General features: G+C 72.1%; 99 protein-coding genes (1 of these 99 running past the window's edge). 50 read left to right on the top strand and 49 right to left on the bottom strand.

What is annotated here, in order from left to right; all coding sequences use genetic code 11:
* Positions 1–585, bottom strand: the 5' portion of a protein-coding gene (locus ACIQH8_RS09775; RefSeq protein WP_400997724.1) for a polysaccharide pyruvyl transferase family protein. 555 nt of this gene lie to the left of the window's left edge; 585 of the gene's 1140 nt are visible here — the first part of the coding sequence; its start codon is at positions 583–585; its stop codon lies off the left edge, out of view.
* A gap of 142 nt (positions 586–727) precedes the next feature.
* Here ACIQH8_RS09775 and ACIQH8_RS09770 point away from each other — a divergent pair, with 142 nt between their 5' ends.
* Entirely contained in the window at positions 728–2095 is a 1368-nt protein-coding gene (locus ACIQH8_RS09770; RefSeq protein ID WP_400997721.1) for an O-antigen ligase family protein, read from the top strand.
* A gap of 51 nt (positions 2096–2146) precedes the next feature.
* Here the strand turns inward: ACIQH8_RS09770 and ACIQH8_RS09765 are convergent, their stop codons facing one another.
* Complete coding sequence (locus ACIQH8_RS09765) at positions 2147–3292, bottom strand: hypothetical protein (protein WP_400997718.1); 1146 nt, start codon at positions 3290–3292, stop codon at positions 2147–2149.
* Between the two features lie 69 nt (positions 3293–3361).
* Here ACIQH8_RS09765 and ACIQH8_RS09760 point away from each other — a divergent pair, with 69 nt between their 5' ends.
* Genes ACIQH8_RS09760 through ACIQH8_RS09750 form a run of 3 tightly spaced genes read left to right on the top strand, consistent with a single transcriptional unit; the run spans position 3362 to position 7020 of the window.
* Positions 3362–4894, top strand: coding sequence for a polysaccharide biosynthesis tyrosine autokinase (locus ACIQH8_RS09760; protein ID WP_400997716.1), 1533 nt, complete (start codon positions 3362–3364; stop codon positions 4892–4894).
* Positions 4895–4897: 3 nt separating this feature from the next.
* Positions 4898–6118 carry a glycosyltransferase family 4 protein gene (locus ACIQH8_RS09755; protein ID WP_400997713.1) on the top strand — a complete coding sequence of 407 codons (1221 nt, stop codon included), beginning with the start codon at positions 4898–4900 and terminating at the stop codon, positions 6116–6118.
* Positions 6115–7020, top strand: coding sequence for a polysaccharide pyruvyl transferase family protein (locus tag ACIQH8_RS09750; protein WP_400997710.1), 906 nt, complete (start codon positions 6115–6117; stop codon positions 7018–7020). The genes ACIQH8_RS09755 and ACIQH8_RS09750 overlap by 4 nt, the downstream gene beginning before the upstream one ends.
* 11 nt (positions 7021–7031) lie before the next feature.
* Here ACIQH8_RS09750 and ACIQH8_RS09745 read toward each other — a convergent pair whose 3' ends face one another.
* On the bottom strand, positions 7032–8099 hold the full coding sequence (locus ACIQH8_RS09745) for a glycosyltransferase (RefSeq protein ID WP_400997707.1): 1068 nt from the start codon (positions 8097–8099) through the stop codon (positions 7032–7034).
* A 355-nt stretch (positions 8100–8454) separates the two neighbouring features.
* On the opposite strand from ACIQH8_RS09745, the gene ACIQH8_RS09740 reads away from it, so the two are divergent.
* Both ACIQH8_RS09740 and ACIQH8_RS09735 read left to right on the top strand, forming a co-directional pair.
* On the top strand, positions 8455–9045 hold the full coding sequence (locus ACIQH8_RS09740) for a hypothetical protein (RefSeq protein WP_400997704.1): 591 nt from the start codon (positions 8455–8457) through the stop codon (positions 9043–9045).
* A gap of 94 nt (positions 9046–9139) precedes the next feature.
* Complete coding sequence (locus tag ACIQH8_RS09735; RefSeq protein WP_400997701.1) at positions 9140–10318, top strand: glycosyltransferase family 4 protein; 1179 nt, start codon at positions 9140–9142, stop codon at positions 10316–10318.
* A 33-nt stretch (positions 10319–10351) separates the two neighbouring features.
* Here the strand turns inward: ACIQH8_RS09735 and ACIQH8_RS09730 are convergent, their stop codons facing one another.
* The 5 genes from ACIQH8_RS09730 to ACIQH8_RS09710 are packed head-to-tail and all read right to left on the bottom strand — an operon-like array spanning position 10352 to position 16980.
* Positions 10352–11485: a glycosyltransferase gene (locus ACIQH8_RS09730; protein WP_400997698.1), complete on the bottom strand. Its 1134-nt coding sequence runs from the start codon at positions 11483–11485 to the stop codon at positions 10352–10354.
* Positions 11482–12525 (bottom strand): glycosyltransferase family 4 protein, encoded by a 1044-nt coding sequence (locus tag ACIQH8_RS09725; protein ID WP_400997695.1) that lies wholly within the window; start codon positions 12523–12525, stop codon positions 11482–11484. Before ACIQH8_RS09725 ends, ACIQH8_RS09730 begins: the two co-directional genes overlap by 4 nt.
* Positions 12522–13688 (bottom strand): glycosyltransferase family 4 protein, encoded by a 1167-nt coding sequence (locus ACIQH8_RS09720; protein WP_400997692.1) that lies wholly within the window; start codon positions 13686–13688, stop codon positions 12522–12524. Before ACIQH8_RS09720 ends, ACIQH8_RS09725 begins: the two co-directional genes overlap by 4 nt.
* Positions 13685–14902 (bottom strand): glycosyltransferase family 4 protein, encoded by a 1218-nt coding sequence (locus ACIQH8_RS09715; RefSeq protein ID WP_400997689.1) that lies wholly within the window; start codon positions 14900–14902, stop codon positions 13685–13687. The genes ACIQH8_RS09720 and ACIQH8_RS09715 overlap by 4 nt, the downstream gene beginning before the upstream one ends.
* Entirely contained in the window at positions 14899–16980 is a 2082-nt protein-coding gene (locus tag ACIQH8_RS09710; protein ID WP_400997686.1) for a glycosyltransferase, read from the bottom strand. Before ACIQH8_RS09710 ends, ACIQH8_RS09715 begins: the two co-directional genes overlap by 4 nt.
* A gap of 79 nt (positions 16981–17059) precedes the next feature.
* Here ACIQH8_RS09710 and ACIQH8_RS09705 point away from each other — a divergent pair, with 79 nt between their 5' ends.
* Both ACIQH8_RS09705 and ACIQH8_RS09700 read left to right on the top strand, forming a co-directional pair.
* The gene (locus ACIQH8_RS09705; protein ID WP_400997683.1) at positions 17060–17815 is read left to right on the top strand and encodes a hypothetical protein; all 756 of its coding nucleotides are present in this window, start codon (positions 17060–17062) and stop codon (positions 17813–17815) included.
* Positions 17812–18978: a glycosyltransferase gene (locus ACIQH8_RS09700; protein WP_400997680.1), complete on the top strand. Its 1167-nt coding sequence runs from the start codon at positions 17812–17814 to the stop codon at positions 18976–18978. Before ACIQH8_RS09705 ends, ACIQH8_RS09700 begins: the two co-directional genes overlap by 4 nt.
* Here the strand turns inward: ACIQH8_RS09700 and ACIQH8_RS09695 are convergent.
* Positions 18948–19895 (bottom strand): alpha/beta fold hydrolase, encoded by a 948-nt coding sequence (locus ACIQH8_RS09695; protein WP_400997677.1) that lies wholly within the window; start codon positions 19893–19895, stop codon positions 18948–18950. The two genes, ACIQH8_RS09700 and ACIQH8_RS09695, sit on opposite strands and share 31 nt — an antisense overlap.
* Before the next feature lie 71 nt (positions 19896–19966).
* Here ACIQH8_RS09695 and ACIQH8_RS09690 point away from each other — a divergent pair, with 71 nt between their 5' ends.
* Positions 19967–20629 (top strand): TetR/AcrR family transcriptional regulator, encoded by a 663-nt coding sequence (locus ACIQH8_RS09690; protein ID WP_400997674.1) that lies wholly within the window; start codon positions 19967–19969, stop codon positions 20627–20629.
* Between the two features lie 347 nt (positions 20630–20976).
* On the opposite strand, the gene ACIQH8_RS09685 is transcribed toward ACIQH8_RS09690, so the two are convergent.
* From ACIQH8_RS09685 to ACIQH8_RS09620, 14 genes are all read right to left on the bottom strand, one after another.
* Positions 20977–22401, bottom strand: a complete 1425-nt coding sequence (locus ACIQH8_RS09685; RefSeq protein ID WP_400997671.1) for an FAD-dependent oxidoreductase — start codon at positions 22399–22401, stop codon at positions 20977–20979.
* Between the two features lie 49 nt (positions 22402–22450).
* On the bottom strand, positions 22451–23413 hold the full coding sequence (gene cobA / locus ACIQH8_RS09680; protein ID WP_400997668.1) for a uroporphyrinogen-III C-methyltransferase: 963 nt from the start codon (positions 23411–23413) through the stop codon (positions 22451–22453).
* Positions 23410–24339 (bottom strand): ABC transporter permease, encoded by a 930-nt coding sequence (locus ACIQH8_RS09675; protein ID WP_400997911.1) that lies wholly within the window; start codon positions 24337–24339, stop codon positions 23410–23412. The genes cobA and ACIQH8_RS09675 overlap by 4 nt, the downstream gene beginning before the upstream one ends.
* Positions 24340–24496: 157 nt before the next feature.
* Entirely contained in the window at positions 24497–25246 is a 750-nt protein-coding gene (locus ACIQH8_RS09670) for an ABC transporter ATP-binding protein (protein ID WP_400997665.1), read from the bottom strand.
* Positions 25243–26349 carry an ABC transporter substrate-binding protein gene (locus tag ACIQH8_RS09665; RefSeq protein WP_400997662.1) on the bottom strand — a complete coding sequence of 369 codons (1107 nt, stop codon included), beginning with the start codon at positions 26347–26349 and terminating at the stop codon, positions 25243–25245. The genes ACIQH8_RS09670 and ACIQH8_RS09665 overlap by 4 nt, the downstream gene beginning before the upstream one ends.
* Positions 26346–27788 (bottom strand): sulfate adenylyltransferase subunit 1, encoded by a 1443-nt coding sequence (locus ACIQH8_RS09660; protein WP_400997659.1) that lies wholly within the window; start codon positions 27786–27788, stop codon positions 26346–26348. Before ACIQH8_RS09660 ends, ACIQH8_RS09665 begins: the two co-directional genes overlap by 4 nt.
* Entirely contained in the window at positions 27788–28807 is a 1020-nt protein-coding gene (cysD, locus tag ACIQH8_RS09655; RefSeq protein WP_400997656.1) for a sulfate adenylyltransferase subunit CysD, read from the bottom strand. Before cysD ends, ACIQH8_RS09660 begins: the two co-directional genes overlap by 1 nt.
* Positions 28804–29565 carry a phosphoadenylyl-sulfate reductase gene (locus tag ACIQH8_RS09650; RefSeq protein WP_400997653.1) on the bottom strand — a complete coding sequence of 254 codons (762 nt, stop codon included), beginning with the start codon at positions 29563–29565 and terminating at the stop codon, positions 28804–28806. Before ACIQH8_RS09650 ends, cysD begins: the two co-directional genes overlap by 4 nt.
* Positions 29562–31325 carry a nitrite/sulfite reductase gene (locus ACIQH8_RS09645; RefSeq protein WP_400997909.1) on the bottom strand — a complete coding sequence of 588 codons (1764 nt, stop codon included), beginning with the start codon at positions 31323–31325 and terminating at the stop codon, positions 29562–29564. The genes ACIQH8_RS09650 and ACIQH8_RS09645 overlap by 4 nt, the downstream gene beginning before the upstream one ends.
* A 199-nt stretch (positions 31326–31524) precedes the next feature.
* Positions 31525–32265 (bottom strand): sirohydrochlorin chelatase, encoded by a 741-nt coding sequence (locus tag ACIQH8_RS09640; RefSeq protein ID WP_400997650.1) that lies wholly within the window; start codon positions 32263–32265, stop codon positions 31525–31527.
* Between the two features lie 53 nt (positions 32266–32318).
* The gene (locus tag ACIQH8_RS09635) at positions 32319–34232 is read right to left on the bottom strand and encodes a substrate-binding domain-containing protein (RefSeq protein ID WP_400997647.1); all 1914 of its coding nucleotides are present in this window, start codon (positions 34230–34232) and stop codon (positions 32319–32321) included.
* Between the two features lie 116 nt (positions 34233–34348).
* Positions 34349–34903 carry a hypothetical protein gene (locus ACIQH8_RS09630; protein WP_400997644.1) on the bottom strand — a complete coding sequence of 185 codons (555 nt, stop codon included), beginning with the start codon at positions 34901–34903 and terminating at the stop codon, positions 34349–34351.
* A gap of 131 nt (positions 34904–35034) precedes the next feature.
* A complete protein-coding gene (locus ACIQH8_RS09625; RefSeq protein WP_400997641.1) occupies positions 35035–35826 on the bottom strand; it encodes a hypothetical protein in 792 nt (263 codons plus the stop codon).
* Positions 35823–36611, bottom strand: coding sequence for a FadR/GntR family transcriptional regulator (locus ACIQH8_RS09620; protein ID WP_400997638.1), 789 nt, complete (start codon positions 36609–36611; stop codon positions 35823–35825). The genes ACIQH8_RS09625 and ACIQH8_RS09620 overlap by 4 nt, the downstream gene beginning before the upstream one ends.
* Before the next feature lie 151 nt (positions 36612–36762).
* Here ACIQH8_RS09620 and ACIQH8_RS09615 point away from each other — a divergent pair, with 151 nt between their 5' ends.
* The 6 genes from ACIQH8_RS09615 (at position 36763) to ubiG (ending at position 42500) form a co-directional block, all read left to right on the top strand.
* Positions 36763–37812 carry an ABC transporter ATP-binding protein gene (locus ACIQH8_RS09615; protein WP_400997635.1) on the top strand — a complete coding sequence of 350 codons (1050 nt, stop codon included), beginning with the start codon at positions 36763–36765 and terminating at the stop codon, positions 37810–37812.
* Positions 37813–37850: 38 nt separating this feature from the next.
* Complete coding sequence (locus ACIQH8_RS09610) at positions 37851–39038, top strand: ABC transporter substrate-binding protein (RefSeq protein ID WP_400997632.1); 1188 nt, start codon at positions 37851–37853, stop codon at positions 39036–39038.
* An 82-nt stretch (positions 39039–39120) separates the two neighbouring features.
* Entirely contained in the window at positions 39121–40110 is a 990-nt protein-coding gene (locus tag ACIQH8_RS09605) for an ABC transporter permease (protein ID WP_400997629.1), read from the top strand.
* Between the two features lie 10 nt (positions 40111–40120).
* Positions 40121–40921, top strand: a complete 801-nt coding sequence (locus ACIQH8_RS09600) for an ABC transporter permease (protein ID WP_400997626.1) — start codon at positions 40121–40123, stop codon at positions 40919–40921.
* A gap of 183 nt (positions 40922–41104) precedes the next feature.
* Positions 41105–41707, top strand: coding sequence for a nucleoside deaminase (locus ACIQH8_RS09595; protein ID WP_400997623.1), 603 nt, complete (start codon positions 41105–41107; stop codon positions 41705–41707).
* 22 nt (positions 41708–41729) lie between these two features.
* On the top strand, positions 41730–42500 hold the full coding sequence (gene ubiG / locus ACIQH8_RS09590) for a bifunctional 2-polyprenyl-6-hydroxyphenol methylase/3-demethylubiquinol 3-O-methyltransferase UbiG (RefSeq protein WP_400997620.1): 771 nt from the start codon (positions 41730–41732) through the stop codon (positions 42498–42500).
* A 45-nt stretch (positions 42501–42545) separates the two neighbouring features.
* Here the strand turns inward: ubiG and ACIQH8_RS09585 are convergent, their stop codons facing one another.
* Positions 42546–43334, bottom strand: coding sequence for a MarR family winged helix-turn-helix transcriptional regulator (locus ACIQH8_RS09585; RefSeq protein ID WP_400997617.1), 789 nt, complete (start codon positions 43332–43334; stop codon positions 42546–42548).
* A gap of 110 nt (positions 43335–43444) precedes the next feature.
* On the opposite strand from ACIQH8_RS09585, the gene ACIQH8_RS09580 reads away from it, so the two are divergent.
* Positions 43445–44017, top strand: a complete 573-nt coding sequence (locus ACIQH8_RS09580) for a MarR family winged helix-turn-helix transcriptional regulator (RefSeq protein WP_400997614.1) — start codon at positions 43445–43447, stop codon at positions 44015–44017.
* A 178-nt stretch (positions 44018–44195) separates the two neighbouring features.
* Positions 44196–46796 carry an ExeM/NucH family extracellular endonuclease gene (locus tag ACIQH8_RS09575; RefSeq protein ID WP_400997611.1) on the top strand — a complete coding sequence of 867 codons (2601 nt, stop codon included), beginning with the start codon at positions 44196–44198 and terminating at the stop codon, positions 46794–46796.
* A gap of 69 nt (positions 46797–46865) precedes the next feature.
* Here ACIQH8_RS09575 and ACIQH8_RS09570 read toward each other — a convergent pair whose 3' ends face one another.
* The 7 genes from ACIQH8_RS09570 to ACIQH8_RS09540 all read right to left on the bottom strand — a co-directional run bounded on the left by ACIQH8_RS09570 (position 46866) and on the right by ACIQH8_RS09540 (position 55063).
* Positions 46866–48323: an MFS transporter gene (locus tag ACIQH8_RS09570; RefSeq protein ID WP_400997608.1), complete on the bottom strand. Its 1458-nt coding sequence runs from the start codon at positions 48321–48323 to the stop codon at positions 46866–46868.
* 203 nt (positions 48324–48526) lie between these two features.
* Positions 48527–49099: a YceI family protein gene (locus ACIQH8_RS09565; protein WP_400997605.1), complete on the bottom strand. Its 573-nt coding sequence runs from the start codon at positions 49097–49099 to the stop codon at positions 48527–48529.
* A gap of 124 nt (positions 49100–49223) precedes the next feature.
* Positions 49224–50111 (bottom strand): serine protein kinase RIO, encoded by an 888-nt coding sequence (locus ACIQH8_RS09560; RefSeq protein WP_400997602.1) that lies wholly within the window; start codon positions 50109–50111, stop codon positions 49224–49226.
* A 263-nt stretch (positions 50112–50374) separates the two neighbouring features.
* Complete coding sequence (rlmN, locus tag ACIQH8_RS09555; RefSeq protein WP_400997599.1) at positions 50375–51691, bottom strand: 23S rRNA (adenine(2503)-C(2))-methyltransferase RlmN; 1317 nt, start codon at positions 51689–51691, stop codon at positions 50375–50377.
* A 105-nt stretch (positions 51692–51796) separates the two neighbouring features.
* On the bottom strand, positions 51797–52369 hold the full coding sequence (locus tag ACIQH8_RS09550) for a hypothetical protein (RefSeq protein WP_400997596.1): 573 nt from the start codon (positions 52367–52369) through the stop codon (positions 51797–51799).
* Positions 52370–52451: 82 nt separating this feature from the next.
* Complete coding sequence (locus ACIQH8_RS09545; protein WP_400997593.1) at positions 52452–53975, bottom strand: M1 family metallopeptidase; 1524 nt, start codon at positions 53973–53975, stop codon at positions 52452–52454.
* Positions 53976–54160: 185 nt separating this feature from the next.
* Positions 54161–55063: a hypothetical protein gene (locus ACIQH8_RS09540; protein ID WP_400997590.1), complete on the bottom strand. Its 903-nt coding sequence runs from the start codon at positions 55061–55063 to the stop codon at positions 54161–54163.
* 516 nt (positions 55064–55579) lie between these two features.
* Here ACIQH8_RS09540 and dnaK point away from each other — a divergent pair.
* From dnaK to ACIQH8_RS09515, 5 genes are all read left to right on the top strand, one after another.
* Entirely contained in the window at positions 55580–57460 is a 1881-nt protein-coding gene (gene dnaK / locus ACIQH8_RS09535) for a molecular chaperone DnaK (RefSeq protein ID WP_400997587.1), read from the top strand.
* A gap of 2 nt (positions 57461–57462) precedes the next feature.
* On the top strand, positions 57463–58125 hold the full coding sequence (locus tag ACIQH8_RS09530; protein WP_400997583.1) for a nucleotide exchange factor GrpE: 663 nt from the start codon (positions 57463–57465) through the stop codon (positions 58123–58125).
* Positions 58126–58253: 128 nt separating this feature from the next.
* The gene (locus ACIQH8_RS09525; protein WP_400997580.1) at positions 58254–59252 is read left to right on the top strand and encodes a DnaJ C-terminal domain-containing protein; all 999 of its coding nucleotides are present in this window, start codon (positions 58254–58256) and stop codon (positions 59250–59252) included.
* Positions 59252–59674, top strand: coding sequence for a heat shock protein transcriptional repressor HspR (locus tag ACIQH8_RS09520; RefSeq protein WP_400997577.1), 423 nt, complete (start codon positions 59252–59254; stop codon positions 59672–59674). Before ACIQH8_RS09525 ends, ACIQH8_RS09520 begins: the two co-directional genes overlap by 1 nt.
* 105 nt (positions 59675–59779) lie before the next feature.
* The gene (locus tag ACIQH8_RS09515) at positions 59780–61108 is read left to right on the top strand and encodes an ion channel protein (protein WP_400997574.1); all 1329 of its coding nucleotides are present in this window, start codon (positions 59780–59782) and stop codon (positions 61106–61108) included.
* Between the two features lie 26 nt (positions 61109–61134).
* On the opposite strand, the gene ACIQH8_RS09510 is transcribed toward ACIQH8_RS09515, so the two are convergent.
* The 3 genes from ACIQH8_RS09510 to ACIQH8_RS09500 form a co-directional block, all read right to left on the bottom strand.
* Positions 61135–61551 carry an arsenate reductase ArsC gene (locus ACIQH8_RS09510; RefSeq protein ID WP_400997571.1) on the bottom strand — a complete coding sequence of 139 codons (417 nt, stop codon included), beginning with the start codon at positions 61549–61551 and terminating at the stop codon, positions 61135–61137.
* A gap of 84 nt (positions 61552–61635) precedes the next feature.
* Positions 61636–62529 carry a metalloregulator ArsR/SmtB family transcription factor gene (locus ACIQH8_RS09505; RefSeq protein ID WP_400997568.1) on the bottom strand — a complete coding sequence of 298 codons (894 nt, stop codon included), beginning with the start codon at positions 62527–62529 and terminating at the stop codon, positions 61636–61638.
* A 42-nt stretch (positions 62530–62571) separates the two neighbouring features.
* Positions 62572–63888, bottom strand: coding sequence for an FAD-dependent oxidoreductase (locus ACIQH8_RS09500; protein WP_400997565.1), 1317 nt, complete (start codon positions 63886–63888; stop codon positions 62572–62574).
* A 90-nt stretch (positions 63889–63978) separates the two neighbouring features.
* Here ACIQH8_RS09500 and ACIQH8_RS09495 point away from each other — a divergent pair, with 90 nt between their 5' ends.
* Positions 63979–64362, top strand: coding sequence for an ArsR/SmtB family transcription factor (locus ACIQH8_RS09495; RefSeq protein ID WP_400997562.1), 384 nt, complete (start codon positions 63979–63981; stop codon positions 64360–64362).
* Positions 64363–64366: 4 nt separating this feature from the next.
* On the opposite strand, the gene ACIQH8_RS09490 is transcribed toward ACIQH8_RS09495, so the two are convergent.
* A complete protein-coding gene (locus tag ACIQH8_RS09490) occupies positions 64367–64969 on the bottom strand; it encodes a hypothetical protein (RefSeq protein WP_400997559.1) in 603 nt (200 codons plus the stop codon).
* Positions 64970–65204: 235 nt separating this feature from the next.
* Between ACIQH8_RS09490 and ACIQH8_RS09485 the strand changes: the two genes are divergently transcribed.
* The 6 genes from ACIQH8_RS09485 (at position 65205) to ACIQH8_RS09460 (ending at position 71731) form a co-directional block, all read left to right on the top strand.
* Positions 65205–66356: a class I SAM-dependent methyltransferase gene (locus ACIQH8_RS09485; protein WP_400997557.1), complete on the top strand. Its 1152-nt coding sequence runs from the start codon at positions 65205–65207 to the stop codon at positions 66354–66356.
* A gap of 67 nt (positions 66357–66423) precedes the next feature.
* A complete protein-coding gene (locus tag ACIQH8_RS09480) occupies positions 66424–69105 on the top strand; it encodes an adenylate/guanylate cyclase domain-containing protein (RefSeq protein ID WP_400997555.1) in 2682 nt (893 codons plus the stop codon).
* Between the two features lie 69 nt (positions 69106–69174).
* On the top strand, positions 69175–69471 hold the full coding sequence (gene clpS / locus ACIQH8_RS09475; RefSeq protein ID WP_400997552.1) for an ATP-dependent Clp protease adapter ClpS: 297 nt from the start codon (positions 69175–69177) through the stop codon (positions 69469–69471).
* Positions 69468–69965, top strand: coding sequence for a DUF2017 family protein (locus tag ACIQH8_RS09470; RefSeq protein WP_400997549.1), 498 nt, complete (start codon positions 69468–69470; stop codon positions 69963–69965). Before clpS ends, ACIQH8_RS09470 begins: the two co-directional genes overlap by 4 nt.
* 89 nt (positions 69966–70054) lie before the next feature.
* Positions 70055–70462, top strand: coding sequence for a hypothetical protein (locus ACIQH8_RS09465; protein WP_400997546.1), 408 nt, complete (start codon positions 70055–70057; stop codon positions 70460–70462).
* A 141-nt stretch (positions 70463–70603) separates the two neighbouring features.
* Positions 70604–71731, top strand: coding sequence for a hypothetical protein (locus ACIQH8_RS09460; protein WP_400997543.1), 1128 nt, complete (start codon positions 70604–70606; stop codon positions 71729–71731).
* Positions 71732–71782: 51 nt separating this feature from the next.
* On the opposite strand, the gene ACIQH8_RS09455 is transcribed toward ACIQH8_RS09460, so the two are convergent.
* Complete coding sequence (locus tag ACIQH8_RS09455) at positions 71783–72175, bottom strand: SHOCT domain-containing protein (RefSeq protein WP_400997541.1); 393 nt, start codon at positions 72173–72175, stop codon at positions 71783–71785.
* A gap of 183 nt (positions 72176–72358) precedes the next feature.
* On the opposite strand from ACIQH8_RS09455, the gene ACIQH8_RS09450 reads away from it, so the two are divergent.
* From ACIQH8_RS09450 to ACIQH8_RS09405, 10 genes are all read left to right on the top strand, one after another.
* Positions 72359–72790, top strand: a complete 432-nt coding sequence (locus ACIQH8_RS09450) for a DUF6325 family protein (protein ID WP_400997538.1) — start codon at positions 72359–72361, stop codon at positions 72788–72790.
* Between the two features lie 47 nt (positions 72791–72837).
* Positions 72838–73152: an SHOCT domain-containing protein gene (locus ACIQH8_RS09445; RefSeq protein WP_400997535.1), complete on the top strand. Its 315-nt coding sequence runs from the start codon at positions 72838–72840 to the stop codon at positions 73150–73152.
* A 12-nt stretch (positions 73153–73164) separates the two neighbouring features.
* Positions 73165–73788 (top strand): hypothetical protein, encoded by a 624-nt coding sequence (locus ACIQH8_RS09440; protein WP_400997532.1) that lies wholly within the window; start codon positions 73165–73167, stop codon positions 73786–73788.
* A gap of 4 nt (positions 73789–73792) precedes the next feature.
* Positions 73793–75550 (top strand): SulP family inorganic anion transporter, encoded by a 1758-nt coding sequence (locus ACIQH8_RS09435; RefSeq protein ID WP_400997530.1) that lies wholly within the window; start codon positions 73793–73795, stop codon positions 75548–75550.
* Positions 75531–76202, top strand: a complete 672-nt coding sequence (locus tag ACIQH8_RS09430) for a GAP family protein (RefSeq protein ID WP_400997527.1) — start codon at positions 75531–75533, stop codon at positions 76200–76202. Before ACIQH8_RS09435 ends, ACIQH8_RS09430 begins: the two co-directional genes overlap by 20 nt.
* A 55-nt stretch (positions 76203–76257) precedes the next feature.
* Positions 76258–78132, top strand: a complete 1875-nt coding sequence (locus ACIQH8_RS09425; RefSeq protein WP_400997525.1) for an alkyl/aryl-sulfatase — start codon at positions 76258–76260, stop codon at positions 78130–78132.
* A 37-nt stretch (positions 78133–78169) separates the two neighbouring features.
* The gene (locus ACIQH8_RS09420) at positions 78170–79279 is read left to right on the top strand and encodes an AI-2E family transporter (protein WP_400997522.1); all 1110 of its coding nucleotides are present in this window, start codon (positions 78170–78172) and stop codon (positions 79277–79279) included.
* Between the two features lie 61 nt (positions 79280–79340).
* Positions 79341–80489 carry a type III polyketide synthase gene (locus tag ACIQH8_RS09415; RefSeq protein WP_400997519.1) on the top strand — a complete coding sequence of 383 codons (1149 nt, stop codon included), beginning with the start codon at positions 79341–79343 and terminating at the stop codon, positions 80487–80489.
* Between the two features lie 3 nt (positions 80490–80492).
* Positions 80493–81254, top strand: coding sequence for a methyltransferase (locus ACIQH8_RS09410; RefSeq protein WP_400997516.1), 762 nt, complete (start codon positions 80493–80495; stop codon positions 81252–81254).
* A 70-nt stretch (positions 81255–81324) separates the two neighbouring features.
* Positions 81325–82458, top strand: coding sequence for an FAD-dependent oxidoreductase (locus ACIQH8_RS09405; RefSeq protein ID WP_400997514.1), 1134 nt, complete (start codon positions 81325–81327; stop codon positions 82456–82458).
* Between the two features lie 31 nt (positions 82459–82489).
* Here ACIQH8_RS09405 and ACIQH8_RS09400 read toward each other — a convergent pair whose 3' ends face one another.
* A complete protein-coding gene (locus ACIQH8_RS09400) occupies positions 82490–83005 on the bottom strand; it encodes a nitroreductase family deazaflavin-dependent oxidoreductase (protein ID WP_400997511.1) in 516 nt (171 codons plus the stop codon).
* 239 nt (positions 83006–83244) lie between these two features.
* Here ACIQH8_RS09400 and ACIQH8_RS09395 point away from each other — a divergent pair, with 239 nt between their 5' ends.
* A complete protein-coding gene (locus ACIQH8_RS09395; RefSeq protein ID WP_400997509.1) occupies positions 83245–85464 on the top strand; it encodes an ATP-dependent Clp protease ATP-binding subunit in 2220 nt (739 codons plus the stop codon).
* 9 nt (positions 85465–85473) lie between these two features.
* On the opposite strand, the gene ACIQH8_RS09390 is transcribed toward ACIQH8_RS09395, so the two are convergent.
* Positions 85474–86787: an MFS transporter gene (locus ACIQH8_RS09390; protein WP_400997907.1), complete on the bottom strand. Its 1314-nt coding sequence runs from the start codon at positions 86785–86787 to the stop codon at positions 85474–85476.
* A gap of 85 nt (positions 86788–86872) precedes the next feature.
* Here ACIQH8_RS09390 and ACIQH8_RS09385 point away from each other — a divergent pair, with 85 nt between their 5' ends.
* Both ACIQH8_RS09385 and ACIQH8_RS09380 read left to right on the top strand, forming a co-directional pair.
* Positions 86873–88429 (top strand): carboxylesterase/lipase family protein, encoded by a 1557-nt coding sequence (locus ACIQH8_RS09385; RefSeq protein ID WP_400997506.1) that lies wholly within the window; start codon positions 86873–86875, stop codon positions 88427–88429.
* A gap of 76 nt (positions 88430–88505) precedes the next feature.
* The gene (locus ACIQH8_RS09380) at positions 88506–89555 is read left to right on the top strand and encodes a zinc-dependent alcohol dehydrogenase family protein (protein ID WP_400997503.1); all 1050 of its coding nucleotides are present in this window, start codon (positions 88506–88508) and stop codon (positions 89553–89555) included.
* A gap of 177 nt (positions 89556–89732) precedes the next feature.
* Here ACIQH8_RS09380 and ACIQH8_RS09375 read toward each other — a convergent pair whose 3' ends face one another.
* Both ACIQH8_RS09375 and ACIQH8_RS09370 read right to left on the bottom strand, forming a co-directional pair.
* Positions 89733–90320, bottom strand: a complete 588-nt coding sequence (locus tag ACIQH8_RS09375) for a nitroreductase family protein (RefSeq protein WP_400997500.1) — start codon at positions 90318–90320, stop codon at positions 89733–89735.
* Between the two features lie 145 nt (positions 90321–90465).
* On the bottom strand, positions 90466–91068 hold the full coding sequence (locus ACIQH8_RS09370) for a hypothetical protein (RefSeq protein WP_400997497.1): 603 nt from the start codon (positions 91066–91068) through the stop codon (positions 90466–90468).
* A gap of 61 nt (positions 91069–91129) precedes the next feature.
* Between ACIQH8_RS09370 and ACIQH8_RS09365 the strand changes: the two genes are divergently transcribed.
* The gene (locus tag ACIQH8_RS09365; protein WP_400997495.1) at positions 91130–92551 is read left to right on the top strand and encodes a cellulase family glycosylhydrolase; all 1422 of its coding nucleotides are present in this window, start codon (positions 91130–91132) and stop codon (positions 92549–92551) included.
* Positions 92552–92583: 32 nt separating this feature from the next.
* Here the strand turns inward: ACIQH8_RS09365 and ACIQH8_RS09360 are convergent, their stop codons facing one another.
* A complete protein-coding gene (locus tag ACIQH8_RS09360; RefSeq protein WP_400997493.1) occupies positions 92584–93675 on the bottom strand; it encodes a threonine aldolase family protein in 1092 nt (363 codons plus the stop codon).
* A gap of 192 nt (positions 93676–93867) precedes the next feature.
* On the opposite strand from ACIQH8_RS09360, the gene ACIQH8_RS09355 reads away from it, so the two are divergent.
* From ACIQH8_RS09355 to ACIQH8_RS09340, 4 genes are all read left to right on the top strand, one after another.
* A complete protein-coding gene (locus ACIQH8_RS09355) occupies positions 93868–95205 on the top strand; it encodes an MFS transporter (protein WP_400997905.1) in 1338 nt (445 codons plus the stop codon).
* Positions 95206–95397: 192 nt separating this feature from the next.
* On the top strand, positions 95398–96417 hold the full coding sequence (locus ACIQH8_RS09350) for an extracellular solute-binding protein (protein WP_400997490.1): 1020 nt from the start codon (positions 95398–95400) through the stop codon (positions 96415–96417).
* A 76-nt stretch (positions 96418–96493) separates the two neighbouring features.
* A complete protein-coding gene (locus ACIQH8_RS09345; protein WP_400997488.1) occupies positions 96494–98101 on the top strand; it encodes an ABC transporter permease in 1608 nt (535 codons plus the stop codon).
* Entirely contained in the window at positions 98098–99237 is a 1140-nt protein-coding gene (locus tag ACIQH8_RS09340; RefSeq protein WP_400997486.1) for an ABC transporter ATP-binding protein, read from the top strand. Before ACIQH8_RS09345 ends, ACIQH8_RS09340 begins: the two co-directional genes overlap by 4 nt.
* Positions 99238–99268: 31 nt before the next feature.
* Here ACIQH8_RS09340 and ACIQH8_RS09335 read toward each other — a convergent pair whose 3' ends face one another.
* From ACIQH8_RS09335 to ACIQH8_RS09320, 4 genes are all read right to left on the bottom strand, one after another.
* Positions 99269–99925: a DUF305 domain-containing protein gene (locus tag ACIQH8_RS09335; protein ID WP_400997484.1), complete on the bottom strand. Its 657-nt coding sequence runs from the start codon at positions 99923–99925 to the stop codon at positions 99269–99271.
* Between the two features lie 128 nt (positions 99926–100053).
* A complete protein-coding gene (locus ACIQH8_RS09330; RefSeq protein WP_400997482.1) occupies positions 100054–100440 on the bottom strand; it encodes a phage holin family protein in 387 nt (128 codons plus the stop codon).
* Positions 100441–100624: 184 nt separating this feature from the next.
* A complete protein-coding gene (locus tag ACIQH8_RS09325; protein ID WP_400997479.1) occupies positions 100625–103387 on the bottom strand; it encodes a PQQ-dependent sugar dehydrogenase in 2763 nt (920 codons plus the stop codon).
* Positions 103388–103487: 100 nt separating this feature from the next.
* Entirely contained in the window at positions 103488–104630 is a 1143-nt protein-coding gene (locus tag ACIQH8_RS09320) for a sugar phosphate isomerase/epimerase family protein (RefSeq protein ID WP_400997477.1), read from the bottom strand.
* 364 nt (positions 104631–104994) lie between these two features.
* Here ACIQH8_RS09320 and ACIQH8_RS09315 point away from each other — a divergent pair, with 364 nt between their 5' ends.
* Both ACIQH8_RS09315 and ACIQH8_RS09310 read left to right on the top strand, forming a co-directional pair.
* Complete coding sequence (locus ACIQH8_RS09315) at positions 104995–106311, top strand: MFS transporter (RefSeq protein WP_400997902.1); 1317 nt, start codon at positions 104995–104997, stop codon at positions 106309–106311.
* A 34-nt stretch (positions 106312–106345) separates the two neighbouring features.
* Positions 106346–107791 carry an FAD-binding oxidoreductase gene (locus ACIQH8_RS09310; protein ID WP_400997475.1) on the top strand — a complete coding sequence of 482 codons (1446 nt, stop codon included), beginning with the start codon at positions 106346–106348 and terminating at the stop codon, positions 107789–107791.
* A 39-nt stretch (positions 107792–107830) separates the two neighbouring features.
* Here the strand turns inward: ACIQH8_RS09310 and ACIQH8_RS09305 are convergent, their stop codons facing one another.
* From ACIQH8_RS09305 to ACIQH8_RS09290, 4 genes are all read right to left on the bottom strand, one after another.
* On the bottom strand, positions 107831–108652 hold the full coding sequence (locus ACIQH8_RS09305; RefSeq protein WP_400997472.1) for an alpha/beta fold hydrolase: 822 nt from the start codon (positions 108650–108652) through the stop codon (positions 107831–107833).
* Between the two features lie 52 nt (positions 108653–108704).
* Positions 108705–109547 carry a PIG-L deacetylase family protein gene (locus ACIQH8_RS09300; RefSeq protein WP_400997470.1) on the bottom strand — a complete coding sequence of 281 codons (843 nt, stop codon included), beginning with the start codon at positions 109545–109547 and terminating at the stop codon, positions 108705–108707.
* A 112-nt stretch (positions 109548–109659) separates the two neighbouring features.
* On the bottom strand, positions 109660–110319 hold the full coding sequence (locus ACIQH8_RS09295) for an SDR family NAD(P)-dependent oxidoreductase (protein WP_400997468.1): 660 nt from the start codon (positions 110317–110319) through the stop codon (positions 109660–109662).
* A gap of 156 nt (positions 110320–110475) precedes the next feature.
* Positions 110476–111939 carry a DUF6421 family protein gene (locus ACIQH8_RS09290; protein WP_400997466.1) on the bottom strand — a complete coding sequence of 488 codons (1464 nt, stop codon included), beginning with the start codon at positions 111937–111939 and terminating at the stop codon, positions 110476–110478.
* A 220-nt stretch (positions 111940–112159) separates the two neighbouring features.
* Here ACIQH8_RS09290 and ACIQH8_RS09285 point away from each other — a divergent pair, with 220 nt between their 5' ends.
* Positions 112160–113737 carry a polysaccharide deacetylase family protein gene (locus tag ACIQH8_RS09285; RefSeq protein WP_400997463.1) on the top strand — a complete coding sequence of 526 codons (1578 nt, stop codon included), beginning with the start codon at positions 112160–112162 and terminating at the stop codon, positions 113735–113737.
* The last annotated feature ends 87 nt before the right edge of the window (positions 113738–113824 follow it).

Below are 113824 nucleotides of genomic sequence, written 5' to 3'. Positions count from 1 at the left end.
GTCCGCGCCGCCGTGCTCGCGCACCGAGAGGTGGGTGATGCCCTCGATCCACTCGCGGTATCGGGAGCGGAGGAAGCCCGGGATGCGTCGAACTCCGAAACTCGGCGCGTAGGCGATCCGGCGCGGCCCGTCGATGAATTCGAGGAAGTCGATCGGCTGGGCCCTCCGGTAGGTCGGGTTCCAGACCTGGTCGGAGCCCGCGACGGCATGTTCGTAGCGGTCGGCCCAGTAGTCGGTCGGCATCGCCGAGTATGCGTGCGGCGATGACCGGATGCGGTTGCGAGCGAAGCCCGCGATCGCCGCGCGGCGGACCTCGAGGAACGGGAGCGCGGGCGCGGCCGGCCGTCGGAACCCGTGCGGCAGTCGTGAGCGTGCTCGCGCAATCACCCCGGGCAGGTCGTGGCCGAGGTCGTGCATCGCCCGGGGCACGAGCAGCGAGCGGGACCACGACGGCGGCCGATTGACGATCGTCTCGGGCTCCCGGTCGAGCGAACGCACGACCTCGTGGAGCGCGAAATTCTGCAGACGGTTGCCGTAGTTCGTGTCGTCGTTGATCGTCACGATGCCGACGAGCCGTTCACCCATCGGTCAGTCGCGCCGGTCCGACGCGCCCGCTCGCGACGCCCGCCGCCCCGTGGCCATTCCCATCGGGCCAGACTACGGCGACCGTACGCGCTCGCGTCACCCACCTGCGATACTGAAGCGAATCTCACGAAGGACCGGGGCCATGAGTTCGACGAAGGAGCGCCGGGCGTTCCGGCACCTCCGGACCGTCGAATGGTGGTCGGGTGCGTGGCGGTGGGTGCTCTACGCGTTCGCCGCTGTCGCAGCGACGTATTTCCTGCTGGATCGGGGCGCGCAGGGCGGCGCGATGTTCGCCATCGTGATCGCCGCCTTCGTGATCGCGGCCTCGCTGACCACGTCCAAGCCGCTCGCGATCGCGCTGTTCGCGATGCCCGGGCTGATGATCTCGCAGCGGATCGGCATCGGTGGAGGCGACCTCTCCGTCTCCGACGCGGCACTCGCGGCCGCCTTCGGAACGGCCGTGCTGCTCGGGGAGCGCCCGTACAGCACCCCCGTCCGTCGGATCCTGTGGCTCAACCTCATGTACCAGTTCGCGACGTTGTTCACCGTGATCGTGAATCCCTACGTCGCGAACACGTTCGAGTGGTTCCACGCGTGGTTGCTCGTCTCCGGAGCGCTCATCGTCGGCTGGGCCGTCGGCGCGGCCGGCTACGCCCGCACTGCGCTCTCGCTCCTGGTGTTCACGGCGTGCGTGATCGCCGTCGTGACGCTGGTGCACGCCGCCGCGCAGTACGCGACGGGGAACTTCGGGCCCGTTGCACCGGCTTGGCCGATACCGATGCACAAGAACTTCGTGGGCACCGTGTTCGCGTTCGCGGCGATCGTCGTGTACATCAACCCCGACTGGGTCGGATGGACGAAGGGATGGTCGAGGCTCGCGTTCTGGCTGCTCGTCGCGGGCGTGATCGTGTCGCAATCGCGGCAGGCCCTGATCGGACTCATGGCGGCCATCATGATCGCGGTCATCCGCCGCAGCACCTCGCGTCGCTCCCGGGTCCTCGTGCTCGTCCTGCTGATCCCGGCGGCCTGGCTCATCGTGTCGATGGTCGTCGAGCAGATCCAGTCGCAGAACCAGCACAACTCCGTCTTCCAACGCCTCGACTGGTTCCGCGAGGTCTACCACTACTGGCGCGAGGCGCCGTTCTTCGGCCACGGACTCCGGTACTGGCGCGAGCCGGGGAGCCTGGGCTACCAGCCGCCGCAGGGCGAGCTCGAGGTACTCGCGAGCGCCGGTCTCGTCGGGTTGGCAGCCTTCGTGGTGATGTGCATCGGCATCCTCCTGGTGCTGTGGCACGTCGACCCGCGCTTCGGCACGCTGGCGTTCGCCGTCGTGCTCAGCCGGCTCATGCAGGCGCAGTTCGACCTGTTCTGGGTCGCGGCGCAGGTATCGATCCCGTTCGTGATCGCAGGCATCTGCCTCGGCGCCATGGCGCGCGAGCAACGCAGATCCGAAGCCGAGAGCGCTCCGAGACCGGCATCGATCGGGCCCCCGGCGCACATCGCGCGCTAGCCTCGCATCGCGCGCTCGCCTGGACGACCGGCCGAGTCGTGCGAGGAGCGGTCAGGCCCTCACGAGCAGATCGGCGGCGACGAGTTCGTCGAGCGTCGCCTCGACGACCCGCGCGGGATCGATGTCGGCCGGGGGTGCGGGCATCTCGCGAAGCGCGGCATCCGTGAGCTCCGCAGCCGTGGTGTCGGATGCGGCGAACCAGAGCACGGGGCCGATTCCGTCGAGCACCGACACGATGTTCCGGCGGTAGACGACGAGCGCATCGTCGACGCTCAGCGCGTCGCGGTACTCGCTCCGACGGTAGACCGCGCCCGGGGCGGCCGGGACGACGTCCGACTGCTCCCCGAGCTTCGCGCCGCAGTCGCAGTCGGTGGTCGACACGCCGACGTCGACGAGGTGCGGCGACTCGTCGGAGCGCGCCGCGAGGATCTCGTCGACGAGTCCGGGGAGGGTCTCCGCCTCGGAGTAGACGACTCTGCGGACACCGCCCGTGGACAGGACCGTCGTCACGAGCGTACGGAGCGGGGCCCTCAGGCGGGTGAGGAAGCTGGTCTGCGGGACGAGTTCCTCGAGGGCGTCGAGCAGCGGGATCGTCTCGACGTATGGCGCCTCGACCCCCTCTCGCCGATCGAGCACGACGATCGCGTCGAGCACGAGCCGCGCGGACGGGAGTTCGCGGAGTCCGGCCGACGAAGCGGGAATCGGCGTCTTCGCTGCCGGCTCCGTTCCCACCGAGAGCGGTTTGCGATAGGGGAGGACCTCCCCGTCGGGATAGACGGCGAGCGTCTCGTCGGTCACGTAACCCAAGCCGCGGCCGAGCGCGCGGGAGGCGGTGGTCTTGCCGCGACCGGACGGGCCGACCAGCGCGATGACCCTGCCGTCCTCGAGGGCCACGGCGCCCGCGTGCAGCATCAGCGCCGAGCCCGCGAGCTCGCCGATGCCGGCGAGGGTCGCCTCGGACACGATGTTCGCCGCGAGCCGTTCCGCTGACGGCCCCGAAACGACTCGTTGCGCCGGATCCGCCGAAGCCTGCCCGGGCACCATCGTGGCCCGGATGGTGATCGTCGGTTCGGCATCCCGTTCGACGAGGTCGACCCAGTGCCCGCTGATCGCGCCGCGAACGTCGTCGGGCACCGAGGGGTCGAAGTCTACCCGGACCACGGAATCGAGCACGCGCACGTCGAAGGCGGTTGGCATACCATGGACCCTACTCGCTCCTGATCCACCGCGCCCGCGGACGGACGACGGCACGACACGGAGGTGTCCATGGAACTGCGCGACTACCTCCGCGGGCTGCGTCGACACTGGATCGCGATCCTGCTCATGACGCTCATCGGCGCAGGGGCGGGCTACGGCTGGACGCTTCTGCAGACGCCGGTCTACGTGGCGAACGCGAGTGGGATCGTGCAATCGACGGGCATCGGGGATGTCGCCAACGTCTCGCTCGGCGACAGCGTCGCCCGATCGCGAGTCCCGTCGTACCTGATCATGGCGGGATGGACCGACACCGCCGAGGGCGTCATCGACGACCTCGGTCTCCAGACGACGCCCGAGGCCCTCATCCAGCGAGTGGAGGTCACGAATCCCTCCGGAACGGTCATCCTCAGCGTGACGGCGGAGGCTCCCACCGCGGAGGGGGCGCGAGAACTCGCCGAGGCCTGGTTGAATTCGCTCGGCGCGGTGGTCGAAGGGGTCGAGGTCGAGAGCAGCCCGACCGGCGAAGCTCCGGTGAAGGTGGTGGTGCGCGAATCGGCTTCACTGCCGTCGAGTCCGGCGTTCCCCGACGTGCAGACCGCGATCATCGTGGGCGGCGTCCTCGGACTCGGGTTCGGGGTCGCGTTCGCCATGATCCGGACGGCCGCGGACCGACGCATCCGCAACGCCGAGGACACCGAGCAGAAGAGCGGCGTCGCGGTCGTCGGCACGATCCCGTGGGTGGCGGGGTTCGACGCAGGCGAACGACTGGTCGACCCGGCGGCGGCCAACCGGACCGGCAGGACGGGTACGTTCGCCGTTTCGGAGGCGCTCCGGTCCCTCCGCACGAACCTCCAATTCATGGACGTCGATCATCCGCCGAAGACGATCGTGGTCACCAGCCCGCTCCCCGGCGACGGGAAGTCGACGATCGCGTGCAACCTGGCGCTCACGCTCGCCGCCGCGGGCACGACGGTCGTGCTCGTCGACGGCGACCTCCGACGGTCGATGGTCGCGAGGACGATGGGGCTGCCCGGTGGTGCCGGGCTCAGCGATGTGCTCGCGGGGCGCGCTGCGCTCTCCGAGGTTCTGCAGCGCACCCCGAAGTCGAACAACCTCCTCGTGCTCGCTGCCGGGAGCGTGCCACCGAACCCGAGCGAGGTCCTCGGTTCGGAGCGCATGCACACGCTCGTGGCCGACCTGACGAAGCATGCGACCGTCATCATCGACGCTCCGCCGCTCCTCCCCGTGACGGACGGCGCCGTGCTGGCCCATCAGGCCGACGGCGCGCTGGTCGTGGTGACGCTCGGCAAGACCACCTACGACCTCCTCGACAAGGCGCTCGACACACTCAAGAAGGCGCGGGGCCGTGCTCTCGGCATCGTGCTCAACAAGGCGCCGATCCGCGGTGCCGATGCCGCGACCTACTCGTACGAGTACCGGCGCGACTACACCTCCGGGCAGGAGGTGGCGGAGCCCACCGGCACGGCGGCTCCCGTGAAGCCGGCCGCGCCGAAGGCGGAGCGCGGCGGGGGCGCCTCTGCTGCGCCGGGCGGCGACCTCGTGAACGAGCCGTCGTCCGACGAACTCGGCGCTCGCGGCTGAGGCGTGAACGGATCCGTGCCGAACGGCGCCCTGCCTGCCGTCGTCGACGGTGGTCGCGCGCGCATCGCGCTCGTGGCCTCCTCGTACGCGCCCCACGTCGGTGGAGTCGAGGAACACGTGCGTCAGGTCGCCCGTGAGCTCCAGGAGCACGGGTCGGCGGTCGAGGTCTGGTCCGTGGACCGCGGCACGGGACCGATCGTCACGGACATCGACGGCGTGACCGTCCGCTACCTCCCGACCCCGCTGCCGACCGGATCGGCAGGCGGGGTGGTGCGATTCGCCCGAGCGCTCCCCGGAGCCTGGCGGCGCTGGACGGCGGCGACGGCGGCGTTCCGGCCGGATGTCGTCCACGTCCACTGCTTCGGCCCGAACGGCGTCTACGCGCTCGCCCTGCACCGCCGCTTCCGGCTGCCGCTCGTCGTCACCTCGCACGGTGAGACGGTCGCCGACGACAACGCCGTGTTCGAGCGGTCCATGATCCTGCGCCTCGCCCTGCGCCGTGCGCTGCGGAGGGCATCGGCGGTGACCGCGCCATCCGCCTTCGTGCTCGAGGAACTCCGTCGTGAGTTCGGGCTCACGGGCGGCGAGGTCGTGCCGAACGGCGTGGATCTGTCGCTGACCGGCGACGGCGACCGGACCCCGTTCGCAGGGCGCTACCTGCTCGCGGTCGGCCGCCTCGGGCGGGTGAAGGGATTCGACCTGCTCGTCGAGGCGATGGACGGATCCGATCTGGGACCGGATACGCGTCTCGTGATCGTCGGCGATGGGCCGGAGCGCGATCGCCTCGCATCCCTCGTCGCCGAGCGAGGGCTCGAGGGGCGCGTGGAGCTCGCCGGTCGTCTCGATCCGACCGAGGTGGCCGATGCGATGGCGGGAGCGGTCGCGGTGGTCGTCCCGAGCCGTACGGAAGCGTTCGGGATCGTCGCCCTCGAGGCGTGGCGGAGCGGCGCCCCGCTGGTCATGACGAACCGCGGCGGCGCCCGCGGGTTCCTGCGCGACGGGGTCGACGGAATCCTGGTCGATCCGCTCGATACGCGGGCCTTGCGCGAGGCGATGGAGCGGGTCACCGCCGACGGGGACGTCCGGGCTCGTCTCGCGGCCGTCGGGCGGGAGCGGGCCGCGGAATTCACGTGGGCTCGGGTCGCGACCGCCTACGAAGCGCAGTACGCGGCGATCTCCGCCGAGCGCGGCGGGCGCGGGCACGCGGAGGAGGTGGGGGAATGACGTACTCGACCCCGAGGCGCCGACGCGTCCGCGCGATCCGCCGACTCGCCACCGCCGCGACGCGCCCCGCGATGTGGCGGGGTGGCGTGGTCGTGCCCGCGACCTGGTGGGACGGGCACCCGAACTTCGGAGACGACCTGACACCGTGGCTGCTGCCCGAGTACGGCATCGCTCCCGTGCATCGGATCGCAGGGAAGGCGAGACTGGCAGGCGTCGGCAGCATCCTCGAGTTCCTGCCCGAGGACTTCGACGGCGCCGTCTGGGGGAGCGGGCTGATGTACGGGCGACCTCATCCGCTCCCGAACGCGAAGGTCCTCGCCGTTCGCGGCCACCTCACCCGGGATCTGATCGGTGCCCCCGCGGATGTCGCGCTCGGCGACCCGGGCATCCTCGTCGCACGGCGGACGAGACGTCCGCGTACGCGCTGGGACGTCGCACTGGTCCCGCACGGGCACCATCGGTCCCACCGGCCGTTCATGTCGATGGCGGATGCGTCGGGCCTCAAGGTCCACGTCGTGAATGTGCACCAACCCGCCGCCCGAGTCGTGCGGGAGATCGCCTCGGCCGAGGCCGTCGTCACGACGTCGTTGCACGGGCTCGTGACCGCCGACGCATTCGGCATTCCGGCGACGTGGACCATGCTCGAGCCGCCGCTGAGCGGCGGTCCGTTCAAGTTCCACGACTACGAGTCGGTCGTGACCCCCGGCGACAGCCGGTTCAGGGCGTTCGACGAGACACGCGGGCTTGCCGACCTGCTCGAAGGCGCGTCGGCGGCGCCGCGCGACCATGTCGACCGCGCGTGCGACGAGCTCGAACGGGCGATCGGGCGTCTCCCCGAGGTGCTTCCCGGCCTCCCGCGGTTCCCCGGGGGCGTGGTCGGCGCGCTCTCGGGTCTCGGATAGTCGCCCGTTCGTCAGGCAAGCGAAGTCCAGACCCGGGCGTGCGCCTCCGCGCAGCGCTCCCAGGTGAACTCGCCGGCGCGAGCGCGCCCGGCGGCGATCAGGTCGCCGAGGCTCGAGCCGCCCGTGGCATCCAGTAGGCCGGCGGCGATCGCCGGACCCGTCGGCTCGACGAGGATGCCGGCATCGCCGACGACCTCGGGCAGCGAACTCGTGGCCGCGGCGACGACGGGCACGTGGGCGGCCATGGCCTCGAGCGCGGGCAGGCCGAAGCCCTCGTAGAGCGAGGGAACGACCACGACCTCAGCAGCCGCCACGAGTCCCGGCATGACCGCGTCGGGGAGTCGGCCGACCAGTCGAGTGCCGGGCATGCCGTCGAAGAGCGACGAGCGCGTCGGATGCGGCGGCCCGGCCAGTACGAGTTCGAGCCCCGGCCGTTCGCGGCGCACGAGCGGCCAGGCCTCGGCGAGCGCCTCGAGGTTCTTGCGTCGCGTGGCACCGCCGGCGTGCAGGACGTAGCGGTCGGGGATTCCGTGCGCTCGCCGGGTCGCGGGGTCGAGCGGGACGGCGTCGAAGAACCGCTCATCGACGCCGTTGTGCACGACGTACGGCTCGCGGATGCCGAGCAGCTCGACGGCCTCGCGTGCACTGAACTCGGAGACGCAGATCACCGCGGCGGCGCGGCGGGCCTCCTCGATCGCCGCGGGCACCGGGGCCGACTCGTCGGGGAACCGCCATGCGACGACGTCGTGCACCGTGATCACGTCGCCGTGCGGCGACGGCGGCAGCTCGAGGGCCATCCGGTGCGACACGGCATCGCCCGCGTACAGCAGTCGGCCGATCGCCTGCCGCCGGGCGACCGAGGCACGTGCGATTCGGCCGAGCGGAAGGCGGCGGTTGCCGGGCAGGTCGGAACGCATGGAGCGGAGCACGAGTCGCCGGAAGCGCCACTCGCGCGCGTCGACGGCGGCGAGGGCGGATGCCGCGCGGCCGGCGACCTGCTCCTGGTACGCCTGCGCTCCCATGGGCGTGCCCGTCGCGATGGTGGCGATCGACAGGCGCGGCGCGTCGCGGAGCGTCATGTTCGGCTGGTCCCTCCGGGTGTGGATCGCTCCGCCGCAGTGCAGCGGCCGATGCGTTCGAATCTACTCACAGGGCCTGCGATCCGTGCGAGTCGCGTGCGGGTGGTCCCAGGTCCCCCCCGTGGGAGCGCGGTCGCATGCCGAACCTGCGCCGGACCGCGCGTCGTTTGTCACCCGAAGGTGGGGTGCCCGATGGCGGACCGAGGAACCCTCGACCCCTAGAGTTGGCTGTGAAAACCCGATACTGTTCGCAGGTACCTGCAACGCCAGTACTGCCTACGACACACCCAAAAACGTGACCCGACAGCTCCGGCGGAGGGTCGTCCCACCACAGCAACCATCCAGGAGGATCACAATGAGCGACCTCGAAGAGCCCAAGAAGTCCGGCGTCTCACGACGCACGGTCGCGAAGGCCATGGCGTGGTCGGTTCCTGCCGTCGCCCTCGCCGTTCCCGCTCCCGCATACGCCGCGTCCGGCCCGCCCCCGACCGTTCAGGTCGGCACCGCGTGCAAGCTTCCCGGCGCAAGCGCCAACAAGAAGTGCGAGGACCTGTTCGCGGGCCTTCCCGGACTCGACCCTGAGAAGGCGTTCGCGATCCCGCTGCTGATCACGAACAACACCTCCAAGACGATCGTGCTCAAGCCCTCGATCAGCATCCTCTCCTCGGGCCTCCCGTTCACGGTGGTCGGGATCGTGCCGGACTACTGCACCGACATCGATCCTGGCGAGAGCGTCAAGGTGATCGTCTACGCGAACTCCGACAACAGCGCCAACCAGGAGGTCGACCTGGCGATCACGGTGCCGTGGGGTCACGACTGTGCCGACACGGACCACCCGCCGATCTTCATTCCGTCGTACACGGTCGAATCCTTCCCGCCGTGCTCGAGCAACGTCCCGTTCCCGACGGGAGCACCGACCTGCGACCCGCCGTTCTACCCGGCTTGATCCGAGTTCTCCGTGAGGGGTGTGCTGCCGCTGGCAGCGCACCCCTTCGGCGTTCCCGGCAGACCGCGCGGCTGATGAGGCGACGAGGGATCGATTGAGGGCTGTCATCCACGCGATCACGCCCGGCGATCACTTCTCGCCCAGGACCGGGTCCGCGATCCCGAGCGTCGTGCACGGTCTCGCGGGCGCAGCCGGACGCGACGCCGATCCAGTGCGGCACGCTGTCGTCATCGATCGGGCGACGATGCGGCCGCGGTACGACAGCGCCGAGGTCATCGAGTTCGACCGCGCGAGATGGCTGACGAAGCGGGATCGAGCGCTGGATCTCGTTCGGGGGCGCGTCGGCCTCCGGCGGCACGGCACCGAGGCGTTCTATGCTCCGCTCGTCGATGCCCTTCGCGAGCAGCCGCCGGCATTCGTGCTCGCGCACAACGCGCCCGTGATTCCCTGGATGCTGCGCGACAGCCCGCACCACGTCGTGCTGTACGCGCACAACCATCTCTTCCGCACCTACTCGCACGGCGAAGCGAGTCGGATGCTCGCGCGCGTCGCCGCCGTCGTGTGCGTCGGCGACGAACTCGCCGAGCGAACGCGTGCGGCGTTGCCGCCAGGGTTCGCCGAGCGCGTCCACGTCGTCCGGAACGGGATCGACACCGAGCGATTCCGACCCGGTTCCGGACCGAGCGCGCCCCGGTATGGGGCAGGCGACTCGCGACCAGCGGGGGGTCGGCCGCTGCGCGTCATGTTCGTGGGTCGCGTCATCCCGGAGAAGGGCCCGGATGTGCTCGTTCGGGCCGCCGGCCTCCTGCCGCCGGGTTCCATCGAGGCGGTGATCGTCGGCAGCCAGGGATTCGCGCGCGACGCGCCTCTTTCGCGCTACGAGCAGGAGCTCCGCCGGCTTGCACGCGAGTCGTCGGCGGTCGTGCGCTTCGAGCCGTTCGTCGACCGGGACCGCCTTCCGGAGCTGCTCCGATCGGCGGACGTTCTGGTCGTCCCCTCGACGTGGAACGAACCGGGCGCGCTCACCGCCGGCGAGGGCATGGCGAGCGGGCTGCCGGTGGTGTCGTCGCGTGTCGGTGGACTGCCCGACATCGTGGGCGAGGCCGGGATCCTCGTCCCGCCGGGCGACCCCGCTGCACTCGCCGAGGCCCTCCGGGCGTTGGAGGACCCGGCCGAACGTGCCCGTCGTGCAGAGGCGTCTCGAGCCCGAGCGGTCGCGCGCGATTGGAACTGGGCGTGGGGCAATCTGCGTCGCGTGCTCGAGGGTCTCTGACCGAGCCGTCCCGTCGCGCGGACGGTAACCCCGTCATGCGGTGTCGAGGTTCGCGAGCCTGTGGAGCACCTCGCGCATCGCGGCCACGCGCTCGCTCCAGTCGCCGGCCCGTCCGTCCGCCCCGGACGGGAACGGTCGGGCGAGCGGCAGCGCCGCCGCGACGGCCGCTGGAAACGCACCGCGCTCGGCGATCGTGACGCGCGGGTCCGCGACATCCCGGAACCCCGCCACAGGCGTCGACACGACCGCCCGACCCACGGCCTGGTACTCGTAGAGCTTGATCGGGTCGAGGCTGTCGGTGAACGGCGTCACGACGTGCGGCACGACGAGCACGTCGGCGTGCTGCAGGTAGCCGACGACGTCGGTGCTCGCCCGGGGGCCGAGGAGCACCGCGCCGGCCGTCTCGAGGCGCGCGGTCGCGGCCTCGCCGAGCAGGTTCGGTCCGACGAGCACGAGCGTCCCGCCCGCGGCGGCGAGCACGCGCGCGGTCTCCTCGCAGAGGTCGAGGTCGATGCGGTCGGGGTGCGCGGTGCCCAGGTAGAGCGCCGTGCGGCCCGCGGGGAGGTCGGCCGGCCGGGGGGCGGGCCGCCGGTAGGCGGCCGCGTCGACCCCGTTGGGGATGAGCGTGACGGGGCGGGTCGCCCCCTTGCGGCGCGCGAGTTCGGGCGAGCAGACGACGACCTCGCGGGCGAACTCGAGCAGCCGACCCTCGGTCGCGGCCGCGCGAGCGCGCTCGGTCTCTGACCGATCGGCCGCGAGCCAGTCGTCGGTGATGTCGTAGAGCGTCGGCCAACCCGTGCGCTCGGCGAGCTCGACGGCGCCCGGGTCGTTGATCCAGAGCAGCGGATGCTCCATGCCCAGGGATCTCGCGGCGCGCACGACGCCGGCCGCGAGCCGCTCATCGACGCGTGCGTCGAACCGCCGCGGGAGCCACTTGGTCGGTCGGTACGTCCAGAGCCGCCCGGGAGCCGGGTCGCCGACCTCGGTCACGCCCTGCCCGGTGCCGGGCCGCCGGCGCGACGCGAGGTCGTGCACGGGGTCGGCGGCCGGCTCGACGAACAGCACGCGCAGCTCCGGGTCCGTGTGCAGCAACCCCGCGACGAGGTGCTGGTTGCGCCGCCAGACCTGGTCCCAGCGCTCGAGCGAGAGCACGACGAGGTCGGTCATCCGAGGGCCTCCCGATAGACGGCGTCGGTCCCGTCGGCCTGCGCGCGGAGCGAGAACTGCGCCTGCTGGCGTTCGCGTGCGGCGGCGCCGAGCGCGGCACGCGCGCCGGGGTCGGCGGCGAGCGAGCGCAGCCGCTCGCCCGCGGCATCCGCATCGCCCGCGGGGAATCGAGCCCGCTCATCGAGGCCGGCGAGCAGCTCGACGTGACCGGCCGCGTCGGCCGCCACGGGTGGCAGGCCCGACGCCATAGCCTCGAGGAGCGTGAGACCGAGGCCCTCGACGGGGCACGGCGCGAGCAGCATGCCGGCGCGCGTCAGCAGCTCCGGGAGGTCGGTGCGGTACCCGCTGAAGCGCACGGATGCCGCGATGCCGAGCTCGTCGACGAGACGCTCGAGCGGCTCCCGCTCCGGGCCGATCCCGGCGATGTCGAGCGTCCAGCCGTCGCCGGCGAGCCCGGATACCGCGAACGCACGCACGCCGACATCCGTGCGCTTCTCGGGCTGCAGGCGCTGGGCCATCAGGACCATGTGCTCGCGGGCGTCCGGGTCGCCCGCGGGCCGTGGGTCGATGCCGGTGTGGACGACGGTGCTCTGGCCGTCGACCGCGGCGGCCACCGCCGAGGAGATCGCGAGCTGCGCGTCGATGCGGCCGCGCACGAGCGCATCGATCGGCACGGGGCCGACGCGGCCGCGCGGCCTGGCGAAGTGGCAGGTGGCGACGACGGCGGGCCGACGGGCGCGGCGGCGCGTCGCGAGCGCGGCGACGGTCGCGACATCCGCTGCCGTCATGTGGGTGTTGACCACGTCGACCTCGTCGGCCAGCCTGCGCACCGCGCGGAGCACCTCGATCGTGCGCGCCGCCGGCGTGTGCGCGACGCCCGCCTCGTCGAGGCCGGGGCGCATGCGCGGCGGGTCGCCGCCGATCACGTGGACGGTGTGCCCGTCGGCCGCCTGGATGCGCGCGAGCCGCAGCACGAACTGCTCGACGCCCGAGAAGCCGTCGGAGCGGACGGCGTGCAGGATCCGCAGCGGCACGGTCACGCGCTGTCCGTCCTCGTGCCGGTCGGGCGCCCTGACGCCTTCTGCGCCTCGATCGAGCGCGCGAGCTCGAGGTAGCGCGCCGCGACCTCGCGCCACGAGTGCTGCTCGGCGGTGAGGCGTGCTCGCGAGCGCCACGCCTCACGGGCGATCGCGTCGAGCGCGTCGAGCTCGGCCAGGCGTGCGCCGAGCGGCGCGGCATCCCGCTCGATGAGGAAGCCGTTCTCGCCGTCGACCACGATGTCGGGAGCGAAGCCGACGCGCGTCGAGACGACCGGCACGCCGCACGCGAGCGCCTCGAGCACCACGAGCGCGTTCGCCTCGTACGCGCTCGGCAGGACGAGCACGTCGGACGCCCGGAGGAGGGGCACCGGGTCGGACCGCTCGCCGGCGAACACCACGCGATCGGCGACGCCCGCGCGGCGGGCCTGCGCGCCGGCCTTCTTGATCATCTCGGGTGAGCCGCCGACGACGAGCAGCACGACGCCAGGCGCCATCCGGAGCGCCTCCATCGCGAGGTGCAGTCCCTTGCGCTCGAACTCGTGCCCGATGAAGACCGCGACCGTCGCGTCGTCCGCGATGCCGAGCTCGCGATGGACGGCGGCGCGCTCCGCGGCATCCCCCGGGCTGAATCGCTCGACATCGACGCCGTTCGGGATGACGGTGACCGGCGGCCGCACGCGCCCGTAGACCTCGGTCAGCAGGCGCGCCTCCTCGCCGGTCAGGGCGACCACGGCCCGGTGCGTGCGCCCCCGGTACCTGATGCGATCGCGGAGCGCGGTGAACAGGTGCACCGGATTGCGCACCATCCGCCACGCGTAGTTCCCGCGCGCGCGCATCGCCGCCTGGAGCAGCCCGTGGTTGACGTAGACGTCCCCGGCCATCACGTCGTTGTGCGTGAACGAGACCGCATCCGGTCGCTCGGCGAGGAATCGCTTCGCGCGCCGCGTGCCGACCGTGCTGAACCAGACCACGTTGCCCGCGCGCGAGAGGTGCAGGCCCAGCGTCGTCCGATGCGGTCGCGCGAGCGTGCGACCGGCGTCGGCGGCCGTGAAGCGTTCGACCGGCACTCCCGCAGCGCGGAACTCCTGCTCGAGCGCGTACGCGACGCCCGCGACGCCGCTGCCCGGCTCGATCGACGGTGCGACCTGGACGATGCGGGTCATCCGGTCGCCCGGTCGGAGGATGCGGTGTCCGGGTGGGGTGGCGCATCGGGCGCTGCGCCTGGTGCGGCCGGTGCGCCCGCGGCGCCGCGCTCGGCGATGAGGTGCTCGGCGAGCGCGAGGTATCGGCGCGCCACCGCGCGCCAACCGAACGGTTCGGCCGACGCCCGGGCACCACGGCTCAGTGCCGCGAACGCCTCGTCGTCGAGGGTCGCGAGCTCCTCCATCCGGGCGCCCACCGCCCCGGGGTCGCGTTCGACCAGGGAGCCGTTGACGCCGTCGTGAATGACCTCCGGCGCGAAGCCGACGGGCGTCGCGATGACCGGCAGACCGGCGGCGAGCGCCTCGAGCACGACCAGCGCGTTCGCCTCGTAGGCGCTGGGGAAGACGAAGTAGTCGCACGCGGCGAGCAGGTCCGGCAGGTTGGCACGCGGCCCGAGGAACAGGACGCGGTCGCCGACGCCGTGCTCGATCGCCTCGGCATGCGACTCCGCGATGATGTCGTCGTTCCCGCCGATCACCATGAGCAGCGTGCTCGGAGCATGTGCAAGCCCTCGGATTGCGAACGAGAGACCCTTGCGCGAGAACTCGTGCCCGACGAAGACGCCGACGCGCTCCTCGCTGCCGAGACCGAACTCGGCGCGCGCGGCCCCGCGTGCCTCCGGGCTCGGCGGCCGGAACCGGTCGAGGTCGACGCCGTTCGGGATCACCTCGATGCGCGGACCGATCGGGCCGTACGTGGCGCGAAGGTCTGCGGCGTCGCCCTCGGAGAGGCACACCGCGACGCGGTGCGCGTGCCCGCGATAGCGGACGCGATCGCGGAGGTAGATGAACAGGTGCACCGGATTCCGGTAGATCCGCCAGGCCGAACGCCCGCGAGCGCGCATCGACGCGAGCAGCACCCCGTGGTTGACGTAGACGTCGCCCGCGACGACGTTGTTGTGGCAGATCGAGATCGCATCCGGGCGCTCGGCGAGGAAGCGCTTCGCGCGCCGCGTTCCGACCGTGCTGAACCAGATCATGCGCCAGCCGCCGCGGATGCGGGCGAGGATCGTGTTGCGCGGCCACCGCAGCGACCGATGCCGGCGCGCGTCATCGAACGTGAACCGCTCGACGGTCGCGCCGAGCGCACGCAGTTCCTGCTCGAGGTGCCACGCGACGCCCGCGACGCCCGTGCCGGGCCCGATGAACGGGACGATCTGAACGATCCGGGTCATGCCGTGGCCTCCGCTTGCCGGAACCGCGCCTCGACCCGCACCGGACCGAGCCGCATGATCGCCGCCCGACGCCGTGCGGCGCGGCCCCGCTCGCCGGGGAGCACGACCGAGCGAACCGTCGCGCCGAGCCACTGCCCGGCGCGCGCCGACTGCCAGCCGGCCGTGCCGAAGTGCTTGCGCAGGAACCGCTCCTGCGACGCGTGGAAGTGCGCCTCGCGCCGTCGCGGGTCGCCGCCGGTGCCGGCGCCCACGTGCACGGCCCGCGCCGACGGCACGACCTCGTGCCGCCAGCCGAGCCGGTGCGCGCGGTAGGCCCAGTCGGCCTCCTCGGCGTAGAGGAAGAAGCGCTCGTCGAACCATCCGACCTGGTCGAGCGCCTCTGCACGGAGCAGCATGACCGAGCCGATCACGTACGACGGGTCGCGGCGGAGCCGTGCGAGGCCGAGCGCCTCGAGCCACGAGCCCGACGGCGACGGCAGCCACCACTCGACACGCGCCTCGTGGCCCTGCTCGTCGACCTGGGCAGGGCCGACGCTCGCGAGGTCGGGGCGCGCGCGCAGCGCGCGGTGCAGCCGTGCGACGTCGTCCTCCGAGATCTCGGCATCGGGGTTCAGCAGCAGCACGTCGGCGCCGGGCGCGATCCGGTTCGCGAGGCCGTGGTTCACGCCCGCGGCGAAGCCGCCGTTGCGGCCGGGATCGAGGTAGCGCACGCCGAGCTCGTCGCAGAGGTCGCGGATCGCGGGCAGCGAGGAGTTGTCGACGACCGTGACCGGCAGCCCCGCGACCGGCGCGAGCGCGCGGCGCAGCAGCTCGGGGGCACCATAGGCGACGACGATCACCTCGAGCGTCGGGCTCGGTTCGGGGGCGACGGATGCCTCGTGCACGATCGAACGGTACAGGTCGAGGTAGTCGCGGCCGACCGCGCCCCAGCTGCACTCCGCCGCGCGGGCGAAGCCGGCGTCGCGAAGCTCCGTAGCTCGCGGGCCGGATGCCTCGACGAGCGCCTCGGCGAGAGCGCCGGCGTCGCCCGTCGGCACGACCAGCCCCGCGCCGCCCACCACGTCGGGCAGCGCGCCCGCGTCGCTCGACACGACCGGAACCCCGCACGCCATCGCCTCGACGGCGACCCGCCCGAACTGCTCGGTCCACGACGGCGTCGGCAGCGACGGCACCGCCAGCACGTCGAACGAGCGGAGCACGTCGGGGATGTCGGTCGGGTCGACCGATCCGACGAGCTCGACGCGGTCGCTCAGGCCGACGGATGCCGCGCGCGCGGGCAGCCCGGACGCGAGCGGGCCGGTCCCGATCACGCGCAGGCGAAGCCGAGGCTCGCGCGCGAGCGCGTCGAGCAGCAGGAGCAGGCCCTTCTCGGGCACGAGGCGGCCGATGAAGCCCACCGTGATCGAGCCGGTCACGTTCTGCGGGCGGTCGCCTGCGTCGCTCTCCTGCCCCGGAGCATCCTGCCCGACCGTCTCGCTCGCAGCACCCGTCGCCCCGGCGCGAGACGCGCGCCCCGCGCCATCCGCCGGCCGCGCGCCATCCGCCGGGCTGAACCGCTCGAGGCCGACGCCGAGGGGGATCACGCGCGCCCGCCCCGCGAAGCCCTTGTCCTCCGCGATGCGTGCCGCCTCCGAGTTGCACGCCGACACGCCCGACGCGGCGCGCAGCGCCCACCGTTCGAGCCAGCGGAACGGGATCGGGTAGCGCTTCCGCAGGTTCTGGGCGGTGTAGAGCACCACGGGCGTGCGGCGCGTGCGGCCGCGCAACGCGCGGAGCAGCAGGATCTCGGCGGTCGCGAGGGCGAACGGCTCCTCGTGCACGTCGATCACATCGAAGCGTCCGCCGAGCGCACGCCAGAGCGGCAGCGGGTCGTAGACGAAGAGCGCCGGATGTCGCCCGAACGTGCGCACGCCGCGCACGCACTCGTCGGGGCGGGCCTGCAGCGACACGGGCGCCCCGCCGGCGTGCCACCGCCGGGCGCAGCACAGCTCGACGTCGACGCCGAGCGCGGTGAGCGCACGCTCGCGACCTCGCCACTCGTCGACGACGGCACTGTGCGAGACCCTGAGTACGCGCACCGCACCCCCTCTAGACTCCTTGCAGAAACCTTATCCGGGGCCCCGCTCCCCGGTCGTGGCGAGCCGGGGGTGATCGCGCATGGATTCTGACGAGTTCCGGGTGCTCGTGGTCTGCACCGGCAATATCAACCGGTCCGCGCTCGCCGCAGCGCTCCTCCGCACCTGGGTCGGCTGGTACCTGCCGGCGGATGCCGCGGCTCGCGTCGTCGTCACGAGCGCCGGCCTCGCGGCCCCGGTGGGCCAGCCGATGCGCCGCCGCACGCGTGCGATCGCCGAGCGCCTCGGGGCCGACGGGCGCGCGCACCGCGCGGTGCAGATCGACGAGGCGACGATCCGCGCCGCCGACCTGGTGCTCACCGCGGATGTCGCGCATCGCGACGGCGTGCTCGGGATGGTGCCGTCGATGCTCCGGTCGACGTTCACGATCCGCGAGGCGGGCGGCATCGCGGCCGCCCTCGGGCCGTCACCGGTGCCCGCTTCAGCAGACGAGCTCAGGGAACGCGTCGTGGCGTTCGGCGCGCGACGTGCGCTCGGCCTCGCCGCCGACGGCGACATCACCGATCCGCAGGGGCGCGACGACGACGCCTACCGCGACATGGCGCGCGAGGAGGTGCCGCCGCTCGCGAGCATCGCGGCGACGCTATGGGGGATGCCTCCCTCGGAGGTCGAGGCGATCGTCGCGACGGTCTCGGCGCCCGACGCGTTCCCCTTCGAGGGGCTCGGGCACTCCGGCGCTGCCGGCGCTGCCGGCTCGGGAGCCTCGGGCGGCTCGGGCGGCGCAGCATCGTCGTCCGCGCGGCCTCGCCGCCGCTGGTTCGGCAGGCGCGACTCGTGAGCGCGGCGGAGCGCCGGCTGCGCGTGCTGCACCTCGACCACACCGACGCCGCTGGTGGCGCCGAGCTCGCGCTCATCCGGATGCTCCAGGCCCGCCCGGGCTGGGCCGCCGTGCTCCAGACGCCGCCGCTCGCGGCCGCCCCGAACGTGTGGGACGCCCTCCCGCCGCGCGTTCCGCGCCGGATCGGCGGCATTCCGCAACCCGCCGGGGCGAGCTCGGGCGGGCCGCTCGCCGCGCTCGGGTTCGGTGCCCGGCTCGCGGCGCAGGCGCTCGCGGTGCGGACGTCTGCCGCGTTCCGGACCGCCGACCTCATCGACGCGAACACCGCCCGGGCGGCGGCGTACGGCGCGCTCGCGGCCCGGACCTCGCGCACGCCGTTCGTCGTGCACCTGCGCGACCTCGTCGATGCCGAAGCGCTCGGCGGTGCCGGGCACGCGCTGATGACCCGCGTGGTGCTGCCGCGCGCCGACGGAGTGATCGCGAACTCGCGAGCCACGCTCGCGTCCGCGCGGCCGTTCCTCCGCCGCGATGCGGTCGCCGAGGCGATTCCGAGCGCGTCAGGCCTCACGGTGGGCGCGGCGCTGCTGGTCAGGGCGGATGCCCCGGTGCGGACCATCGGCATGCTCGCGCGCATCGACCCCTGGAAGGGACAGGCGGAGCTGCTCGAGGCGTTCGCGCGAGCGTTCGCCGGGCGCGACATCCGCCTGCAGTTCGCCGGGGGCGCGCCCTTCGGGCACGAGGCGTACCTCGAGACGCTGCGTCGTCGCGCCGACGAACTCGGCGTGGGCGCGCAGGTCGACGTGCTGGGGCACGTTGACGAGGTCCCCCGACTCCTCGACGGGTGGGACATCGCGGTGCAGTACTCGACCCGCCCCGAGCCGCTCGGCCAGAACGTGCTCCAGTACCTCGCCGCGGGGCGAGTGGTTGTCGCGGCCGCCGAGGGCGGACCGACCGAGTGGGTCACCGACGGCGTGAACGGACTGCTCGTGCCGCCCCGCGACGTCGATGCGCTCGCCGAAGCACTGCGCCGCCTCGACGCCGATCCCGCACTGCGGGCGCACGTCTCCGGCGCGGCCGCTGCGACCCCCGGGCTGCTCGACGACCTCGCCGTGGCCCGCGCCCACCTCGAGGTCTACGAGCGCGTGCTCGCGGCGCGCCGCTGAGACCGCTGCGGCACTGCGGCGAGTCCGGTCCGGTCGACCGAGCCGAGTCCCCCGGTCACGAACGCGGTGACCGCGTCGAGCGTCGCGTCCGCGCCGAGCACGCGGTTGTGGCCCGCGCCGTCGGTGAGGACCAGGCGCGAGCGCGCGCCGTGCGCGTCGTGCAGCCGGATGCCCTCGCTCGCGGGCACCTCGCGGTCGGAGCGGTCGTGGACGACGAGCAGCGGCATCCGGTCGGGCAGGGGGTTCACGGCGCCGTCGAAGCGCGGCCACGGGTCGGCGAGCTCGGGCAGGATGTGGCGCGCGAAGCGCGCGGCGAGCGCATCGGCGGTGCGCGGGTGGACGCCGACGCGGCGGGCGAAGGCGTCGATCAGGTAGCGGGCGCGGGAGGGCCCGGCGATCGCGATGAGACCGCCTGCTGCGATGCCGTCGCTGAGGGCGGCTCGCGCTGCCATGGCGCCGAACGAGTGCCCGATGATCGTGTGGAACCGCCCCTCGCGGGCCTGGAGCGCCTCGATCGCGCCCAGCCAGTCGTGGATGTCGGTGCGCCGACCCGGCGACGCCCCGTTGGCGGGCGCCTCGAACGCGAGCAGCCGGAACCCCTCGGCACGGAGCTCCCGCACGATCGGCGCGAACTGCGAGGCGCGACCGCGCCATCCGTGCACCAGCAGGATCGTGTCGGGACCGCTGCCCCACTCGTAGGTCGCGAGGTCGCGGCCCCGCACGCGGATGGTCGCCCGGCGCGCGCTCTCGTGCACCGCCCGATCGGACGGACGCACGGGCAGTCGCCCGCCGACCCGCATGAAGAGCGGCAGTGCGACCGCAGCGGATGCCTCGGGGGAGACGAGTTCTGCGGCCCGGATTGCGGCGACGCGGCCGGCGAGCACGGCCGTCGTGGCGGCCTCGGCGATGGTGGTCACGATGACTCCGATCAATGAATACGAACGGTCGTGCGTTGAGTATACGAACGTTCGTGCGTAAAATCGAGAGGGTGAGCGCGGAATCTTCCATCGGGGTCGCCGACGGCCGACGCGTCCGGGGCGACGCGTCGCGACGGCTGGTGCTCGCCGCCGCCGTCGACCTCGCCTCGGTCGAAGGCCTCGACCAGGTCTCGATCGGGCGCATCGCCGAGGCCGCGTCCGTCTCGAAGAGCGGGGTGGCGACCCTGTTCGGCAGCAAGGAGCGCCTGCAGCTCGCGACCGTCGAGGCCGCGCGGCTTCGGTTCGTCGAGACCGTCATCGAACCCGCCCGCGAGCTGCCCCGCGGGCTCGGCCGGGTCGTCGAGCTGGTCGACCGCTGGATCGCCTACTCCCGCGAGCGGGTGTTCCCTGGCGGCTGCTTCTTCGCCGAGGCGTCCGCCGACTTCGACGCGAAGCCCGGACCCGTGCGCGACGCGATCGAGCGCGCGCTCGCCGACTGGAGCGGCTACCTCGCGGCATCCCTCGCGCACGCGCGCTCGCTCGGCGATCTGCCCGCCCTCGACGACCCCGACCAGCTCGCGTTCGAGTTCACCGCGATGCTCGACCTCGCGAACCGCGACTCGCTGATGCGCGGAACGAACGCCTCCTACGTGCGCGCCCGGCGCGGCATCGCCGCGCGCCTGCGCGCCGCCGGCGCCGACCCATCCGCCTTCGCCGCCGTCTCCGACGCCTGACTCGGCCGGAGCCGACCCGGCGCCGCCGCCTTCGGCGCTGTCTTCGCCGCCTGGCCGACGTACCAGGGCGCCGTTGAGGTCGGGGCCGACCGTTTTCTCTTCGGGAAGGCGGTGGAAAAGTCGCCTCTGCTACTTTTCCACCGCCATCGCAGACAGGAAACCATCGTCGGTGACGCTCGTGGCCGTGCGTCGAATCAAGGTCATACGCCGGATCGCCCGGCAGAGCGCGTCGGACCGCGTCGCGTCGGACCGCGTCGCGTCGGAGCGCGTCGCCTCGGACCGCGTCGCGTCGGACCGCGGTGCCGGGCGCCGGAACCCCGCGCCGGGCGCCGGACGCCTCGCAGGCGTCAGCCGGCGACCAGGGAATCCGTGCGCGAGATCTCGACCTGCTCGTCGCGGGGCACGACCTTCACGCGCTCGCGCGCGACCGGGCCCTCGAACGCCTCGCCGAGCGAGCGCTCGTGCGCGTCCAGCGCGAGCCATCCGGCCCAGGTCGTGAAGCGGATGCCGCGGGCCTCGAGCAACTCGAGCACCTCGTCGCCGCCCGCCGCATCCACCGTCGGCGCCACGCCGGGCGCCGCGAGGAGGCCGGCCGAGGCGTCGGCCACGAGGTTCGTGATCGTCTCGAGCGCGTCGCCCTTGGTGTGGCCGATGAGTCCGACGGGGCCGCGCTTGATCCAGCCCGTCGCGTAGACGCCGGCGACGGCGGCGCCGGAGGCATCCGTCACCCGACCGCCGTCGTTCGGGATCACGCGGGCCGATTCGTCGAACGGCACACCGTCGACCGGGGAGCTCGCGTAGCCGACCGCGCGGTACACGGCCTGCACGGGCACGTCGACGAACTCGCCCGTGCCGGCGACCGAGCCGTCGCCGACCGGGCGGGTGCGCTCGAACCGCACGCCCTCCACGGCGTCGGTCCCGAGCACCTCGACGGGCGAGTGGAAGAAGTGCAGGTGCAGGCGACGCGACGCGGTCGGCTCCCAGTCGGCGGGCTTGCGCCATCCGTTCAGGGTGCGCGTCATGACCTTGACCTGGTTGTTCGTCGCGAGCAGGTGCGCCGCGTGCTCGTCGCCCTCGGCACGGTCGAAGTCGTCGTCGTAGACGACGATGTCGACGTCGGGCACCTCGCCGAGCTCGCGCAGCTCGATGGGCGTGAACTTCACCTGCGACGGGCCGCGGCGGCCGAACACGTGCACGTCGGTCACGGGCGAGGCCAGCAGGCCCGCGTGCACGTTCGCCGGGATGTCGGTCGTCAGCAGGTCGGCGGGGTGCTTCGCGAGCACGCGGGCGACATCGAGCGCGACGTTGCCGTTGCCGATGACCGCGATCGACTCGGCCTCGTGCGGCCAGTCGCGCGAGACGTCCGGGTGCCCGTCGTACCAGGCGACGACGTCGGCGGCGCCGTACGAGCCGGGCAGGTCGATGCCGGGGATGTCGAGCGCGGCGTCCTTCAGGGCGCCCGTCGCGAAGATGACGGCGTCGTAGCGTTCGCGCAGCTCGTCGACCGTGACATCCCGACCCACCTCGACGTTGCCGATCAGGCGGATCGTGCCCTCGTCGAGCATCTCGTGCAGCGAGTTGACGATGCCCTTGATGCGCGGGTGGTCGGGCGCGACGCCGTAGCGGATCAGGCCGTACGGCGCGGGCAGCGACTCGAACAGGTCGATCGCGACCTGCCCGCCGGCCTCGTCGACCTGGCGGCGCAGGATGTTGCCCGCGTAGATGCCGGCGGGGCCGGCGCCGACGATCGCGACACGGAGGTTGAGGGTCATGAGGGCATGGCCTTTCGAAAGGGAGTGCGGGGGAGGTCTGGGAAGGGGGTCAGTCGAGGGCCGGGGGCGCCGTGAGGGCGGATGCCGCGAGCTCGGCGGGCGCGTACGGGCTCAGCCGCACCACGTCGCCGACCACCACGACCGCGGGCGAACGGACGCCCCGCACCGCCGCCTGGTGAGCGATCGTGCCGAGCGTGCCGATCGTCACTCGTTGGCGAGGGCCGTATCCATCCTCCACGATCGCGACGGGGCAGTCGGCACCGCGCTCGCCGCGGGCGAGCGTGATCGCGGAGTTCGCGAGCGTGCCGACGCCCATGAGCAGCACCACCGTGTGGTCGCGCCCGCCGCCGAGGGACTGGATCTGGTCGTGGCCCGTGACGACCGTGAACGTCGTCGCGAGCCCGCGATGCGTGAGCGGGATGCCGGCGATCGCGGGCACCGAGACGGCGCTCGTGATGCCCGGCACGACCTCGACGTCGACGCCGCGCTCGCGGCAGTACGCGAGCTCCTCGCCGCCGCGGCCGAACACGTACGGGTCGCCGCCCTTCAGCCGCACGACGCGCCTGCCGTCGCGGGCCTGCGTCACGAGCAGCTCGTTGATCGCGTCCTGCGGCACGGCGTGGTGGCCGGGCAGCTTGCCGACGTCGACAACCTCGGCGGAGAGCTCGACGCCCTCGGCGGCGAGGCCGTCGAGCACCGAACGGGCGCCGAGGCGGTCGGCGACGATCACGTCGGCCGCCTCGAGGGTGCGGAGGCCGCGGATCGTGAGCAGCCCGGCGTCGCCGGGGCCCGCGCCGACGAGCACGACGGATCCGGTCCGGTCGTCTCCGGTGGTCGAGTAGCGAGCGCCAGCGAGCGTATCGAGACCTGGTGCGTCGGTCTCGATACGCGCCTCCGGCGCGACGGAGCCGGTGGTCGAGTAGCGAGCGCCAGCGAGCGTATCGAGACCCGGCGCGTCGGTCTCGATACGCGCCTGCGGCGCTACGCGACCACCGGGGATGTTCTCGGTCATGGGGTTCCTCCCGTGAGTCCGCGGCGGCGCAGCATCCCGCGCTCGACCGGGGCGAAGACGAGCAGTTCGATCACCACGCCGATGGCGAGGATCACGAGGATCGTGCCGAGCACGCTCGCGAGGTCGGCGAGGTCGCGGCCCTGCTGCAGCAGTGAGCCGACGCCGAATCCGATCGATCCGCCGAAGGCGATGATCTCGGCCGCCATGAGCGAGCGCCACGAGAACGCCCACCCCTGCTTGAGCCCGGCGACGTAGCCGGGCAGCGCGGCCGGCAGCACGACGGATGCCGCGAGCTCGAGCCGTGACGCACCGAGCACGGTCCCGACGCGGCGCAGCTGCGGCGGCACCTGCGCGACGCCCGCGACGAGCCCGTTCACGATCGACGGGATCGCGCCCATGAGCACGACGAAGTACACCGTGGCATCCGAGAGCCCGAACCAGAGGATCGCGGCGGGCACCCACGCGACCGACGGCAGCACCTGCAGGCCCGAGATGAGCGGCCCGAGCGCGCGCCGGAGCGGCGCCCACTCGGCGAGCAGCAGGCCGAGCGGCGTGCCGACGGCGACCGCGATGAGGAAGCCGAGGACGCCGCGCTCGAGGCTCGTCGCGACGGCGAGCTGCAGGCGGCCGTCCTCCCACGCCCCTCCGAGCGCGGCGGCGACGTCGAGCGGGCCCGGCGCGAGGTCGGGGCGGGGCTCGGCGATGACCGTGTACGCCTGCCACGCGGCGACGAGCACCGCGAGGAGCAGCACGGGCGGCAGCACGCCGTCGATCGCGCGGCGCCACCACGGCGTGCGGCGCACGGCGGTCGTCTGCAGCCGGTCGAGCCCGGCCTCGAGCGTGCGCAGGTCGTCCGCGCCCGCCCCCGCGCCGGCCCCCGCGCCCGCGCCCGCCGCCGCGCTGGCCCCCGCGCCGGCCGATCGAATCGCCACGTGTGCCGGGTTCTCGGAGTCCGAACGGTGCGGAAGTGGCATCTCGGCGGGAGAGGTGGGCTGGGCTGCGGCGGGAGAGGTGGGCTGGGCTGCGGCGGAGGAGGTGGGCTGGGCCGGCGCGGGAGCACCGTGCTGGTTCAGCAGGTCGGTGTCATGCGGCATTGCGGCGAATCTCCCTTCGCAGGTGCTCGGTGATCTCGACCGAGAGCTCGGAGACGGTCGGCGACTCGATGCGGCGCGGACCGTCGTCGGCGATGCGCCACTCGTTCACGATGCGTCCGGGACGGCTCGACATGAGCAGCACCCGCTGCCCGAGCCGCGCAGCCTCGCGCACGTTGTGCGTGACGAACACGATCGTGCGGCCCGTCTCGCGCCAGACCCGCTCGAGCTCCTCGTGCAGCAGGTCGCGCGTGATCGCGTCGAGCGCGGCGAACGGCTCGTCCATGAGCAGCACCGACCGGTCCTGCGCGAGGGCGCGCGCGAGCGCGACGCGCTGCCGCATGCCGCCCGAGAGCTCGTGCGGCCGCTTCTCCGCGGCATCCGCGAGGTGCACGAGGTCGAGCAGTTCGAGTGCGCGGGCGCGGCGCGCCGGGCGCGCGAGGCAGGCATCGCCGAACCGCAGCGCGAGCTCGACGTTGCGACGCGCGCTGAGCCACGGTAGGAGCGACGCCTCCTGGAACATCACGGCCGCACGGCCGTCGACGTCGATCGTGCCGGTCGTCGGCTGCTCGAGCCCGGCGATGAGGCCGAGCAGCGTCGACTTGCCGCAGCCCGACGCGCCGAGCAGGCACGCGAACTCGCCCGGCGCGACCGCGAGGTCGATGCCGTCGAGCACGACCGGGCCGTCGGCCGCGTACTGCTTGCCGACGCCGGTGAGACGGATGGCGGGTGCCCGCGTCATCGCGTGCCCCCGTCGAGTCCGGCGCCGTCGATCGGCGGGAGGCCGGCGGCGTCGCGAACCGCGTCGAGCGGGCCGAGGTCGAGGATGCCGGCGAGGTCGCCGCCGGCCGCCGTGCCCGCCGCGACGGCGTTCCGCTGCAGCACCGGCAGCGTCGCCGCGAACGGGTCGACCGTCGGCGCGACGTGCGCGAGCGCGCGCTCGAGCACCGCGTCGGGCAGCGGTGCGCCCGCGTCATCCGCCAACCTCGCGTTCACGAGCGCGGGCACCTCGTCGGTGTGCGCCGCGATGAAGTCGACGGATGCCGCGTGGCCGGCCACGAGCGCCGCGACCGCGTCGGGGTGCGCCTCGAGGAACTCGGTGCGCACGACGAGCAGCGTCGTCGGGAACTCGCCCTCGGTCCAGAGCGACGCCTCATCGACGAGCACCTCGGCGTCGGCCTCGAGCACGAGCCGCGACGCCCACGGCTCGGGCAGCCACGCGCCGTCGAGCGCGCCGGTCCGGAAGAGCTGGAGCGTTCGCGCGTTGTCGGTCGGGACGATGTCGACGTCGCCGCCGCCCGTCGGCGAGGTCTCGAGGCCGTGGTCGGCGAGCCAGGTGCGGAGCGCGACATCCTGTGTATTGCCGAGCTGCGGCGTCGCGAGCGTCGCACCGCGGAGGTCGTCGGCGTCGTCGATGCCCTCGCGCACGACGAGCGCGGCACCGCCGCCGACCGCGCCCGCGACGACGCGGAGGGACGTGCCGCCCGACTGCACGTAGCTGTTGATCGCCGGGCTCGGCCCGAGGTACGCGGCGTCGATCGCGCCGGCGCTCAGCGCCTCGACGGCGGCCGGGCCGGCGTTGAACGGTTGCGGCTCGAGCGCGGTCGCCCCGAGCTCGTCGGCCAGGATCCCGGTCTCGAGCCCGACGAGGGCGGGCAGGTGCGTGACGTTGGCGAAGTAGCCGAGGCGGAGCGCCGCGGTATCCGTCGCCCCGGTCGCAGCCGGCCCCTCGGCCGCTGCGCGCCCGACCGAGCCGATCACCACGGGCACGATGACGATCGCCGCGGCGACCGCGACGCCGGCGACGAGTTCGCCGAGCTGTGCACCGAGCCCGCGGCGCGTCACGCCGGAGCCTCCACGACGATGCCGGCGGCGAGCGTCGCGCCGTCCTGCGGGTGGATGACGAGGAACGCGCCCGCCCGGCGGTGCGCGGCGTACGGCAGCGCCGCGAGGTCGGCTGCGAGCCGCAGCCGGACCAGTCCGATGTCGTTCGTCGCGAGCGCCGTGGTGGGCGTCGTCTCGAGCGTGCCGAGGTCGAGGCGGCCGCGGATGTCGGTGACGATCGCCTGCACGGTCGTCGTGCCGTGCTTGACGAGCACGCGCGCCCCGGTCGTGAGCGGGCGGCCGTCGAGCTGGAACACGTCGGCGTCGAGCTCGCGACGAGGTGCGGGCAGCGACCCCGCGGCGGCGATCACCGCGCCGCGCGCGGCGTCGACGGGGTCCGCGAGCTCGAGCGCGATCGAGAGCGGGGCGGATGCCGCGGCGAGCGCCTCGGACCCGCGGCGGATTCCCGTGACCGTCGTGCGGACACCGGCGGGGAACACCTCGACCGGGTCGCCGACCTGCACGGTGCCCGACTCGATGCGCCCCGCGAACGCGCGGTGGTCGCGGAAGTCCTCCGCCGGGGTCTCGATGCGGTCCTGCGGTCCTACTCGACCACCGGCGGTCAGTTCGGGCGACAGTCCGCCCTGCGGGCGGATCACGAGCTGCACCGGCAGGCGCAATGCCTCGAGGTCGGTCTCGAGCTCGTCGATCGTGCTCAGCTCCTCGAGCAGTTCGAGCAGCGACGGCCCGTCGTACCAGGACGTGTTCGCCGAGCGCTCGACGACGTTGTCGCCCGCGAGCGCCGAGACGGGGATCACGTGGGCGTCGGCGATGCCGAGGTCGCGCGCGAGCGCGGCGACATCCGCCGACACGGCCTCGAATGCCGCGCGGTCGTAGCCGACCAGGTCGATCTTGTTCACCGCGACGATCACGTGCGGCACGCGCAGCAGTTGCACGACCGCGAGGTGACGGCGGGTCTGCTCGAGCACGCCGTTGCGCACGTCGACGAGCACGACGACCGCATCGGCCGTCGCTGAACCGGTGACCATGTTGCGCGTGTACTGCACGTGGCCGGGGCAGTCGGCGAGGATGAACGACCGGCGCCCCGTCGAGAAGTAGCGGTAGGCGACGTCGATCGTGATGCCCTGCTCGCGCTCGGCGCGCAGCCCGTCGGTGAGCAATGCGAAGTCGATCGCGCCGGGCTCGCCGCCGAAACCGCGCTCGGCGCTCGTGCGCGCGACCGACTCGAGCGTGTCGGCGAGGATCGCCTTCGAGTCGTGCAGCAGGCGCCCGACGAGCGTCGACTTGCCGTCGTCGACGGACCCGGCGGTCGCGAAGCGGAACAGGCCCCTGGTGGTCGAGTAGGACGCGTCAGCGCCCGTATCGAGACCCGGTTGCGTCGGGGAGGTCTCGATACGCTCGCTGGCGCTCGCTACTCGACCACCGATGTGCTCGCTCATCAGAAGTACCCGTCCTTCTTGCGGTCCTCCATGGCCGCCTCCGAGAGGCGGTCGTCGGCGCGCGTCGCGCCGCGTTCGGTGAGGGTGGATGCCGCGACCTCGCGCACGATGTCCGGGAGCGTCGCGGCATCCGACAGGACCGCGCCGGTGCAGCTGAGGTCGCCGACCGTGCGGTAGCGGACCGTGCGGCGCTCGACCGTCTCGCCCGCACGAGGTGCCGAGACGTCGCTCACGGCGAGCCACATGCCGTCTCGCGCATACACGTCGCGCTGGTGCGCGAAGTACAGCGGCGGCAGAGCGATGCCCTCGCGCTCGATGTAGCGCCAGACGTCGAGTTCGGTCCAGTTCGAGATCGGGAAGGCCCGCACGTGCTGGCCGACGCTGTGGCGGCCGTTGTAGAGCGTCCAGAGCTCGGGGCGCTGGTTGCGCGGGTCCCACTGGCCGAACTCGTCGCGCAGCGAGATGATGCGCTCCTTCGCGCGCGCCTTGTCCTCGTCGCGGCGGGCGCCGCCGAAGACGGCGTCGTGCCGGCCCGCGGCGATCGCGTCGAGGAGCGGCTGGGTCTGCAGCGGGTTGCGAGTGCCATCCGCTCGCTCCTGCAGGCGACCGTCGTCGAGGTAGTCCTGCACGGAGGCGACGTCGAGGCGGATGCCGAGGCGCGCGACGGTCTCGTCGCGGAAGCGCAGCACCTCGGGGAAGTTGTGCCCGGTGTCGACGTGCAGCACGGGGAACGGCACCTTCCCGGGCCAGAACGCCTTCGTCGCCAGGTGGAGCACGACGACCGAGTCCTTGCCGCCCGAGAAGAGCAGCACGGGACGCTCGAACTCGGCGACGACCTCGCGGATGACATGGATCGCCTCGGCCTCGAGGACATCCAGCGCGTCGAGGCCTCCGCTGGTCGAGTAGGACGCGTCAGCGCCCGTATCGAGACCGCGCACGGAGGCGGTCTCGATACGCGCCTTCGGTGCCACTCGACCACCGGCGGTGTCGGCATTCGTCGTCGTCAGGTTCTCGGTCATAGGTGCAACCCGCATTCCGTCTTGGCGAGGCCGGCCCAGCGTCCCGACCTCGGGTCCTCGCCCGCCGCGACGGGCTTTGTGCACGGCTCGCAGCCGATCGAGGGGTAGCCGTGCGACATCAGGAGGTTCACGGGCACCTGGTTCGCGCCGGCGTAGTCGAGCAGGTCGTCGAAGCTCCATGCCGCGACGGGGTTGACCTTCACGAGCCCGTTCCGTTCGTCGTAGGCGACGAGCGGGGTGAGCGCGCGCGTCGGCGCCTCGTCGCGGCGCACGCCCGTGAACCACACCTCGTACCCGCCGCCGAGCGCGCGCTGCAGCGGCTCGACCTTGCGACGTGCGCAGCACAGGCCGGGGTCGCGCGCGAACAGCTCGGCGCCGAACTCGGCGTCCTGCTCGGCGACGGTCTGCTCCGGCAGCACATCGACGATCCGCACGTCGAGCCGACGCGCGACCTCGTCACGTGTCGCGTACGTCTCCGTGAAGTGGTACCCGGTGTCGAGGAAGAGCACGTCCACGCCGGGGAGGTGCTGCGCGACGAGGTGCGGGAGCGCGGCGTCCGCCATCGAGCACGCGACGGCCGCGGCATCCGTCGTGAAGTTCTCGGCGACCCAGGCGACGACCTCGGCGGGGGATGCCTCATGGTCGGTCAGGCTGCCGAGCGCGGCGTTCCCGGCCCCGGCCAGGGCGCGGAGCTCGTCGGGCGAGCGACGCCCGATCGCGGGTGCGGGGGCGGATGCCCCGATGTTCTGCGCGCTCATCGGAGAGCCTCCTCGTCGGCGCGGTGCGCCCACTCGGCGAAGGTCTCGGAGGCCGCGGCGTCGCGCTCGTCGAGGAACCGCGTGACCACGCGCGAGACGTAGTCGGCGATGCCGTCGGCCGTGACCTTGAGCCCGCGCACCGTGCGGCCGAGTCCGGCCTCGTCGCGGTCCTGCGACGCGAGTCCGCCGCCGAGGTGCACCTGGTAGCCGGGCACCTGCTCGCCGTCGATGGTGACGAGCTGGCCCTTCAGCCCGATGTCGGCGGTCTGGATGCGGGCGCACGAATTGGGGCACCCGTTGACGTGCAGGCTGATCGGGTGCGGCAGGTCGAACGCGGCGAGCCGCTCCTCGAGGTCGAGCACGGCCGCCGTGGCGTACGCCTTGGTCTCGACGATCGCGAGCTTGCAGAACTCGATGCCCGTGCATGCGATCGTGCCGCGCCGGATCAGGCTCGGCCGCGCCTGGAGTCCGAGCTCGTCGAGGCCCGCGATGAGCGACTCGACGCGGTCCTCGGGGATGTCGAGGACGACGATCTTCTGGTGCGGTGTCGTGCGCAGACGGGTCGACCCGTGCGTCTCGACGAGGTCGGCGAGCTTCGTCAGCGTCGGGCCCGAGACGCGGCCGACGATCGGCGTCGCGCCGATGTAGAACCGGCCGTCCTTCTGCCGGTGCGCGCCCACGTGGTCGCCGGTCGTCACGGGCGTGGGCGCGGCCGGGCCGTCCGGGAGGGCGACCCCGAGGTACTCGGTCTCGAGCACCTTCCGGAACCTTTCCACGCCCCAGTCGGCGAGCAGGAACTTCAGCCGCGCCTTGTTACGGAGCCGCCGGTAGCCGTAGTCGCGGAAGATCTGCGCGACGCCGTGCCACGCGTCGGCCACCTGCGACGGCGCGACGAACACGCCGAGCCGTTCGGCGAGCCGCGGCGCCGTGGAGAGGCCGCCGCCGACCCACAGGTCGTAGCCGACGCCGAGCGTCGGATGCTCGACCGCGACGAACGCGACGTCGTTGATCTCGTGCACGACATCCTGCGACGGGTGGCCGGTGATGGCCGACTTGAACTTGCGCGGCAGGTTCGCGAGCGACTCGTCGCCGATGAACCGCGACGTGATCTCATCGATCTGCGGGGTCGGGTCGATGAGCTCGTCGGCGGCGATGCCCGCGACGGGCGAGCCGAGGATGACACGGGGCACGTCGCCGCACGCCTCGGTCGTGCCGAGGCCGACGGCCTCGAGGCGGCGCCAGATCTCGGGAACATCCTCGACGCGGATCCAGTGCAGCTGGATGTTCTGGCGGTCCGTCAGGTCGGCCGTGTCGCGACCGAACTCGGTCGAGATGCCGCCGATGACCCGCAGCTGCTCGGTCGTGAGCTGCCCGCCGTCGATCCGGACGCGCAGCATGAAGAACTCGTCTTCGAGCTCGTGCGGCTCGAGCGTCGCCGTGCGGCCGCCGTCGATGCCGGGCTTGCGCTGCGTGTACAGGCCCCACCAGCGGAACCGCCCGTGCAGATCGGTCGGGTCGATCGAGGCGAAGCCGCCGTCGGCGTAGATCCGCTCGATGCGCTCGCGCACGCTGAGGCCCCCGTCGACCTGCTTCCACTCCTCGTTGGCGTTGAGCGGTGCGGTGCCGTCGACCTTCCACTGCCCGTTCGGCTTCGCCGAGGGGCGGGGCGGGCGGATGTCGCGAGCCGGCCCGTCCGCGCGGGCGGGACGCTCGGCGCGCTCGCTGCGCGGTGCGCGCGTCGCGGCATCCGTCGTCTCGATCGTCACGATGTCCCCTCTCGTCCCGCGCCCCGTTCGGGGCACGTGCCGACGAAGGTACGGGGGTCCGGTGGATGCCGGAACCCGGCCCCGTCACGCGCGGTCACCCCGTGTCGCACGGCGTCACACGCCGTCGCAGACGGTCACGCGGCGAGGGAGGATCCTGCGTCCGCACGGCTCCGTCCCGAGGAGACGCGGCGCGTCAGGCGAGGTCGCGAGCGGATGCCGCGTAGCGCTCGACCACGATGTCGACGAGCTCCCGCGGCGCGGGCCCGTCGGGGACGAGCAGGGGTGCGGCGGTGACCTCCGCCCCCGCCGCGCGTGCGAGGTCGTCGAAGTAGCCGGGGGCCAGCAGGTAGTTCGCCACGACGACGCGCGCCGTGGCGCCCCCCGCGGCCCGCGCCGTTGCGATCGCCTCGGGCAGGCGCGGCTCGGCCGCCGACAGGAACCCGACCGTCACGTCGCGCCCGGAGGCCGCGGCGAGCCGCCGCGCCTGCTCGACGCAGTCGTCGACCGCCCGCCGGTCGCTCGAACCGGCGACCGCCAGCACGATCCGGTCGTCGTCGCGGAGCCCCGCCTCGCGGAGGCGGCGCAGGAGCACGGCCGCGAGCCGGTCGTCCGGGCCGAGGGCGCCCGAGAGCACGACCCGTCGCGTCGTCTCCTCCGCGACCGCCTCGGTGAGGTCGACGTACACGTGGTAGCCCGCCGAGAGCAGCAGCGGGACCACCACGGCCGGCTCGCCGTCGGCGAGCGTCGCGAGCGTCGCCGGCACATCGGGCTGTTCGACGTCGACGTGTCCGAGGCGGACGCTCGGCGTGGCATCCGGATGCCGCTGCCCCATCGCCTCGGCGACGGCGTCGTGCAGCCCGCGCACCGCCCGTCGCCCCTCGGGCGAGGACGTCCCGTGGGAGATGCCGACGAGGGCGGGAGGTCGCGCGTTCATCCGCCCATCGTCGCAAATCGGCCGGGCAGGGCGCAGGCCGGCGTCACGGGGCGTCAGAAGCTCGTGACGAGGTCGCCGAGGACCTCGTCGACCTCCGTCGGATCGGTCGCGTCGTAGTAGTGGGCGCCGGTGGCGCTCGAGATCGACTGCAGCGTCTTCACGTCGGCGTCGGCCCCGTACGCGAGGGTGAAGACGAGCACCGGGGTCGAGTGGTGCAGTTCCTCGAGGGTGTCGAGCATCTGCTGCGCCGAGGTGCTCGGCGCCTCGGTCTCGTTGCGGCCGTCGCTGAGCAGCACGATCGCGTTGATCCGGTCGGGGTCCCAGCCGTCGGCCTGCCGCTTGGCGAAGGTGTCGACCGCCTCGTAGAGCGGCGTCCACTCGATCGGCTTCAGCGTCGCGAGCGCGGATTCGAACCGGTCGCGGGTGTCGGCGATGTCGGCGACCGCGCTCACCTCGCCGGGTGCGAGCGCCTGCGCGTCGACCTCGGAGAACGCCGCGAGGCCGACCCCGTCGCCGTCGGAGAAGTGGTCGAGCGAGAGCTCGACGGCCTGCTTCGCGGCCTCGAGCTTCGTCTCTCCGGTCTCGATCGGGTCGCCCATCGACCCGGAGACGTCGAGGAGGAAGAGCACGTTGGCACGCTTGCGGACGTCGGGGAACGCCTCGTGCATCGCCACGACGACCTGCGGTTCGGGGAAGTCGAGGCCGGCGTCGGAGGTCTCGGCGAGCGCGCCGACCTCGTGGACCTCGGTGTCGAGCTCGCCGTTCAGGTCGCGGTAGCCGGTCTCCCGGACGATCGCCTGACCCTCCTTCGTGCCGGCGAAGCGCAGGAAGTCCTCCGCGGCGGCGGCCTCGGCCTCGTCGACCCACGCACCGGTGAGCACCACGGCCGGGTTGTCGGCGATGTAGTAGCCGTCGCTCGGGTAGATCGGGACGAGGGGCTCGGCGGGCGCGTCGCTCTCGATCCGCGTGACGCCGTCGCGGCTCGTGATGCCGCGGTTGTAGTCCCAGACGGACTTCTCGTCGACGATCACGGCCGAGAGGAAGTCGGCCGCGGACCCGCCCTCGTCGGCGGACTGCCGGGCGTGCCAGAGGAAGTGCTCGGGCGTGGCCATGTAGTGGCTCGTGGCGAGCTCGTGCTGCTTGACCTCGTCGGTGATCTCGTCGTCGGCGATGTCGTCGGCTGTGAGGTCGGCGACCGACCCCGCCGCCGCGCCGTACGAGGCGAGCATCGCGGCCTCGCCCGAACTGGCGATGACGGGGCTCGTCTTGCCGAGCTTGAACCCGCCCCACTCGGGATGGTCGAGGTCGGTCCAGACCTGGTCGTCGTCGGCGGTCTCGAAGACCTCGGCCCAGGTCGGCGGCTCCTCGTCCCAGCCGATCGCGGCCGCGAGGGGCTCGGGCATGGCGAGCACGATGTCGGATGACCCGACGCTCGTGCCCTCCTCGGGCACGTTCGCTCCACCGCCGGCCTCGCGCGCCACGCCCAGCCACGACCGGGCGTCGGGGATCCACATGACCGGCCGCTCGTCCTCGGCGACCTCGGAGAACCCGACGGCGGCCTCCTCGGCGGCGATGCCCGACTTGTCCTTCGAGGCGACGACCGTGACGCACGACCCGTCGACGTCGCGCGGCTCGGCGTTGTACCCCTCGGCAAGCCGCTGGACCATCTCGGCGTTCTCGAACGACGACAGCACCGGTAGCGTCGTGCAGGGCTCGGCGCCGGGCTCGGCGGCGGGTTCGTCGTCGGGGAAGACGATGGGCTCGGGTTCCGGCGCGTCGCTGGGCGCCGCAGTCGTGGCGCCCTGGTTCGCCAGGACCATCGCGGTGACGGCTCCACCGATGAGGAGGACGGCGGCGATGCCGCCCGCCACGGCCAACTGGATGCCGCGCCGACGCCGTCGACGGCGCTCCTCGCGCAGTTGACTTCGATCGCGTCGGGCCGGAGGGTGGCTCGGTGCGTCGGTCATCGTTCCTCCAGTCGGGGACGGCTGGGCTCGATCGTGAGCCTAGCTCAGCAGCCTGCGACCTCGCAGGGAACGTCCCCACCGGGGCCGCCCGCACCCGCCGCACGGCCCAGGACGTGTCACCCGGTGGCGTTGAGCAGCCCGATGAGCACGGCGGTCCACCATGCCGCCTGCGAGACCACCGCGCTCGCGACGAACCCGAACCTCGCGCGCCGCGGGAGCGCACGGAACGTCGTCCGCGCCGGGAGCCTCGCCAGGTCGGAGGTCCACTTCGTGAGGGCGACGCCGTTGAGGCTCAGCACGAGCACGGCGACGAGCTTGACCTGCGTGGTGGTCGAGGTCAGGTCGGGTTCGAGCAGCGCACCGCTTGCGAGCAGGCCGGCGAGGCCGACCCAGACCGGCAGGATCATGGTGCGGTCGGCCTGGCGCAGTTCGCGTACGGTGCTCCACCCGGTCGCCCAGAGCAGCGCGTGCCACTCGATCATGAGCACGGCGCCGAGTCCGACCACGAGCGCCGCGAGGTGGACGAAGAGGGCGGCGCCATGCAGCCAGTCGGGCGGGGCGAGCACGGCGCTGAGCCAGACGGCGAGCGCCCAGGCGACCGCCACCACCGCGTAGGCGATCGCCCGGCCGCGCCGCCTGCGGGCCTGCTTCTGCCTGATGGTGGTCGTCACGTCTCGAGCGCCGGCCTCTCGTCAGTCGCACGCGCTCGCGCGTGCGTCCCGTTCCGCTGGCCTCACCATAGCGGGCGCGTGTTTCGCGCTCGGTCACCGGGCGCCGATGCGCCAGGTGCGGGCGGATGCCGCTACTCGGCCACCAGCGCGAGCGACGTGTCGCCGCACGGCACGACGTCCGCGCCGCCCGGCAACCGGAGGGTGCCGGTCACGCGACCCCCGGCTTCGGCCTCCCGGAGGGGCGCGAGCGCCTCGGGCAGCCCGTCGAGTCGCAGCAGCGCACCGGTCGCCCGGTGCGGATCGGTCGAGACGACGATGCGTCCCGAGGCGTTCACGACGGTGAGGGTGCGGTCGGCGTCGCGGAGCACGGGCAGTAGCACCTGTTCGAGCCGGGCCACGTACATGTCGGCGCCGACGAGCCCGATCATGTCGCCGTCGACGGTGACCGGCGTCGTGACGGTGACCGTGTAGTCGTCGGTGCAGAGGTAGTCGACGTACGGCCCCGTCAGGTGCCGTGAGCCGGTGCGCTCGGGGACGCGCCACCACTCGAGCGTGGTGTAGTCGCGGAACGACTCCGCGTCGGGGTCGCTCACGGCGTCGAGGCGACGGATGCCACGGGCCGGCACGTCGCGGAACGGGTTGCCGTCGCTCAGCCACCAGGCCAGGTGCCAGGGTGCGTCGACGAGGTAGCCCGGGGCGGCGACGAAGCCCGCTCCCGTGATGAGCGTGCCGGGACGGTCGAGCTCGGCGGCGACGGTGGCGGCGACGGCCGGGTCGAGGTCGCCCGCCCGGGGGTCGGACTCGGACGAGAGCCGGTCCGCCATCGCGCGCTGCCAGCCGTCGATCAGGGCGAACACGGGGTCGATCACGTCGGCGATGCGCGCGGCGATCGCGGAGGCGCCGGTGGCGACGGCCTGCGTCATGGTGCGCTCCCTTCCTCTGGTGCGAGGGGCGGTGCGGGCGCGGACTCCAGCCGCACCTTCTCGTCGATGAGCCATTCCACCGCGGAGCCGATGTGCGTCGTGGTCGTGCGGCGTGCGGACGCGGCATCCGCTGCCCGGATCGCGGCGATCACCTCGAGGCGGTGTTCCCTCGTGCGGTCACGGTACTCCTGTTCGCGCAGGCACATCCAGAGCAGGGCGCCCGTCTCGGCCTGCAGGCGGAGTTCCTCGTGCACGAGCCGGGGCGACTGGCTGATGGCGGCGACCTCGAGCTGGAACCGGCCGACGGCGCGGCGTGCGCCCCCGGGGTTGGCGAGGTCGGCCCGGGCGTCGATCTCGACGAGGCTCTGCACGTCGTCCTCGCTCGCCCGGTCGGCGGCGACCTCCGCGGCCATGCCGGCGATCGCGGCGTAGTGCAGTGAGAGGTCGCGCAGCTCGATGCGGCTCAGCGATCGGACGCGTTGCTCGGTGAGGCGCAGTGAGACGTCGTCGTCGTAGGTGACGAAGCTGCCCCCGTCGCGACCGCGTCGGGTGCGGACGAGCCCCTTGTGCCGGAGCGCGACGAGCGCCTCCCGCGCGGTGACCGGGGCGACGCCGAGGAACTTCGCGAGGTCGGCTTCGCTCGGAAGACGTTCGCCGTCGCGGAGCACGCCGGAGGCGATGGCATCGGTCAGGCGCTGTTCGACGAGTTCGGCGCGACCGGCTCCCTCCAGCGGGGAGAAGACGACGGCGCGGGCGGCGTCGGCGCGCGCGGTGGCGTGCGGCATCCGTCCTCCTCGATCGAGCGCCCGCGGAACCCTGCACCCCCCGGACTGGGGACGGTCTCCGGCGAACCGTGATGCGACCGTAACACGAACCTCTGGACTATGACATATGGATTCATAGGATTAGGAACCACGCCATCGAAGGAGAGGCACCATGACCGACCCGCAGCCGGCCATCCGGCTCACCGGACTCACCAAGGAGTTCGGAGCCGTCACCGCCGTCGACCACGTCGACCTCGAGATCGCCGCGGGCGAGTTCTTCTCCATGCTGGGCCCCTCGGGCTCGGGCAAGACCACCGTGCTCCGGCTCATCGCCGGGTTCGAACAGCCCACGGGCGGCACGATCGAGCTCTTCGGCGACGACGTCACCAAGCGCGCACCGTTCGACCGCGACGTGAACACGGTGTTCCAGGACTACGCCCTCTTCCCGCACATGAGCGTGCTCGAGAACGTCGCCTACGGCCTCCGCGTCCGCGGCATCGGCCGGAAGGAGCGCATCGAGCGCGCCCGGCGGGCCCTCGCGTCGGTGCGCCTAGAGCAGATGGCCGATCGCAAGCCCTCGCAGCTCTCGGGTGGCCAGCGCCAGCGCGTCGCGCTCGCCCGTGCCACGGTCGTCGAACCCAAGGTGCTGCTCCTCGACGAGCCGCTCGGTGCGCTCGACCTGAAGCTCCGCGAGCAGATGCAGGTCGAGCTGAAGGAGATCCAGCGCGAGCTCGGCATCACCTTCATCTTCGTGACGCACGACCAGGAGGAGGCCCTGACGCTCTCCGACCGCGTCGCGGTCTTCAACAACGGACGCATCGAGCAGCTCGGCACGCCCGCCGAGCTCTACGAGCGCCCCTCCTCCCGCTTCGTGGCCGACTTCGTCGGCACCTCGAACCTCTTCGATGACGCCGTCTCGCGCGAGCTCCTCGGTCGAGGCGGGGTGCACTCCGTGCGCCCCGAGAAGATGGCCGTCGGCTCGGGCGAGACCGCGGCCGACGTGCGCAACGCCCCGGGCACCGTCGTCGAGACGATCTACCTCGGCAGCGGCATCCGGCTCGTCGTCGACCTCGATGCCGGCGTGCGCGTCAGCGTGCTCGAGCAGAACGACCGCAACCGGGTCCACGACGACGAACGCGGCGACCGCGTCGTCGTCAGCTGGCACGACGACGACGTCGTCGCGCTCGGCGGGGCGGATGCCGCGCCCGCACCTGCCGCCTGAACACCCCACCCACCACCAAGAGAAACCAGGAGAGAACCATGATGCGCACCCCGCGCACGGCGCGCCGCGGCGCGACCGTCGGCCTGGCGATCGGCTCGATCGCCCTGCTCACCCTGACCGCCTGCGGCACCACCTCGGGCGACTCCGCATCCACCGACGACGCGCTCACCGAGCTCGGCGAGGCCGAGGGCCAGGTCTCGATCCTCGCGTGGCCCGGCTACGTCGAGGACGGCTCGAACGACCCGACGATCGACTGGGTGACCCCCTTCGAGGAGGAGACGGGCTGCGAGGTCACCTCGAAGACCTACGGCACCTCCGACGAGGCCGTGAACCTCATGAAGACCGGCGAGTACGACGTGGTCGCCGCGTCGGGCGATGCGACGCTCCGCCTCATCGCGGGCGGCGACGTGGCGCCCGTCAACACCGACCTCATCCCGAACTACGAGGGCATCTTCGACTTCCTCAAGGAGAAGGAGTGGAACTCGGTCGACGGGCAGTCCTACGGCGTGCCCCACGGCTACGGCGCCAACCTCCTCATGTACAACACGGAGGTCTTCACCGAGGCCCCGACCTCGTGGGACGTGGTGTTCGACGACGCGAGCGAGAACGCCGGCAAGGTGACCGCCTACGACTCGCCGATCTACATCGCCGACGCAGCCGTCTACCTCATGCACCACCAGCCCGAGCTCGGCATCGAGAACCCCTACGCCCTCGACGAGGAGCAGTTCCAGGCCGCGGTCGACCTCCTGAAGGTCCAGCGCGAGTCGGTCGGCGAGTACTGGTCGGACTACCTCAAGGAGATCCAGGCGTTCGAGACCCGTGACTCGGTCGTCGGCACCACCTGGCAGGTCATCCAGAACGTGCTCGCAGGCTCGGGCGCGCCGACCGAGGTCGTCCTGCCCGAAGAGGGCGCGACCGGCTGGTCGGACACCTGGATGGTCGCCTCCGACGCCGCGAACGTGAACTGCGCGTACATGTGGCTCGACTACATCGCCAGCCCCGAGGCGAACGCGACCGCGACCGCCTACTTCGGCGAGGCGCCCTCGAGCCAGGAGGCCTGCGAGTACCGCGAGGACTGCGAGGCCTACCACGCGGGTGACGAGGAGTACGCGTCGCAGATCTGGTACTGGACGACGCCGATCGCCGAGTGCGTCGACGGCCGCACCGACGTCGAGTGCGTCGACTACGCGCAGTGGACCGCTGCGTGGCAGGAGATCAAGGGCTGACCCATCGCCCCGTGCGGGCCGGGGAGCACCTCCCCGGCCCGCACACCCCAGTTCCCCCCAGCACCACCCGACAGGAAGCAGCATGACGATGAACGCGACGGCACCGGCATCCGCTCGCGGCGCGGCATCCGAACCGCCCGAGCCCGACCGAGCCGACACCGGATCCGGTGGAGCGCCCCGCCGCGGCATCCCCAGGCCCAAGGCGACCGCGGCCCGGCGAGGCTCCGTCTTCCTCAGCTCGCACCCGCGCATCCGGCTGGGGTTCCTGCTCGCGGCCCCGCTGTTCTGGCTGGGCCTCGTCTACGTCGTCGCGCTCGCCGCGCTCCTCGTCACCGCGTTCTGGTCGGTCGACAGCTTCACCGGCGAGATCACGACCGAGTGGACGCTCGACAACATCGTCACCGTGCTCACGGGGTCGCTGTACCAGACGGTGACGTTCCGCACGATCGGCGTCGCGCTCCTCGTCACGATCATCGACGTCGCGCTCGCCCTGCCGATCGCGTTCTATATGGCGAAGGTCGCCTCGCCGCGCGCCCGTCGCATCCTCGTCATCGCGGTGCTCATGCCGCTCTGGGCGAGCTACCTCGTGAAGGCGTACGCCTGGCGCTCGGTGCTCTCGCAGGACGGCATCCTCGAGTGGGTGCTCGCGCCGTTCGGCCTGCACACGCCCGGCTACGGGCTGCCGGCCACGGTCATCACGCTGTCGTACCTGTGGCTCCCGTACGTGATCCTGCCGATCTTCGCGGGGCTCGAGCGCGTGCCGGACTCGCTGCTCGAGGCCTCCGCCGACCTGGGCGGCAAGACCTGGCCGACCATCCGCCACGTCGTCTTCCCCATGGCGCTGCCGGCGATCATCGCCGGCACGATCTTCAGCTTCTCGCTCTCGCTCGGCGACTACATCACGGTCAACATCGTCGGCGGCGCGAGCCAGATGCTCGGAAACCTCGTCTACACGAACGTCGGCGCGGCGAACAACCTGCCCCTGGCGTCGGCGATCGCGCTCATCCCGATCGTCATCATCTTCGGCTACCTCGCGCTCGTGCGTCGCACGGGCGCCCTCGACAACCTGTAAGGGGCGACGGATGCGACTCTCCCGACTCTCGCGCACGACGCTCGCCGTCGTCGCCGGCCTCATCCTCGTGATCGTGTACGTGCCGCTCGGCGTCGTGCTCGTGAACTCCTTCTCGACCTCCACCTCGCTCAGCTGGCCGCCGCCCGGCTTCACGCTCGAGTGGTGGCAGCGCGCTTTCCAGTCGGCGGGCGCGATGGAGGCCGTCGGCACGAGCGTGTTCGTGGCGATCATCTCGACCGCGATCGCGCTCGTGCTCGGCACGTTGATCTCGTTCGCGCTGCAGCGCTTCGACTTCTTCGGCCGCCACACCGTGAACCTGCTCGTGATCCTGCCGATCGCACTGCCCGGCATCATCACGGGTATCGCGCTGAACAACTTCTTCCGGACGATCATGGGCGTGCCGCTCTCGATCTGGACCGTGATCATCGCGCACGCGACGTTCTGCATCGTCACGGTGTTCAACAACGTGATCGCGCGGCTCCGTCGCACGGGCACCAAGCTCGAGGAGGCGTCGGCCGACCTCGGTGCCGGGGTGTGGACGACGTTCCGGCTCGTGACCTTCCCGCAGTTGCGCTCCGCGCTCCTCGCGGGCGGGCTGCTCGCGTTCGCGCTCTCGTTCGACGAGATCATCGTGACGACGTTCACGGCCGGCTCCGGGGTGACGACGCTGCCGATCTTCATCCTGAACAACATGTTCCGGCCGAACCAGGCGCCGATCGTGTCGGTGATCGCGGTCGTGCTCGTGCTCGTCTCGATCATCCCGATCTGGCTCGCGCAGCGGCTCTCGAGCGACGAGCAGCAGCGGCGGTAGGGGCGCGGCGCGCGGTCGCCCGCCCCGCGCCGCCCCGCCCCGCCGCGGCCCGCCCCGCGCCGCCCCGCCCCGCCCCGCCCCGCCGCGGTCGAAATTCCACTTCCTGCGGGATCCGCTCATGGATTCCGTGCTCGCGTGGCATCTCGATCCACGGGGCGGGCGCTGGAGGGGCAGAATGGCGGCATGGATGCCACGCCGAAGTCGTCCTTCTCCGCCGCGCTGCCCGAGTGGCTGGTCGCCGAACTGCCGACGCTCACGGCACGCCCGCTGCCCGACGACGACGCGCGCATGGCGCTCGCGATCGAGCTCGCGGACCGGAACTGGCGGGAGGGCAGCGGCGGGCCGTTCGGGGCGCTCGTCGTCGACGCGGCATCCGGTGAACTGGTCTCCGCCGGAGTGAACCTCGTGCTCTCGAGCGGCCTGAGTTCGCTGCACGCCGAGGTCACCGCGATCTCGCTCGCGCAACGCCGGCTCGGTCGGTGGGACCTCGGCGCCGGAGGCGCCGAACTCGAGCTCGTCGTCAACTGGGCGACGTGCGTCATGTGCTACGGCGCCACCATGTGGTCGGGCGTGCGGCGGCTCGTGATCGCCGGCCACGGCGAGGAGTGCGAGCGGCTCACGGGCTTCGACGAGGGTCCGATGCCGGCCGACTGGATGGGGGAGTTCGAGCGCCGCGGCATCCGCGTGCATTCGGGGGTGCGCCGCGACGAGGCGATCGACGTGTTCCGCGCGTTCGGCGCGTCGGACGCGGTCGTCTACAACGCGCGCGGCGCGACCGAGCGGTAGGCCGGGCGCAGGGAGCGCCGCGATGGGGATCGACAACGACGTCTACGACCGGCTCGGCGCGACGTGGTGGGACGAGGACAATCCCCTGAACGTGCTGCACGGCAGCTTCACCCCTGCGCGGATGCGGTACTTCCGAAGGGTCCTCGACCGGCTCGGCATCTCGGGCGGCCGACTCCTCGACGTCGGCTGCGGCGCGGGATTCCTCTCCGAGGAGTTCGCACGGGCCGGCTTCGCGGTCACGGGGATCGATCCGTCGCCGGTGGCGATCGCGGCGGCACGCGCACACGCCGAAGCCCGCCGGCTCACTGTCGAGTACCTCGTCGGCGTGGGCGAGCAACTGAGGATCGACGACGCGAGCGTCGACGTGGTGGCCTGCTGCGACGTCCTCGAGCACGTGCCCGACGTCGATCGCGTGATCGCGGAGGTGGCGCGGGTCCTCCGGCCCGGCGGCGTGTTCCTCTACGACACGATCAGCCGGACCCGGCGCAGCCGCCTGCTCGTCATCCGCGCGATGCAGGAGTGGCGATGGACGCGGATCACGGACGCCGAGATCCACGACTGGGCGATGTTCATCACCCCGGCCGAGCTCTCGGCGACGCTCGACGGCCACGGCCTGGCCGTCGTCGAGACGGTCGGCCTGGCGCCCAGGGCCGGACTGGCGGCGATGGTGCGCGATCTGCTGCGCGTCCGACGGGGCCGGATGACCTACGGCGAACTGAGCCGGCGGATGGACTTCGGCGAGGTCGACGACCTCCGGGTGTCGTACCTGGGGTACGCGGTCCGGAGCGGATGACGCCGGCGGCCGGCCCGGACGTCGTCCGGACCGGCCGAGCGAGCGTCAGCGCTCGGGGTGCGGGCCGCGCCCTCCATTACGGCGGTCGGCGTGGTGCAGGTGCACGTGAACGTGGATGTCGTCGTGACGGCCCCGCCGACCGCGGCCGTGTCCGTGGTCGTGCCGGCGTCCGCCGTGCTCGTGGTCGCCGTGGTCGGCGTCGTGACCGTGGTGGTCGTCGAAGGCCGACGGATGCCGCATCGGCCGGCCGTGCGGCCCTCCGACCGCACACGGCGGGGTGCCCCACCGGGCGCCGCTGCGCCGCATCCAGGGGCCGGGGCCGAAACCGGGTCGACGTCGCCCGCGTCCGCGACGGGGCTCCGGCGTCGACTCGTCCCAGCCGAGTTCGCGGGCGATCGCCTCGAGCGAGGCGATGGTGGTGGCGTACTCCTCGTCGGAGACGGCCGTGCGCACGCGGTCGCGCACGGCCTGCACGCGCTCGGTGAGGCGGGCGAGCGCCTCGCGCCCCGCATCGGTCAGCGCCCAGGCGCCGGGCTCGCCGGTGACCCAGCCGCGCTCGACGAGGTCGTCGAGCTTGTGCGGACGCGCGGCCAGTCGTGCCTCGAGTCGCTCGTCGCGGATCTCGCCGGCGACGAGGTTGAGACGGCGCCACTCGCGCACGCCGACGCCCTCCTCGGCCAGTGCGGCGTCGATCTGGGCGACGATGCGCCGGTCGACGACCTTCAGCCAGAAGCCGAGGGGGCGGATGCCGCGGGGCGGCGTCTCCGATGGGTCGTTCGCGCCGTCGGCCTCGTCGGGCCGGTCGTGGACTTCGAATCGATCGTTGGTGTTCATGGGGAATCCTCTCGTGGCGCGGGTTCCGCGCCGGGTCCATGTTCTATGACATGCACATGCACTATGACATGTAATCTCATCGCATGTCAAGTGACATGTATTCTGGTGGGATGGACGAGCAGCGCCCGGGTCCGCAGAGCGGCGACCCCGTCGAACGCATCGAGGAGGCACTCGCGTCGCTCCGACGGGGCGGCCGGCCGCCGTGGGGTGCGCCGCACGGCGAGGGCGGCGAGCACCATCGTCACGGCGGGCCGTTCCGCGGGCCGCACGGCGGCCCGCTCGGTCGCGGCGGCCCCGGCGGCGGGCGCGGTCCGTGGGAGTTCCGAGTGGGCCCGGTCGCCCGTGCTCGCCTGCTCGCGATGCTCGATGCCGCGGACCGCCCGATGTCGGTGACCGAACTCGCCGGCGCGGTCGGCGTCGATCAGCCGAGGGCGAGCCGACTCGTCCAGGCGGTGGTGGAGGAAGGGCTCGCCGTGCGCGAAGCCGATCCCGATGACGCCCGGCGCACGCGCATCCGGATCACCGACGACGGGCGAACGGCGGTCCACGCCGCCACGTCGAGCCGGCGACGCGCGATCGAAGCCGCGCTCGACGGATTCACCCCCGAGGATCGCGAACGGTTCGCCGACCTCCTCGGCCGATTCGCCGACGGACTTCGCCGGGCGCACCCGCCGCACCGGTGATCACGTCGGCTGCCCGCTTCGACCTGCTCATCTGAGCAGCTACGTCGTAGGAACCTGCACATTTGCGGCCATCGCATGAACGGATCGCGACAGGCCTTCCCGATCGCACGGGACCTCCATAGGCTGACGCCCGTCCGGGGGTCAGGGTGGCCCCCTGTCGCGTGCCGGAGGTGCCGAGATGCAACGACCCGTCCAACGCCTGACCGTGGGGCTCACCGCGGCCGCCCTCATGGGGGTGGGAATCGCGGTGCCGGCGGGTGCCGCAGTCGCGGACGAGGTCGTGCCATCCGACCTCATCATCAGCGAATACGTCGAGGGGACGTCCTTCAACAAGGCCGTCGAGCTCTACAACCCGACCGAGGCCGACATCCCGCTGGCCGGCTACTCGCTCGAGGTGTACTTCAACGGCAGCGCAACGGCCTCGACGGCGGGAACGTTCGCCCTGTCGGGCACCGTCGGCGCAGGCGACGCCTTCGTGTTCGCCGACGAGGACCTCACCACGTACGCCGACCAGATCACGGCGAGCAACCTGTGGAACGGCGACGACGCGATCGTCCTGAGGCACGACGGCGCGGTGGTCGACTCGCTCGGCCAGGTCGGCTTCGACCCCGGCAGCGAGTGGGGCACGGGCCTCACGTCGACCATGGACAACACCATTCGCCGGAACGCGAACGTCTGCGTCGGCGACACGGTGATCGACGATGTGTTCGATCCGTCCGTCGAGTGGACCGGTTACGCGGTGAACACGTTCGACGGCCTCGGCTCGCACACCGTCGACTGCGACGGCACGCCTCCGCCTCCGCCGGTCGCCGACTGCGACGCCGATGTCGTCGCGATCGGAGCGGTGCAGGGCTCCGGCAGTGCATCGCCGCTCGTCGGCTCCAGCGTCGAGATCGAAGGCGTCGTCGTCGGCGACTTCCAGGTCGGCGGATTCAACGGGTACTACGTGCAGGACGAGCGCGACGGCGACCCCGCCACCTCCGACGGCGTCTTCGTGTACGCACCCGGCGGAGCCGCGGTCGACGAGGGCGACCTCGTGCACGTGGTCGGCACCGTCAGCGAGTTCAACGGGCTGACCGAGATCACCGCGACGGTCGTCTCGACCTGCGACACCGGTCTCGCGCTGCCGCCGGCGGTCGAGGTGACGCTCCCGTGGGACGACGCCACCTACGAGGCGCTCGAGGGCATGCGCGTGACGCTCCCGCAGGAACTCACCATCATCGAGTACTTCAACTTCGACCGATTCGGCGAGATCGTGCTCGGCACCGACCGGCAGATGCAGCCGACCGCTGTGTACGAGCCCGGATCGCCCGAGGCGATCGCGCTCGCCGACGCCAATCGCGTGAACCGGATCACGCTCGACGACGGGCGAAGCGCGCAGAACCCCGACCCGGCCATCCACCCGAACGGTGAGGAGTTCACGCTCGCGAACACCTTCCGCGGCGGCGACCTGGTGCAGAACGTCACGGGTGTGCTCGACTACCGGTTCAACCTGTGGCGCGTGCAGCCCACCGAGGGCGCCGACTACACCGCGGCCAACCCCCGAACCGACGTCCCCGAGGTCGGCGGCAACTTCACGGTCGCGAGCTTCAACGTGCTGAACTACTTCACGACGCTCGGGTCGCGCGGCGCGGCGACGCCCGAGGAGTTCGAGCGGCAGGAGTCGAAGATCGTGTCCGCGCTCGCCGAGATCGACGCCGACGTGTTCGGCCTGATCGAGATCGAGAACAACGGCGATGACGAGTTCAGCGCGCTCGACACCCTGGTCGCCGCGCTCAACGAGAAGCTCGGCGCGGAGGTCTACGCCGCGGTCGACACCGGCGTGATCGGAACCGACGAGATCACGACGGCGTTCATCTACAAGCCGTCCGCGGTCGAACTCGCCGGCGACGACGCGATCCTCGACGAATCGATCGACCCGCGGTTCGACACCGACTTCAACCGGCCGGCGCTCGCGCAGACGTTCGCCGACGTGGAGAGCGGCGAGGAGGTCACGGTCGTCGTGAACCACTTCAAGTCGAAGGGCAGCGACTGCGACGACGTCGGCGACCCCGACACGGGCGACGGCCAGGGCAACTGCAACCTGACCCGCACCGCGGCCGCCGAGGCGCTCGCCGATTGGCTCGCCACCGGTCCGACCGGAGCCGAGCCGGGCCGGGACCTCATCATCGGCGACCTCAACTCGTACGACAAGGAGGACCCGATCCAGGCGCTGACGGACGCGGGCTACACCGACCTGCTGCTCAGCGAGCAGGGCGAGAACGCCTACTCGTACGTCTTCGACGGACAGATCGGCTACCTCGACTACGCGCTCGTCGGCCCGGGCCTGCTGCCGAAGGTGACCGGCGCCTCGACGTGGTCGGTCAACGCCGACGAGCCCGACCTGCTCGACTACCTCATGGGCTTCAAGCAGGACGCTCAGGACGCGATCTTCGCGCCCGACGCGTACCGCTCGAGCGACCACGACCCCGTGCTCGTCGGCTTCGACCTCGTGCCGCCGGAGCTCTCGGTCACGGTCGACCCCGAGGTCGTCTTCCCGCCGAACGCCAAGTGGCGCACGGTGACGTTCGACATCGAGGCGACGGATGACTCGGGCGAGGTCTCGGTCGAGCTGATCGAGGCGACGGCCGAGGGCCACAAGGCGCAGGTCGAGGTGATCTCCGACACCGAGGCGCGGGTGCTCGCCCGTCAGGGTGCGGTCTACACGTTCCTCTTCGAGGCGACCGACCCGAGCGGCAACACCACCACGCAGGAGGTGACGGTCACGGTCGGGCCGTAGTCCCGCCCCCAGCCCGACGGCGCGTCGCTCCCCTCCCCGGGGCGGCGCGCCGTCGTCGTGTGCGCGTCGCTATCGCGTCGCAGGGCTCGCCGCGGCATCCGTCGCACGCTGCGGCACCCTCACGAACAGCATGAGCACGAGTCCGGCGGCCAGCACGAGCACGATGCCGAGCACGCCCCAGTAGGTCGCGCCGAACAGCGCGATGAACGTCGACCAGAGCAGCGGCGAAAGGAAGCTCGCGGCTCGGCCGGTGGTCGCATACAGGCCGAAGATCTCGCTCTCGCGGCCGGCGGGCGTCACGCGCGCGAGGAACGAACGTGAGGCCGCCTGCGCCGGGCCGACGAAGAGGGTCAGGATGAGGCCGAAGATCCAGAACGGCAGCTTTCCGGCGTCGTGCAGGAAGAACACGACGAGTCCTGCGCCGACCAGCCCGCTGAGCGCGGTGAGGATGACCGCGCGCGGGCCGAACCGGTCGTCGAACCGGCCGGCGATGATCGTCGAGACGCCCGCGAGCAGGTTCGCGGCGATGCCGAAGATCATCACCTCGTTCGAGGTGAAGTGGAAGGCGACGGCGGCGATGACCGCACCGAACGCGAAGACGCCCGCGAGTCCGTCGCGGAACACCGCGCTCGCGAGCAGGAACCAGAACGTCGGACGCGACTCGCGCCAGAGGCGCACGATGTCCTGCACGAGCACCGCGTAGCTCCGGAGGAACCCGACCCGGGCGCGTCCGGGCGCGGGAGGCGCCTCGGGCACGAACACGAGCACGGGCCACGCGAACACGAGGGTCCACACGGCGCAGCCGACGGCGATCACCCGGTAGACGAGTCCGTCGTCGGTCGGCATGCCCCACCAGTCGAAGCTCGTCGCGACCACGACGAGCACGAGGGCCACGATGCCGCCGAGGTAGCCGAGGCCCCAGCCGAGGCCCGAGACCTTGCCGACGGTCTTCGGCGTCGACACCTGCACGAGCATCGCGTTGTAGTTCACGCCCGCGATCTCGCTGAACACCGTGCCGGCCGCGATGAGCGAGATGCCGAGCACGAAGAACGACGCGGTGCCCTGCACGAAGAAGAGCCCGAACATGCACGCGACGAGCGCCGCCGTGGCGCCGGCCAGCCAGAGCTTCCGTCGCCCCGCGACATCCGCCCGCTGCCCCAGCACCGGGGCCAGCACGGCGATGAGGACACCCGCGATCGTGATCGCCCAGCCGAGGCCGCTCGCGAGCTCGGCGAGCCCGCGCTCGTACGCGGGGTCGCCCTCACCGAGCGCCGCGACGGCCGGATCGAGGAACCAGTCGCTCGTGAGGTAGAGCGCCGTGAAGACGAAGGTGAGGATGACCGAGTTGAACGGCTGCGTCGCCCAGTCCCAGAGCGCCCACGACCAGACCTGCCGCTTCGGGACGATGCGCTCGCCCTGCAACTCGAGGCCGGTGACCGCGCGCAGCTCAGCGGTCGAGAGGGGTGGTGCGACCGCGCCGGGGCGGGTCGGGAGCGGGGCTTCGGGCGGTTGGGGCTGGTCGGTCATGGGGGCACTCTTCCGACGAGGGGTGAACGGGCGGTGACGGCGCGCCCGGCCCTGCCGATCCACGTCGATCCCGTGCAGGCTAGCGCCTCCGGTTCCGTGCGCGACAGCAGCACGCGGTGGCGCCGTCCACCTGCCCGGCGCCCGGAGCCGGCCTCAGAACGCTCCCGCGCTCGGGCTTCCCGTGCCCGTGCCTGTGCCGTGGCTCAGGCGGCCGCTTCGGCCGCGCTCTCCCGCTTGATCGCCGAGAGCTCGAACTCCAGCGTGATCTTCTCCGACACGAGCCATCCGCCCGAGTCGAGCGCCATGTTCCACTCGAGGCCGAACTCGCGTCGATCGATGCGGCGGGTGCCCTCGAAGCCCGCGCGGAGCGCGCCGAACGCGTCGGTCTCGACGCCGGTGAACTCGATCGGGATGGTGATCGGCTTCGTCACGTCGCGGATCGTGAGGTCGCCCGACACCACGAGCGCGTTGTCGCCGACCTCCTCGATCCGCGTGCTGCGGAACGTGATGTCGGGGTACGTCTCCGCGTCGAAGAAGTCGGCGCTGCGCAGGTGCTCGTCGCGCTGCGCGTTGCGCGTGTCGACGCTCGCGACCTTGAGCACGATCTCGGCCGTCGACGCGTCGGGGTCGTCGAAGTCGACGTGCAACGCCCCGGTCAGCTCGTTGAAGGCGCCGCGCACGGTCGCCACCATCGCGTGCTTGGCCGAGAAGCCGATGCGGGTGTGAGCGGGGTCGAGGTCCCAGTCGCCGCTCAGGTCGGGTCCGGTGTCGGTCATGATCTCCCCAGGGTCGTTCACCAAAACTCCCACAGTCTCTCATCCCCCGGCTGATCGGATGCCACGTGGGCGCCGATCGCGTCGGCCGGGCGCACCCGCGGCGCCGCCCGACCGACGGATCAGCTCACCTCGTCACGTCGCCGACCAGCTCGGCGAAGAGCTCCTCCGCGTCGCACTCCAGCCGCTGCCGGGTGAACCACTCGCACACGTTGACGCAGTCGCGGTGCAGCAGGTCGAACCCGTTCGGGTTCGCGACGACGTCGACGACCTGCGGCAGGTCGATCGCGACCACGCGGCCCCCGTCGACGAGCAGGTTGTACGGCGAGAGGTCGCCGTGCGCGAGGCCGGCGTGCGCCAGCGTCCGCATGAACGCGGCGACCTGGTGGAACAGCTCGCGCAGTTCGTCGGGCGTCGCTCGCACCTGGGCGAGTCGCGGCGCGGCGATCCGGCCCTCGCCGATGAACTCCATGAGCACCTCGGTCTCGCTCACCTGCACGGGATACGGGACGGCCGCCCCGAGCTCGGTGAGTCGCGACAGCGCCGCGAACTCGGCGTACGCCCACTCGACGCGCGCGACCTCGCGGCCGTACGACGACGAGCGCTGCACGGCACGCACGTCGCGGGAGCGGCGCGTGCCGCGCCCCTCGGTGTAGATCGCCGACCTGTGGAAGAGCCGGTTCTCGGCGCCGCGGTACCGCTTCGCGGCGAGCAGCGTCGCGTTCCCGGGCACGTCGGACGGCGCGCCGGGCACCGCACGTTCGATGAGCCAGAGGTCGGCCTCCTTGCCGCTCTTCACGATGCCGAGCTCGGTGTCGATCGCGGCGGCGGAGGTGACGAGCCAGTCGGGCCGCGGCTGCGGCCCGCGCTCGCTGGGCTGGGTCGCCGGCCAGGTCGACCAGCGCTGGTCCTCTCCCGGCTCGACGTCCGAGAAGGCGAGTGGGGCGGATGCCGCGCCGAACGGCGCGACGGATGCCGCGCGGCGCGCGGCGGGATCGTCCAGGGACGACAGCATGTTCACGGTGGTGTCTCCGAGATCGTGGAGGCCACCGGCGCTGGATGCTAGCGGGCGGCCTCGCAGGGAAGGGTGTCTGCGATACGCGCGACAAGGACGGTGTTCATCGCTTCACTCCTTCCGCTCTCGGCCCGCTTCGGGCGCTGGGGTCGCCGTGAGGTGGCGACGGATGCCGCGTGGCGCGGCCCGCATGAGCATACGCCGCCCTGCGGCATCCGTAAAGGCCTCGCCGGTCGCGAGGCGGGGCTGCGGGGCGCCCGGATTCAGGCGGGCGTGACGGCCGCGGCCGCCTCGTCCTCCTCGGTGGCGACGAGCTGCCCGCAGGCGCCGTCGATCTCCTTGCCCCGGGTGTCGCGGATGGTGGTCGGAATCCCGGCGTCCGACAGGCGGCGCACGAACTCGCGCTGCACGTCGACCTCCGACGCGGTCCAGATCGAGCCGGGCGTCGGGTTCAGCGGGATCGGGTTGACGTGCACCCACCCGCGGCCGCGCTCGTTGAGCTTCTCGGCGAGCAGGTCGGCGCGCCATCCGTGGTCGTTCATGTCCTTGATGAGCGCGTACTCGATCGACACGCGGCGACCGGTCTTCTCGAAGTACTCGCGCGCGGCATCGAGCGCCTCGTCGACCTTCCAGCGCGAGTTCACCGGGATGAGCTCGTCGCGCAGGCCGTCGTCGGGGGCGTGCAGGCTGAGCGCGAAGGTCACGGGCACGTGCTCGTCGGCGAGCTTGCGGATCGCGGGCACCAGCCCGACCGTCGAGACCGTGATGTTCCGCGCCGACATGCCGAGGCCGGTCGGGGCCGGCGCCGCCATCGTGCGCACCGCGCGCATGAGGCGGGCGTAGTTCGCGAGCGGCTCCCCCATGCCCATGAACACGATGTTCGACACGCGCTCGGGCGTGCCGTCGTCGGCGCGCTTGCCATGCAGGGCGCCTGACGCGATGACGCGGTTCGCCTCGACGACCTGCGCGAGGATCTCGGCGGCCGACATGTTGCGCGTGAGGCCGGCCTGGCCGGTCGCACAGAACGGGCAGTTCATGCCGCAGCCGGCCTGGCTCGACACGCACAGCGTGATGCGACCCGGGTAGCGCATGAGGACCGACTCGACCAGGGCGCCGTCGTGCAGCTTCCAGAGGAACTTGATCGTGTCGCCGCGGTCGGTCTCGAGGCGCTTCACCTCGGTGAGCAGCGGCGGGAGGAGGCCGGCGACGAGCTCCTCGCGGCCCTCGGCCGGGAGGTCGGTCATGTCGGCGGGGTCGCTCGTCCACCGCGTGAACCAATGGCGTGCGACCTGCTTCAGGCGGAACGCCGGAACGCCGAGCTCCTCGGCCTTCGCCTTCCACTCCTCGGGCGCGAGGTCGGCGAGGTGGGCCGGCGGCTTGCCGCGCTTGGGCGAGGCGAACTGCAGCAGCGGGCGGCCGTCGGCGTCCTTCGCCTGCTGCCACCCCTCGGTCTTCGGGCGCACCTGTCGGGGCTTCGTCGAGCGGATGCCGCTTCCGCGCGTCTCGCGGACAGCGCCGTCGGGCGGGGTCGCCCCGGCCTCCGCGGGGCGTGCGGGGGTCTCGGGCGCGTCGGTCGGCATGCCCCAAGGGTACGCGCCGGGTCCGAGCGTCGGCTGGACGGGCGCACCGGCGCACGGGGCGGGCGGCGCGCGCCGGTGACCGCATGCGCCCTCGACCCGGTGCGCTCAGCTCGCGGCGAGCAGGAACTCAGCGAAGACGGGCGAGCTCAGGTAGGTCAGCGTGCCCGACTCGAGGACGACGACGGGGCTGGTGCCGTTCGCCGCATCGGGCTGCCCGCGCCATCCGCCCGGAACCGGGTCGTCGTCGTGCGTGTAGCCGGAGGACTCGAGCTGCGCGAGCCACTCCTGTTCGTCGTCGCCGACCGCGATCTGGGCGACGTCGAGCACGAGGTCGGTGTTCGGCTTCCCCCAGGAGCACACGAGGCCGCCCGCCTCCTCGACCTCGAGTGGGATCGGGTCGAACAGCGTCGCGGCGCGCGGCTCGAGGCCGTCCGCCTCGAGCTTCGTGTAGGCGTCGGGCGTGAGCACCGTCTCGCAGGTGGCGGGGATCGTCGTCGCGTCGGGCACGGGCTCGGGTACGGGCTCGGAGCTCGGCGGATCGGCGGTCGCGGCGGTGGAGGCGGCCGGCTTCGTCGTGCCCGACCGTGCGCCCTCGCCGCCGGTGCATGCGGCGAGGCCGAGCACGAGCAGGACGGCGACGACCGGCGCGACGCTGCGCGGGTGGGTGAGTCGGGTCATCCGCTCAGCGTAGGGCGATGTGGGGGCCGAGGCGGGCGTTCTGCACAGCGCCCCGACCCGGCCCCCACCCGGCGCTCCGTCGCTACGGCGTCGTCCAGTCGGCGGGCGGCTTCACCTGGTCGTAGAGCCAGATCTGGAAGAACTCGTCGAGGTCCTCGCCCGAGACCTCCTCGTAGACCTCCTGGAAGTCCTCCGAGGTACCGGCGGAGTCGTCGTACCGATCGAGCCACAGCTGCGCGCCCTCGAAGAACGCGGTGTCGCCGAGTTCGACGCGCAGCGCGTGCAGGGTCGCGGCGCCGCGGTTGTACACCTGCGACGCGAACAGGCCCAGCTCGCCCGGATCGCCGATCTGGAGCTCCCAGTAGTCGGCGCCGCGCGGGGCGTTGTACCAGTTGTCGTACGCGGCCTGCGCCGTGCGGATGCCGCGCTCCTCGTTCCACATCCAGTTCGCGTAGGTCGCCCAGCCCTCGTTGAGCCAGATGTCCTGCCACCGCTCAGGGCTCACCGCGTTGCCGAACCACTGGTGCGCGAGTTCGTGCGAGACGGTTCCCTCGCTCGCCTGGGAGGAGTAGACCGGCCGCGTCTGCGTCTCGAGCGCGTAGCCCACGGTGTCATCGTCCACGATCGAGCCGTAGGCGACGAACGGGTACGGACCGAACTTCGACTCGAAGAAGTCGATCATCGCGACCTGCCGTCCGAGGCTCGCGTTCGTCGTCGCGAGACGTGTCGGCGAGAGATCGATGTCGACGGCGTCGATGATCGGCACACCGCTGCCCGAGGAGTACGCCTCGCGGAGGTCGAAGTCGCCGACCGAGGCGGTGGTCAGGTAGCTCGCCTGCTGGTCCGGAGCGTCCCAATACCAGGTGGTCCACCCGTCGGCCGTCTCCTCGGGCTTCGGCTGGACGCCGTTCGCGACCGCGACCTTGCCTTCGGGCACCGTGATCTCGAACGAGTAGGTCGCCTTGTCGGTCTGGTGGTCGCTGACGGGATACCAGGTCATCGAACCCTCGGGTTCGCTCGCGACGAGGGCCCCGTCGCGCGTGGTCACCCAGCCGTACAGCGCATTCTCGATATCGCGGGGCCGCATCGTCGTCCCGCCGTATTCGATGACGACCCGCACGGACTGGCCTGCCTTGACCTTGGGCCGCGGCTGCACCGTGAGCTCCCAGACGCGCGCCGCGTCGTCCTGTACGTGCCAGAATGCCGCGCCATCCACCTCTTCTCCGGGGAGTGGCGGGGCGACGGATGCCGCGGGCCGCCCGCGCACACTCACCGCGTGCACCGCCATGCCGCGCAGGTCGAGGTTGAACCGGTCGAGGTCCTGCGTCGCGATGAGGTCGATCGTCGCGACTCCCTCGAACTCGCCCTCGAGCGGTGCGGGCGCCGGTGCCGGAGGCGTGTACCGGATGTCGAGGTCGTAGTGCTGCACGTCGTAGCCGCCGTTGCCCGCGAACGGGAAGTACGCGTCGCCGACGCCGGAGGCGCCGGCGACGTAGCGCGGGCCTCCGGGCTTTCCGGGGGCCGCTGCCGCGCCCGCGGCGCCGATCGTTCCCAGGGCCAGCGTCGCGACCGCGATGCCGCCGACCCATCTCGTGCTCGATCTCATCCCCGCAACTCCCCTCGCGCGTCCGTGCCCGAACTCTATGTGTGGAGACCTCCCTCCGGTAGCCCCCGCCCACGGACCCGTCGTCGAGATGCCGGTTGCGGCGCGTTCAGGGGTGCTGGAACCGCGCGAAGTGGCATCTCGGCGTGACGCAGCGCGACGCGAGGACGGCGGCATGGCGCGCAGCGTCAGGGGTGGTGCGCGTGCGACCAGCCGCGGGAGCGGAGGGCGCGTTCGAGCTGCGCCAGTGCGCGCTGCGGCGGAAGCATCCGGCCGATCCGGATCACGATCCAGCCGTCGGCCGCGAGGTCGTTCAGGCGCTCGACGTCCCGATGGAACTGCCGGTCATCGGTGCGATGCTGTTCGCCGTCGTACTCCAGGAGCACGCGGTACGCGCGGAACACGAGGTCGCCGTGCGTCGTCCAACCTGACGCGAGCTCGATGGGCGCGTTGAGCTCGGGGTCGGGGAAGCCGGCCCGCCCGACACGCAGGCGGAGGAGCGATTCCCGGCGCGAGGCCGATCCCGCGCGCACCTCGGCGAGGGCGTCGCGCAACCGGACGGCGCCGCGTCGAGACCCGTGCCTCCTGACCGCGGCACGAAGTTCCTCCGGCGTCGCGAGCGGTCGGCGCCAGCCGACGAGTCGGTCGCCCGCGGCGACGAGGTCGTCTGTGCTGAGCGAAGCGGCGAGCTGGCACCACGCGTCTGCGGGAGCGACGAGGCGCACGCCCCGGTGTCGCGCGGTCGGGATGCCGGCGCCCAGGCGGTGCCCGACGACGTCGCGCATGCGTGGCTCGCGGTGCGGTGCAGGTACCGCGACATGCAGCGGGAGTGGCTCGCGCCCGGGGAGCGGCAGGCCCCAGAGCTGCGCAGCGGTCGCATGGCTGAACACGTGCCCCGGAGGCATCCGCTCTGCGTAGGCGCGGCAGAGCCCTTCGAGCGTCTCGGTGCCGGCGGGCGCGCGCACCGCGCGGAACGGGACCTCCAGGTCGCGCGCCCGGAGTCGGGCGCGCGTGACACCGAGTTCGGCGGCTCGACGCACGTGGAAGGGTCGACCGGCGATCGGGGCAGGGAGCGCTGACGGCGTCGTCACACGGTCAGCCTCCCGGTGCAGCAGTGCCGGATGTCGCGGGGGGACCCAACCAGTCGTGCCACTCCCCGGTGGCCGTCATGTGCAGGACGACTCCCGCGCACGCGCCTGCCCCACCGCGCCGCCCTATCGGTCTCTCATCCGTGCCCGCCGAGATGCCAGTTGCGGCGCAGAAGGGCGCCCAGGGGCATGCACATGTGGCATCTCGAGTCGTGGACGGGTGATGGGGAGGTCTGGCAGGGACGGGTGATGGGTGATGGGGAGGGGAGGTCTGGCAGGGCTGGGGGAGGGGAGAAGTGGAAGTTGGAGAGGGACTGGAATACTGGGAGAGCGCCGAGAGTTGAGTCGACTAGGCTCAAGTTCAGCCGGCTCGACTTGACATCGATTCGGGCGGGTCCGACACTTGAGTCGGCGAGGCTCAAGTCTCGCCGAACACGGACTTCGGTCGCGGGCGGTCACCGCCGGGCCGATCGCCGGAGGGCGACCAACGCGAGGCCCCCGGCAGAAGGAGAGACACACATGTCACGTGCAGTCGGAATCGACCTGGGCACCACGAACTCGGTCGTCAGCGTCCTCGAGGGCGGCGAGCCCGTCGTCATCGCGAACGCCGAGGGCTTCCGCACCACCCCGTCGGTGGTCGCGTTCACGAAGGACGGCGAGGTGCTCGTCGGCGAGACCGCCAAGCGCCAGGCCGTGACGAACGTCGACCGCACCATCTCGTCGGTCAAGCGCCACATGGGCACCGACTGGAAGTCGGCGTCGATCGACGGCAAGGAGTACACGCCGCAGGAGATCTCGGCGCGCATCCTGCAGAAGCTCAAGCGCGACGCCGAGCAGTACCTGGGCGACACCGTCACCGACGCGGTCATCACCGTGCCGGCGTACTTCAACGACGCCGAGCGCCAGGCCACGAAGGAGGCCGGCGAGATCGCGGGCCTGAACGTGCTCCGCATCATCAACGAGCCCACTGCGGCCGCCCTCGCCTACGGCCTCGACAAGGGCAAGGAGGACGAGCTCATCCTCGTCTTCGACCTCGGCGGCGGCACGTTCGACGTGTCCCTCCTCGAGGTGGGCAAGGACGACGACTTCTCGACCATCCAGGTCCGCGCGACCGCCGGCGACAACCGCCTCGGCGGCGACGACTGGGACCAGCGCATCGTCGACCACCTGATCAAGCGCTTCAAGGACACGACGGGTGTCGACGTCTCGAAGGACAAGATCGCCCTGCAGCGCCTGAAGGAGGCCGCGGAGCAGGCCAAGAAGGAGCTGAGCTCGAGCATGAGCACCAGCATCCAGCTGCCCTACCTCTCGCTGACCGAGTCGGGCCCGGCCAACCTCGACGAGACGCTCACCCGCGCCCAGTTCGAGAACATGACGAGCGACCTGCTGGACCGCACGAAGAAGCCGTTCGAGGACGTCATCCGCGAGGCCGGCATCAAGCTGTCCGACATCGCCCACGTCGTGCTCGTCGGCGGTTCGACCCGCATGCCGGCCGTCTCCGACCTGGTCAAGAAGGAGACCGGCAAGGAGCCGAACAAGGGCGTGAACCCCGACGAGGTCGTCGCCGTGGGCGCCGCCCTGCAGGCGGGCGTCCTGAAGGGCGAGCGCAAGGACGTGCTGCTCATCGACGTCACGCCCCTGAGCCTCGGCATCGAGACCAAGGGCGGCATCATGACCAAGCTCATCGAGCGCAACACGGCCATCCCGACCAAGCGCAGCGAGACCTTCACGACCGCCGACGACAACCAGCCGTCGGTCGCGATCCAGGTCTTCCAGGGCGAGCGCGAGTTCACCCGCGACAACAAGCCGCTCGGCACGTTCGAGCTGACCGGCATCGCCCCGGCGCCCCGCGGCATCCCGCAGATCGAGGTCACGTTCGACATCGACGCCAACGGCATCGTGCACGTGTCCGCGAAGGACAAGGGCACCGGCAAGGAGCAGTCGATGACGATCTCGGGCGGCTCGGCGCTGCCCAAGGAGGACGTCGAGCGCATGGTCCGCGACGCCGAGGAGCACGCGGCCGAGGACAAGAAGCGCCGTGAGTCCGCCGAGACCCGCAACCAGGCCGAGCAGCTCGCCTACTCGGTCGAGAAGCTCATCAAGGACAACGACGACAAGCTCCCCGCCGACGTCAAGTCGGAGGTCCAGGGCGACGTCGACGCGCTGAAGTCGGCCCTCGCGGGCGACGACGACGACGCGGTGAAGTCGGCCTTCGAGAAGCTCTCGCAGTCGCAGGGCAAGCTCGGCGAGGCGATCTACGCCCAGGGCCAGCAGGCGGATGCCACGGCCGGCGCGAACCCCGGCGAGGACGCGAACGCCTCGGGCGAGCAGGGCGCCGAGTCCTCCGACGAGGACGTGGTCGACGCCGAGGTCATCGACGACGAGGACGAGAAGAAGTAACCATGACCGACGAGAACCAGAACCACGACGAGCCGATCATCCGGGACAAGCGGCGGATCGACCCCGAGACGGGTGAGGTTCGCAAGGCGCCCGAGGGGGCGGAGACGTCCGCCCCCGAGGGGGCGCCCGGTGCGACGGATGCCGCGGCATCCGCCTCGCCGGAGGCCGTCGACGCCGACACGGTCGCCGAGGGCGACGAGGAGCTGACGGTCGACGACATCCTCAACGCGGCCCAGGCCGAGGTCGAGGACCCGTCGGCCGAGCACCTCGCCGACCTCAAGCGCGTGACCGCGGAGTACGCCAACTACCGCAAGCGCACCGAGGCGAACCGCGAGGTCGAGCGCGAGCGCGCGATCGGCGCGACCGTCGCCGTCCTGCTGCCCGTGCTCGACGATCTCGACCGGGCCGAGAAGCACGGCGACCTCGACGGCGACACCCCGTTCGCGACGATCGCGGCGAAGCTGCGCGCGTCGATCGAGAAGCTGGGCCTCGCGAAGTTCGGCGAGGTCGGCGAGCCGTTCGACCCGCAGCGCCATGAGGCGATCTTCCAGCAGCACTCCGACGAGGTCGAGGTCGACACGGTCGCCGACGTCGTCGAGACCGGCTACCTGCTGGGCGGCACGCTGCTGCGTGCGGCGAAGGTCGTCGTCAAGACGCCCGCGTGAGCGGCATCCGTCGCCGACGGTGGTCGAGTAGGGCGGAGCCCGTATCGAGACCTCGCAACAGGTCTCGATACGGGCCTCCGGTCCTACTCGACCACCGGGAGCACTAGATTTCGAGGGAGGAGGCGCCGATGGCCAGCCAGGATTGGTTCGACAAGGACTTCTACGCCACGCTCGGCGTCTCGAAGGACGCGAGCGACGCCGACATCAAGAAGGCGTACCGCAAGCTCGCGCGCAAGTACCACCCCGACCAGAACCCGGGGGATGCCGCGGCCGAGGCGAAGTTCAAGGAGATCAGCGAGGCCAACTCGGTGCTCTCCGATCCCGAGGAGCGGAAGGAGTACGACGCCGTGCGGGCCATGGGCGGCGGCGCACGCTTCACCGCTCCAGGCGGCGCCGGCGCGGGCGGCTTCGAGGACGTCTTCGGCGGCATGTTCGGCCAGCAGGGCGGCGGGCAGCGCTACACGTTCCGCCAGGGCGGCGGGGGCGGCGACTACGACGACCTGCTCGGCGGGCTCTTCGGCGGCGGCCGATTCGGCCAGCCGACCGGCGGCTACCGCGGCTACGGCGGGCCGACGAAGGGCCGCGACGTGACCGCGTCGACCACGCTCGACTTCATCACCGCGACCAAGGGCGACCGCATCACGCTGCAGACCGCCGAGGGTCGCGAGATCAGCGTCAACGTTCCCGCGGGCGTCGCCGACGGCCAGAAGATCCGGCTGCGCGGCAAGGGGCACCCGTCCCCCGACGGCGGCGAGGCCGGCGACATCGTGCTCACCGTGAAGGTGCGCAAGCACCCGGTGTTCGAGCGTGACGGACTGAACCTCCGCGTCACCGTGCCCGTCACCTACGCCGAGGCGGCGCTCGGCGCGACCATCCAGGTTCCGACCCTCGGCGGAGAGCCCGTGAAGCTGCGCGTCGCGCCCGGCACCCCGAGCGGCCGCGTGCTGCGCGTCAAGGGCCGCGGCGTCGAGACGAAGAAGGGCACCGGCGACCTGCTCGCGGTCGTCCAGGTCGCGGTGCCGGCGCATCTGTCGAAGGACGCCGAGGAGAAGCTGCGCGCGTTCGCGGCGCAGCTGCCCGACGAGGACCCCCGCGAGGACCTCCTCGCCAAGGCCCGGAGCGCCTGATGCAGGTCGACGGCGAGATCCCGCTGTTCGTCATCTCGGTCGCGGCCGAGCTGGCGGGCATGCACCCCCAGACGCTCCGCCAGTACGACCGCATGGGCCTCGTCTCCCCGAAGCGAACCGCCGGCAAGTCCCGTCGCTATTCGATGCGGGATGTCGCGCAGCTCCGCGAGATCCAGCAGCTCTCGAGCGAGGGCGTGAGCCTCGAGGGCATCCGCCGCGTGCTCGGCCTCGAGAACGAGGTCAACGAGCTGCGCCAGCGCGTGCGCGAGCTGGAGCGCGCGCTCGCCGACGAGATGCTGAACCGTCCGGGCCGCCGCGTGTTCGCGGCCGGAGCCGAGGGCGAGGTCGTCACGCTCCGTTCGGGCACGCGCGTTCGGCGCGAGAACGCGGTCGTCGTCTGGCGCCCGCTCGAGCGCGGCTGAGCCGCGGCATCCGTCGCCTCGCCCTCGCCTCCGCGCCCGCGGGTGTGCGAGGCTGTGCCTAGCGCGCCGGGGGGCGGCGGGCGGGTGCGACCCACGGGGGCGACGATGACGGATGACACCGACGACATCGAGATGCCGGCACCGACTCCGGCGCAGCTCCTCGTGCTCCTCGTGCCCGCGATCATCATCGGAGCGCTGTGCGCGCTGGTCCTCCGCGCGCTCGACGTCGCGGCGGGCGGGTTGCAGCAGGTGCTGTGGACGGCGCTGCCCGACGCGCTCGGCGTCGAGCCCGACGGCTGGTGGATCGTGGTGGTGCTCACGGCCACCGGCTTCGCGGTGGGTCTCGGCCTGCAGTTCCTGCCGGGGCACGGCGGACCGGACTCCGCGACGACCGAGCTCGTTGCGGAGCCGTTGAAGCTCCGCACCCTGCCGGGTCTCGTCATCGTCACGGCGCTCGCGCTCGCCGGCGGCGTGAGCCTCGGCCCGGAGAACCCGATCATCGCGGTCAACGTCGCGCTCACGGTCGCGCTGCTCGGTCGCATGATGCCGCGGGTCGGCGCGAAGCTCGGCATGCTCATGGCCGCGTCCGGCACGATCGGCGCCCTGTTCGGCTCGCCCGTCGCCGCGGCCCTGCTCTTCACGGGGACGCTCGCCGCCGTGCGCGGGGGCGGCGCGCTCTGGGACAAGCTGTTCCTGCCGCTCGCCTCGGCGGCCGCCGCGGCGGGCACCATGCACGTGCTCGGCGCCCCGCCGCTGCAGTTCACCCTGCCCACGGCGCCCACGACGCCGCTGCTGCTTGTCGCCGGCATCGTCATCGCCGTCGCGGGTGTGGTGATCGGCCTCGCCGGGGCGTTCGTCTTCCCGTTCGTGCACCGGGCGTTCCATTCGCTCCGCCAACCGTTGCTCATCGCGACCGCGGGCGGCCTCGTGCTCGGGCTGCTCGGGTTGCTCGGCGGCCCGATCACGCTGTTCAAGGGGCTCGACCAGATGGGGGAGCTGTTCGAGGATCCGGACGCCTACGATGCCGGGCAGCTCGTCGTGATCGTGCTGGTCAAGCTCGTCGCACTGATCGTGGCGGCCAGCGCGGCGTTCCGCGGCGGCCGCATCTTCCCCGCGGCGTTCACCGGGGCAGCGCTCGGCATGCTCGCGCACGCGCTCATCCCGTCCCTGCCGATCGCGCTCTGCGTCGCGAGCGCGCTCATCGGGATCCTGCTCGTGATGGCGAAGGACGGATGGCTCGCGCTGTTCGTCGCGGCGGCGGTCGCGGGCGATATCGCGCTGCTGCCGTGGCTGTGCGTGATCATCCTCCCGGCGTGGCTGCTGGTGTCGAAGGCGCCGGAGTTCCGGATCGTGCCGAAGGCGGCTCCGGCGCCTGCCGGGGCGGATGCCGCAGCGCCGGCCGAGGCGGACGGCGAGCGGCCGCCGACGGCCTGACGTTCAGCCGCGCCCCAGTCGATCGGTCATGCGCGCGCGCCTGCCGGGAGGATCTCGCCGAGGAGCTCCTCGATGCGGCGGCGGATCTCGTCGCGGATCGGACGCACCGCCTCGATGCCCTGGCCGGCCGGGTCGTCGAGCTCCCAGTCCTCGTAGCGCTTGCCGGGGAAGATCGGGCAGGCGTCGCCGCAGCCCATGGTGATCACGACGTCGGATTCGCGGACGGCTTCGGTCGTGAGCACCTTGGGCGTGTTGCCGGCGATGTCGATGCCCTCCTCGGCCATGGCCTCGACGGCGACGGGGTTGATCTCGTCCTTCGGGGCGGAGCCGGCCGAGCGCACCTCGACGCGGTCGCCGCCGAGTGCGCGCAGGTAGCCGGCGGCCATCTGCGAGCGGCCCGCATTGTGCACGCAGACGAACAGGACGGTGGGCTTGTCGGACATGGCGACCCTTTCGCTCGATCTCCTCGAAGCATAGATCGCCATCTATGAATTGTCGAGCGGATGCCGCGGGGCGAGCGCGCTTCGTCAGCCGAGGCTCGCGATGAGTTCCCGCACCCGGCGATCGATGTCGTCGCGGATGCCCCGGACCTCCGTGAGCGGACGACCGACCGGATCGTCGAGTTCCCAGTCCTCGTAGCGCTTGCCCGGGTAGACCGGGCATGCGTCGCCGCAGCCCATCGTGATCACGACGTCGGCCGCGCGGACGACCTCGTCGGTCAGCGGCTTCGGGTAGGCGCCGCCGACGGGCACGCCGATCTCGTCGAGCACGCCCACGACGGCGGGCGACACGGCGTCGGCGGGTTCGGACCCGGCCGTGCGGACGTGCACGCGGTCGCCGGCGAGGTGCCGCAGGATGGCGGCGGCCATCTGCGAACGGCCGGCGTTCTGCACGCACACGAACAGCACCTCGGGCGTGGTCGAGCCGGGCGCACCGCCCTGCGCCGCGAGCGCGGCGAGGCGCTCGGCGGCGAAGCCCGCTGCGCGTGACGTGAATCGCGTCGAGACGCCGCTCCGCTCGGCGAGGAGGTCGCGGCTCTCGCGTACGTAGCGCTCGACGGTCTCGCGGCCGAAGGTTCCCGCGAAGCGGGCGGCGAGGTCGTCGACGACGCGTTCGATCGCCGCCTCGTCGGGCGCCGCCGCGGGTGCGCCGAGGAGCTCGGTGACGCGGTCGAGCCGGTCGGGCGCGATCGAGTACCAGGCGCGGCGCCCCTCGGGCTCGCGCACGAGCACGCCCTCGTCGAGCAGCGCCTTCGCGTGGTGCGACACGGTCGGCTGACGGAGCCCGAGCTCGTCGGCGAGCGCGGTCACCGTGGTGCGACCGTCGGGGTTCGCGAGGATCAGCGAGAGCATGCGGGCGCGCGTCGGATCGGCGATCAGCGCGAGGCCGCCGGCCGCGGCATCCGCCCCACCCGTGTGCATAGACCTCAGTCTATGCAATGCGGCGACGTCGCGACCGGCCCGTCAGCAGCAGCCGCTCGAGCCGTCGAGGCTCGTCGAGCACACGCCCGTGGCAGGCAGCGCGAGCTGCACGTTCGCCGCACCGGCCGTGTCCCCCGCGAGCCACGCCGCGATCGAACGCACCTGCTCGTACCCGGTCGCGAGCAGGAACGTCGGCGCCCGGCCATAGCTCTTCATGCCCGCGAGGAAGAACCCGTCCTCCGGCTGGCGCAGCTCGGCGAAGCCGTGCGGCTCGACCGTGCCGCACGTGTGCACGTTCGGGTCGATGAGCGGCGCGAGCCGCTTCGGCGCCTCGACGACCTCGTCGAGCTCGAGGCGGACCTCGCGGAGCATGTCGAGGTCGGGCTTGAACCCCGTCGCGTTCACGATGACGTCGGTCTCGTGTTCGACGAGCGCGCCGGCGCGCGAGCCGACGACGCGCACGCCGCCGTCGGCGGCCCGGTCGAGCCGCACGATCTCGAACCGGTCGAGCACGTCGATGCGCCCGGCGGCGACGAGGTCGCCGACGCGACGTCCGATCGAGGCGCGCGCGGCGAGCCCGTCGTCCTCCGAGGTCGTGACGCGGACGGCCGAGGCGTTGCGGATCGCCCACGTGATGCGGGTCTCGGGCACCTCGCGCGCGAGCGCGGCGAGGGCGAGCAGGGTGTTCGCGGCGGAGTGCCCGGCGCCGACGACGGTGACTCGGCGGCCCGCGAAGCGGACGCGGTCGGCGCCGAGCACGTCGGGCAGGGCGTGCGTCACCGAGTCCGCGACCTCGTCGAGCCCGAGGGGGTCGAGACCGCTCGAGCCGAGTCGGTTCGGCGTGCGCCAGGTGCCCGACGCGTCGATGACGGCGCGGGCCGCGACATCCTGCACCCGACCGGATGCCTCGCGCACCCGTAGTACGAACGGCGTCGTGGCGCGGCCGGCGGTGCGGGTCCGGTCCATGCCCTCGCGGGCGACGGCGGTCACGTCGACGCCGAAGCGGATGCGCGACGCGATCGGCTCGAGCGCGGCGAGCGGTTCGAGGTACTGTTCGACGAGTTCGGCGCCGGTGGGCAGGCGGCCCTCATCGGGGTGCTCCCAGTCGGATGCCTCGAGCAGGCGCCGCGAGGCGGGGTCGACGAGCATGCGCCACGGCGAGAAGAGTCGGATGTGCCCCCATTCGCGGATGCTCGCGCCCACCCGGTCGCCGGCCTCGTAGACGATGACGTCGATTCCCCGCTCGAGCAGGTTCGCCGCGGCGGCGAGGCCGATCGGACCGGCGCCGATGATCGCGACGGGCAGGGTGTCGAGGCGCTCGGAGCGCGTCGACGGTCGGGTGAGGTCGAGCAGGGTCATGGCTGGCCTTTCGGACATATCGAAGTTCGTCGATGCCCAGTGTCGACCCTTACATCGAAGTTTGTCAATATTCAGGCTAGGATCGATCGCATGAGGACCTTCGAGCTCACTCCCGTCGGCACCGGCACCGGCACCGCCGCGGGCGACGGCACGACCGCAGGCGCCTGCTGCAGCCCGCTCGTGACCGAGCCGATGGACGCCGCTCGCGCCGAACAGCTCGCACTGTCGTTCAAGGCGCTCGCCGACCCCACCCGACTGCGGCTGCTGTCGATCGTCGCGAAGTCGGAGGGCGAGGAGGCATGCGTCTGCGACCTCATCGAGCCCGTCGGCCTCAGCCAGCCGACCGTCTCGCACCACCTGAAGATCCTGACGAACGCCGGATTCCTCGAGCGCAGCAAGCGCGGCACGTGGGCGTACTACAGGCTCGTGCCGGGTGCGCTCGACCGGATGTCGCAGCTCCTCGCCGACGCCTGACGGCTCAGCGCCCCCAGGCCGACGCGGGCGCGGTGACGACCGGCACGGGCGCCGTGGACCACCACGCGCCGTTTCCGTAGTGGCTCGACGCCCAGGGCGACGCCCAGATCGCGCGCGCCGTGGCATCCGCCGACGTGCCGGCCTCGAGCCCCGCGACGATACCGGCGTAGAACGAGCGCTTCTTCAGATTGGATGCCGCGTACTCGGCCGCGGTCACGAGCGTGTCGTAGCTGCCGAGCCCGCTGCCGCCGCCCGAGCCGTAGCCGTTGTTCAGCGGGTTGTTGCGGTTCCACCAGTTGTCGGGGCCGTTCTCCTCGCGCATCCACTCGACCATGAGCCGGACGTTCTCGTCGGTGAGGGGCCAGTCGCCGAACACGAGCACGAGCTTCGCCCAGTCGTAGTTCGTGCCCGAGTCGACGAGCGTCTCGGGCCCGGTCGTCGTCGCGTAGCCCTCGCGCGACACGCTGGCCGGCGCGACGTCGCCGTCGACCTCGACCTCCTGCACCGCCCCGGTGAACGGCGAGACGGTGGTCACGGACGCCTCCGCGACAGGCAGGCCGACGCGCGGCAACGGGGCGAGCGCGAGCGTCGCGAGCAGGCCGGCCACCGCGACGGTCGCCGCGAGCGCGGTCGCTCTCCGACGACGGCCCGACCGCGCAGACGACGGACGCCGCGTGGACGATCCCCTCGCCGCGCGGCGCTCCCCCGGTGGCTGCGCCATGTCTCGCATCGGGGGGCGAGGCTAGCAAACCTGCCCGACCGCCGCCATCCGAACGACGGGCTTGACATCGGCTCATCCCGTTCGGGGAGGTTCGCCGCCGCCGCGCGGGTAGGGTGCCGACGTGGACTTCGCTGCGCTCCGCCGACACCCCGACCTCGAGGCACCGGGGCTGGCCGCGGCCGATGCCGCGGACCGGCTCATCCTCGACGAGTCGGCGTCCGCGCTCGCCGACGTCGCGGCCGCGCCCGGCTCGGTCGTCGTGATCGACGACGCGTACGGGGCGCTCTCGCTCGGCGCGGTGGACGCCGGTGCGCACGGCGTCCGTGTGCACGTGGACCCGATCACGGGCGAGCGCGCGCTCGCCGAGAACGCCGAGCGGCTCGGTGTCGCCGCCGGAGAACGGCCCGCCGCACTGCCGCTCGGGACGGACCTGCTCGCGGGCGCCCGCGTCGTGCTGATGCGACTGCCCCGATCGCTCGACCGGCTCGACGAGGTGGCCGGGCTGATCGCGCAGCACACGGCGCCCGACGTGCGCGTGTTCGCCGGCGGCCGACTCAAGCACATGTCGCTCGCCATGAACGACGTGCTCGGCCGGTGGTTCGAGCGCGTGGACGTGACGCACGCCCGCCAGAAGTCGCGCGTGCTCATCGCCTCTGGACTCCGGCCCGGATCGGATCGCCCCGCGGCGGACTGGCCGCGTACCGCGCGCGACGAGGCGCTCGGGCTGGAGGTGGTCGCGCACGGCGGCGTCTTCGCCGGGAGCACCGTCGACATCGGAACCCGCTTCCTGCTCGGCGTGCTGGGCGATGCGGTGCCGGATGCCGCAACCGCCGTGGACCTCGCCTGCGGGTCGGGCGTCGTGGCCGCCTGGCTCGCACGGGAGCGCCCGCGACTCGTGGTGCACGCCTCGGACCGGAGCGCCGCGGCCGCGGCATCCGCTCGCCTGACCGTCGCCGCGAACGGCGGTGCCGAACGCGTCGACGTGACGCGCGCCGACGGCCTCGAGCACCTGCCCGACGCGAGCGAGCGGCTCGTCGTGCTGAATCCGCCGTTCCACTCCGATGCCGCCGTGCACACCGGGATCGCGTCGCACCTCTTCGCGGAGGCCGCACGCGTGCTGGCGCCGGGCGGTGAACTCTGGTGCGTGTGGAACTCGCACCTGCGGTATCGGACGCTGCTCGAGCGGATCGTGGGACCCACGCGACAAGTCGCGCGCAACCCGAAGTTCACGGTCACGGCGTCCACGCGGATCGCCGCATCGCCGCCCTCCTGAGTCCGTCGCGCGCGAAGCTCCTTCGCATGAGGTTCCGATCGTCGGCCGGACGTGCCACTCTCGAAGGGTGACCAGCACGGCCGCGACGAGCCGTCGTCGTCTCCCGACGGGGACGGTCACGTTCCTGTTCACGGATGTCGAGGGATCGACCCGCATGGTGCAGGCTGCCGGTGGGCGCTGGCCGGCGCTGATCGCCGAACACGACCGGCTGCTGCGCGAGGCCATCACGGGCAGCGGCGGCACCGTGGTCAAGACCGAGGGCGACGGGTTCTTCGCCGCATTCGCCTCGGCGATCGACGCGGTGGCGGCCGCCGTGGCGGGGCAGCGGGCGATCACCGGTCACGACTGGCCCGACGAGTTCGCGCCGAGCGTCCGGATGGGCCTGCACACGGGGCTCGGACTGCTCGGCGGCGACGACTACATCGGCCTCGACGTCCACCGTGCCGCGCGCATCATGGCCGCGGCCCACGGCGGCCAGGTCGTGCTCTCGGCATCGACCGCCGCGCTCGTCGAGCACGAGCTGCCCGACGGCGTCGCACTCCGCGATCTCGGCCGGCACCACCTGCGAGACCTCTCGCAGGCCGAGGCGATCTTCCAGCTCGACATCCCCGGCGCTGAGACGCGCTTCCCCGCACTGCGATCGCTCGAGGTCGTACCGAACAACCTCCCCGAGCCGGTCACGCACTTCGTGGGGCGACGGCGTGAACGCGACCGGGTCCGCGAGCTCCTCGAGTCCTCGCACGTCGTGACCGTCACCGGCACGGGCGGCACGGGCAAGACCCGTCTCGCGCTCCAGGTCGGCGCCGAGATCGGCGAGCGATTCCGCGACGGAGTGTTCTTCGTCGACCTCGCTCCGGTGGATGATCCCGACGTCGTCCCGTCCCAGATCCTCCGCGCGCTCGGCGAGGAGGCCATGCCCGGCAACCGGCCGCCGCGCGACGCGCTCCTCGACCGCGTGTCCGATCTCGAGGTCCTGCTCATCCTCGACAACTTCGAGCAGGTCATCGCCGCCGCGCCGGTCGTGGCGGACCTCGTGTCGGCCGCACCGCGATCCCGATTCCTCGTCACCTCGCGCGGTCCGCTCCGGATCGCGGCCGAGCAGGAGATGCCGCTCGAACCCATGGACCTGCCCGACCGGCACGACCGTGCCCTCGCGACCCAGGCGGACGCGGTCGCGCTGTTCGTCGACCGGGCCCTCGCCGTGCGACCCGACTTCGCGGTCACGCCGGAGAACGCCGATGCGGTGTCGGAGCTCGTACGCGGGCTCGACGGGCTGCCGCTCGCCATCGAACTGGTGGCCTCCCGCGTGCGGCTGCTGCCCGTGCCCGAGATCCTCGCCAGGCTCGACCCGGCGCGTCCCGGCACCGGCACCATCGACCTGCCGGCGCGGCAGCGCACGATCGAGGGCGCGATCGCGTGGAGCCACGACCTCCTCGACCCGCCCGTGCAGGTGCTCTTCGCGCGGCTCGGCGTGTTCGCCGGCGGCGCCGACCTCGAGCAGATCGAACGCGTGTGCGACGACGTCGACGTCGACCTGCTCAGCGGCCTCGCGGAACTCGTCGACCAGGGTCTCCTCCGGCAGGTGGCGGCGCCGGGCGGTCGGGCCCGGTTCCGCACCCTGCACGTGATCCGCGAGGTCGCGCTCCTGAAGCTCGAAGCGAGCGGAACGGCCGATGCCGTGCACCGACGCCATCTCGAGGCGTACGTCGACTGGGCGGAGGAGGTCGCCGAACACGTTCTCGGCGAGGACCGCTCGGAGTGGCTGGACCGGTTCGACGCCGACCACGACAACGTCCGCATCGCGCTCGACTGGGCGGCCGTGCACGGCGAGGCGGATCTCGCGCTGCGGCTCGCCGCCGCATCATGGCGCTTCTGGCAGTCGCGCGGCCACCTCTACGAGGGCCGGAGCCGGCTCGAGACCGTGATCTCGCTCGAGGGGGGAGACGCGAGGAACCGTGCGCGTGCCCTCGAGGCGCTCGGCGGGGTGTACTGGTGGCAGGGCGACATCGAGCGCTGCGTGCCGCCCTACCGGGAGGCGCTCGCGATCCAGCGCGAACTCGGTGATCCGGCCGAGATCGCGAACGCGATCTACAACTCCGCGATCGGGCAGTCGGTGGCCGCCGTCACGACGGGCGTCACCGACGAGGTGCGCGTCGAGGTGTACGGGCTCTACGACGAGGGCGAGGCCATCTACCGCGAACTCGGCGACGAGAACGGGCTCGGCAACATCACGTGGGGCCGGGGCCTCGCCGTCTCGGACCTGGACGACGACCTGACGCAGGCGCTCGAGCTCTTCCATCGGAGCATCGACCACTACCGGAGCGCGGGCAACGAGTTCGGGATGGGCTGGGGGATGTTCGAGGTCGCGATCTTCTCGGCGAGGATCGGCGACCTCGAGTCCGCGTGGGACTACCTCGAGGAAGGGCTCGAGCTCTTCGCGCCGCACCGCGACGTCTCGGCCGTCGTGCTCTTCCTCTCGCTGGCCGCCGCACTCGCGCAGGCCGCGGGCGACGAGGAGCGCGCCGCTCGCCTCGCCGGAGCGGTGCACGGACTCCGGAACTCGTCGGGCGCGAAGATCGTCGACCATGAGATCACGCGGATCCGGGGCCTCTCCATGGAGGAGCTGGACCCGACGCGCGACGACCTCGAGCCCATCTACTCGGCGGGCACGGCGATGGACTTGTCGCAGGCGGTCGCCTTCGCGCTCGGCCGCACCGTGCCGGTCGACGGGAGCGACGGCGACGAGTGACCACGTGGCGGGTCGAGTCGGGACGAATGAGGACGTGCGAGCGGGCCGGGAGCGTGTCAGTCTGGGATCGTGACGTCCACCATCGAGCAGCTCGACGCCGACCTCGTCACCGACGAGGCCGTGCGCCCCGACCTGCCCTGGCAGACGATCGTGTGGGACGACCCGGTCAACCTCATGACGTACGTGACCTACGTGTTCCGCAGCTACTTCGGCTACCCGCGCGAGGAGGCCGAGCGGCTCATGCTGCAGGTGCACCACGAGGGGCGCGCGGTCGTCGCATCCGGCAACCGCGAGGCCATGGAGCGTCACGTGCACGCCATGCACGGCTACGGGCTGCAGGCGACCGTCTCGAAGGCGGAGCCGTGATCGTCGCCGGGCGCGAGGGCGGCGCCGACGGCGTGCGGATCGTGCTGGAGACCGAGGAGGCGATGCTCCTGTCCGAGCTCGCCGACCAGGTCGACTCGGTGCTGCTCCTCGGCGGCGACGACGACCCGGCGCTCGGACGGCTCTTCCCCTCCGCATACCCCGACGACCGGGAGGCCGCGCACGACTTCACGCGCTACACGCGCGACAGCCTGGTCGACGGCAAGCGGCAGGCCGCGCAGTCCGTCCGCGACGCCACGGCGACCGAGCGCGACGCCGGCGTCGTCGAGATCGAGCTCGACCAGGCCCAGGCCTGGGGCTGGCTGACCTTCCTCACGGACCTCCGGCTGATCCTGGCCGAGCGCGTCGGCGTGACCGACCCCGACGAGGCCGAGCCGGCCGACGACGAGCGCGACGACTACCTGCGCGCCGCCTACGAGTGGGCGGGCATCGTGCAGGGCTCGATGCTCGAGGTCCTCGACCCGCTCGGCCGCTGACGGGCCGAAAGTCCCGTCGGCTCCCCTCCGATCCGTAGGAGCATGCGCGTGAGCACGCCCATCGGGGCGTGCGGGGATGGAGGCACGCCATGTCCGACACGAATGTCACCGGATGGGTCGGCTGGGGTTGGTTCGCCGGGGTGATGATCATCATCTCCGGCGCGATCGGCGCCATCTACGGGCTCATCGCGATCCTGCTCCCGGACAACACGTACTTCCTCAAGCCGTCCGACGGGGAACTCCTGATCCTCAACGCCGCGGGCTGGGGGTGGCTGCACCTGTTCCTCGGGCTCTTCCTCGTCCTCGTCGGCGTCGCGCTGCTCGCCGGAGCGTCGTGGGCGCGGGTCGTCGCGATCATCCTCGCGGCGTTCAGCGTCCTGGCGAACCTCATGGTGCTGCCCCTGCAGCCCTGGTGGTCGGCGATCGTCATCGCGGTCGACGTGTTCGTGATCTACGCGCTGACGGTGCACGGCAAGGAGCTCGCGGTCCGACGCTGACGTGCGATCGGCGGCGACGCGGCCGCCCGGGTCCACCGGAGCGGCGATGGCCCATGCGCGGTTCCGGCTGGCAGTCTGGTGCGGCAGGCCCGGCGGCCGCGCCGGCGGACGGCGCGACGGGTTCGCACGAGCGGAGGAGCGATGTCCCAAGCGTCGTCGATCGCGGGGATCCTGCGGGAGCCCACGCGCACGACCGAGTCGATCGAGTCGAGTGCCCTCATCGTCGGGGCGATCGTCTTCGTCGTCGCCGCGCCCGTCGGCCTGATCCTGTTCTGGGGGCGGGACCTGCCGATCGCCGGGCCGGGCTCGCTCGGGACGAGCGTCGCGATCGGATCGGCGATCGCGGGCATCCTCGCCTTCGTCGCCGGACGGATGGTGCTCAGGCGTCGGTTCGGACCGCAACCCGACGATCCGGCCGTGGAGGAGGCCGCCGCGACGCGAACCGCGACGGGCCCGCGCGGGGTAGAAGCGCCACCGCTGCACTGGTTCGACGTGGCCGCGCTCGCGCTCGCCCACGGCGTCATCGCACTGCTCGGCTGGACGGGGCTCGCCGACGTGCTCGAGCAGAGCTTCCTGGGCGCCGAGGTGTTCCCGATCCCCGGCGCGCTCCTGTTCGGCGTCTCGCTGGCGCTGACGGCCTACGTCTGCTTCCTGTCGTCGGTGCGGATGACGCCGATGCTGCTCTCGATCGTCCTGGCGGCCTTCCTCGTCGTCGGCGTGATCACCGCGATGCTGAGCTCCAGCGATCCGCTGTGGTGGGAGAAGAACCTCAGCGCGCTCGGCATGACCGACGACGTGTCGGCACTCGCGTTCAACCTCACGCTGATCATCGCCGGGGCGATCGTCACGATCGTCGCCCGCTACGCCACGGCCGGACTTCCGGTCACCACGGACCGCGACCGTCGCGGCCGCGACTACGTGCGATACGGCCTCGTGGCCATCGGGATCCTGCTCGCATGCGTCGGCATCTTCCCGGTGGACGAGTTCTTCGCCGTGCACAACACGGTCGCCACGGGCATGGCGGTCGTCTACACGATCATCGTCATCGGACTGCCGCGCTTCCTGCCGTCGATGCCGCGCGTGTTCGTGATGCTCGGCTGGGTCTACGTCGGCGTGATCGTCGTGCTCGGCGTGTTCTTCGCGGTCGGGTACTACAACCTCACCGCGGTCGAGCTCGTGGCGGGCCTGCTCATCTTCAGCTGGATCATCCTGTTCCTCCGGAACACGGGCTCGGTGGGGGCGAGGCGGGTGGTGGCGGTCACCGCCTGACACGGCCGACGGCCGGGCACCCGCAGGCGCCCGGCCGTCGGCGGAGCGGTGTCAGGCGCCGAGCGCCTTGGCCTTGATCGCCTCGTACTCCTGCGCGCTGATCGTGCCGGCGTCGAGCAGAGCCTTCGCCTTCGCGATCTCGTCGGACGGGCTCGCCGAGCCGCCCGCGGTCTGGCGGATGTACGCGTCGGTCGCGGCCTGGGCGTCCGAGGCCGCCTTCGCCGACCGCTGCGCCATGCCGTTGCCGCGCGCGATGAGGTAGACGAGCGCGGTGAGGAACGGCAGGAAGATCAGGAAGAGGATCCACACCGCCTTCCACCAGCCGTTCAGCTCGTGGTCGCGGAACAGGTCGCCGATGATGGCGAACAGCGCGAAGAGGTAGGCGATGAATGCGAAGCTCCAGAAGAAGATCCAGATGAAGCTCCAGAGATTGCTCCAGTCCACGGGGGTGAGCCTTTCCAGTCGTCGACGGGGACGCCGGATGCCGCCCCCGAGCGTCACACTAGCGGCGCGGCGGTGCCGAACGTCAGGATTTCACGCAGAAGAGGTGAACTCTCTCCGTACGAGGGGCTCCGGGTATGGTGCAGCGGGCATCGCAGCACCTAAGGTGCTGAGCGGGGGGTTGCGATGACTGCATTCGAATACGGTCCGGTCGACGTCTACGCGGTGAGCTTCCAGGGGGATCGCCTCGACGAGGCGACGGCGAGCGCGCTGGGTGAGCTCATGGTCGGCGACGAGATCCGGCTGCTGGACCTGCTGATCGTCTCGCGAGGCGACGACGGCGAGGTCACGGTCCGCGAGTACGAGGAGTTCCGCGACGAGGCGGGCTTCACCGTCGTCGAGCTCGAGGCGTCGGGAGTCATCGGCGACGAGGACATCGACGAGCTCGCGGACTCGATCCCGCCCGGCACGTCCGGCGCGATCATGGCGGTCGAGTTGCTGTGGGCGAAGAAGATCGCGTCGGCGTTCGCCGCCGCCGGCGGCGAAGTGCTCCAGGTGGAGCGGATCCCGGCGACGGTCGTGAACGAGGTGCTCGCCGAGGCGAGCGACGAGGAGTAGGGGGAATCATGCCGATTCGGAGGATGGGTCGACCCGGTCTGATCGGGATGGCCGCGCGGACCGCGGTGGTCGCGGGCACCGCGACCGCGGTGAGCGGGCGCGTCGCGCACCGCCAGCAGGGGAGGTACGCCGACCAGCAGGCCGAGCAGCAGGCGGCCGCCCAGCAGCAGTGGGAGGCCGAGCAGTACCAGGCCCAGCAGGCGGCGGCCCAGCAGGCCGCCATGCAGGCGCCGCCGCCGCCGGCGCCCGCCGCAGGCGGCGTCGACGTGGTTGCAGAGCTCCAGAAGCTCGCCACGCTCAAGGAACAGGGCATCCTGAGCGACGCCGAGTTCGCCGCGGCGAAGGCGAAGCTGCTCGGCTGACGGGCTCGCGGCATGGCGGAGGAGGGGACGCGCGACGGCTGGAAGCGCGCCACCGAGATCGTCGGCGTCTTCCTGCTCTCCACCGTCGCCGTCCTGACCGCGTGGTGCGGGTTCCAGGCCTCCAAGTGGGGCGGCGAGATGTCGATCGCGTTCAGCCAGGCCTCGAGCGCCCGCATCCAGGCCGCGAGCGCGGAGGGCGAGGCACGGGCGGCGGAGACCTTCGACCTGACGATCTACGCCGCCTACATCGAGGCCGTCGGCAACGGCAACGAGGAGCTGGCGGAGTACATCCGGGCGCGATTCACGCCCGAGTTCGAGGTCGCCTACATCGAGTGGGTCGCCGACGGCGAGGTCGAACGAGCGCCGTTCGCGCGCGAGGAGTACGTGCCGGAGGGGACCGAGGAGGCGCAGGAGCTGAACGCCCGAGCCGACGAGAAGTTCGCCCAGGCCCTCGAGAACAACCAGCGCGGCGACAACTACTCGCTGCTGACCGTGCTGTTCGCACTCGTGCTCTTCCTCACCGCGATGTCGCAGCGCGACATCGCGCCGTGGGTGGCGCGGACCCTCCTCGGGCTCGCGTTCGTCGTCACGATCATCGGCGTCGTCATCATGGCGACCTTCCCGATCCGGATCTGACGGCATGAGCCCATCGCATCCGGAGCCCCGAACGGCGCCGCCCTCGCGCGCGCCGCGCAGACGGCCGTTCGCCGGCCTGACCCGAGCGAACCTGGTCCGCGAGCTCGGTGCGGGCGTGACGCTGCTCGCGATCGCGGTGCCGCTGAACATCGGGTACGCCCAGATCGCCGGGCTGCCGCCCACGGCGGGCCTGTACGCACTCGTCGTGCCGTCGATCGTGTTCGCGCTCACGGCCTCGTCGCGACAGCTCGTCGCCTCGCCGGATGCCGCGGCATCCGCCCTGGTCGCCTCGTCGATCGGCGGGCTGGCCGTCGCGGGAAGCGCCGACTACGCGACCATGGCGCTCGCGCAGGCGATCATCTGCGGCGTCGTGTTCGTGCTCGCCGCGGTCTTCCGGCTCGGCTTCCTCGCGAGCTTCCTCTCGAAGCCGGTGCTCGTCGGGTTCATCGGCGGCCTCGCCCTCGACATCCTCGTCAGCCAGATCGCGAAGATGCTCGGCGTTCCGATCGACTCCAGCGCGGAGTTCGTCGAGAAGCTCGCCGAGCTCGCCGAGAACCTCGGCGAGGCCGACGTCTGGTCGGCGGTGATCGCGATCGCGTCGGTGCTCGTCCTCGTCGTCGGCCGGCGCATCGCCCGACTCGTGCCCTGGGCGCTGGTGGTGCTCGTCCTCTCGACGATCGCGGTGGTCGTCCTCGACCTCGACGGCGCCGGCGTCGACGTGCTCGGCGAGGTGCCCGCCGGTCCGCCCGTGCTGACCTGGCCGATCCTCGACTGGGCGACGTGGTTCGCACTCGTGCCGTCGGCGCTCGCCCTGGTGCTCGTGACCATCGCCGAGGGCCTGCTCGTCGCCCGCGCCTACGCCGAGCGGAACGGCTACCGCGACGAGCCCGACCGCGACCTGTTCGCATTCGGCCTCGGCAACCTCGCGGCCGGCGCGACCGGCGGATACGTCATCGGCGCCTCCGCTTCGCGCACCGCCGCGGTCGACCTCGCCGGGTCGCGCACCCAGCTTCCGGCCGTCGTGGCCGCGGTCGGCACCCTGCTCCTGCTGATCTTCGGCACCGCGGTGCTCGCCGACATCCCGTCACCGGCGATCGGCGCCGTGGTGGCCGTCGCGGTCGCGCCCCTGCTCGGGTTCCGCGAGTTCGCGCAGCTCTGGCGGACGACGCGGTTCGAGTTCTGGATCGCCGTGGTGTGCTTCGCGGCGACGCTGTTCATCGGCGCCATCCCCGGCATCCTCGTCGCGTTCGTGCTCGCGCTCGTGAACCTCGCGCGCCGTGCCGCGCGCCCGGCGCTCGACGTGCTGGCCGCCGACGGCGAGCCGGCCGATTCGCTGCTCGACCCGGCGCCGAAGGGCAGCGTCACCGCCCCGGGCGTCGTCGTCGTCCGCCTGGCCGCCCCGCTGTTCTTCGCCAACGCGGCATCGTTCGCCGATGCGGCCAGGAGGGCGGTGACGGATGCCTCGGAGCCGGTGCACCACCTCGTGCTCGACTGCGAGGCGATCACCGACCTCGACGTGACGGGAGCCGAGGCCTTCGCGTCGCTGCGCGCCTGGCTCCGCGAACACGACGTCGCACTCTCGATGAGCCGCATGCGGCCCGGCGTCCGTGCCGGGTTCGAGCGGTTCGGCCTGCTCGAGGGCGTCGAGGTGCACGAGACCAACCGGGCGGCCCTCGCCGCCGCAGCGACGGCCGCGACCTCGGCCCCCGCCCCGCTCGCACCGGACGACGAGGAGGACGCGCATGGGCGCAGCCATCGGTGACATCCTGCCGCTCGCAGTGGGCATCGCGATCAGTCCGATCCCGATCATCGCCGCCATCCTGATGCTGCTCTCGCCGAAGGCGCGCGCGACGAGCGTCGGGTTCCTCGGCGGCTGGGTCGCCGGAATCGCGGTCGCGGCGACCGTGTTCACCCTGCTCTCGTCGGTGCTGCCCCAGGGCGACGCGGATGACTCCAAGCCGATCAGCGCCGTGATGCAGCTCGTGCTCGGCATCGGCCTGCTGCTCCTGGCCCTCCGCCAGTGGCGCGGGCGGCCCGGACCCGGCGAGGAGCCGCCGCTTCCGAAGTGGATGTCCGGCATCGACGCGATGGGCGCCGGCCGGGCATTCGGGCTCGGATTCCTGCTCGCGGCCGTGAATCCCAAGAACCTGCTCCTCGGCGCGGGTGCGGGCCTCGCGATCGGATCGGCGGGCCTCGGCGCCGGGCCCGCCGCGGTGGTCCTGCTCGTGTTCACGGTCATCGCCGCGGCATCCGTCGCCGTCCCGGTGATCGCGTACCTCGTGGCATCCGATCGCATGGCGACGCCGCTCGAGCGCCTGCGCGGCTGGCTCGTCCACAACAACGCGACCGTGATGGCCGTGCTCCTGCTCGTGATCGGCGCCGTGCTGATCGGCAAGGGCATCGGCAACTTCTGACCTCGGCGCCCCGTGGCTCCGACGACGACCATCCCCGAAGGAAGGAATGCAGCACATGCAACAGAACGACGCCAGCGAGACGATCCGCGCGCAGCAGCGCGAACTCGCCGAACGCCTGCCGTTCGACGACCGCCGGGACTTCGAGGCCGGCGACCGCGGATTCATCGCCGCGCTCGAGCCCGGAGAGATCCGAGGTGCCGACGGTCAGGTCGTCTGGGACGCGAACGAGTTCTCGTTCATCAGCGGCGACGCCCCGGACACCGTGAACCCGAGCCTGTGGCGCCAGTCGACGCTCGTGTCGAAGCAGGGGCTGTTCGAGGTGACCGACGGCATCTACCAGGTGCGCGGCCTCGACCTCTCGAACGTCAGCTTCGTCGAGGGCGACACGGGCGTGATCGTCATCGACCCGCTCATCTCCAGGGAGACGGCCGCCGCCGCGCTCGCCCTGTATCGCGAGCACCGCGGGGAGCGTCCGGTGGTCGCGGTCATCTTCACGCACAGCCACATCGACCACTTCGGCGGCGTGCTCGGAATCGTCGACGCGCAGGACGTCGGCGCCTCCGGCGTGCAGGTGATCGCGCCCGTCGGCATCGTCGGCGAGGCCGTGGCCGAGAACGTGTACGCGGGCACCGCGATGGGTCGCCGGGCCGGGTACATGTACGGTGCGGCGCTCGAGCGGGGGCCGAAGGGCGCCGTCGGCGCCGGCCTCGGCCAGTCGACGTCGAAGGGTCGAGCGGGCATCGTCGTGCCGACGCTCGAGATCCGGAGCACCGGCGAGACGCACGTCGTCGACGGCGTCGAGATCGAGTTCCAGATGGCTCCCGGCACCGAGGCGCCCGCCGAGATGCACTTCCTGTTCCCGCAGAAGCGGGCGCTCTGCATGGCCGAGAACGCCACGCACAATCTGCACAACCTGCTGACCCTGCGCGGCGCGCTCGTGCGCGACCCGCATGTCTGGTCGAAGTACCTGACGGAGGCGATCGAGCGGTTCGGCGATCGCGCCGACGTCGTGTTCGCATCGCATCACTGGCCGACGTGGGGTGCCGACGAGATCCGGGAGTTCCTCGGCCTGCAGCGCGACCTCTACGGGTACCTGCACGACCAGACGCTCCGCATGCTCAATCGCGGCATGACCGGCGCCGAGATCGCCGAGGAGATCCAGCTCCCACCCGCCTTGGAGAACGCATGGCACGCCCGCGGGTACTACGGATCGGTCAGCCACAACGTGAAGGCCATCTACCAGCGCTACATGGGCTGGTTCGACGGCAACCCGGCGCGGCTCTGGCCGCATCCGCCGAAGCCGCTCGCCGAGCGGTACGTCGCGGCCATCGGCGGTGTCGACCGGGTCGTCGAGCTCGCGCAGCAGGCGTACGACGGAGGCGACTTCCGGTGGGCGGCGACGCTCCTCGACCACGCGATCTTCACCGACGCCGGGCACGGGGCCGCTCGAGCACTGTACGCGGACACGCTCGAGCAGCTCGCGTACGGCTCGGAGAACGGCACCTGGCGCAACTTCTTCCTCTCGGGCGCGACCGAGCTGCGCGGCGAGAACTTCGGTACGCCCACGACGGCGGCCTCGCCGGAGATCCTCGCCCAGCTCACTCCCGAGCAGCTCCTCGACGCCATCGCCATCACCATCGACGGGCCGCGCGCCTGGGACCTGGACCTCGCGCTCGACCTGACCTTCAGCGACGTCGGGCGGAACTTCCGCGTCACGCTCCGCAACGGCGTGCTCGTGTACGTCGAGAAGGCGGCCGACGATTCGACCGCTCAGGCGACGGTCTCGCTCGCGAAGCCGCGCATGCTCGCGCTGCTCGCGGGCGATCGCGAGACACCGGGCATCGAGAAGTCCGGCGACGAGGGCGTGCTCGACCGGCTGATGTCGGTGCTGCAGCCGGGCGACCCGGCGTTCGACATCGTGCTGCCGTGACGCGCGGGGACGGGAGGCGCCGCCTATCGTGGGGTCCGTGACCGATCAGGCGCCTCCCGTCCTCCCCATCGCCGGCGACCCCGGCCCGAGCACGCGCGGCGGCGTGACCGTCATCGCGACGCTGCTCGTGCTCGTCGCCCTCTGGTTCGCCCGAGAGCTCGTGGCGCCGATCGCGCTCGCCCTGGTGCTCGTCGTGATCGTGCACCCGATCCGCCATCCGCTCGAGCGCCGGGGCTGGCCCCGCTGGCTCGCGACGACGGCCGTCATCGCGGTCGCGTACCTGATCCTCGCGGTGCTCGCGGCGCTGCTCGTCTTCGCGGGTGTGCAGTTCGGCGATCTGGTCGTCGACGTCGTCGACGAGCTGCAGGCGGCCGTGGCCTCCGTCACCGAGTGGCTGGCCTCGGTCGGCCTCGGCGAGCAGCTCGCGGACGCCACGGCGTCGGCGCTCGACCCGTCTGCGCTCCTCGGTCTCGTGCAGGGGCTCGGGGGCTGGCTGCTCGGATTCCTCACGGCCGCGTTCTTCGTCCTGGCCTACGTGATCTTCATGGCCGCCGACGCCGCGCGGTACGGCCGGGCCGAGCGGGCGTTCGGCGCCGGGATCCGGAACCGCATCGACCGCATCCGCGCCCTCAACTCCTCGGTCCGCCGGTACTACGTCGTCAATGCGACCTTCGGTGCGATCGTGGCGGTCGTCGACGGCCTGGCGCTCTGGGCGCTCGGCATCCCCATCCCCGCCGTCTGGGCGATCCTCGCGTTCGTCACGAACTTCATTCCCAACATCGGATTCGTGCTCGGCCTCATCCCGCCGGCCGTGCTCGCCTTCGTCGTCGGCGGTGTGCCACTGCTGCTCGTCGTGATCGCCGTCTACTCGGTCGTGAACGTGGTGCTCCAGGTGCTGGTGCAGCCGAAGTTCGTCAGCGATGCGGTCGACCTCTCATTGACGTTGAGCTTCGTGTCGGTCGTGTTCTGGACCTTCGTGATCGGTCCGCTGGGAGCCATCCTCTCGATTCCGCTGACGCTCGCCGCGCGCGAGGCGCTGCTCGGCGATCACGACGGATGGCTCCGCTGGCTGTCGGGGAACGCCGCCGCCGTCGCGCCACCTGTGCAGCACCCGCAAGCTCTGGATCAGGATCGCCCCGCCGGTTAGTCTGCAAGCGGGGAGAGGGGGCACCCATGCCGCAGCGACGAACCGATCCGAGGCCGACGGCATGAGCGCGGGGGTGCACCTCAGGGGTCTCTCGACCGCCGTACCGCCCACCGTCCTCCCGCAACCCGCCGTCCGCGACGTGTTCGCGGCGCAGGCAGGCCTCAACCGACTCGCGCAGCGCATCATCACGACCTCGTTCGACGTGTCGGGGATCGAGCGCCGGTACAGCGTGCTCGAGGAGCTCACGTTCGACGAACGCGACGACGAGCCGGTCTTCTTCGATCGCGCGTCGGGCGACCTCCTGCTGCCGGGCACGAAGGCGCGCAACGAGATCTACGCGACCGAGGCCACGAAGATGTATCTCGAGGCGGGCCGACGCGCCATCGACGCGACGCCCGGCATCGAGGCATCCGACATCACGCACGTCGTGACCGTGTCGTGCACCGGGTTCTACGCGCCCGGCCCCGACTACATGCTCGTGCGCGACCTCGGGCTCGGCCCCGCGGTCCAGCGCTACCACCTCGGATTCATGGGCTGCTACGCCTCGATGCCGGCGCTGCGCAATGCCGCGCAGTTCTGCGAGGCCGACCCCGAGGCGGTCGTGCTGGTCGTGAGCGTCGAGCTCTGCACGCTCCACCTGCGTTCGTCGAACGATCCCGACACGATCGTCGCGTCGTCGCTGTTCGCCGACGGCGCGGGTGCCGGGATCGTCACCGCCCGCCCGCTCGAGGAGGGCGAGCGTGCGTTCGCGCTCGACCGCTTCGAGACCCGGATCACGCCCGTCGGCGAGGGCGACATGGCCTGGAAGATCGGCGACCACGGCTTCGAGATGGTGCTCTCGAACGCGATTCCCGCCATCATCGACGACCACATCACGGGCGCGCTCGAACCGCTCTTCGCTCCCGACGACGAGCTCGCCGGGGCCCTGGCGACGGATGCCGCGAGCGACGCCGTCGCGCACTGGGCGATCCACCCGGGCGGGCGCAGCATCCTCGACAAGGTCGAGTCGCGCCTCAACCTCACCGAGCCGCAGCTCGAGCCCGCCCGCGAGACGCTCCGCGACTACGGCAACATGTCGAGCGCGACCGTGCTCTTCGTGCTCCGCAACATCCTCGATCGCGCGTCGTCGGCCGACGGCGACCGGGTCGCGGCGATGGCCTTCGGGCCGGGACTCACCGTCGAGTCCGCCCTGATGACGGTGAAGGGCTGACGGATGCCGCGACCCGACGCCGGCGAGCCGGGGCTGCTGCACGCGCTCGCCACGCTCGACCACAGGGACGTGGACGCGCGGGAGCTGATGGACGACCCGGGCGCCGACCCCGACACGCTCGCACGCACCTTCCGCCGGTTCGGGATCGTGAACCGCATCGTGTCACGGCCGGCCGCCGTGTACGAGGAATGGGTGCGTCCGCGACTCGCGACCACGCACCGGGCGCGCCTGCTCGACATCGGCGTGGGCGGCGGCGACCTGCCGTTCCGCATCCTGCAGCTCGCCCGGCGCGACGGGCTGCGGCTCGAGATCGTGGGCGTCGATCCCGACGCGCGCGCCGTGGCCGCCGCGTCGCGGTACGAGGGGCCGGGGTTCCGAGCGCGGGTGGGCACGACCGCCGACCTCGTCGCCGAGGGCGAGACGTTCGACATCGTCTGGTCGAACCACGTGCTGCATCATCTCGGCGCCGGCGAGCTGGGCGCCCTGCTCGCCGACACCGAGCGGCTCGTCGCGCCCGGCGGCATCGGCGTCCACGGCGACATCGAGCGCAGCCGCGGCGCCTACGTCGGGTTCTGGGCGGCGACGCTGCCCTTCGCGTGGAACGTGTTCGCGGGCTCCTACATCCGGCCCGACGGGCTCACCTCGATCCGACGCAGCCACACCGCACCCGAGCTCGCCCGCGCCATCCCGCGCGGCTGGCGCGTGAAGCGCGGATTCCCGTCGCGACTCGAACTGGTCTGGGGCAGCGAGATCCGCGATGACTGAGGCATCCGAGCCCGCAACCGGGGCGGAGGCGGCTCCGGCGGCGGGGCCGTCGGCGGCGGACGATCCGCCGATGCACGATGTCGTCGTGGTCGGCGCCGGCGCCGTGGGGCTGCTCCTCGCCTGCCTGCTCGCCCGCCGCGGGCTCCGCGCCGTGGTGCTCGAGCGCCGGCACGCACCCGACCCGGTGGCCACGCCGTCGCGTGCGATCGGCATCCACCCGCCGGGGCTCCGCGCGCTCGCCGCGGCGGGCGTCGGGGACGAGGTGCGACGGCGGGCGGTCGTCATCCGCGACGGGCGCGTCACGTGCGACGGGCGCACCCTCGGCCGGCTGAAGTTCCCGCGCTCCGGGCAGGTGCACTCGCTGCCGCAGCGCGAGGTCGAGGCACTGCTCGAGGAGCGTCTCGGCGAGGCGCGCACGGTGTCCGTCCGCCGCGGTGTCGAGGTCACCGGCGTCACGGACCGCGGCACGCACCTCGTGGTGCATGCGATGGACGACGGTTCGCGGCTCGACCTCGCCGCGCGCTACGCGGTCGGCGCCGACGGCGTCCGCAGCGGCATCCGCTCGCTCATCGGAGCGGACTGGACGCCGCGCCGAGGGCGCGCGTCGTACGTCATGTGCGACACGCGCGACGACACCGGCGCGCCCGAGACCGCGCTGCTGCACTTCGAATCGGCGGGGGTCGTGGAGTCGTTCCCGATGCCCGGCGGGCGGCGCAGATGGGTGGCTCGCGTCCGTCGGGAACCCGCCGTCCTCGATGCCGCCGCGGTCGCGACGATGGTCGAGGCGAGAACCGGTTCGAGGTTCGACACGGATGCCGCGACCGCCCCGACCGCGTTCGAGGCCGCGCAGCACGTCGCCCACCCGATGGCGGCGGGACGCGTCGCGCTCGTCGGCGACGCCGCGCACGAGATCAGCCCGATCGGCGGCCAGGGCATGAACCTCGGATGGAGCGACGCCGTGCACCTCGATCGAGAGCTCGCCGGCGCGCTCGCCGCGGCCGCTCCGATCGACGTGTTCGCGGCCTATGACCGGTCACGCCGGGCGGCCGCGCTGCGCGCCACACGGCAGGCCGCGTTCAACATGCGCATGGGCGCACCCGCGACGGGCCTGCGCCTCCGCACCCGCAACGCGGCCGTGCGCGTGCTCGGGCTGCCGGGGCTGCGCGGCGTCCTCGGGCGGGCGTTCACGATGCAGTGGCTGTGACGCCCGCCCGGCCGGCGCGATCGGATTCGTCTCAGGCGGCTGCGCCGTCGTCCTCTGCGCCGTCTTCCGCTGCGTCGTATTCCGCGCCGCTGTCGGCGCCGACGGTCTCGGGCTCGAACGGGCTCAGCACGAAGATCGGGATCTCGCGGTCGGTCTTCGCCTGGTAGCCGTCGTAGTCGGGCCACACCTCGGTGGCGCGCGCCCACCAGGCGTCCTTCTCGGCGCCGGTGACCTCGCGGGCCAGGTAGTCCCGCTTGATCGCGCGGTCCTGCAGCTCGACGTGGGGCTGCTGCTTCATGTTGAAGTACCACGACGGGTGCTCGGGCTCGCCGCCCTGCGACGCGACGACCGCGTACTCGCCCTCGTGCTCGACGCGCATGAGCGCGGTCTTGCGCAGCTTCCCGCTCTTCGCGCCCACCGTGGTCAGCACGATGACGGGGCGGCCGCGCAGCGAGTTCGCCTCGCGTCCCTCCGTCGCCTCGTAGGTCTCGGCCTGGTCGCGCGCCCACTTCGATGTGCTCGGCGCGTAGTCGCCCTGCAGCGGCATCCGTTCCTCCTCGTTCGGGTCCGTCGCTCCACGGTAACGCGCCCGCCCGCCCGCCGATTCCCGGTGCCCGATGCTCTTCTCAGGAACGGCCGCGGCGTGTCGCGCGGAATGACGGCGTTTCCTCCTGAGAAAACGCCGGATCGCGCCATCCGTTCCTGAGAAAAGCACGGGCGGAGCGGAATAGGCCTCGTGTTGCCGAAGTTGAGCGTAGTACACTCAACTTTGACGAAGGGAGCCCCGTGGCCAACATGCAGGGCGCGCCGAGCTCGCAGGAGGAGCAGAAGTCGGCGCTCGAACAGTACGGCGTCAACCTCACCGAGATCGCCCGGCAGGGCAAGCTCGATCCGGTGATCGGGCGCGACGCCGAGATCCGGCGCGTCAGCCAGGTGCTCACGCGGCGCACCAAGAACAACCCCGTGCTCATCGGCGAGCCCGGGGTGGGCAAGACCGCCGTCGTCGAGGGGCTCGCGCAACGCATCGTCGCCGGCGACGTCGCCGACTCGCTGAAGGACAAGCAGCTCGTCGCGCTCGACATCTCCGCACTGGTCGCCGGTGCCATGTACCGCGGTCAGTTCGAGGAGCGGCTGAAGGCCGTGCTCAAGGAGATCAACGACGCCGAGGGCCGCATCATCACCTTCGTCGACGAGCTGCACCTGCTCATGGGCGCGGGCGGCGGCGAGGGCTCGGTCGCGGCGTCCAACATGCTGAAGCCCATGCTCGCCCGCGGCGAGCTCCGCCTGATCGGCGCGACGACGCTCGACGAGTACCGCGAGTACATCGAGAAGGACGCGGCGCTCGAGCGACGTTTCCAGCAGGTGTTCGTCGGCGAGCCGAGCGTCGAGGACACGATCGCGATCCTCCGCGGGCTCAAGGGCCGGTACGAGGCGCACCACGGCGTGACGATCACCGACGCCGCGCTCGTGGCCGCATCCGCGCTCTCGAACCGGTACATCACGGCTCGCCAGCTGCCCGACAAGGCGATCGACCTCATCGACGAGGCCATGAGCCGCCTCAAGATGGAGATCGACTCGAGCCCCGTCGAGATCGACCAGCTCAAGCGCCAGGTCGACCGCATGCGACTCGAGGAGCTCGCCCTGAAGAAGGAGAAGGACGAGGCCTCCAAGGAGCGGCTCGAACGCCTGCACGAGACCCTGCTCGAGAAGGAGCGCGAACTCGCGGCGCTAGAGGAGCGCTGGTCGCGCGAGCGGATGTCGCTGAACCGCGTCGGCGAGCTGAAGAAGCGACTCGACGAGGCGATCACCGAGCGCGATCGCGCCATGCGCGAGGCCGACTACGCGCGCGCGTCGAAGCTCGAGTACGAGACGATCGCGCAACTGCAACGCGACCTCGAGGCCGCCGAGCAGGCCGAACAGGCGCCCGACGAGCCGCGCATGGTGAACGAGCAGGTCACCGAGGAGGACATCGCCGCGGTCATCGCCCAGTGGACCGGGATCCCCGTCGGCCGACTCATGCAGGGCGAGACCGAGAAGCTGCTGCACCTCGAGCAGGAGCTCGGACGTCGCGTGATCGGCCAGCGCCGCGCGGTCGAGGCCGTCGCCGACGCCGTGCGCCGTGCGCGGGCCGGCGTCTCCGACCCCGACCGGCCGACCGGGTCGTTCCTGTTCCTCGGGCCGACCGGCGTCGGCAAGACCGAGCTCGCGAAGGCGCTCGCGTCGGTGCTCTTCGACGACGAGCACGCCATGGTCCGCATCGACATGTCGGAGTACGGCGAGAAGCACTCCGTGGCGCGCCTCGTCGGCGCCCCGCCCGGCTACATCGGCTACGAGCAGGGCGGGCAGCTCACCGAGGCCGTGCGCCGGCGCCCCTACTCGGTGATCCTCTTCGACGAGGTCGAGAAGGCGCATCCCGAGGTCTTCGACGTGCTCCTCCAGGTGCTCGACGACGGGCGGCTGACGGATGGCCAGGGTCGCACGGTCGACTTCCGCAACGTGATCCTCGTGCTCACCTCCAACCTCGGCTCGCAGTTCCTCATCGACCCGACGCTGTCGTGGGAGGAGAAGGAGCAGGCGGTCATGGCCGCCGTGCGGCAGGCGTTCAAGCCCGAGTTCGTCAACCGGCTCGACGACCTCGTCGTCTTCTCGGCGCTCACCCATGAGGAGCTCGGCGAGATCGTGAACCTGTCGATCGACCGGCTCACGGCGAGGCTGCACGAGCGTCGGCTCGAGCTCGGCGTGACGCCCGACGCGCGCACGTGGCTCTCCGAGCGCGGGTACGACCCGCTGTTCGGGGCGAGGCCGCTGCGCCGGCTGATCCAGACCGAGGTCGCCGACCGCCTCGCGCGGGCGCTCCTCGCGGGCGAGATCCGCGACGGCGACACGGTCGTGGTCGCACTCGCCGACGACGGCGAGCACCTCGCCGTCACCCGGGCGCCCGAGCCGGGTGATGCACCCGAGGGCGGCGACCACGACGTGATCGACGCCGAGATCATCGAGGAGTAGGCGGATCCGTCAGGTCTGCGGGTCCGTCAGGTCTGCCGTGGTTCCGGTGCCCATCGCGGGGGCCGGGGCCGTGGCCGTGGCCTCCGTGACGCCGTTCGCCGTCGGGGGCACCCGGCGCTCGAGTGCGATGGCGAGCACGGCGATCGCGACGCAGCCGGCGACCATCGTCGCGATGTAGCCCGCGTTCCAGCCCTGGTCGAGCAGCAGGCCGGCGGCGATCGGACCGGTGATCGCGCCGCCCTGGAACGCGGCGGCGTTCACGGCGTTGACGCGCCCGCGGTTGCGGTCGGTCGCGAGGTCGTTGTACATCGCCGGCACGGTGGGTTGCAGCATCGTCTCGCCGAAGGCGAAGACGCCCATGTACGCGAGCACGCCGATCGCCGCGGCGAGCGTGCCGGGCAGGAGCCCGGTGGCGCCGAGGATGAGCCACGAGGTGGCCCACACGAGCGCCATGACCTGCATGACGCGGGTGCGCCGGTGCCCGGCGATGAGCTTCAGCACGGTGAATTGGAGGAGCACGATCACGGCCGTGTTGACCGCGAACGAGAAGCCGACGACCTGCGTGGAGACGCCGGAGACCTGACGGGCGAACGCGGGGAAGCCGGCCTCCATCTGGCCGTAGCCGATGAACATGGCGATGAAGGTGAGCAGGGTGAGCCACAGGATCGCCGGTCGGCGGAGGATGGCTCGATAGCTCACCGCTCCGCCCTCGTCATCGGCATGCCCGTCGGCGTCGCCCTGCGTCCGGACGTGGCGGAGCGGGCCGAGCAGGAGCGCCATCGGGATGAGCTGGCTCGCCGCATCGGCGAGGAAGATCGTCGTGAACGTCGCCGGCTCGTCGACGTCGACGTAGAAGCCGCCGATGATCCCGCCGACGCCGATGCCCAGGTTGACGAGGGCGAAGTTGATGCCGAAGTACTGCTGCCGGATCTCACCGTCGACGACCGTCGCGATGAGCGCGTTGAACCCCGGCCAGGAGACGCCGAAGTTCACGCCCATGAGCACGAGCGCGACCGCGGCGACCGCGGGGTGGGTCGCGAACGCGAGCAGCGCGCAGCCCGCCATCATGGCCGCGAGCCCCACGAGCAGCACGGACCGTGCGCCGTAGCGGTCGATCAGCGTGCCGCCCGGGCCCGTCACGGCGAGGGCGGTCACCGCGATGATGCTCATGAGCGCGCCCGAGAGCGCGAGGTCGAACCCGCGCACCTCGTGCAGGTAGATGATCGTGAACGGCAGCGTGAGCCCGCGCCCGAGCGTCTGGATCGCGACGGTCGACAGCAACCACCGGCCCTCGGTGGGAAGGGCTCGCCAGAACGTCGCCATGCCGGTCACCAGTGCAGTCTGCACCCGGGCGCCGACACGCGCCATCCGTCACCGCCCGTTCACCCCGGCGACGTAGCTTCGGAGCATGTCGGTGGGGGTGCGGACCGAGGCGGACCTGGTCGTCGAGCTCGACACCGGCGCGATCCGCGGGCGGCGACGGCGCGGCACGCGGCAGTGGCGGGGCATCCCGTACGCCGCGCCGCCGTCGGGCGAGCGGCGCTTCCGCGCCCCGGCGCCGCCCGCGCCCTGGGACGGCGTCCGCGATGCCGCAGCGTTCGGCCCCGTCGCGCCGCAGCACCGGCGCGGCCAGTTCCTGGGCGCGGCGGAGCACCTCGTGCGCAGCGAGGACTGCCTGAACCTCAACGTCACCGTGCCCGGCGACACGCACGCGGGCGACCGCCTCCCAGTGATGGTGTTCGTCCACGGCGGCGCGTACAGCGTCGGGTCCGCCGCCGAGCACCCGAGGCAGGGCGAGCGGATGGCGCGCGAGCACGGCGTCGTCTACGTCGGGATCGACTACCGGCTCGGTGCGCTCGGCTGGCTCGACCTCCGCGCGTACTCGCGCCCGGGGCATCCGATCGAGGTGAACCTGGGTCTCCGCGACCAGGTCGCCGCGCTGGAATGGGTGCGCCGCAACATCCGGGCGCTCGGCGGCGATCCCGACCGCGTCACGCTGTTCGGCGAGTCGTCCGGGGGTAACTCGGTCACGACCCTGCTGACGGTGCCCGCGGCGGAGGGCCTCTTCGCGCGGGCGATCGCGCAGAGCTCGCCGGCGAACGCGGTCTACCCGCCCGAAGTGGCGCAGCGCTGGGCGGCGGAGTACGTGCGCATCCTCGCGCGCCTCGTCGACGACGACGACCTCGACAGCGAATCGCCCGAGGATGCCGCGGCGATGCTCCGGACCGCCGACCCGATGCGCCTCGCCGACGCGACGACCGAACTCACCGTGCGCACGCCCGACGAGAACCCGGGCACGATCGCGCTCGCGCCCGTCATCGACGGCGACGTCCTGCCGCACCGTCCGCTCGACGCGTTCCGCGACGGGCTCGCGCACCGCGTGCCGCTCATCATCGGCACCAACGACCGCGAGGGTTCCCTGTTCGAGGGGCGCATCGACATCCTGCCGACGACGAAGCCGCGCATCCGCGCCATCTTCGCCAACACCCGCAAGACGGCGCGGAAGGCGATCAAGGCGCGCTACCCGGGGCTGCCCGAGCGGCGGGCCGCCGCCGACTTCGCGGGCGACTTCACGTTCTGGTTCCCGAGCGTCAAGGTCGCCGAGCGGCACTCGCGGTACGCGCCGACCTGGTGCTACCGGTTCGACGCGGCGCCTCGGCTGCCCCGGCTCCTCGGACTCGACGCGACGCACGGCCTCGAGCTCTTCGCGCTGTTCGAGAAGTTCGACACCCCGGTCGGCGCCGGGCTCACGCTGCTCGGCGGGCGGCGGATGTTCCGTGCGGTCGGGCGACGGATGCAGGCGCACTGGACCGGCTTCGCGGCATCCGGAGCCCCCGGTGCGGACTGGCCCCGATACGACGAGGCGCACCGCCGCACGCTCGTGTTCGACGACGTCGATCGGGTGGCCGTCGACCCGCGCCGCAGGAAGCGGCTCGCGTGGCAGGAGTTCGTGCCGCACGTGTGAGGGAACGTGCCCATTCGCCGCGAGCGGTGCGTGCCGGGCGCGACGGGCGGAAGCCGGCGCGCGTAGGCTCGCATCCATGCTCGCCACCGTGATCCACGCAGCCCGAGACATCCGCGTCGAAGACGTGCCCGACCCCGAACTCTCCACCGGCGGCGACGCGATCGTGCGCGTCGTGGCCGCGTGCGTGTGCGGCTCCGACCTGTGGCCGTACCGCGGCGTGACGCCGACGCACGAGCCGCATCGCATCGGACACGAGTTCGTCGGCGTCGTCGAGGCCGTCGGCCCCGACGTCGCCCAGGTGAAGCCCGGCGACTTCGTGATCGCCCCGTTCTACGTGTGCGACGGCACCTGCGCGAACTGCCGGAACGGGGTCAGCACGTCGTGCCTCGCCGGCAGCTGGTGGGGCGGCGAGGACCGCGTCGGCGGGGTCGCCGACGGCGGCCAGGGCGAGCGCGTGCGCGTCCCGCTCGCCGACGGCACGCTCTTCGTCGTGCCCGGCCCGGTGGCCGACGACGAGATCCCCGGCCTGCTCACCCTGTCCGACGTGATGGGCACCGGTCACCATGCGGCCGTCTCGGCCGGAGTCGGCCCGGGCGACTCGGTCGCGGTCGTCGGCGACGGCGCCGTCGGGCTGTGCGCGATCATCGCCGCGAAGCGCCTCGGCGCGACCACGATCATCGCGATGTCGCGCCACGCCGACCGGCAGGCGCTCGCGCGCGAGTTCGGGGCGACGCACGTCGTCGAGGAGCGGGGCGACGAGGGCGTCGCGCGCGTCAAGGAGCTCACGGGCGGCATCGGCGCCGACCGCGTGCTCGAGTGCGTCGGCACGAAGGAGTCCATGGACCAGGCGCTGCGCTCGACCCGCCCCGGCGGCATGGTCGGGTACGTCGGCGCGCCGAACGGCGGTCCGGAACTGCCCGTACGGCCGATGTTCAACCGCAACGTCGGCGTGAACGGCGGCGTCGCGCCGGTGCGCGGGTACATCGGCGAGCTCCTGCGCGACGTGCGCTCCGGCGCCATCCGCCCTGGCCTGGTCTTCGACCTCGAGCTTCCGCTGGCGGGGGCCGCCGAGGCCTACGCCGCGATGGACGAGCGGCGCGCGATCAAGGTGCTGCTGCGCCCGTAGGCCCTCCGCGCGCCTCGTCGCGCCGGGAGGAACTTCCGTCGCCGGTCCGCGTGTCGAGGCCGCGTCGACGGCGTGTCGCGCCGAAGTTCCTCCCGGCATGGCACGCAAGGTGCGCAGACGAGAACGGGGCGGATGCCGCGGCTCGCGACATCCGCCCCGTCCGGGAGCGCGGGCCGATCAGGCCGCGGCGATGACGATCTCGTCGAGGGGCTTGCGGCTGCGCGGGGCGACCTCGCGCTCGCGGAGCGGCTCGGGGAGGGCCGACGCGTCGCCGACCTTGCCGATCGCGGTCACCGAGACGACGTCGAGGCCGGGGCGGAGGCCGAACACCTCGGCAAGGCGGGCCGCGTCGAAGCCGCCCATCTGGTGGGTGTGCAGGCCGTCGTGCTGGGCCTGGAGCGACATGTAGGCCACGGCCTGGCCGAGGTCGTACTTCGCCCACGGGCGAGCGGTGCCGGCCTCGTCGACCGTCTCCGCGACGTTCACGACGAGCGCGGCGGCCGAGTCGGCCCAGGCCTGGTTGAAGCCCATGAGGGCGTCGTGGATGGCGGTGAACGCCTCGCTGCCGCGGCGGGCGACGATGAAGCGCCACGGCTGCACGTTGTTCGCCGACGGCGCCCAGCGGGCCGCCTCGAGCAGGGTGCGCAGGCTCTCCTCCGAGAGCTCGGCGGTCGGGTCGTAGGCGCGGGGGCTCCAGCGCTCCACGAGGGGCGCGATGAGCGGGGCGTCGGTGGGGACGTGGCGCGAGGTGTCGACGAGGGTCATGATGACGGTGCCTTCCGAGTGGTTCCGGTTTCTGCCGGGACACCGTCGTCCCGGTGCATTACAACGCATGGAACCTGCGGGTATTCCGACCGTCTTCCCGTTCTTCATCCCGTTTTCAGGAACGCCGGCCGCATCGATGCGTTTCTCAGGAGGACACGCCGCGTGCCGCGGCGGGATGCGGTGTGTCGTCCTGAGAAACGAGATCGACGGATGCCACGGCACCCGTTCGGGCGAACGCCGCGACGATCGCGGCGACCGCGCCGACGACGAGGCCGAGCAGCGCGCCCGTCAGGGCCGACACGGCGAGGTTCGCGAGCGTCGTGCCGACGTAGGTGCCCAGGTCGGCGTGCACGACGAAGGAGGAGAACACCCCGCGCACGAGGTTGCCCGCGACGACCGCCAGGGTCGTCACGCCGACCGTTCGGCCGAACGCCCGCGCGGCGCGCGGGTCGGGGCGCCGGCGCTGCGCGGCGCGCAGCAGCACGAACGCGGTGAGGAGCATGACGGCGGCGCCGGCGACATCCGCCGCCCAGAAGGCCCAGGTCGTCTCGCCGACCGGCGTCGCGCGGAGCGGCGGGATGAGGAACGGCAGGCCCGCGGCCGCGGGCACGGCGAGCACGGGCGCGAACGTCGTGAGCGGCCCCACGATCGGTTGGATCCCGGCGAGGATCGCGAGCACCGCGAGGCCGACGACGGCCGCCCACGAGACGCGCCCGAACGGAAGTGGGTCAACTGTCCCAGTCGGCATGCGAACGATGATAGCGTCGCGCTCACGCCCGTCAACAGGGCCCGGGGTCGAGGAGGACGTCGTGGGATTCGGTGCACGTTCGGCGCTCGCCGCCGGCCTGGTCGGATTGCTCGCAGTCGGAGCGGTCGCGGCCGCCCTGCGGACACCCGGACCCGCCGCGATCGGCGCGCAGATCACCGACCAGACCGGCCGCACCGTCGTCGCGCGCGGCTTCAACACCGCGAGCAGTTCCAAGAGCGCACCCGACGGCCTCCCCGACTTCACCGAGGCCGACCTCGACGCCGAGCACGCCGACATGGGCACCGACTTCGTGCGCTTCCTCATCTCGTGGCGCAAGGTCGAGCCCGAGCCCGGCGTCTACGACGAGGCGTACCTCGACGACGTCGCCGAGCGGGTCGACTGGTACGCCGATCGCGGGTACCGGGTCATGCTCGACATGCACCAGGACCTCTGGGGGCCGGCGATCACCGAGTCGGGCACCGCCGGCAACGGCGCGCCCGCGTGGGCGACGCACATGGACGGCCTGCCCGTCGCCGAGCAGGACATGTGGGAGCTGTACTACCTCGAGCCCGGCGTCATCCGCGCCTTCGACCACTTCTGGAACACGACCGGCGAGCACCCCGAGCTCATGGAGCACTACGCCGGCGCCTGGCGGGCCGTCGCCGAGCGCTTCGCGGGCGTCGACGCGGTCGTCGCCTACGACCTCATGAACGAGCCGTACGGCGGGACCGTGCAGGGCCCGGCGTTCGAGTCCGGTCCGCTCACCGAGCTCTACCAGCGCACCGTCGACGCGATCCGCGAGGTCGACGACGACACGTGGGCGTGCCTCGAACCGCAGGCGCTCGGCTTCAACTGGGGCCTGCCGAGCGGGCTCGGCTTCGTCGACGACCCGCGCGAGGGCGAAGCGCGCATCGCGTTCTGCCCGCACCTCTACCCGCTGCCGATGGACCTCGGCGACGGCTTCAGCGGCACCTCGCGCGACCTCATCGAGGGCACCGTCGCCGCGTGGCGCTCGAACGTGCTGCGCACCGCGGCGGCGCTCGGCGACGTGCCGGTGATCCTCGGCGAGTTCGGCCTGAACACGAGCCTGCCCGGCGCCCTCGACTACGTCGACCTCGTGTACGACACCGCCGACGAACTCGGCATGGGCGTGACCTACTGGTCGCGCGACCCGGGCGGCTGGGGTCCGTACGAGGACGACGGCACGCCCCGCAACCTCGTCGCCGCCCTCGATCGCGCCTACCCCCGGGCGGTCGCGGGTACGCCCGTCGGGTGGTCTGCGACGGATGCCGCCTTCGAGCTCGTCTTCACGCCGGACCCCGCGGCGTCCGCCCCCACCGAGCTGTACCTACCCGCCGGATTCGGCGACGACCCCGCCGTCGAGGGCGCCGAGGTCGCTGAGTGGGACGCGCAGACGCGCGTGATCGTGCTCGAGGCGCCCCCCGGCCGCGGCGAGCATCGGGTGGTCGTTCGCGCCGGCTGACCGCGGCGTTCTCGCGAGGTTCGGCCCCGGGCCTACGCCGCGGCGCGCGCCAGTTCCTCGCGGATGCCCGCGACGAACGCGTCGATGTCGTCCTCGGTCGTGTCGAACGAGCACATCCAGCGCACCTCGTTCCTCGCGGCATCCCAGTCGTAGAACTTGAAGCCGCGTTCGCGCAGACGGTCGGCGACGCCGGCGGGCAGCACCGCGAAGACGCCGTTCGACTGGGTCTGCTGCGTGAACGAGAGGCCGGGCAGCTCGCCTGCCGCGATGCCGGCGTCGAGCGCGTCGCGCAGGCGGCGGGCCATCGCGTTCGAATGCGACGCGTTCCGCAGGAAGAGGTCGCCGTCGAGCAGGGCGATGAGCTGCGCCGACACGAAGCGCATCTTCGACGAGAGCTGCATGTTGAGCTTGCGCAGGTACTTCAGGCCCTCGGATGCCGCGGGGTTCAGCACCACGATGGCCTCGCCGAGCAACGCGCCGTTCTTCGTGCCGCCGAAGCTCAGCACGTCGACGCCCGCGTCGCGAGTGAACGCGCGCAGGGGCAGGTCGAGGGATGCCGCGGCGTTCGAGATGCGCGCACCGTCCATGTGCAGCGACATCCCGCGCTCGTGCGCGTGGTCGGCGAGCGCGCGGATCTCCTCGACGGAGTAGGCCGTGCCGAGCTCCGTGGTCTGCGTGATCGACACGACCAGCGGCTGTGCACGGTGCTCGTCGCCCCAGCCCCACGCCTCGCGGTCGACGAGTTCGGGCGTGAGCTTGCCGTCATCCGTCGGCACGGTCAGCAACTTGATGCCGCCCACGCGCTCGGGGGCGCCGCCCTCGTCGACGTTGATGTGCGCGGTCGATGCCGAGATCACGGCACCCCAGCGCGGCAGCATCGACTGCAGCGCCGTCACGTTGGCGCCCGTGCCGTTGAACACCGGGTAGACCTCGACCGGGTCTCCGAAGTGGCGCGCGAACACCTCGTGCAGGTGGCCCGTGTAGTCGTCGTCGCCGTAGGCGACCTGATGGCCCCCGTTCGCACCGGCGATCGCGGCGAGCACCTCGGGGTGCACACCGGAGTAGTTGTCGGAGGCGAAGCCGCGGAAGGCGGTGTCGTGCAGGGGCTGGAACTCAGGGGTCACCGGACGATTCTCCCAGACGCGCGGCGGGCGTCGTCGGCGGGCTCCTCGAAGGCCTACCGGATGTCGGTGGCCCGACGTACGCTCACCCTCATGTCCGACGGGATCGACGGGGTCGAGAGGAGCCCGGCAGGTGAGGTCAGCGACGCAGGCGCGGCGCCGACGGCAGGAGCGGTCGTGCCGCCCCCGAACGGCATGCGCACGTTCCTGCAGGTGCTCGTCAACACGGCGATCGCGAACGTCACGACGAGCTTCCTGTGGTTCGCGCTGACGTTCTGGGTCTACCTCGAGACGCGCTCGGTGCTGGCCACGGGCATCATCGGCGGGGCGTACATGCTGCTCATCGCGTTCTTCGCGATGCTGTTCGGCACGATCGTCGACCGGCACCGCAAGCTCCAGGTCATGCGGTTCTCCAGCCTCGTCACGCTCGGCTCGTTCGCGGTGGCCGCCGTCATCTACCTGCTCCAGCCCGAGTCGGCGCTCGTCGATCTCGGCGGCCCGTGGTTCTGGGCGTTCGCCGGCATCATCCTGTTCGGGTCGGTCGTCGAGCACATGCGCAACATCGCGCTCTCGACGACCGTGACGCTCCTCGTCCCCGTCGACCGCCATGCCAACGCGAACGGGCTCGTCGGCACGGTGCAGGGTGTCGCGTTCATCGTGACGAGCGTGTTCAGCGGGCTCGCGATCGGGTTCCTCGGCATGGGGTGGACCCTGGCGATCGCGATCGGCCTGACGCTCGTCGCGCTCGTCCACCTGTTCTTCCTGCGGGTCCCCGAGGAACGACCGACGCGCGAGGGCGACCGCGAGCCGATCATCGACGTGCGCGGCAGCATCCGCGCCATCCGGGTCGTCCCCGGCCTCCTCGCCCTCATCATCTTCGCGACGTTCAACAACCTCATCGGCGGCGTCTACATGGCGCTCATGGACCCGTACGGCCTCACGATCTTCTCCGTCGAGGTGTGGGGGATCGTCCTCGGCGTCACGGCGACGGGCTTCATCATCGGCGGGGCGGTGATCGCGAGGTTCGGGCTCGGCCGGAACCCGATCCGCACGATGCTCCTCGTGATCGTCGCGATGGGCGTGCTCGGTGCTGCCTTCACGATCCGCGAGCAGTGGTGGCTGTACGCGGCGGGAATCTGGCTGTACATGTGCCTCATCCCGGTCGTCGAGGCCGCCGAGCAGACCGTGATCCAGAAGGTCGTGCCGTTCCGCCGACAGGGCCGGGTCTTCGGCTTCGCGGCGGCGGTCGAGGCGGCGGCGGCGCCGATCACCGCGTTCCTCATCGCGCCGATCGCGGAGTTCTGGATCATCCCGTACATGGAGGGCGCGTCGGGCCGGGCGACGTGGGGCTGGTTGCTCGGCGAGGGAGATGCGCGCGGAATCGCGCTCGTGTTCCTGTTCGCCGGACTGGCGACGGTCGCACTCGCGCTGCTCGCGTTCACGACGAGGTCCTACCGCCTGCTGTCGGCCGTCTACGCCGACACCGAGTCCTCCGTACCCGCTGCCGTGCCAGCACCCGAGGCGACCGCCTGACGCATCGGCGCCTGCGGGGGTCGGCGCACGTCGAGGTCACGGGCGCGGCGAGGAGGGTCGCGCGCGGTCGCGCGCGGTCGCGCGGCGAGCATGACGCCGCGAGTAGGGCCTCAAGGAAGGTGAGGCTAAGCTGAGTTCGCCCTCATTCGACGGGCCCTCACCTTTCCACCGATCGTTGGAGCCAGTTCGCCCATGCGCGCACGACGCGGAATCGTCCTCGCCGGAGTCGGCCTCACCGCCGCCACCCTCGCCCTGACCGGCTGCACCGCGCCGGCCGACGACGCGGAGACGCTCACCGTCTACGTCGGCCGCGACGAGGGCCTCGTCGGACCGCTCATCGAGCAGTTCGAGGAGGAGACCGGCATCACGGTCGAGGCGCGCTACGCCGCCACCCCCGAGCTCACCGCGCTGCTCCTCGAGGAGGGCGACCGCACTCCCGCCGAGGTGTTCCTCTCGCAGGACGCCGGCGCGCTCGGCGCGCTCGCCGACGCCGACCTCGTGACCGAGATCCCGGCCGACCTCGCCGACCTGATCCCCGACGGCTTCACCTCGCAGGACGACTCGTGGATCGGCGTCACCGGCCGCGCCCGCGTCATCGCGTACGACGGCGAGCAGCTCAGCGAAGCCGACGTGCCCGACACGGTCGACGACCTCACCGGCGAGGAGTGGTCGGGCCAGGTCGCCTTCGCGCCCGGCAACGCGAGCTTCCAGTCCTTCATCACCGCGCTGCGCGTGCTCGAGGGCGAGGAGGCCGCGGCCGCCTGGGTCGAGGGCATGGCCGCGAACGACCCCGAGCTCACCGAGAACAACCTCGCCTCGCTCGACCTCGTGAACACGGGCCAGGCGCAGCTCGGCCTCATCAACCACTACTACTGGTTCCGCCAGGCGGCCGAGGTCGGCGCCGAGAACATGCGCGCGCAGCTGAAGTTCCTGCCGGGCGACCCGGGCGGCATCGTGAACGTCACGGGTGCCGCGATCCTCAACGGGGCCGCCGACGACGACGCGGCACGCGCGTTCGTCGAGTTCCTCGTGTCCGAGCAGGCACAGCGGTACTTCGTCGAGGAGACCTTCGAGTACCCGCTGCTGCCGGGCGTCGACGCCCCCGAGGGCCTGCCCGCGATCGACACGCTCGTGAACCCCGGCCTCGACCTCAGCGACCTCGACTCCGTCGGGGAGTCGCAGCAGCTGCTCGCCGACAACGGCCTGATCTGAGGCGGTGCGGCGAGCGGATGACGCGACCCGGCGACCCGACCGGAACGCAGCCCCGCACGCCTACGCTGGAACCGACATGACCGACCGAGTCGCGACGCCGAGCCCCCGCCGCCCGTGGGGGCTCATCGCGGCGTCCCTCGTCGCGGTCGCCCTCGCAGCGATCCCGGTCATCCACCTCGTCGTGCGCGTGCTCTCGGCCGATCCGGGTGAACTCGCGGCGGTCTTCGACCGGCCCCGGATCCCGCTGCTCGTCGGGAACTCGGTGCTGCTCGCGGCATCCGTCACCCTGACCGCGGTGGCGCTCGGCGTGCCGAGCGCGTTCCTGCTCGCCCGCGCCCGACTGCGGTGGCGCGGCGCCTGGGCGGTGCTCGCGGCGCTGCCGCTCGCGATGCCCTCCTACCTCGCGGCGTACGGATGGCTCGCCTGGCAGCCGTCGATGAAGGGCTTCTGGGCCGCGTGGCTCGTGCTCAGCTTCGTCTCGGTCCCCTACGTCACGCTCCCCGTCGCGGCGGCGCTCCGCATCGGCAGCACCGGCCTCGACGACGTCGCGCGCACGCTCGGACGAGGGCCGTTCGGCTCGTTCATGCTCGGTACGTGGCCCCAGATCCGCCCGGCGGTGCTCGCCGGCGCCCTGCTCGTGTGCCTGTACACCCTGAGCGACTTCGGCGGCGTCGCGTTGTTCCGCTTCCCCGTGCTCACGACCGCGATCCAGCAGGCCTACTCGGCGAGCTTCAGCCGCGACGAGGCGGCGGTGCTCGCGGTGCTCCTCGTCGCGCTCGCGCTGCTGGTCGTGATCGGCGAGCAGGTCGCGCGCGGACGCGCGGCACGCCGCATCCAGGCCGCGCCCGCGACGGGTCGGCGACGGATGACGCGGCTCGGGCCGTGGACCGCACCCGGTCTGGCGCTGCTCGCGCTCGTGCCCGTGGTCGCCGTCGCGGTGCCGGTCGCGGTCCTCCTCTCCCGCGTGCTGACCGCCGAGACGCTGCAGGCGTTCGACGGCGCGAACCTCGCCCAGGCCGTCGGCAACACCGTGCTGCTCTCCGCAGGGGGTGCCGTGGTCGCCGTCGCGCTCGCCCTGCCGATCGGCGTGCTCGCGGCGCGCCATCGCGGGCGGATGGTGCGCGGCGTCGAGTCGGCCGGCTACCTCGCGCTCGGGCTGCCCGGCATCGTCGTCGGTCTCTCGCTCGTCTTCTTCTCGCTGAGCGTCGTGCCCGCCCTCTACCAGACCGCCCTCGTGCTCGCGTTCGGCTACGGCATCCTCTTCATGCCGAAGGCGATCGGTTCGATCCGTTCGGCGACCGGCCAGGTGCCGACCTCGCTCGAGGACGTCTCGCGCACGCTCGGCAACTCGCGTGCCCGCACGTGGTGGGCGGTGACCGCGCGCCTCGCGCGGCCCGGCATCTTCGCGGCCGCGCTGCTCGCCGCGGTCTCGGCGATGAAGGAGCTGCCGGCGACGCTCATGCTGCGCCCGACCGGCACCGACACGCTCGCGGTCGAACTCTGGCAGCGCACCGACATCTCCGCCTACGGTGCCGCGGCTCCGTACGCGGTCGCGCTGCTGCTCGTCGCCGCGGTGCCCGCGTTCCTGCTCTCCGACGCACGGGCCGGCCGCGAGGCGACGCGCGAGGCGATCGCGCCCGAGACGCCGGCAGGGCGTGTGGAAACCCGGGAGGTCATCGGATGAGCCGGCTGGAGGTGCGCGACCTCACGGTCGGCTACGAGGGCGGGCCCGTCCTGCACGGGGTCGACGTCGAGGTGCCGCACGGCGAGCTGCTCGCCATCGTCGGGCCGAGCGGATGCGGCAAGACGACCCTGCTGCGGACCATCGCGGGCCTGCTCCGCGCGCAGTCGGGCGAGATCCGCATCGGGCAGCGGATGGTGACGACGCACGGAATCCACCTCGCCCCGGAGAAGCGGCGCATCGGCTGGGTGCCGCAGGACGCGGCGCTGTTCCCGCACCTCACCGTCGCCGAGAACGTCGCGTTCGGCATGCTCGCCGGCCGCGGCTCGTCGCGCGCCGCCCGTCGCGCGGCGAGGTCCGACGAGGTGCGGCGCCTCCTCGACCTCGTCGACCTCGCACCGCTTGCCGATCGCGCGCCCGGGCAGCTCTCGGGTGGGCAGGCGCAGCGCGTCGCCCTCGCGCGGGCCCTCGCGGCCGGCCCGGAGCTCGTGCTGCTCGACGAGCCGTTCGGTGCGCTCGACCCGATGCTTCGCGCCGACCTCCGCGCGGCGGTGCGCGAACTGCTTCGGGCGGAGGGCGTCACCGGCATCCTCGTGACGCACGACCAGGCCGAGGCGCTCTCGGTCGCCGACCGCGTGGCGGTCATGCGCGGCGGCGAGGTGCTGCAGCTCGGCACGCCGGAAGCGGTGTACCGCACGCCCGCGACGCCGTGGGTCGCGGGGTTCGTCGGCGACGCGGTGTTCCTGCCCGGCGTGCTGCACGGCGACGCGGTCGCGACCGAGATCGGCCGGCTGCGGGCGGTGCCGGTGGCGGATGCCTCGGGGCTGGTGCCCGAGGACGGCGCCGACGTCACGGTGCTGGTGCGCCCGGAGGAGCTCCGCGTGGAGCGCGCGGACGCGGCATCCGCCTTCGATGCGACCGGCGGCGGGGCCGACGCCGACCGGCCCGACGACGAGGGCGCGCTCGACGGCGTCGTGACGGACGTCGAGTACACCGGGCACGACGCGATGCTCGCCCTCGCTCTCGCCGACGGCGTGCGGCTGCGCGCGCGCGTCACCGCATCGGGCGTCGTCCCGCGCGGCACTGAGGTGCGCGTGTCCGTCGACGGTTCGGTGCTCGCCTACCGCCCGGAAGCCTGACGCGCCGCCGGGCGCCGACCGGGTCGGGGGATCACTCCGAGGGGCAGTCGCGATCGGCCGCGCGAGTGAAGTCGGGGACCGCCCGCTCGTCCGCCTCCTCGACCGTGGTGGCCGGCCCGTTCGCCTCGATGTCGCGGATGAGCCAGTCCATCTCGAGGATCTCGCGCCGCTGCGCCTCGCTGATCCCGACCGCGAGTTCGCACACGCGGACGTCCTCGTTCTGGAACCGCTCGGAGCGGGTGATCGCGAGCGAGTGATGGGGGATCATGCCGCGCATGAATGCGGTGTCGCCGACGATCGCCTGGCTTCGATCCAGCGCGATCCCGCCGCCGATGAAGAGCAGGCTCACGACGATGATCGCGAGGTTGCCCTTCACGCTCCGGTACATGCCCAGCATCCACGCGAGCATGATGAGGCCCATCGTGCCGCCCATCGTGATCGCCATGAACACCCGGCTCTCGCTGAAGCGGATGTGGCTCCACTCCCATGATCCGGCGAACATCGTCCAGTAGCCGACGAACATCGCGGTGAGGATCATCGCCGCGAATCGCAGGTACGTCGTGAGGGTCTGACGCCGCTTCTGCTCGTCCTCGGACTTCTGCTCGTGCTCGGACATCTGCTCGTGCTCGGACTTCTGCCCCTGCTCGTCGTGCGGGGCCCGCCCCGACGCATGCTCGCTCGTCGTCATCGTGCTTCGCCTCCTCGATCGGGTGCTTCCATGCGATCGTGCGAGGCGGACGGCGGCAAGGGCGTTGCGCGCCCCGGGGGACGTCTGGTACCCCGGGAGGTATCAGGTCGAGCGCAGCGCCTTCGGACTCAGGAGCGGCGCTCCTCCACGCGTCCCTTCAGCCACCACAGCCCGAGCAGCCACGTGCCGAGCGCCGTGATGATCCACATGATGAGGGTCGCGAGGATCCAGGTCACGATGCCGTCGACGCGGATCCCGTTGGGGAACAGCGAGGCGATGAGGAGCGCGACGAACGTCGACACGAGGCCGATGCCGCCGAGGATCGCCGAGGCGTACTGCCGGGCCATGTTGAAGATGAACGGCGCGAGGATCGCCTGCGCGATCGTGAAGACGAGCACGGCCACGATGAACCCGGCCGCGTCGAGGTGGAAGTCCGGGAGGATCCAGGACGTGACGAGCAGGCCGATGGCCGCCGTGATGAGCGAGATCGCGATGTTGATCAGGAAGCGGATCATGTGCGAAGGCTAGCGCCGCTGGATGCCGCGGCGACAGAGGCGCACGCACGGGAACGGGCCGCACTCCTCGTGGAGTACGGCCCGATCCGTTCTTGGTGCGGCCAGCGGATCCCGCCAAGGTCGTTTCCCGACCGCACCCGCCTGGTGCGCGGCGGCGGGGACGTGCCCCGCCGCCGCGGGAGTGCTACTCGAGCTCGGCGATCACCGCATCGACCGCCCGGATGATGAGCGCCGCCGCATCGGCGTCGGTGCGCACCCGCTGCGGGGTCTTCTCGGCGATGAACTCGAGCCTGGCGATCGCCGTGGCCGTGTCGTCGGCCGCGAGGGCCGCGTCGACCTCGGCGAGGACGTCGCCGAACGAGGCCTCGACGCCGCGGGTGATCCGGCCGTCGTCCTCCAGCGAGCCGAGCAGCGCCCGGATGTCGGAGACCGACGTCGTGAACACGAACTGGTCGAGGATGACCCCGCCCGTCGAGGTCACGACCACGCGCCCGGTGCCCTCCGGCACGTTCACGAGCGGCACCGAGACATCCGCCCAGCCCCCGGAGTCGACCGCGAAGGTCGCGAAGGCGTCGGCGTCGGCGTCACCCCAGCGGAGCGACACCTCGCCCTCACCTGCGGCGCGGACGGTGGCACCGGTGATGCCGCCGAACTCGACCGGCTGGTACGCGATCCACTCGCCGGCGTCGAGGCCGGCCAGGTGGCGGAAGCCCTCGGCCGTGTCGTCGTCGACGACCGTGAGGTCGCCGCTGCGGGCGTCGTTGTGCTCGGCCTGCAGTGCACGCGGGTTGAGCAGCGTGACGTCGTCACCGGTCAGCGCGGGCGCCGTGTCGGTGCCGCCGTCCGTGTAGGACGCGCCGATCTGGGCGTAGATGTTCTCGGTCTCGCCGTGTCCGGCCTCGAGTGCCATCTCGACGGTCGCGGTGCAGCCGTTGCCCGTGAACAGCGGGTGCGTGTGCGTGTTGTCGTGGCCGAGGCCGTAGCTCCACAGCACGCGCTCGCAGTCGATCTGCTCGTCGGGGTCCGTGACGCGGATCTCGAGTTCGACCTCGTCGCCCCAGTCGGCGAACGAGCCGTTCGCCGGGGTGACGATCTCGACCACGGGTGCCGTGTTGCCGACGGTGATGGTGACCGAGGCGATGCTCACGCGTCCGCCCTCGTCGGTGACCCGCACGCGGGCCTGGTACTGGCCGTCCTCGGCGAAGGTGTGCGATGCGGTCGCGACACCGTCCTCGAACGTGCCCGTGCCCTCGAAGTCCCAGGCGAAGCTCAGGGCGAGGCCGTCCGGGTGGCTGGACTCCGACGCGTCGAACTCGACCTCGAGCGGGCCGTCGCCCGAGGTGACGGAGGCGTCGAGGATGACGCGCGGACCCTTGGTGCCCTCGACGTAGTCGACCCGGTAGAGGCCGGCGTCGGGGTTCGGCCGGAAGAAGCCGTCGCCGTAGTCGAGCACGTAGAGCGAGCCGTCGGGGCCGAACTCCAGGTCCATCACGTTGTCCCAGGGCGGCATGCCGGCGGCGTTCAGCGACGCGTTCGGAAGGAAGTCCTCGATCCGCGCGACGGGGCCGTCACCCTCGTCCTGCGAGAACACGAAGACGCGGTCGCGCGAGAACTCGCCCATGAACGTCTTGTGGTTCCAGTACTCCGGGAACTTCGTCTCGGAGGGGTTCTCCTCGTCGTAGACGTAGGTCGGGCCGCCCATGGGCGCCTGGCCGCCCGAACCGAACTCGGGCCACGGCTGGTGCTCGGGGCGGTCACCGTACCAGAGCTGCGGCTCGGTCGCCGTCGGGAGCTGGTCGAGGCCCGTGTTGTACGCGCTCGTGTTGATGAGCGTGCCCTCGCAGTCGAACCAGTCGCCCTGGGTCGCCGTCTCGAAGTCCCAGTCGTTGTAGTTCGCGTTCGGGCCGTGGCAGTACGGCCATCCGCCGTTGATCGGCTTCGTCGTCGACTGCCACTCGACGTAGCCCATCGGGCCGCGCAGATCGCTCGCCGTGCCCGCGTCGGGGCCGTAGTCGCCCCACGTGACGGCGCCGGTGACGGTGTTGAAGTCCATGCGGAACGGGTTCCGGACGCCCATCACGAAGATCTCGGGACGCGTCTCGGCCGTGCCCGGCGCGAAGAGGTTGCCCTCGGGGATCGTGTAGCTGCCGTCCTCCTGCACGTCGATCCGCAGGATCTTGCCGCGCAGGTCGTTGGTGTTGCCCGCACCGCGACGCGCATCGAAGCCGGGGTTGTACCCGGGGCGGTCGTTGTTCGGCGCGTAGCCGCTGGCGCCCGGCGTGCCCGCGGGCGTGTTGTCGCCGGTCGACAGCAGCAGGTTGCCCTCGTCGTCGAACGCCACGTCGCCGGCGACGTGGCAGCACTGCCCGCGCTGGACCTCGACCCGGATGATGTCCTGCTGCGTCGACATGTCGAGCGAGGAGGTCTCCGCGTCCCACTTGAACCGGCTGAGCTGGTTGTAGCCCTTCCACTGGTCCCAGTACGAGGCGTCAGCGCCGGCCGGGAGCGTGTTCGGTGCCGAACCAGCCGGGGTGGTCTCCGGGTACGGAGCCTCCATCACGCGCGGAGCGTAGTAGAGGTAGACCCAGCCGTTCTCCTCGAAGGCGGGGTCGAGGGTCACGGTCTGCAGCCCGTCCTCGGAGTTGGAGTAGACATCGATCGTGTTGACCGTCGTCGTCGTACCCTGCGCGGGATCGGTGAGACGGACCTGGCCGTTCCGCGTCGTGTGCAGGACCCGGGAGTCGGGGAGGACCGCGAGGTCGATCGGCTCTCCGACGCCCTGGGTGCCGGCGAGCCTGACGCGCTCGTAGTTGGCCCAGGTCGTGGCCGAGACCTCGTCACCGTGGTCTTCGCCGTCATGGGCGATGGCGGGCCCGGCGACGATGACGGATGCCGCGACCGCGGCTCCGATCACCAGGGTCGCGAGGCGCGAACGTGCGATGTGCATGGATTTCTCCAGTCGACGAATGGAAGGAGGTTCGGCGGGATCCATGTGGTGTCCGGGCCGCGCGGGGAGTTGGGTCACCCGCGCGGCCCGGGGTATCGCGTCAGCCGCGGAGGGCGGCGAGGTTCTGGTACGAGGACGCGGCGTTCTCGAGCGACATGGTCGGCGAGGCCATGGGCACGCTCGACGCGTTGTCCTGCTCGTACATCGCGTTGTGGTAGCCCTTCGCGCCGATCCGCTGGAAGAACGTCGTGTAGTCGATGTCTCCCGCGCCGAACGGCACGATCGAGTAGCCGGCCGCGCTGTCGTTCTTCGCGCCGTCCTTGGCGTGGAAGAGCGGGAACCGCGTGGTCTGCTCGGCGACGAGCCCGGCCGGGTCGAACCAGTCCTGGACGACCGTGCCGTCCGGTGCCGTGTAGCTCTGGTACCGGTGCTGCGCGACGTGCGCCCAGTAGACGTCCATCTCGAGGTAGACGTAGTTCGGGTCGGTGTTCTGGAGGAACCACTCGAGGCGGCGCAGGCCGCTCGAGCGCGTGGGGTTGCCCGACCCGTCGAGCGGGCCGCTGTCGAGCAGGAAGCTGTATGCCTGGTCGTGGTTGTGCGTGTACAGCTTCAGCCCGTGCGACGCCGCCCGCTCGCCGAAGGTGTTCCAGACCTCGGCCGCCGTCTGCCAGTCGGCGAGGTACGAGCTGCGGGTCGGGTCGTTGCCGGTGCCGATGTGGCCGAATCCGAGGATGTTCGCGATCTCGCACTGTGCGTCGAACTGCGCGAGCGTGGCCTCGGTGACGACACTCGGGATCGAGCCGTGGTTGCCCTCGGCCTCGAGCCCGTTGTCGTCGAGCCAGGTGCGCAGCAGGTGCGCGCCCTCGACGTTGTTGACGTTGCCGCCCTCGGAGTTGGCGTTCTGGGTGTAGCCGGCGAACTCGATCTGCTTGTAGCCCTGGCGCGCGAGCTCTTCCAGCACCTGCTTGAAGCCCGACGGCAGGCCCGGGTTGGTGAGCGGGTTGCGGCCGATCGCGTCGCGGACCGTGTAGAGGATGATGCCCCGCTTGCCGGGCGGGACGAGCACCCCGTTGCCGCCTCCGGCGCCCGGAGCGGCGTGGGCGTGCGTGTGGCCGCCGGCCAGGCCCACCGCTGCCGCGGCGGCCATGCCGGTCGTGGCGGCGAGCAGTTGTCGGCGCGTGAGACCCAGGCGGGTCCCGAGGAGGCGAGCGTCGTGCTCGGCCTGTTCCGTCAGTTCATCCATGATGCTCCCTTGCACTGAACCGTGTTCCTGAGATCGGGCCGGGGGCCCGCGACGCGGTGGGACCGCGCCGGATGCGGAGGTCGACCATCTGCCACTCTTCGCACCGTTGCTCGTGAGTTGGCGTCCACGAACTTTTTCGGACACTACGGCATTTGTCTCGGCGCGGTCAAGCAAAAGAGTGCATGCCATGCGCGACTTTTAACGCACCACGGCAAAAGAGCCGCGAACGGGGGGTGCGGAGGGCACCAGCCCCGATGCTGGCGCCGGTGACGGGATGGCGGGCATGATGGTCCCCGTGGGGAGTCCGAGCCGTTCGGCGGAGACCGCCGGGTCGGGCGACGACGGGGGGCGGGCCGCCCGGCGCGTGCAGGGCACCTACTACACGCTGACGCTCGGGAACACGCTCGCCGCGTCGTTCATCTGGGGCATCAACACCCTGTTCCTGCTCGACGCAGGCCTCACCAACCTCGAGGCGTTCGCCGCGAACGCCTTCTTCAGCGTCGGCATGTTCATCTTCGAGATTCCGACCGGCGTCGTGGCCGACACCGTCGGACGCCGCGCGTCCTACCTGCTCGGCACGATCACGCTCGCGGCCACGACGGCGATGTACTGGATGCTCTGGGTCTGGCAGTCCCCCTTCTGGGCGTGGGCGATCGTGTCGGTGCTGCTCGGGCTGGGCTTCACGTTCTTCTCCGGCGCCGTCGACGCCTGGCTCGTCGACGCGCTGCAGGCCACCGGATATCGCGGCAGCCTGGAGGCGGTGTTCGGGCGGGCGATCGTCGTCGGCAACGTCGCCATGCTCGGCGGCTCGGTCCTCGGCGGCGTGATCGCGCAGTTGACGAACCTCGGCGTGCCCTTCCTCATCCGTGCCGGCATCCTCGTCGTCATGTTCGCGGTCGCGGCGATCCTCATGCACGACCTCGGGTTCAGCCCGGAACGCGGGGTCGGGCCGGTGAAGGCGACCGGCGAGGTGTTCCGCGCCTCCGTGAAGTACGGCCTCGGCCGGCGCCCCGTGCGCTGGCTCATGTTCACCACGCCGTTCACGACGGGCGTCGGCTTCTACGCGTTCTATGCCCTCCAGCCGTACCTGCTCGAGCTGTGGGGCGACGAGGGCGCCTACTCGATCGCGGGCCTCGCCGCGGCCCTGCTGTCCGGCGCCGGGATCGTCGGCGGGCTCCTCGCGCCCGTCGTCCGTCGCCGATTCCGCAAGCGGACCTCGGTCATCCTGCTCGCGACCGTCCTCAGCACCTTCGTCCTGCTCGCACTCGGACTCGTCGCGAACTTCTGGCTCGCGGTCGCGCTCATCGCGCTCTGGGGCATCTCCTCCTCGATCGACGACCCCGTGCACCGCGCCTACCTGAACGACATGATCCCGTCGAAGCAGCGTGCCACCGTGCTCTCGTTCGACTCGCTCCTCGGCAGCGCGGGCGGTGCCGTGATCCAGCCGGCGCTCGGCCGAGCCGCCGACATCGGCGGATACGGCTTCTCGCTGCTGTGCAGCGGCGTCGTCCAGGTGCTCGCCGCGCCGTTCGTGCTCCTCAGCCGTGCCGAGCACGACCCGGCCGACACGGCGCGCGAGGTGACCGCGGGTGACGAGGCCGGTGACGGCGCGGGCCGGGGCGACGGCGGCCCCGGTGATGAACCGGCGACGGATGCCACACTGCCGCCCCCCACGTCCTGACCTCACCCGCCGCTGTTCCGAGGAGCCCTGCCCCATGCCCGACGCCGTTCCACACCCAGCCGTCCCCGACCCGGGCTCCGACGCATCCGGACGCCGGGCGCGGCTCGCCGCACTCGAGCGACTCCGCCGCGAACTCGACCCGTCGCGCGTGCTCACCGAACCGACGGATCTCGCGCGGTACGCCCACGACGACGCCGAGTGGGCGGACTTCGCGGAACCGCTCGCGGTGGTGCTCGCCGAGTCCGTCGACGACGTCGCCGTCGCGGTGCGCGCGGCTGCGGCATCCGGCCTGAAGGTCGTCCCGCGTGGCGCCGGGACGGGACTCTCCGGCGGCGCGAACGCGATGGCCGGCTCGATCGTCGTCTCGCTCGAGCGGATGACGCGGATCCTCGAGGTCGACGCGGACGAGCGGCTCGTGGTCGCCGAGGCCGGGGTCCTCAACGACGACCTGCGGCAGGCGGTCGCGGCCCATGGTCTCTGGTACCCGCCCGACCCGGCCAGCTACCGGATCTCCACCATCGGCGGGAACGCCGCGACGAACGCCGGCGGCATCTGCTGCGTCAAGTACGGCGTGACGCGCGACTACGTGCTCGGCATGACCGTCGTGCTCGCCGACGGCGAGGTCGTGCGCCTCGGCCGCCGCACCGCGAAGGGCGTCACGGGCTACGACCTCACGGCGCTCATGGTCGGCTCGGAGGGCACGCTCGGCATCATCGTCGAACTCACGCTGAAGCTGCTGCCGCTCGGCGGGCGCGAGGACCGTGCGATCGTCGGCTCGTTCGACTCGCTCGAGGCGGCGGGCGATGCGGTCGCGGCGATCTCGGCCGCGGGCATCGTGCCATCCGCGCTCGAGCTCATCGACCGCACGTGCATCGAGGCGGTCGACGACTGGCAGTCGCTCGGCCTTCCGCACGGCGTCGAGGCGATGCTCCTGGCGCGGGTCGACGACGTCGGTGCGGCGGGCGAGGCTCGTGCCGCCGCGATCTCCGAGCGGATGACGCGGGCCGGCGCGCTCACGGTCGAGCGCGGCGCCTCGACGGAGGCCGCCGACCGGCTCTTCCTCGCGCGGCGCCTCGCCTACCCGGCGCTCGAGCGCCTCGGCCCCGTGCTCACCGAAGACATCTGCGTGCCGCGCGGACGCGTGCCCGAGATGCTCCGGCGCATCCAGGAGAGTGCGCGCGACCACGATGTCGTGATCGCGAACATCGCGCACGCCGGCGACGGCAACCTGCACCCGCTGATCATCGCGCCGGAGGGCGACGATGCAGCGAAAGCGCGGGCGAAGCTCGCGTTCGACCGCATCGTCGACGACTGCCGGGCGCTCGGCGGCACCGTCACCGGCGAGCACGGCGTGGGCCTGCTGAAGCTCCCCGGCGCGGCGCACGAACTCAGCCCGCGGGTGATCGAGCTCCACCGCGCGGTCAAGCGAGCCCTCGACCCGAACGGCGTGCTGAACCCGGGCAAGGCGTTCCCGGCCTGAGCCCGGGGCGCACGAACTCAGGCGGCCGGCGTGCCGAACTCACGCGGCCGGCGTGCCCCGCAAGCGCTCCAGCAGGATCCGGTTGAACATCAGCGGCTGCTCGATGTTCGCCGCGTGCCCGTCGCGGGCGATCACGACCGAGTCGGCGAGGGGGTTGAGCGCGGCCGCCGCCTCGGCGTGCTCGGCGGGCCAGAACTCGCTCTCGGCGCCCGCGACGAACAGCACCGGCACGTCGCACGCCGCGACGACCGGCCGCCAGTCGCGCTTCGCGTGGTCGTTCAGGAGCGCGAGCTCGGTCTCGCTGAACGCCGGCGCACCGCCGCGCGGCATCTCGAGCGAGGTGAGCAGCCGAGCGATGCGCACGAGTCCCTTCGATTTCGCGGGGAAGCGTCCCGGGTCGGGGATGCCGGCCGCGAAGGTCGTGTCGCGGTTGCCCTCGTCGTAGTCGTAGAAGCCGTGCGGCCAGTCGTCGGAGTTCAGCATGCACGGCGTCTGGTCGACGATCACGAGGTCGCGGATCCGATCGGTGCCGTACTCGGCGACGAGGGCCCACAGGGCGTCCCCGCCCATCGACTGGCCGACGAGCGTCGCGTCGACGAGGTCGAGCGCGTCGAGCAGGTCGTGGACGTCGCCGCCGTGGCGCTCCATCGACGGCTCGCCCTCGCCCGGCTCGGACTTCCCGTGCCCGCGCCGGTCGAGCGCGATGACGCGATACCCGGCCCGGGCGAGCGGCTTCACCTGGTACCGCCAGCTCGTCGCGGGGGCCTTGAAGCCCGCCACCAGCACGACCGGCCGTCCGTTCGGGTCGCCGTACTCGAGGTAGTTCAGCCGCGTGCCGTCTGATGCGATGAGGTCGACCACGCTCCGCCCCCTTCCGGGTCGTGTGGATGCACCCTATCCGGGGCGAGCGCGCTCAGGCGAGCGGTTCCGCCCCGAGGTCGCGCACGGCGTAGAACTCGTGGTCCCAGAGGGCGTAGACGAGCCACGTCGGCAGGATGTACGACGCGGGCATGAAGTCTCGCTGCGACGCGTGGATCTGCCAGCCCTCGAACTTCTTGCCGACCTCGGCCGGCATCGCGTAGTCGGGCTCCGGCTGGTTCGCGACGACGAACGCGCCGGTCTCGCCGCCGAAGGTCGTGAGCGCCTTCGTCGGGCTGATCGTGTAGACGAGGTGGTCGGGCCCGGTGTACGGGCCGCCGGATGCCTCGAGCTCGGCGATCGCGAGCTCGGTCACGCGGCCCATCTCCATGTGGTCGGCGTGTCCGGTGGCGCCGCTCTCGGGCCAGAACGCGACGACGACGTCGGGCCGGAACTCGCGCATCGCATCGGCGACGCGTTCGACGAGCTCGTCCTCGTCGATGTCGGGCAGCCCGCCGTCGGGGTAGTCCCAGACCTCGTGCTCGTCGACGCCCAAGTTGAAGCTGTTCTTCAGGGCCTCGGCGGCGCGCACCGTGCCGAGGTCCTCCTGCCGCGCGACCACGGGCACCTGGTGCCCGGCCTCGCCGCGGGTGGCGGTGATCATCGCCGTCTCCGCGCCGTCCTGCGACGCGCGCCAGAACAGGCCGTTGACGGTCTGCTCGTCGTCGGGATGGGCGAACACGCCGAGCACGCGCTCGCCGTCGAGCTCGGCGACGACCGAGTCGACGCCGCGCGCGGTCGGTTCGTGGAAGAGGTCTCGGCCGGCCCAGTACGCCGCACCGGCGGCGGCGAGGACGACGGCGGACACGGTGATGAGCGCGACGGTGCGCTTGCGCATGGGCGGGACTCTCGTTCGGGTGGGGCCGTGGGGGCGGCGCTGCGGGGGTGCGCGGGAATGCTACCCGCGCGCGCGACGAAACCCGAATCGTGCTCGGATGGACGCGGCGGGTTCAGTCGGCCAGCGTGGTGACACGTCCGTTGAGCTCCGAGGCCGACGCATCCGTCGCCCAGAGCGCGACCACCTCGTCGGCGAGCCGCTGCTCGAGCCCCGCGAGCGCCTTCACCCGGAAGGTCACGGCCGCGCCCGGTGAGCCGGCCTTCGCGAAGCCGTCGGCGAGCGAACGCATCCACGACTCGCTCGCGGCCTTGACCGCGGTGTAGTTCGCGCCGCCCGCGGTCGGCTTCTCGACGGTCGTCGACGAGACGATCGCGACGCGACCGGCCGCTGAGGCGACGAGGTCCTCCCAGAAGACGCGGCTCGCGTACCGCAGCGCCGTGAGGGAGCGTTCGAGGAGGCGGTAGTCCTCCTCGGTCTGGCCGGGGATGCCGCCGCCGCCGCGCCATCCGCCGACGAGGTGCACGACGCCGTCGACGTCGCCGAGCTTCGCGTGCACGCGCATGGCGAGCTCGAGCACGTCGTCCCCGTCGGTGAGGTCGGCGCGCTCGCCGACGACGCCCGGGATCTCGACCTCGAGCTCGTCGAGGCGGCCCTGGTGGGTGCCGACGACGACGACCTTCGCGCCACCGTCGACGAGCGCGCGCGCGACCGCGCGGCCCGAGGCGCTCGTGGCGCCGGCGATGACGATGACCTTGTCCTGCAGGGTGTTCACGGTAGGGGATCCTCTCATGGGTCTCGGTGCGCGCTGCGCGTGCCGGTGGTCGAGTAGGCCGCTCGCGGCCGTATCGAGACCCGTGAGCGGTCTCGATACGCGCGCTTCGCGTGCTACTCGACCACCGGCATCGCGGCCGTATCGAGACCGAGGCCGTCAGGCGTCGGCGGCGGTGATGCCCACCGTCGACTCGATGACCGGTTTCATCTTCTTGTCGAGCGCCTCGAAGAACATCGACAGCGGGAACTCGTCGTCCATCACGAGGTCGGTGTAGCCCTTGGGCGGGCCGGCGAGCACCTCGCGCGGCAGGCCCTCGGCCCAGACCGATGCCGGGTTCGGCGTGAGCACGCCGCGGACGAGCTCGTACGCCGCGAGCCAGTGCGCGGTCTTCGGGCGGTCGATCGACTTCCAGTACAACTCGTCGATCGCGTCGCCGAGCTCGACGACCGCGTCCGGTACGGCCGCCCAGTCGAACGTGAGCTTCACGTCCGTCCAGTCGAGCACGTGCTTCTGGTGCAGCCACGCGAACAGCAGCTGACCGCCGAGTCCGTCGTAGTTGCGCACGCGCGATCCGGTGATCGCGAACCGGAAGATCCGGTCGAAGATCACCGCGTACTGCACGAGCTTGCCGGTCGTGCGCATCTGCTCCTCGACCTCGCTGAGCTCCTCGCCCGCCGCGAGGCGTGCGTCGAGTCCGCGCTGGATCTTCACCGACTCGCGGAACGCGGTGAGGTCGCACCGCAGCTCCTCGAGCGAGTAGAGGAAGAAGGGCATCCGCTGCTTGATCATGAAGGGGTCGAACGGCAGGTCGCCGCGCATGTGCGTGCGGTCGTGGATGATGTCCCACATCACGAACGTGCGCTCCGCGAGCTCCTGGTCGTCGAGCAGCGACGCCGCGTCATCCGGCAGTTCGAGCTTGGTGATCTCGGATGCCGCGCGCACCACCCGGCGGTACCGCGCGGCCTCGCGGTCCTGGAAGATCGCGCCCCACGTGAACGGCGGGATCTCGCGCATCGCGACGGTCTCGGGGAACAGCACGGCCGAGTTGGTGTCGTACCCGGGCGTGAAGTCGACGAGGCGCAGGCTCACGAAGAGCTTGTTGCCGTAGTCGCCGGCCTCGAGGTGCGCGATGAACTCGGGCCAGATCGTCTCGACGACGAGCGCCTCGACGTGCCGGTCCGACGAGCCGTTCTGCGTGTACATGGGGAAGACGACGAGGTGCCGGATGCCGTCGACGCGGTGCAGCTGGGGCTGGAACTCGACCAGCGAGTCGAGGAAGTCCGGCACGCCGAGGCCCTCGGCCTGCCAGCGACGGAAGTCGGCCTGCAGCGCCTCGAGGTACGCGGCCTCGTGCGGGAAGCGCGGCGCGAGCGCGGCGACCGACTCGACGATGGCGTCGACGAGGGCGGATGCCTCGGGGCGGTCGGACTCCTCGGCGACCGAGCCGTCCTTCACCTGCAGCGACTGGAGCCTCGTGGCCGAGTCCTTGAGGCGGAGCCAGGCGGCGTCGTGCTCGACGTCGTTCGCGAGGGCGATGCGCTCGGGGGTCATCTCGATGCGGGCCTCGTCCTCGAGGACCTCGGGTTCGCCAACGATCGTCTCAATGGTGCTCTGTGACATCGGAAACCTCCGTTCCTCATGGGTCGGGCCGCTCGAGACGGCATCGGGTGGCGCGGTGAATCCGCACGCAATCCAAGGCTACGTTCGCCGCCTCCGCGATTGATTGCGGTCCGGCGCGGGAATGTTGCGTCCCGATGCGAAACCGCGCGCGGTTCCTGCACGCCTCGCCGGATGGAGCGGAGCGCACGTCGGTGCGATGGCGCGCGCGTAGCCTGAGTGCATGCGGGCGGCGACGGGGCGACGCCGACGGACGCGGATCGCGTCCGCGATCCTCGTCGCGACCACCGTCGCGCTGGGGCTCGGCGCGTGCGACTCGGCCCTCACCGCACCCGCCGGCGGTGCACCCGTGCCGTCGGCGACGCCGAGCGGGTCCGCGTCGCCCGACGACGCCACGACCCCGCCGGCGCCGACCGCGGAGGCGGGGCCGCGCGTCGTGCCGGGCCCCGTCGTGCTCGGCGGCGACCGCGTGGCGGCGCTCGTCCCGCGCCTCGCCGCGATGCGCACCGACGGCTTCGTCGTGGCCGCCCGATGGGCGGTCCCGCCCGGGGCCACCGCATTCGGCGAGACGCTCACCGCCCGTGTCGCGGCTGCGGTGCGCGAGTTCGCCGCGGCCCACGGCGCGGCATGGATGCCGGGCGTCGACCTCGTGGCGGGCGGCGCGAGCGCGCCCTGCTCCGGCGGCAGCGCCTTCGCGGCGAGCGCGTCGAGACTGAGCATCGACTGCTCGATCGTCGTGGCCTCCGGCGGCGTCATCGGGGAGCGCCTCGTGACGGTGCGCGCGGGGGTCGGTGATCCGACCGAGGTCGCCCGCGAGGTCTGGTACGCGGATGGCGCCGGCGGCGCGCCGCACGACGGCGTCGCCCTCTATGCGACGGGCTCCGAGGCGCGGGTGCTCGCCCTCGTCGCCGAAGCGCTCCGCGCGGCGGGTCGGATCGCCCCGGGCGAGGACCCGTTCGCGCGACTGGCGCCCGAGGTCGCCCGTCCGCTGCTCGTGGACTCCTCGGCCGCCGAGGTCGGCGTCGTCGTCACCCTGTCCGTGCCGGGCGCGGAACGATCCCGACCGGATTCCGTGCTCGTACCGTGGCGCCTGCTCGACCCATTCCTCTCCGAGGCGGGCTCGCTGGTCCGGTCGGCCGCGGTCTCGGGCGGGCCCTACGAGCCGGGGTCGGCGCCGGCCGGCGCAGACCCGGTCGACTGCACGCTCCTGGCGTGCGTCTCGCTCACCTTCGACGACGGGCCGAGCTCACTGACGCCCGCGCTGCTCGACGTCCTGGACCGAGCGCGCGCCGCGGCGACGTTCTACGTCCAGGGGTCATCGGTCGCACGCCATCCCGGGACTGCGGCCCGCGCCGTCGCCGCAGGGCACGAGATCGCGAACCACACGTGGGCGCATCCCGACCTGACCAAGCTCACGGACGAGCAGGTGCGCGACGAGGTGCGCCGGGCGCAGGAGGCGATCGCGAACGCGACCGGCGTCCGGGCGACGAGCCTGCGCCCGCCGTACGGCGCCTCGAACCCGCATGTGCGCGAACTCGTCCCGATGCCCTTCGTGGTGTGGGACATCGACACTCGCGACTGGCAGGACCCCGGCGTCGAGGTCGTGGTCGAGCGGGCCGTCGACGGTGCCGTGCCGGGCAGCATCGTGCTCATGCACGACACGCACGAGGACACCGTCGAGGCGGTCCCGGCCATCATCGACGGACTGCGGGCGAGGGGCGTCGCGCTGGCGAGCGTCGAGGACCAGTTCGGCGGTTCGCTGCCCGGGGCGGGCGCGCTCGTCAGCCACGGCCCGCGCTGACGGCGACGCGTCCGGGTGCCGCCGGTCCGGTCGGATCCCGACTCCCGGCCTGAGGGGGACGACCCCCGGATCTGAGGGATGCCCCCC

It is taken from the genome of Agromyces sp. GXQ0307, assembly GCF_044769845.1.
Lineage (GTDB): Bacteria > Actinomycetota > Actinomycetes > Actinomycetales > Microbacteriaceae > Agromyces.
This window is presented reverse-complemented; position numbering and strand designations above follow the sequence as displayed.

Excerpts from the sequence above, each read along its gene's own strand:
- ACIQH8_RS09325 (WP_400997479.1), bottom strand. The coding sequence starts at position 103,387 with ATGCACATCGCACGTTCGCGCCTCGCGACCCTGGTGATCGGAGCCGCG.
- ACIQH8_RS09495 (WP_400997562.1), top strand. The coding sequence starts at position 63,979 with ATGAGGACCTTCGAGCTCACTCCCGTCGGCACCGGCACCGGCACCGCC.
- ACIQH8_RS09715 (WP_400997689.1), bottom strand. The coding sequence starts at position 14,902 with ATGACCCGGATCGTTCAGATCGTCCCGTTCATCGGGCCCGGCACGGGC.
- ACIQH8_RS09300 (WP_400997470.1), bottom strand. The coding sequence starts at position 109,547 with ATGCGCAAGCGCACCGTCGCGCTCATCACCGTGTCCGCCGTCGTCCTC.
- ACIQH8_RS09440 (WP_400997532.1), top strand. The coding sequence starts at position 73,165 with ATGGCGGAGGAGGGGACGCGCGACGGCTGGAAGCGCGCCACCGAGATC.
- cobA (WP_400997668.1), bottom strand. The coding sequence starts at position 23,413 with ATGACCGAGAACATCCCCGGTGGTCGCGTAGCGCCGCAGGCGCGTATC.
- ACIQH8_RS09525 (WP_400997580.1), top strand. The coding sequence starts at position 58,254 with ATGGCCAGCCAGGATTGGTTCGACAAGGACTTCTACGCCACGCTCGGC.
- ACIQH8_RS09380 (WP_400997503.1), top strand. The coding sequence starts at position 88,506 with ATGCTCGCCACCGTGATCCACGCAGCCCGAGACATCCGCGTCGAAGAC.
- ACIQH8_RS09720 (WP_400997692.1), bottom strand. The coding sequence starts at position 13,688 with ATGACCCGCATCGTCCAGGTCGCACCGTCGATCGAGCCGGGCAGCGGC.
- ACIQH8_RS09285 (WP_400997463.1), top strand. The coding sequence starts at position 112,160 with ATGCGGGCGGCGACGGGGCGACGCCGACGGACGCGGATCGCGTCCGCG.
- ACIQH8_RS09450 (WP_400997538.1), top strand. The coding sequence starts at position 72,359 with ATGACTGCATTCGAATACGGTCCGGTCGACGTCTACGCGGTGAGCTTC.
- ACIQH8_RS09375 (WP_400997500.1), bottom strand. The coding sequence starts at position 90,320 with ATGACCCTCGTCGACACCTCGCGCCACGTCCCCACCGACGCCCCGCTC.
- ACIQH8_RS09545 (WP_400997593.1), bottom strand. The coding sequence starts at position 53,975 with ATGAGATCGAGCACGAGATGGGTCGGCGGCATCGCGGTCGCGACGCTG.
- ACIQH8_RS09670 (WP_400997665.1), bottom strand. The coding sequence starts at position 25,246 with ATGACGCGGGCACCCGCCATCCGTCTCACCGGCGTCGGCAAGCAGTAC.
- ACIQH8_RS09750 (WP_400997710.1), top strand. The coding sequence starts at position 6,115 with ATGACGTACTCGACCCCGAGGCGCCGACGCGTCCGCGCGATCCGCCGA.
- ACIQH8_RS09640 (WP_400997650.1), bottom strand. The coding sequence starts at position 32,265 with ATGAACGCGCGACCTCCCGCCCTCGTCGGCATCTCCCACGGGACGTCC.
- ACIQH8_RS09500 (WP_400997565.1), bottom strand. The coding sequence starts at position 63,888 with ATGACCCTGCTCGACCTCACCCGACCGTCGACGCGCTCCGAGCGCCTC.
- ACIQH8_RS09410 (WP_400997516.1), top strand. The coding sequence starts at position 80,493 with ATGCCGCGACCCGACGCCGGCGAGCCGGGGCTGCTGCACGCGCTCGCC.
- ACIQH8_RS09615 (WP_400997635.1), top strand. The coding sequence starts at position 36,763 with ATGACCGACCCGCAGCCGGCCATCCGGCTCACCGGACTCACCAAGGAG.
- rlmN (WP_400997599.1), bottom strand. The coding sequence starts at position 51,691 with ATGCCGACCGACGCGCCCGAGACCCCCGCACGCCCCGCGGAGGCCGGG.
- ACIQH8_RS09465 (WP_400997546.1), top strand. The coding sequence starts at position 70,055 with ATGTCCGACACGAATGTCACCGGATGGGTCGGCTGGGGTTGGTTCGCC.
- ACIQH8_RS09335 (WP_400997484.1), bottom strand. The coding sequence starts at position 99,925 with ATGACGACGAGCGAGCATGCGTCGGGGCGGGCCCCGCACGACGAGCAG.
- ACIQH8_RS09610 (WP_400997632.1), top strand. The coding sequence starts at position 37,851 with ATGATGCGCACCCCGCGCACGGCGCGCCGCGGCGCGACCGTCGGCCTG.
- ACIQH8_RS09585 (WP_400997617.1), bottom strand. The coding sequence starts at position 43,334 with ATGAACACCAACGATCGATTCGAAGTCCACGACCGGCCCGACGAGGCC.
- ACIQH8_RS09425 (WP_400997525.1), top strand. The coding sequence starts at position 76,258 with ATGCAACAGAACGACGCCAGCGAGACGATCCGCGCGCAGCAGCGCGAA.
- ACIQH8_RS09340 (WP_400997486.1), top strand. The coding sequence starts at position 98,098 with ATGAGCCGGCTGGAGGTGCGCGACCTCACGGTCGGCTACGAGGGCGGG.
- ACIQH8_RS09550 (WP_400997596.1), bottom strand. The coding sequence starts at position 52,369 with ATGACCCGACTCACCCACCCGCGCAGCGTCGCGCCGGTCGTCGCCGTC.
- ACIQH8_RS09310 (WP_400997475.1), top strand. The coding sequence starts at position 106,346 with ATGCCCGACGCCGTTCCACACCCAGCCGTCCCCGACCCGGGCTCCGAC.
- ACIQH8_RS09745 (WP_400997707.1), bottom strand. The coding sequence starts at position 8,099 with ATGACGCTCCGCGACGCGCCGCGCCTGTCGATCGCCACCATCGCGACG.
- cysD (WP_400997656.1), bottom strand. The coding sequence starts at position 28,807 with ATGACCGAGAACCTGACGACGACGAATGCCGACACCGCCGGTGGTCGA.
- ACIQH8_RS09515 (WP_400997574.1), top strand. The coding sequence starts at position 59,780 with ATGACGGATGACACCGACGACATCGAGATGCCGGCACCGACTCCGGCG.
- ACIQH8_RS09510 (WP_400997571.1), bottom strand. The coding sequence starts at position 61,551 with ATGTCCGACAAGCCCACCGTCCTGTTCGTCTGCGTGCACAATGCGGGC.
- ACIQH8_RS09370 (WP_400997497.1), bottom strand. The coding sequence starts at position 91,068 with ATGCCGACTGGGACAGTTGACCCACTTCCGTTCGGGCGCGTCTCGTGG.
- ACIQH8_RS09650 (WP_400997653.1), bottom strand. The coding sequence starts at position 29,565 with ATGAGCGCGCAGAACATCGGGGCATCCGCCCCCGCACCCGCGATCGGG.
- ACIQH8_RS09435 (WP_400997530.1), top strand. The coding sequence starts at position 73,793 with ATGAGCCCATCGCATCCGGAGCCCCGAACGGCGCCGCCCTCGCGCGCG.
- ACIQH8_RS09760 (WP_400997716.1), top strand. The coding sequence starts at position 3,362 with ATGGAACTGCGCGACTACCTCCGCGGGCTGCGTCGACACTGGATCGCG.
- ACIQH8_RS09605 (WP_400997629.1), top strand. The coding sequence starts at position 39,121 with ATGACGATGAACGCGACGGCACCGGCATCCGCTCGCGGCGCGGCATCC.
- ACIQH8_RS09330 (WP_400997482.1), bottom strand. The coding sequence starts at position 100,440 with ATGATCCGCTTCCTGATCAACATCGCGATCTCGCTCATCACGGCGGCC.
- ACIQH8_RS09580 (WP_400997614.1), top strand. The coding sequence starts at position 43,445 with ATGGACGAGCAGCGCCCGGGTCCGCAGAGCGGCGACCCCGTCGAACGC.
- dnaK (WP_400997587.1), top strand. The coding sequence starts at position 55,580 with ATGTCACGTGCAGTCGGAATCGACCTGGGCACCACGAACTCGGTCGTC.
- ACIQH8_RS09740 (WP_400997704.1), top strand. The coding sequence starts at position 8,455 with ATGAGCGACCTCGAAGAGCCCAAGAAGTCCGGCGTCTCACGACGCACG.
- ACIQH8_RS09600 (WP_400997626.1), top strand. The coding sequence starts at position 40,121 with ATGCGACTCTCCCGACTCTCGCGCACGACGCTCGCCGTCGTCGCCGGC.
- ACIQH8_RS09565 (WP_400997605.1), bottom strand. The coding sequence starts at position 49,099 with ATGACCGACACCGGACCCGACCTGAGCGGCGACTGGGACCTCGACCCC.
- ACIQH8_RS09430 (WP_400997527.1), top strand. The coding sequence starts at position 75,531 with ATGGGCGCAGCCATCGGTGACATCCTGCCGCTCGCAGTGGGCATCGCG.
- ACIQH8_RS09400 (WP_400997511.1), bottom strand. The coding sequence starts at position 83,005 with ATGCCGCTGCAGGGCGACTACGCGCCGAGCACATCGAAGTGGGCGCGC.
- ACIQH8_RS09405 (WP_400997514.1), top strand. The coding sequence starts at position 81,325 with ATGCACGATGTCGTCGTGGTCGGCGCCGGCGCCGTGGGGCTGCTCCTC.
- ubiG (WP_400997620.1), top strand. The coding sequence starts at position 41,730 with ATGGGGATCGACAACGACGTCTACGACCGGCTCGGCGCGACGTGGTGG.
- ACIQH8_RS09660 (WP_400997659.1), bottom strand. The coding sequence starts at position 27,788 with ATGAGCGAGCACATCGGTGGTCGAGTAGCGAGCGCCAGCGAGCGTATC.
- ACIQH8_RS09320 (WP_400997477.1), bottom strand. The coding sequence starts at position 104,630 with ATGGATGAACTGACGGAACAGGCCGAGCACGACGCTCGCCTCCTCGGG.
- ACIQH8_RS09730 (WP_400997698.1), bottom strand. The coding sequence starts at position 11,485 with ATGACCGACCTCGTCGTGCTCTCGCTCGAGCGCTGGGACCAGGTCTGG.
- ACIQH8_RS09705 (WP_400997683.1), top strand. The coding sequence starts at position 17,060 with ATGGATTCTGACGAGTTCCGGGTGCTCGTGGTCTGCACCGGCAATATC.
- ACIQH8_RS09350 (WP_400997490.1), top strand. The coding sequence starts at position 95,398 with ATGCGCGCACGACGCGGAATCGTCCTCGCCGGAGTCGGCCTCACCGCC.
- ACIQH8_RS09595 (WP_400997623.1), top strand. The coding sequence starts at position 41,105 with ATGGATGCCACGCCGAAGTCGTCCTTCTCCGCCGCGCTGCCCGAGTGG.
- ACIQH8_RS09635 (WP_400997647.1), bottom strand. The coding sequence starts at position 34,232 with ATGACCGACGCACCGAGCCACCCTCCGGCCCGACGCGATCGAAGTCAA.
- ACIQH8_RS09570 (WP_400997608.1), bottom strand. The coding sequence starts at position 48,323 with ATGACCGACCAGCCCCAACCGCCCGAAGCCCCGCTCCCGACCCGCCCC.
- ACIQH8_RS09520 (WP_400997577.1), top strand. The coding sequence starts at position 59,252 with ATGCAGGTCGACGGCGAGATCCCGCTGTTCGTCATCTCGGTCGCGGCC.
- ACIQH8_RS09575 (WP_400997611.1), top strand. The coding sequence starts at position 44,196 with ATGCAACGACCCGTCCAACGCCTGACCGTGGGGCTCACCGCGGCCGCC.
- ACIQH8_RS09770 (WP_400997721.1), top strand. The coding sequence starts at position 728 with ATGAGTTCGACGAAGGAGCGCCGGGCGTTCCGGCACCTCCGGACCGTC.
- ACIQH8_RS09385 (WP_400997506.1), top strand. The coding sequence starts at position 86,873 with ATGTCGGTGGGGGTGCGGACCGAGGCGGACCTGGTCGTCGAGCTCGAC.
- ACIQH8_RS09765 (WP_400997718.1), bottom strand. The coding sequence starts at position 3,292 with ATGCCAACCGCCTTCGACGTGCGCGTGCTCGATTCCGTGGTCCGGGTA.
- ACIQH8_RS09345 (WP_400997488.1), top strand. The coding sequence starts at position 96,494 with ATGACCGACCGAGTCGCGACGCCGAGCCCCCGCCGCCCGTGGGGGCTC.
- ACIQH8_RS09505 (WP_400997568.1), bottom strand. The coding sequence starts at position 62,529 with ATGCACACGGGTGGGGCGGATGCCGCGGCCGGCGGCCTCGCGCTGATC.
- ACIQH8_RS09355 (WP_400997905.1), top strand. The coding sequence starts at position 93,868 with ATGCGCACGTTCCTGCAGGTGCTCGTCAACACGGCGATCGCGAACGTC.
- ACIQH8_RS09560 (WP_400997602.1), bottom strand. The coding sequence starts at position 50,111 with ATGCTGTCGTCCCTGGACGATCCCGCCGCGCGCCGCGCGGCATCCGTC.
- ACIQH8_RS09415 (WP_400997519.1), top strand. The coding sequence starts at position 79,341 with ATGAGCGCGGGGGTGCACCTCAGGGGTCTCTCGACCGCCGTACCGCCC.
- ACIQH8_RS09530 (WP_400997583.1), top strand. The coding sequence starts at position 57,463 with ATGACCGACGAGAACCAGAACCACGACGAGCCGATCATCCGGGACAAG.
- ACIQH8_RS09620 (WP_400997638.1), bottom strand. The coding sequence starts at position 36,611 with ATGCCGCACGCCACCGCGCGCGCCGACGCCGCCCGCGCCGTCGTCTTC.
- ACIQH8_RS09290 (WP_400997466.1), bottom strand. The coding sequence starts at position 111,939 with ATGTCACAGAGCACCATTGAGACGATCGTTGGCGAACCCGAGGTCCTC.
- ACIQH8_RS09685 (WP_400997671.1), bottom strand. The coding sequence starts at position 22,401 with ATGACCCTCAACCTCCGTGTCGCGATCGTCGGCGCCGGCCCCGCCGGC.
- ACIQH8_RS09460 (WP_400997543.1), top strand. The coding sequence starts at position 70,604 with ATGTCCCAAGCGTCGTCGATCGCGGGGATCCTGCGGGAGCCCACGCGC.
- ACIQH8_RS09625 (WP_400997641.1), bottom strand. The coding sequence starts at position 35,826 with ATGACGCAGGCCGTCGCCACCGGCGCCTCCGCGATCGCCGCGCGCATC.
- ACIQH8_RS09390 (WP_400997907.1), bottom strand. The coding sequence starts at position 86,787 with ATGGCGACGTTCTGGCGAGCCCTTCCCACCGAGGGCCGGTGGTTGCTG.
- ACIQH8_RS09445 (WP_400997535.1), top strand. The coding sequence starts at position 72,838 with ATGGCCGCGCGGACCGCGGTGGTCGCGGGCACCGCGACCGCGGTGAGC.